Origin of the sequence: Pseudomonas putida (assembly GCA_041879295.1) — a bacterium.
GTDB lineage: Bacteria > Pseudomonadota > Gammaproteobacteria > Pseudomonadales > Pseudomonadaceae > Aquipseudomonas > Aquipseudomonas putida_Y.
Window position 1 is genome coordinate 5,624,797 of sequence record CP047152.1, and the last position, 114,259, is coordinate 5,739,055.

Here is a 114,259-nt window from a genome sequence, read left to right on the forward strand (position 1 = left end):
ACGGTCAGGACAATGGCGACCTCAGTCGGATCGGGTGAAGTTTTGAAACGTTCGGACTCCAGGCGTTTGAGCCAGAGGCAGAAGCCGTTTCGCTCCCAATAAAGGATTTTCACGCGATTGCGAGACTTGTTGAGGAAGACGAAAAGCACTGGGTCGAACACCGCCACTTTGATATCGAGTTCGACCAATGCGGCCAGGCCATCGATGGATTTTCGAAAGTCGACAGGCTTGGGGTAGAGGTACACTTTTTCGACTTTGGCGTCGGGTCGCATCATGGTCGGCGAGCTCCAGAAAGAAATCGGGAGCACAGCATCGAGGATCAGGTAAGCGCTTTGAATGTGGGGTTCATGGAGCGCTTACCAAGCTCCGGCGCAAGGCAATTTGCCCATAAAACTAAGCCATAGCTGGTACCTGCGCGAAACCTATTGGATCAATTTTTGCCGAAGCCCATGAAAACGCAGGGAAAACCCCTGCCCTGAAAAACCACGATGCACACTTGTTGCGCCTGCCGTGGCAGCACTGGCTATTCTTTGCCCAGCCGCAGGAAGCGGCATTACCAGCAACAACGGAGTGTTCATGTCCCTAGCCCTCGTCCACAGCCGCGCCCAGGTAGGCGTGCAGGCACCGGCGGTCAGCGTCGAAACCCACCTGACCAACGGCCTGCCTCATCTCACCCTGGTCGGCCTGCCGGAAACCACAGTCAAGGAAAGCAAGGACCGGGTGCGCAGCGCCATCGTCAACTCCGGGCTGAAGTACCCGCAGCGGCGCATTACCCAGAACCTCGCCCCCGCCGACCTGCCCAAGGATGGCGGCCGATATGACCTGGCCATTGCCCTGGGCATCCTTGCCGCCGACGGCCAGGTGCCGATTGCCACCCTGGCCGATATGGAATGCCTGGGCGAACTGGCGCTGTCGGGGAAATTGCGGCCGGTGCAGGGCGTGCTGCCTGCGGCACTGGCGGCACGCGAGGCAGGCCGGGCGCTGGTGGTACCACGGGAAAATGCCGAGGAAGCCAGCCTAGCCGGCGGGTTGGTGGTGTATGCGGTGGGCCACCTGCTGGAGTTGGTCGCCCACCTGAACGGCCAGGTGCCGCTGCCGCCCTACGCAGCCAACGGCCTGATCCTGCAGCAACGCCCCTACCCGGACCTGAGCGAAGTGCAGGGCCAACTGGCAGCCAAGCGTGCCTTGCTGCTGGCTGCGGCCGGGGCGCACAACCTGTTGTTCACCGGCCCCCCCGGCACCGGCAAGACCTTGCTCGCCAGCCGCCTGCCCGGGCTGCTTCCACCGCTGGACGAGCACGAAGCGCTGGAAGTGGCGGCAATCCAGTCGGTCAGCGGGAAAGCGCCGCTGAATAGCTGGCCACAGCGACCCTTTCGCCACCCCCATCACTCTGCGTCCGGCCCTGCGCTGGTTGGTGGCGGTAGCCGACCGCAACCAGGTGAAATCACGCTCGCCCATCACGGCGTGTTGTTTCTCGACGAACTTCCGGAGTTTGAGCGGCGCGTACTGGAAGTGCTTCGCGAGCCACTGGAGTCAGGTGAAATCGTGATTGCCCGTGCCCGCGACAAGGTGCGTTTCCCCGCGCGCTTCCAGTTGGTGGCGGCGATGAACCCCTGCCCTTGCGGCTACCTGGGCGACCCCACTGGCCGCTGCCGCTGCAGCACCGAGCAGATCGCGCGCTATCGCAACAAACTGTCCGGGCCACTGCTGGACCGCATCGACCTGCACCTGACCGTGGCTCGCGAAAGCACTACGTTGAACAACCAGCCTAGCGGTGAAACCAGTGCCGATGTCGCCGTCAGGGTGGCTGAAGCGCGGGAGCTGCAGCACAGCCGACAAGGGTGTGCAAATGCATTTCTAGACCTTGAAGGTTTAAGGCACCACTGTGGGTTGGTAGCAGCGGACCAAGTCTGGCTGGAAGGGGCCTGCGAGCGGCTGACCTTGTCGCTACGGGCGGCGCACCGGTTGTTGAAGGTGGCGCGGACGTTGGCGGACCTGGAGGGATGCGAGACGATTGGCCGGACGCACCTGGCCGAGGCCCTGCAGTACCGGCCAGGGAGCAGTTAGATTGCCGGGCTGCTTTGCAGTCCCGAAACCGGTCAGGTAACCCTGTTCCGCCAGATGCATCCGGCAACTGAGTAAACCCCAGGCCCTGTCAAGGCCAAGCCGCCATAAAGCGCCACCAGTAACCAGGCAAACTGGCCCTGCTCCAGTGTCCAGTCCGGGTGCACCACCACCAGCGCCACCAGCAACACCGCCAGCACGGGCAGGCAAGCCAGACGTGCAGCGATCCCCAGTAGCAGCAGCAGTGGGCAAACCACCTCGGCAAACACAGTCAAGGCCAAGGTCAGGGTCGCGCCCAGGCCGAAGGGGTCTTCGATGCGCTGCAATTCCTCGCTCCAGTCCAACAGCTTGGGCAGGCCGTGAATGAACAGCAACAGCAAGGCAGCCGTTACCCGCATGAACAGCAGGCCGATGGCGGTCAGGGTTGGGGGATGGGGGTCGAGAAAGGGTTTCAAGCGTGGCATGGCAAGGGGCTCGCTAATCGATCAACCTGCGGAGCATTGCGCATTTATCCAGAGATTGATTGCGCAGGTGTGCTGTGAGGGGTCTTAAAGCGTAAGGCCTCTTCGCGGGCTTAACCTCACTGACCGCCGGCCAAAGCCTCTTCAACCACCTTCAGCAGCACCTCTTCAGAAAACGGCTTGCCCAGGCAGGCCAGTGCCCCAAGGCCCATCGCTGCCCGTACCGAGCCATCGTCCCAATGTGCCGACATGCAGATCACCGGCAAGCGCCACCCCCGCTGTGCCAGCTCACGCTGTACCTCCAGCCCGCTCATCCCCGGCATCTTCAGGTCAAGCAACACACAGCCCGCCTCGCCCGCCAGTGGCGAGGCCAGGAAGGCGTCCGCGGCGGAAAACGACAAGGTCTCGAACCCCGCCGAGCGCAGCAGGTTGGCCAGGCTTTTGCGCACCGAGGCATCGTCGTCGACGATGCACACCACTCTGCTCATGCGCTGCCCAGGCTCTCAGACCGCGCGCCGAGAAGGTTGTGCATGGCCGCAAGCTCCAGCAACGAGCGGGACTGCATCTTGTTCATGATGTTCTTCTTGTGCACCTTGGTCGTCACCTCACTGGTGCCGATCTGCCTGGCAATCTGCTTGTGCGACAAGCCGCCTACCACCAGCGAGAAGACCTGGCGCTCACGCTGAGTCAGGCGCTGGTACTTTTCCTCGACCTGCCGCGCATGGAGCCACTTGCGGCCTTCGGCCACGGCACGGGCGCGCACTGTCTGCAACAAGGTCAGCAACTGGTCTTCATCGAACGGCTTGGTCAGGAACTCCACCGCTCCGGCGCGCATGGCCTGGACTGTCATCGGGATGGTGCCGAAGCCGGTCATGAACACGATCGGCCAGGGCAGCGCCAGCCGGCACAGCGCATCCTGTACCTCCAGGCCGCTTGTACCCGGCAAGTGCATGTCCAGCAGCAGGCAGGCACAGGGGGTTTCCAGGCGGGCCTCGAACAGAGCCTCGGCGCTGGCAAACAAGTGATGCGGGATGTCCTGCGAGCGCAACAGCCGGCCCAAAGCGGTGCGCACCGACGGGTCGTCATCCACGACCAGCACCGGCACGTTCACGCGCTCATCGAGCGGCTCGACAGCCTCGGCCATGGTGTGCAGCAACGACCCACCCAGTGCCTGACCCGGCACCTCGAGGCTGATCTGCGCGGCCAGACGGTAGCCCCGGCGCGGCACGGTCTGGATCAGGCCGCGGTCGCCAAAGGCCTTGCGCAGCAAGGACACCTGCACCTGCAAGTTATTGTCCTCAACCACCGTACCAGCCCACACCTGACTGAACAGCTCGTCCTTGCCGACCACGCGGCCCCTGGCCCTGATCAGCGTGGCCAGCACTTCGAAAGCACGCCCCCCCAACAGGATCGGCTTGCCGTCGACATAGACTTCGCGCCGCTCCAGCGACACCAGGGCATTGCCTATTCGGATCATGGCTTCCTCGCGCGGGCACGGGCGTTTTCGCTGCATGGGCAGCCTAAGCCAGCATACGCATTCAGACAATTATCCCGAGGGATAGGTTGGCCTGAGGACTATACAAAAGCCCGCCAACCCTCAGGGGACGATAACGGACAACAGCGTGCCCGTTCCTGCCAAGCAGGCTGTATCCCGCATTCATGCTGGGCCCGCTGCGTATACTCGCGCCTCAGGATGTCGCTAGCGGGGGTGCTTTATGCTCGATGAACGCCTTGCCCACAGGCCCATCGATTACGATCAGTCAATCGACGAAGGCTGGCTGAACCAGTGCGAGATCAGCGCGCTGGGCCAGGAAGGTGAACTCAGCTATTTCCGCCTGCGCGACCCAGCCACAAATCAGGCTTGGATTGCCGTGCGCGCCCCGCTCGAGGCCCCTACCGCCTGTCAGCGCCTGGAACGTGACTACCGCCTGCAACTGGACCCGCAATGGGCTGTGATCCCCTCTGCGTTCGTGCGCTCGGCTGAGGGCCCATTGCTGGTGTACCCGGCCGTGCGCTCAGTCGCCGACCTGATCGCGGAAGGCCCTGCGGCGCTGGAGCCGTTTCTCGACATCGCGGTGAACGCCTCCCTCGCGTTGGCGCAAGCGCACGAAGCCAATGTGCTGCACGGTACACTGCAGCCCGGGCATGTGTGCCTGGGCGCCCACCAGCGGGTGCGACTGGGCTTCTTTCGCGCCGACCCGGCAGAGCGGATCAGCGAACAGGGCACCCCGCTCGGCAATTGGGCCTACCTGGCACCGGAACAGGTTTGCCCGCACGGTAGCACCAGCGACCGACGCAGTGACATCTATGCCCTGGGCGCGATCCTCTACCAGTTATTGCTGGGCGAGCTGCCACTGGCCGGGCGTGACACCCAGCACTGGCGACAGCTGCATGCGGGTGTGAAGCCGCGTGCGGCCTGCGAAGTGGACAGCAACGTGCCGCCACCCCTCAGCCTCATCCTGGCAAAGGCCTTGGCCAAAGAGCCGGACGCCCGCTACCAGAGCGCGCGCGCCCTTGCAGTGGACTTGGCTCACTGCCAGCGGCAGTGGGCCGCCCACAAAATCCTGGCACCCTTCACGCCAGGTTGCGCCGACCCGGTAGCGCCTGGCCGCGCACGCCTGTACGGCCGCGGCGCCGAGCAAAAGGCCATTACCCTGCTGCTCAGGGCCTTGCATCGCCATAGCAAACCACAAGCCCTGGTCATCAACGGCGCTGCTGGCATGGGCAAGTCGAGCCTTGTCGAAGCAGCGCTCAAGGTCAACGCTGAAGGTTACTGGGCCGTCGGCAAGTGCAACAGCCAAGCCCAAGCTGTGCCCTACACGCCCTGGATCGAAGTACTCGGCGCCCTGACCACCCAGTTGCTGGCCAAGAACAGTCAGGACCTCGACACCCTGCGCCGCGAAATCCTGCGCCGCATCAAAGGTCATGGCCGCCTGCTCGGCAAGCTGGCCCCGGACCTGCAACTGATTCTCGGCCCACTGCCCCAATTACCCGCCAAGCCCACGCGCCTTGCGCTGCAGAAGGAACTGCACGCGATCATTGAATTCCTGCAGGTTTTCACCCGGCCTGGCCAACCGCTGGTGCTGTTCTTTGACGACCTGCAATGGGCCGACGACGCCACCCGACAACTGTTGGCCCAACTGCTGGCTGAAGCGCCGGCCAACCTGCTGCTGATTTTTACCCGGTGCAACGATACGCCCACCACCAGCGCACCGCTGGCCATACCTGCAACGGTGCGCAGCACCACGCTGAACCTGCGGCCGCTGGCCGTTGGAGCGGTGGCCGAGCTGATTGGCGAGCGCTACCACGTTGCCCCCGAGGAGGCATTTCAGCTAGCCGAACTGGTGCACGACAAAACGGCGGGCAACCCGTTTTTCATCAACCAGATCCTCAGGGCCATGGTCGAGGACCAGCTGTTCATCTTCGACACCCAGGCCATGCGCTGGTCGTGGTGCCTGCAGGCTGTGGCCCGGCACTGCTATTCCGACAATGTGGCCGACCTGATGGTCCACCGCCTGGGGCGCCTGCCAGCACCGCAACGCGACCTTGTGCGGGTCGTCAGCGCGGCGGGCAGCCACTGCGATGAGCGCCTGCTTCGCCAGCTGCTCGCCCAGCCGCCAGGCGAACCGTTGAAAACCTTGATTGGCGCCGGCTTCGTGCAACCGGGCCAGAACGGCTTGGGCTTTACTCATGACCGGGTGATGGAGGCCGCTTATGCACTAACGCCCGAGCACGAGCGCGCCTCGCTGCATGCACGCATCGCCCTGGCCATGCGCCAGGCTTGGCCAGACTACATGCAGGAGGGGCTGTTCGAGCTCGCCAGCCAGCTGCAACGTGCCGCCCCCTGCGGGTTTACAGCGGATGACTGCGAAGCGTTCCTGCAGCTTTTACGCGAGGCCGCATCACGCGCACGCGACGCCGGCGCCTTCGAGCAGGCCGCAGGCTACCTGCACACCGCCGAGCAGTTGCTGCACCACGGCGCCACGCTTGAAAGCCGCGTCACGCATGGCTTTGCCATCGCCTGCATGGCGACGGAGTGCGACATGCAACTGTCACGAACGATCGCGGCCGAGGCACGCCTCACTGAATGCAGACAGCGTGCCCGCTCGGCGTTGGAGCAGGCGCGAGCGTGCCGGCTGCAGGCACTGCTGTATACCTTGCGCGGTGACTATCAGGCAGCCATCGACAGCGCCCTGAGCGGCCTGGACTTACTGGGTATAAGCCCGGTGCGGGGCGTCGACTGGCAACAGGTCGAGGCCAGTCACGCCCATGTACAGGCGTTGGTCGAACAGAAAGGTCGGCATTGCCTGGAGTCGCTACCGCGCACCGAATCGGAGGAAGTGACGGTTGCCATCAGCCTGCTGGCCACCCTGTCATCATCGTTCTTCGTGAAGGATGACATCTGCTTCCTGCACCTGGCCAAGCTGATGGAAATGTCGCTGCTGCACGGCGTTGCCCCAGGTAGCACCTACGGCATGGCCTGGTACGGGGTGATGATTGCCGAACGTTTCGGCGCTTACCATGATGGCCATGCCTGTTGCCTGGCCGCGCTCAAGCTGATCGAGCGACACGGTTTCGAAGCTGATTTGACCAGTGCGCTGCTGGCCCTGGACCAGGTCAGCGCCTGGACCTCACCCATGGAATTCGCCCGACGTACCACGTTGGATGCCATCGACTCGGCGCGCCTGAGCGGCGACCTGGCGATGAGCTGCTACGCCTGCAACCATCTGGTATCAGATTCGCTGTTCATGGGCCGCTACCTGCCGGACGTGGTCGAGGAAGTGGCGCAAGGCCTGGCCACTGTGCGTCACCACGGCTACCGCGATGTCGAGCAGATCCTGCAGGCCCAGCAAGCGTTCGTCGCCAACCTGAGTGGCCTGCCCTGCCCGGCCCCGGCCGCCCCCTCCAGGTCGCCCACCACGCGGTTCTTCCAACACCTGTTCGCCGCCATGTGCGCCTTTTACATGGGCAATATCCCGAAGGCCATGCGCGACCTGGCATTGGCCGGTGACAACAGCTGGGCGGCACCGGCGCACATCAACCTGGCCGACTATCATCTGTTCCGCGGCCTGGCCTTGGGCAGCCCCGAAGCCCACGGCAGCCTTGCCGACAAGCTGCGCGAGCTACAGGCCCTGCGCGAGCGCTTCAGCCGCTGGGCCGGCTTCAACCCGGCCACCTTCCGCAGCAAGCAGTTGCTGATCGAAGGCGTCATCGCCAAGCTCGAAGGCGACGGCCTGGGCGCGATCCGCTGCTTCGACCAGGCGCAAATTGCCGCCACCGCTGCCGGTTTCATCCACGAGCAGGCACTGGCCCATGAACAGCTGGCCGAGGTGTGCATCCCCAACGGCCTGATCTCCGGCGCCAACCTGCACCTGCGCATCGCTCGCGACTGCTTCCATATCTGGGGCGCGACCGGCAAGGTGCACCAGCTTGAGACATTGCATCCGTTTCTACGCACCCAACCGATTCAGGAGACCTATCGCGCCACCCACCAGGCCAAGCTGGACCTCGAAGCCGGCATAGAAGCTGCGCGGGCACTGTCCGAGGAAGTGCTGCTCGAAGGCCTGATCGAAACCCTGATGGGCCATCTGACCCAGCACTCCGGTGCCGATCGCGGCGTGTTGCTGATTGTAAGCGGCGCCGAATTCCAGATGGCTGCCCTGGCCCACATCGACGACGCCGGGCTGCACGTGAGCATGGACAACTGCCAGAAGTTCATGACCCAGGCACCGCTGTCAGTCATCAACGCCACCATGCGCACCCGCAAACCGCTGGTGCTCAACGATGCCCTTGATGAGTGCCCTGAGGCCTTCCGCCAACAACTGCAGGCACGCAACGCCCGCTCGGTGCTGTGCCTGCCGCTGGTGATCCAGGGCGTGCTGATCGGCCTGGTGTACCTGGAAAACCGTCTTGTGCCGAACCTGTTCGGCAGTCAGCGCCTGGCCATGCTGGAGATCCTCGCCTCTCAGGCGGCGGTGTCGCTACAAACGGCCAAGTTCTACACGCGCCTGGCCGAGGAGAACCAGATCCGCGCACAGATGGAGGCTGAGTTGCGCCGCTCGCGTGCGGAACTGGCGCGCAGTGCGCACTTGCAGGCGATGAATGAGCTGTCAGCGTCCATCGCTCACGAGATCAGCCAACCGCTCCTGGGCATCGCCTCCAATGCCGCGGCCAGCCTGCGCTGGCTGAAACGCGCCAAACCCGACCTGGAAGAAGCGATTGCCGGCCTGGAAGATATCCGCAACGACAGCGAACGGGCCGGCAACATCGTGCGGGCGCTACGGTCCTTGGCCAAGCAGTCGCCGATGCAACTCAAGGCAGTGAAGCTGGACGAATTGATCCGCGAGGTGGTGCGCCTGACCTCGGCCGATGCCGCCAAGGGCAAGGTGAATGTGCAGACGCAGCTACAGGCCGGGGTCTGCGTGACAGCCGACCCGGTGCAGTTGCAGCAGCTGGTGTTCAACCTGATTACCAATGCTCTGGAAGCATTGGCTGGGTATCGCAGTGACGGGGTGCTGAAGATTGGATCGGCGGTGGTCAAGGATGGGGTGGAAATCTGCGTGGACGACAACGGACCGGGGATCGTAGCGGACGAGCGGGAGCGTGTATTCGATGCGTTTCATACCACCAAGACCGGTGGCATGGGGATGGGCTTGGCGATCTGCAGTTCGGTGGCTCAGGCCCACGGCGGGCAGTTGCAGGCGCTGGTGTCGCAGTTGGGTGGATGCCGGATTCGCTTCTTTCTGCCTGTGAGTCACTCATAACCTGTGCCGGCCTCTTCGCGGGTAAACCCGCTCCTACAGTCGGCGCAGCCATGGTAGGGGCGGGTTTACCCGCGAAGAGGCCGATACAGGTTTACATCATCGCGAGGCGAGCGCTGCGTAGCTGTTCATCAGGTTGCGGTAGTTGGGAATACGCTGCGACAGCAGGTTGCCCAGCCCTTCGATATCGTTGCGCCAGTCGCGGTGCAGTTCGCAGGCCACCGAGAACCAGTTCATCATCTGCGCACCCGCCTGGGTCATGCGCACCCAAGCCGCTTGCTGCACGGTTTCGTTGAAGGTACCCGAGGCATCGGTCACCACGAACACTTCAAAGCCTTCCGCCAGCGCCGACAGGGTCGGGAAAGCCACGCACACATCGGTCACCACACCAGCGATGATCAGTTGCTTGCGGCCCGTGGCCTTGATTGCCTTGACGAAATCTTCGTTGTCCCAGGCGTTGATCTGGCCCGGACGGGCAATGTACGGCGCATCTGGAAACATTTCTTTCAGCTCGGGCACCAACGGGCCATTCGGGCCTTGCTCGAAGCTGGTGGTGAGGATGGTCGGCAGGCCAAAGAACTTGGCCAGGTCGCCCAAAGCCAGCACGTTGTTCTTGAATTCGTTGGGCGAAAAATCCTGCACCAGCGAGATCAGGCCAGTCTGGTGGTCGACCAGCAGCACCACGGCGTCGTCTTTGTTCAGGCGCTTGTAATCGGGTTGGCTCATGGGGGTGACTCCTTGGGTTGGGATAACGGGCCGGCACTGTCCGCAGGGGTTATACCGGTGGATAGCTTCGGCTTAAGAAAGTACCTGCGCCTGCCGCCAGGCCTTGGGTGGCTGGCCGACCAGGCGGCTGAACGCGCGGGTGAAATGGGCCTGGTCACAAAAGCCGCATTCCAGGCTCACATGGGTGATAGGTGCCTCAGTGGCGAGCAAGCGCTTGGCCTTTTCCATGCGCGCCAGCAGGCGCCAGGCTTGCGGCGAAAGGCCGGTGTTGACTTTGAAAGCGCGGGAAAAATGGCTGCGGGTAAGGTTGCATACCGCGGCGATCTCAATGATCGACAACGGGCTGTGCAACATCAGCTCCTTGGCCCGGCGCAGCCGCGCGGGCGTGAGTGCGCCGGGGGTTTGCAGCGGCGCTTCGGGCGTCCCAGGGTACATGGCGACTCTCCTGTTCAATGCAGAAAGTCTCGCCCCCGGCACATGACGAAGTCCTGAGCCAAACCTGAATTATTGTTAATTGTGCGCTGCTGGCCCTGAGCGTTTTGCCGATACCTTAAGATGCGTTTCGTATTCAGCTTTTGGCCGCTACCAGCGGCCGGCATTCAAGGCGAAAGAGGTATGCAGGAAAAACCCGCCCACCGCACCGTGGCCATGGTGCTGTTCAACGATGTGCTACTGCTGGATGTCACCGGCCCCATGGATGCATTCGCCATCGCCAACCGATTCTTGCCAGCAGAACGGCAATATCGGCTGCTGACCTTGGCCGAGGGACAAGCGGTGGTACGCGGCTCATGCGGCCTTAAGGTAGTGGCAGACCGGCGCCTGGAAGACTTGCCGGAAGCCGTCGACCTGTTGCTGGTGCCCGGCGGCCCAGGAGCCTATGCCGTCGCATTGCCAGGGATCGAGCGCTGGCTACCCAAGGCCGTGCGCCAGGCCAAACGCTTCGGTGCCATCTGCACCGGAGTGTTCCTGCTGGGGCGGGCCGGGTTACTCAATGGCTATCGCTGCACCACCCACTGGAATTACGTGGAGCGCCTGGCACAAGCGTTTCCCGAGGCCAAGGTGGAGACCGAGCAGATTTATGTGATGGACCGCTGCCTGATCACCTCGGGCGGTATCACTGCAGGGATCGACCTGGCACTGGCGGTGGTTGCCGAGGACCATGGCAAGGCGCTGGCCCTGGAAGTGGCCAAGGTGCTGCTGGTTGCCCGTCATCGTCAGGGCGGGCAGACACCTTACGGGCCGTTGCTGGCTGCGGTACCACGCGACGACTCGCCGATTGCCCGGGTGCAGGCCTATATAGTCGACCACATCGAGCAGGCGTTCACCGTGCAGAAAATGGCCGAACTGGTGGCCATGAGCGGGCGTAACTTTGCCCGGACGTTTCTGCGGGAGGTGGGAATGACGCCGCTGCAGTACCTGCAGAATGCGCGCATCGACCGCGCGCGCAAGCTGCTCGAAGGCAGCGACCTGCCGTTAAAGGTTGTGGCGGCGCAGTGCGGGTTTGGCAGCGACCGGCATTTGCGCAAGGTGTTCTGTGAGCGGATAGGCATGACGCCGGCGCAGTATCGCACGCAGTTTGGTGGGGGTTGAGCGCGGGCCACTCACACAACTGACCACAGCCACCGTCTCTTTTTTCAGGACAATGTTTCTTCCCGACATCAGATTGTCTAATGCCACCCCAGCCTCCAGAATCGTCGGCCAACCTGTAATAACGCTGCCCCGGCAGCTCATGGAGTACGAGCCAATGCCACACGAAGGCAGCCTTCTGCAAACTGCGGTGATCTTCCTGCTTGCCGCCGTCCTCGCCGTCCCCCTGGCCAAGCGCTTGCAACTGGGTGCCATGCTCGGCTACCTGCTCGCCGGTGTGGTCATCGGCCCGCAAGCACTTGGCCTGGTCCACGACACAGAAAGGGTGGCGCACATTTCCGAACTGGGCGTGGTCTTGCTGCTGTTCATCATCGGCCTGGAGCTGTCGCCCAAACGCTTGTGGCTGATGCGCAAGTCGGTGTTTGGTGTCGGCACTGCCCAAGTGTTGCTGACCGGCGCGGTTATCGGCGCCATCGCCCTGTTCGGCTTCAGCCAGACGCTGCCCGCGGCCATCGTGCTCGGTCTGGGCCTGGCGCTTTCGTCCACCGCCCTTGGCCTGCAGAGCCTGGCCGAGAACAAACAACTCAATGCCCCGCACGGCCGTCTGGCGTTCGCCATCCTGTTGTTCCAGGACATCGCCGCGATCCCGCTGATCGCCTTGGTACCACTGCTGGCCGCCACTGGCCCGGACACCAGCAGTGGCGACAGCCTGGAGAATGGCCTGAAGGTATTCGCCAGCATCGCCGTGGTCATCATCGGCGGCCGCTACCTGTTGCGCCCGGTGTTCCGCACCGTGGCTCGCACCGGCCTGCCGGAAGTGTCCACTGCCACTGCCCTGCTGGTGGTGATCGGCACCGCCTGGCTGATGGAACAAGCCGGTATTTCCATGGCCCTGGGCGCCTTCCTCGCCGGCCTGCTGCTGGCAGACTCGGAATACCGCCACGAGCTGGAATCACAGATCGAACCCTTCAAGGGCCTGCTGCTGGGGCTGTTCTTCATCAGCGTCGGGATGGGTGCAAACCTGCACCTGCTGCTGGAGATGCCGCTGGTGGTGCTGGGCCTGACCCTGTTGCTGGTGGCCGTGAAGCTCGTGCTGCTGGTCGGCACCGGTCGCCTGGCCGGCGGCCTGAGCGGCGCCAGCGCGCTGCAACTGGGCATGGTGCTGGCCGCTGGCGGCGAGTTTGCCTTTGTGGTGTTCAAGCTGGGCAAGGACCAGGGCCTGTTCGATACCCAGACCTACGACCTGCTGCTGATGACCATTACCCTGTCGATGGCCATCACCCCACTGCTCATGATTGGCTGCGCCCGTGCCCTCAAACGCGCGCAGCCAGTGCGTGAAGTGCCCGACCATTACAAGGCCATCGACGCCGGCACGCCGCGGGTGGTAATCGCCGGCATGGGCCGCATGGGCCAGATCGTCGCGCGTATCCTGCGGGCACAGAAGATCCCGTTCGTTGCTCTGGAAACCTCGGTGGATGCCATCGAGATGACCCGTATGTTCGAACAGGTGCCGGTGTTCTACGGTAACCCGCTGCGCCCCGAAGTACTGCATGCGGCCAAGGTGGGTGAGGCGGAGTACTTCATCATCACCATCGATGACCCGGAGGCCGCCATTCGTAGCGCTGAACGGGTGAAACGCCTGTACCCGCACCTGAAAGTGCTGGCCCGCGCGCGTAACCGCCAGCACGTGCACAAACTGGCGGATGTGGGCGCCGAGCCGATTCGCGAGACATACCACTCCAGCCTGGAAATGGCCCGCCGGGCACTGGTGGGGTTGGGCCTGAGCGATGAACAGGCGGCGGACCGCATTGCACGGTTTACCCAGCATGACGAAGAGGTGCTGGAGGCCCAGGGGCAGGTACGTGATGACCGGGCCAAGGTGATGCAGACGGGCAAGGAGGCGCGGGTGGAGCTGGAACGGTTGTTTGAATCGGATGCGGGTTGAGGCCTTTTGGCGCATGCCTTGAGGGTTGTAGTGCCTGTGAGATCGAGCGCCGCCCGCGCGGCGCATCGCGAGCAAGCTCGCTCCTACATCTGTTTCGGGCCAGTATCGCCTGTGCCTGCGCGCGCGACCGCCCTGTTTGTCCCCCACGATATCGAGGTGAGCGCCAAGGGGACGTGCGCGTCTGCCCCAGGAATAATTGGCCCGAAACAAATGTAGGGGCGAGCATGCCTTGAGGGTTGTAGTGCCTGTGAGATCGAGGTGAGCGCCAAGGGGACGTGCGCGTCTGCCCCAGGAATAATTGGCCCGAAACAAATGTAGGGGCGAGCATGCCTTGAGGGTTGTAGTGCCTGTGAGATCGAGCGCCGCCCGCGCGGCGCATCGCGAGCAAGCTCGCTCCTACATCTGTTTCGGGCCAGTATCGCCTGTGCCTGCGCGCGCGACCGCCCTGTTTGTCCCCCACGATATCGAGGTGAGCGCCAAGGGGACGTGCGCGTCTGCCCCAGGAATAATTGGCCCGAAACAAATGTAGGAGCGAGCATGCCTTGAGGGTTGTAGTGCCTGTGAGATCGAGCGCCGCCCGCGCGGCGCATCGCGAGCAAGCTCGCTCCTACATCTGTTTCGGGCCAGTATCGCCTGTGCCTGCGCGCGCGACCGCCCTGTTTGTCCCCCACGATATCGAGGTGAGCGCCAAGGGGACGCGCGCGTCTGCCCCAGGAATAATTGGCCCGAAACAAATGTAGGAGCGAGCTTGCCTTGAGGGTTGTAGTGCCTGTGAGATCGAGCGCCGCCCGCGCGGCGCATCGCGAGCAAGCTCGCTCCTACATCTGTTTCGGGCCAGTATCGCCTGTGCCTGCGCGCGCGACCGCCCTGTTTGTCCCCCACGATATCGAGGTGAGCGCCAAGGGGACGCGCGCGTCTGCCCCAGGAATAATTGGCCCGAAACAAATGTAGGAGCGAGCTTGCTCGCGATGCGCCGCGCGGGCGGCGCTCGATCTCATGGGCGCCAAAAAACTATCGCCAGGCACCTGGAAGCCATCCTGCAATTTCCTGACGATCACCTCGCCGCCATGACGCGAACTCACAAAAACCATCACAAATCGCCTAATTATCAGCTGGGTCCTACTTCCCCGCGAACCATTTCCTACGTTCACGCCAATCCCAAGGAATTATCCTACACACCGTGTCGACGCCCGTCTGATTGTCCAGGGAAGGCCTGCTCTCTAGGCTAACCGGGTCGCTGTCGGTTCAGCGATCGGGTGTGGAAACCCGGATGTGATGAAGGGCTGCCGTTATGGCAGTTGTGCGCGTGAGGCCGTTTGGCCTACCGGCTTGCCTTCTCCCCGGTTTTCCACCCCGCGCACAACTGCCGCCTTCTGCGTGGAAACGGGTGGTTGCAGTTCAATCCTGGAGAAGGAATTGCCATGAAAAGAATCGTCCCCGATCCACCCCTCCCCAACACCACACAACGCTCTTTCAGCCGCTGCGATGCCGGCCATCTCCCATTGTTCACCGTAAACCCAGGCGTTTCCGCCCACGATGCCCTGGTGCATGTCGCCCAATACCTGCGCGGCGCCTACGACTGTGGCTACAAAGCCTTGGAACATCTGGATGACACAGGCAAGAGCCTGTTCTGGAGCAACCTGAACGCACTCGAAATGGCAGAAGGTTTGGTTGAGGCGTTGCTGGATGGGATTGAGTCACAGCCCATGAATTGAGTCGCCTGTACCGGCCCTTTCGCGGGCATGCCCGCTCCCACAGGTACTGCACTGGCGTTGAATCTTGCGCGATCCCTGTGGGAGCGGGCTTGCCCGCGAAAAGGCCGGTACAGCAAACAAAAAAGGCCGGCTCCCTATAGAGAGAGCCGGCCTTTGTGCGCGTTGCTGATGGTTGATTACTTACCCGCAGTCAGCGCGTTATAGCTGGTCATCAGGTTGCGATAATCCGGAATGTGGTTGGAGCATAGTGCAGCCAGCCCTTCGACATCGTTGCGCCAGTCGCGGTGCAGCTCGCAGGCCACGCCGAACCAGGTCATCAGTTGGGCACCCGCCTGGCTCATGCGGTCATGCGCGGCATCACGGGTCATTTCATTGAAGGTGCCGGAAGCATCGGTCACCACGAACACGTCAAAGTCTTCCTCCAAGGCCGACAGCGCCGGGAACGCCACGCAAACCTCGGTCACAACACCTGCAATGATCAGCTGCTTCTTGCCGGTCGCCTTCACCGCCTTGACGAAATCCTCGTTGTCCCAGGCGTTGATCTGGCCAGGGCGGGCAATGTACGGCGCATCCGGGAACAGGGCTTTCAGTTCCGGCACCAATGGGCCGTTGGGGCCTTGCTCGAAGCTGGTGGTGAGGATGGTCGGCAGGTTGAAGAACTTGGCCAGGTCAGCCAGCGCCAGCACGTTGTTCTTGAACTTGTCCGGCTCGATATCGCGCACCAGGGACAGCAGGCCAGCCTGGTGGTCGACCAGCAGTACGGCAGCGTCGTCTTTGTTCAGGCGGTTGTAGGTGAATTTGCTCATGGTCTGTGCTCCTAAGGGTTATGAATTTTTCAGCAATCCGGGGTGTTTCGCGTTGATGGGCACAGATTAAAATCATCACCTTTGCGGCGGTAGTTAGCAGAATCTGGCTTTAGCGTTCTGATTTAGGAACGATGGATTTGTAAGGGCTGTGCTGGCCTCGGGCCTGTGGTGTCCTGTAGGAGCGGCTTTAGCCGCGAAGAGGCCGGCAAAGGCAACCAAATACCCGGAGACCGATCATTGGAAGACCTCAACTCCCTCTACTACTTCACCCAGGTCGTCGAACATGGCGGCTTCGCCCCGGCCGGGCGGGCGCTGGACATGCCCAAGTCAAAGCTCAGCCGGCGAATCGCCGACCTTGAAGACCGTCTGGGCGTGCGGCTGCTGAACCGCACCAGCCGGCACTGCTCGCTGACCGAGATCGGCCAGGCCTACTACAACCGTTGCCTGGCCATGCGCGTGGAGGCCGAGGGCGCGGCGGAAATCATCGAGCGCAACCGCAGCGAACCGCGCGGCCTGGTGCGCATCAGCTGCCCGACCACCCTGCTCAACTCCTGGGTCGGGCCGATGCTGACCCGCTACATGCTCAAGTACCCGCAGGTGGAGCTGTTCATCGAAAGTACCAACCGCCGTGTCGACCTGCTGCATGAGGGCTTCGACATCGCCCTGCGGGTGCGCTTTCCGCCGCTGGAGAACACTGACATGGTGATGAAGGTGCTGAGTAACAGCACCCAGTGCCTGGTTGGCCAACCTCAATATCTGGCACAACTGCCCAACGGGTTTGACCCGCAGCTGCTGGGCACACTACCCAGCGTGCATTGGGGCAGTGCCCAACGCGAGTACCAGTGGGAACTGTTCCAGGGTGAGGACAACAGCCGCAGCATCGTCATCCCGCATACACCACGCATGGTGACTGACGACCTGTTTGCCCTGCGCCATTTCGTGGTGGCCGGAGTGGGGATCGCCCACTTGCCGCGGGTGGCGGTGCGTGAGGATCTGGCGGCGGGACGTCTGGTTGAGCTGATTCCGGACTGGCACCCGCGTTGCGGTATCGTGCATGCGATCTTCCCATCGCGACGTGGGTTGCTGCCTTCGGTGCGAGCGCTGATCGATCATCTGGCTGAGGAGTTCGCCATCAGCGACATGGCTTGAGTGCCTGACTGGCTGAGCCGGCCTCTTCGCGGGCATGCCCGCTCCCACAGGTATTGCACAAGGCTCGGGGCCGGTGGTGGCCCTGTAGGAGCGGCTTTAGCCGCGAAAGGGCCGGTACAGGCAATGCAAATCCCCACCCAGCACACCCTTACAAGACCTTGGGTCTACTCTTCTTCCACACTCCCGGATCATCCCCCGGAGCCCCTCATGATCCGCGCCACCCACGGACCAGGCCGCGCCCTGCTCGCCACCCTCGCCCTCTGGCCGGCGCTGAGCCACGCCGAAGCGCCCGGCTGGTCGCTGCTCAGCCGCAACTATTTCCTGCACAGTGACTTCCGCTCGCCCTCCGGCAGCGGCCAGAACTACCGCCAGGAATGGGCCCAAGGCTTCATCGGCGAGGTCCGTTCCGGCTTCACCGAGGGCACTGTCGGCGTCGGCATCGATGCCCATGGCTTTCTTGGTTTCAAGCTCGACGGCGGCCGCGGCCATAGCGGCACCGGCCTGCTGCCACGCGACAGCGATGGCCGCGCCGCGTCCGAGTACTCCAGCGCCGGTGCCGCGCTCAAACTGCACCTGGGCAACACCCGGCTGCGCTATGGCGAGATGATGGTGGAAACCCCGGTGTTCGACACCGGTGACAAACGCCTGCACCCGGAATACGCCACCGGCTGGCTGGTGGAAAACACCGACCTGCCCGACTGGCGCCTGCAGGCCGGGCGTTTCACTGCCTTCAACAACCAGGACAACAGTTCCACCCACGACGACTTCAGCGGCTACGGCGCCAGCACCCACAACCGGGCCATCAGCCTGGCCGGTGCCACCTTCGCACCCAACGGGCCGTTCGGCGCCGCACTGTATGCCGGGCAGCTGGAAAACACCTGGCGCCAGGCCTACCTCAACCTGAACCTGGCCGAGGGCAACTGGCGCCTGGACGGCAACCTGTACAAAACCCGCGACACCGGTAACGCCAGCGCAGGGGCGATCGACACCCTCGCCTACAGCCTGCTGGCCAGGTACAGCTTCGGCGCCCAGGCGCTGAGCCTGGCCTACCAGAAGGTCGAGGGCGACACCCCGTTCGACTTCGTCGGCGGCGACTCCATCTACCTGGCCAACGCGATCAAGTACGCCGACTTCAACGGCCCGGGCGAGCACTCGTGGCAACTGCGCTACGACCTGGACTTCGCCACCCTTGGCGTACCTGGCCTGAGCCTGATGGGCCGCTATGTCAGCGGCCGCGGCATCGACGGCAGCCATGCGCCTGCGGGCGGCGCCTATGTGAACCAGTACGGTGACGGCGGCAAGCACTGGGAGCGCGACATCGACCTGAAATACGTGGTGCAGTCGGGGGCTGCCAAGGACCTGAGCCTGTCGTTCTCCCACGTCAGCCACCGCGCCAACCAGGCCCAGGCGGGCGGTGATATCGACCGCATCTACCTGATTATCGAATACCCACTCAAAGGCAGCTTCTGACATGAGTACATCCCCTTCAGGTGCCTGGAGCCCGTTGCGTAACACCACCTTCCGCATGCTGTGGATCGCCACCATCGCCTCCAACATCGGCACCTGGATGCACGAGGTGGGCGCCGGCTGGCTGATGACCACGCTGTCGGCCAGCCCGCTGCACGTGGCGTTGATCCAGGTAGCCGGCTCGTTGCCGATGTTCTTCCTGGCCCTGCCGGCGGGCGCAGCGGCGGACATCGTCGACAAACGCCGCTACCTGTTGCTGGTGCAACTGTGGATGTCTTGTGTAGCGGTTGTGCTGGCGGCCCTGACGTTGCTCGGGATGATGAACGTCACCTTGCTGCTGGTACTGACCCTGGCACTGGGCATTGGTACAGCGCTGATGATGCCAGCGTGGAGCGCACTGACACCAGAACTGGTGGGCAAGGAGGACCTGGCCAACGCGGTGGCGCTTTCCAGTGTTGGCATCAACGTGTCACGGGCCATCGGCCCGGCACTGGCGGGGGTGGTGGTGAGCATGGTCGGCCCGTGGCTGACCTTCGCCCTGAATGCCATCTCGTTCGCGGGGGTGATCCTGGTGCTGTTCCTGTGGAAGCGCGAGGTGAAGGAACCACTGCTGCCGGCCGAACGCTTCGTTGGCGCCATGCGCACCGGGTTGCGCTTTGCCCGCAGCGCCAAGCCTTTGCAGGCCGTGATGCTACGCGCGTTGGCGTTCTTTTTCTGCGCCAGCGCCGGCACTTCGCTGCTGCCGCTGATCGTGCGTGGCGAGATGCGCGGCACTGCAGCGGACTTCGGCCTGCTGCTGGCGGCCATCGGTATTGGCGCAGTGGCGGGTGCCACCTTGCTGCCGCGCCTGCGTGAACGCATCAGCCGTGACCGCCTGGTGTTTCTGGCCAGCCTGCTGTATGCCCTGTTCCTGCTGGCCCTGGCGCTGGTGCGCAACTTCTATGTGCTGCTGCCAGCGATGCTGCTCAGCGGCGCGGCGTGGATCGCGGTGCTGTCCAACCTGCAGGTGGCTGCACAGACTTCGGTGCCCGCCTGGGTACGGGCGCGGGCTTTGTCGGTATACATTCTGATCTTCTTCGGCGCCATGGCCTGTGGCGGCCTGCTGTGGGGCACGCTGGCCAGCCATGCAACGATCACCTTCAGCCTGCTGCTGGCCGCAGGCGGCCTGGCGCTGGGTACCTTGCTGACCTGCAAGGTGGCGCTGCCGGAAACCGAGGCAGAAGAGCTGACGCCGTCGCTGCATTGGCCGGTGCCGGTATTGAGCGATGACATGGACAAGGAAGTCGGACCGGTGATGGTCACCGTCGAGTACCACATCGCCCCCACCAAGGCCGAGGCCTTCCAGCAGGCGGCGCGGGAGCTGGAAGCGATGCGCAAGCGCAATGGCGCATTGTCGTGGGGGTTGATGCGGGACAGTGCTGATCCGGCGTTGTGGCTGGAGTTCTTCTTCGAGGAATCGTGGCTGGAGCATCTGCGGCATCACCATCGGGTGACCCGTGGTGAGCTGAAGATCGAGGCGCGGGTCAGGATGCTGCAGACCGATGGGATTGAAGTGCGAATTCGGCATTTGTTGGCTGGCGGGGAGCATAAGGCTCACCATTGATGCTGGCCTTGGCGGCCCTTGAGGCACAAGAAAGGGGCCAGATATTGGCCCCGTTCTTCACATCAGCTCAGCTTAGAACGCGAAGCACGAACAGCCTAACGCTCCCCAGAAACCTTGGAAGTCATTTACCGGTACGCTCGAATGCCGCGCCTTTTCATGGCTGTGTGCATGCACACCGCAAGGCCCGCTGCACTGGTGCACAGCCGCTGCCAACGATGGCGTACCGACACGCCAGTGCCCAGGTACCTTGGTCACCGGCGACCACTCCGGCAGCACCGGCACCTGCGGCGGGCCTAGCTTGTCGAACTCGCCAGCACCATACACCACCTTGCCATCAACGATGGTCAGCACCGACTCGATGCCCTTGATCGCTTCTTCATCGACACTGAAGAAGTCCAGCGACAATGCTGCCAGGTCAGCCAGCTGGCCCACCTTGATCTGGCCTTTCTTGCCTTGCTCGCTGGAAAACCAGGCGCTGCCCTGGGTGAACAGTTGCAGCGCGGTGTCACGGCTCAAGCCTTCCGGGTACAGCTCCATGCCACCGACCGTCTTGCCGCTGACCAGCCAGTACAGTGAGGTCCATGGGTTGTAGCTAGACACCCGAGTGGCATCGGTACCCGCGCCCACCGGCACGCCCATTTCGAGCATGCGCTTGATCGGCGGGGTCTGCTCGGCGGCCTTGGCGCCGTAGCGGTCGACGAAGTATTCACCCTGGAAGGCCATGCGGTCCTGGATGGCAATACCACCGCCCAGCGCACGCACGCGCTCGATGTTCTGCGGGGTGATGGTTTCGGCGTGATCGAAGAACCACGGCAGGCCATTGAACGGGATGTCGCGGTTGACCTTCTCGAACACGTCGAGCATGCGCGTGATCGATTCGTTGTAGGTGGCGTGCAGGCGGAACGGCCAGCGCTGCTCGACCAGGTGGCGCACCACCGGCTCCAGCTCTTCTTCCATGGTCTGCGGCAGGTCCGGGCGCGGCTCGAGGAAGTCCTCGAAGTCGGCGGCGGAGAACACCAGCATCTCACCGGCGCCGTTGTGGCGCAGGAAGTCGGTGCCACTGTGCAGCTTGACGCTGGCCGTCCACTTCTTGAAGTCGTCCAGCTCTTCCTTGGGCTTCTGGGTGAACAGGTTGTAGGCGATGCGCACGGTCAGCTGGTTATTGTCGGCCAGTTCCTGGATAACCGAGTAGTCATCGGGGAAGTTCTGGTAGCCGCCACCGGCGTCGATGGCGCTGGTCAGGCCCAGGCGGTTGAGCTCACGCATGAACTGGCGAGTGGAGTTGACCTGATACTCCAGCGGCAGCTTAGGCCCCTTGGCCAGCGTGGCGTAGAGAATCATCGCGTTCGGGCGGGCGATCAGCATGCCGGTCGGGTTGCCGAACTTGTCGCGCTGGATCTCGCCACCCGGCGGGTTCGGCGTGTCCTTGGTGTATCCGACAGCCTTGAGCGCAGCGCGGTTGAGCAGCGCGCGGTCGTACAGGTGCAGCAGGAACACCGGAGTGTCAGGGGCGGCCTGGTTGATTTCCTCAAGGGTGGGCATGCGCTTTTCGGCGAACTGGAATTCATTCCAGCCACCGACCACGCGCACCCATTGCGGGGTAGGCGTGCGCGCCGCCTGGTCCTTGAGCATACGCAGGGCATCGGCCACCGACGGCACCCCTTCCCAGCGCAGCTCGAGGTTGTAGTTCAGACCGCCCCGGATCAGGTGCAGGTGCGAGTCATTGAGGCCGGGGATCACCGTGCGCTGCTTGAGGTCGATGATCTGCGAGGCGGCACCCTTGTGGGCCATGGCCTCGGCGTCGCTGCCCACGGCGATGAAGCGGCCGTCCTTGATGGCGACAGCAGTCGCGGTGGGCTTTTCGCGGTCAACGGTGTGCAGTTTGCCGTTGAACAGAATCAGGTCGGCGGTCATGGAACCTCCTTGCGTGGATGCGTGAGCGAAACCGGCTTGGCCGGTAAAAGGCAATGCGGACCAGAGCGCGCCGGCAGCACCGAGCACAGTGCTGGTGGCGAGGAACTGGCGACGGGTCTTGTCGTTGCGATCCTGGGACATAGGCTTCTCCGACTAGGGCCGGCAGGGGGACTGCAAAGCATGCCGGTTGATGCAAGGCCTGTGCTTGGATGGATGTGCGGTGGGTTGAAGAAGGTTAGTCCTGGTCAAGCCTTTTGCTGCCTGGGCCGGCCTCTTCGCGGGTAAACCCGCTCCTACAACGTCTGTAGGAGCGGGTTTACCCGCGAATGTTTCCCACAATTACCGCTGAAGGAACGCCAGCAAGTCCTCATTCAGCTGCTGCGCATGGGTCACTGCAAAACCGTGCGGCGCCCCGGCATACACCTTCAGCTCGGCGCCGCGAATCAGCTCCGCCGCCTGCTTGCCAGTGGTCTCGAACGGCACGATCTGGTCGTCATCGCCATGGATCACCAACGTCGGCACATCGACCTTGGCCATGTCGGGACGGAAATCGGTCTCCGAGAATGCCGTCACACAGTCCAGGGTGCCTTTGATTGACGCCATCAGCGCAATGTTCAGGGTCTGCGTCTGCACACCCTGGGACACCTGCTGCCCATGGTTCAGGCCGTAGAACGGCGTAGCGAAATCGGCGATGAACTGCGCGCGGTCGGCACGCAGGCCGGCCTGGATGCCCTCGAACACCGACAGGTCGACACCGTCAGGGTTGTCCTCACGCTTGCCGAACACTGGCGTCACCGCGCCCAGCAACACCAGCCCGGCCACCCGCTCGCTGCCGTGGCGGGCGATGTAGCGGCTGACATCACCGCCCCCCATCGAGAAGCCCACCAGGGTGACGTCGCGCAGGTCGAGGTGCTCGATCAGCTGGGCAATGTCATCGGCGAAGGTGTCGTAGTCGTAACCGTTCCACGGCTGGCTCGAGCGGCCGAAACCCCGGCGGTCGAAGGCGATGGCGCGGTAACCGCGGCTGGCCAGGAACTCCATCTGGGAATCCCACATGTCGGCGTCCAGCGGCCAGCCGTGGCTGAACAGCACAGGCTTGCCGCTGCCCCAGTCCTTGAAATAGATCGAAGTGCCATCGCGGGTAACGAACGTACTCATAACGGTATCTCCTTGAAAGTTTCCAGGTGAAGGCGTCGGCTCAGCCGCGCAGCCAGTTGGCGCAGCGGCGGGTTACCCAAGGCATGATGTAGAACACCACGGGCAGGATGACGAACAGGTTGACGATCAGGTTGCCGGTGATGACGCCGCCCAGCTGCGGGAAGCGTGCAAACAGCGGCGCCAGCAGTTGCGGGATGACCATGGTCATCGGGCAGATCACCAGGTAGGTCAGCAGTGCCTGTTTCCAGCGCGGCGGTTGCGCTGCGGGGGTGCCCGGCGAGCTATCAAGCACCTTGTGTTGCAGGCATACGGTCACCACTTCGCGGTTGTCATGGAGTGCGGTGTTCATCGGCGTTCCTTGGGATGAGCTTGCCCGCATTCACTGTGCAACGGCGAACGGGCGGAGGATTGGATGGGTGTGCTGCCCTGCGCGGGCACCGACTCACGGCGCCCGGGGCGGGTCGGCTTACTTGCCGGCGTTGAAAGCGTTGTAGCTGGTCATCAGGTTGCGGTAGTCCGGGATGTGGTTGGAGCACAGCGCGGCCAGGCCTTCGATGTCGTTGCGCCAGTCGCGGTGCAGCTCACAGGCCACGCCGAACCAAGTCATCAGCTGGGCACCCGCCTGGCTCATGCGGTCGTGGGCAGCGTCGCGGGTCATGGCGTTGAAAGTGCCGGAGGCATCAGTGACCACGAACACGTCGAACTCTTCTTCCAGGGCCGACAGGGCCGGGAAAGCTACACAGACCTCAGTCACCACACCGGCAATGATCAGCTGCTTCTTGCCAGTGGCTTTCACGGCCTTGACGAAGTCTTCGTTGTCCCAGGCGTTGATCTGGCCAGGGCGGGCAATGTACGGAGCGTCCGGGAACAGGGCTTTCAGCTCCGGTACCAGTGGGCCGTTGGGGCCTTGCTCGAAGCTGGTGGTAAGAATGGTCGGCAGGTTGAAGAACTTGGCCAGGTCGGCCAGGGCCAGCACGTTGTTCTTGAACGCATCCGGCTCGATGTCGCGCACCAGGGACAGCAGGCCAGCCTGGTGATCGACCAGCAGTACGGCGGCGTCGTCTTTGTTCAGGCGGTTGTATTTGAAGTGGGTCATGGGGGTAGCTCCTAAGGGTTTTGATGTTCAGTAAGTTGGTGTTTCGCGTTGATGGGAGAAGATTAAAACCATCACCTTTGGAGCGGTAGATAGCAGTTTTTGGCTTTAGCGTTCTGTTTTGGGAACGATAGATTGGCGTTGGTTTTGCTGGCCCCTTCGCGGGCTTGCCCGCGAAGGGGCCAGCACAGGCTTGCATTGCCTGCCCGGCAAACCTGCTCTATTACTACCCACAGCCCTCCCCTCACCCCCGAGACCACCATGCTGGCCTTCATCCAGTCGACCCCGTTGTTGCTCGGTTGCGCCCTGATCCTGCTCGACCTCGTGCTTTGGCAACTGATCCCTATTCAGCGTCATGCCTGGCGCATCAGCGCGCGCCTGGTGATCTTCCTGCTGTTCAGCGCGGTGCTGATGGCCGCCGGCATGAGCCCGCTGCAACCACCGCCGTGGCCCGACGATCTCTCGCGCAACCTGATGGCCACGGTATTGGCCATCGGCTGGTGGCTGTTCGGTGCGCGCACGGTGACCGTGGTGTTCGGCCTGTTGCTGGTGGCCCGTGGCAGCCATGGCGGGCGCTTGCTGCAGGATGTGCTGGGGGCGTTGATCTTCCTCGCCGCCGTGGTCGCGGCCGCAGGCTACGTGCTGCAACTGCCGGTGAAGGGCCTGCTGGCCACCTCCGGGGTAATGGCCATCGTCATCGGCCTGGCGCTGCAGAGCACACTGGCTGACGTCTTCAGCGGCATCGTGCTGAACACCACGCGGCCCTATCAGATTGGCGACTCAATCTCCATCGACGGCACCGAAGGCAAGGTCCTGGACATCGACTGGCGCGCCACGCGCCTGCTGACCGGTACCGGCAGCCTGGCGGTGATCCCCAACTCGGTGGCGGCCAAGGCGCGGCTGCTCAACCACAGTCGCCCGGCCGATGTGCACGGGGTATCGATCAGCGTGGTGGTCCCGGCCAAGGTACGGCCCAAGCGCGTGTTCGATGCGCTGGAAAAAGCCTTGCAGGGCGTCAGTGCCATCCTTGCGACCCCGAAGCCGAAGGTGACGGTAAAGGCCTCGACTCTGGAATCGGTGGAGTACGAGGCTAGCGGCTTCGTGGCCGATGCGGGCACCAAGGGCGATGCACGTAACCAGTTGTTCGACTTGGCACACCGGCATCTGGAGGCCAGCGGAGTGATGTGGAACGTCGACCTGGCGGTGCCGCCGCGCAGCCGCCAGCGCGAGGTGCTGGATGAGGTTCGAGTGTTCCGCTCGCTAAGTGATGAAGAGCGCGATGCGTTGAGCCAGCGCATGACTGCAGTCGAGTACCTGGCGGACCAGGTGATCCTGGGGGTGGGCGAGCATTCCGATCATCTGCTGGTGATTGCCAGCGGTGTGGTATCGGCCTCGGTGCGCGACGGAGACAAGCGGCTGGAGGCCGGGCGCATGGGGCCGGGAGAGGTGCTTGGGATCGAGGGGATCATCGACGACGAAGACTCGCTGGCCGAATTCCGCACGCTGACCAGTTGCGTGCTGTACCGGATCGACAAGGAACAGGTGAAGAGCTGTTTGCAGCAGCGTGGCGAAGTGCAGACGGCGTTGAGCAAGTTGCAGCGGTTCCGGCGGCAGAGCCGGGAGTCGTTGTTGCTGCAAAAGCCGGCCCTGATCAAGAAAGGTGGCTTCCTCAGCTGGCTGCACAAGTGAGACTGTGCTGGCCTCTTCGCGGGTAAACCCGCTCCTACAGGTTCACCACAGCCCTCTCAGGCGGTGAACAATTTGTAGGAGCGGGTTTACCCGCGAATAGGCCAGTACTTACAACACAACCCTCAGGCACTGCCCCGCGTGGTACAGCGAGAAGCCAGACTCGTAGAACGCCGTCCGCAGCGAAGGCGCGCTCACACCGCTCATCGGCGAGAACGGAATGGGCAGGCTGTCAGCCTCGCCCTTGAGCAGGAACTCGGCAAACGCCCGGCCAATCACGGTGCCGGTGGTATTACCGCGCCCGTTGTACCCGGTTACCGCCACCAGCCCCGGCGCCGGCTCGAACAGGCGCATCAGGTGGTCGGGGGTGAAGTCGATGCAGCCAGTCCAGTGCATTTCCCACTCGACTTTGCCCAGCTCGGGGTAATAGTGGCTCTGGATGCGGTCGGCCCAGCTGCGCACGAACCAGGCTGGCTTGTTGTCTACCCGGCCCAGGCTGCCGAGCAGCAGTCGGCCCTGATCGTCGCGGCGGATGCTGCTGAGCACGGTGCGGGTGTCCCACGAACCTTGGCCGTGTGGCAGCACCTTGTCGGCTGCAATACCCTGCAGCGGTTTGGAGGCTACCTGATAGTAGTAACCACGGAAGAACTGCTTCTGCAGGTTGCTCCAGTCGCCTTCGGTGTAGGCGCCGGTGGAAATGACCACCTTTTCGGCGCGCACAGCGCCACGCGCAGTCTTCACCTGCCAGCCATCCCCCTCACGCTCCAGGCCTTCGACCGAAGACTGCTGGAAAATCTTGCCGCCCAGGCGCGCCACGGCAGCCGCCAGGCCCTGGGTGTAGCCCATGGGGTTGATGGTGCCAGCACGGCGATCAAGCAGCGCAGCGGAAATCTTGTCGGTACCGCAGTATTCCTGGCACTGGGCGCCGGTCAGCAGCTCGACGTCGGCACCTCGGCGGCGCCATTGTTCGTGACGCGCTTCGAGGTCGGCGATGCCGGTGGCGTTGTGCGCCATGTGCAGCGTGCCTTTGTGCTGGGCCTGGCAATCGATGCCGAGGCGCTCGATCATGGCGAATACTTCAGCCGGGGCTTCGCCAAGCACCTTGTTCAGGCGGCTGCCCTGCTTATGGCCAAGGGTGGCCTCGACGTCGTCGGGGCGGATCCAGGTGCCGGCGTTGACCAGGCCGACGTTGCGCCCGGAGCCACCGTGGCCGATCTTCCAGGCCTCCAGCACGATCACCGACTTGCCCTGTTCGAGCAGGTGGATGGCCGCCGACAGGCCGGTAATACCGCCGCCGATCACGCAGACATCGGCCTTGTGCTCACCGGCCAGGGCCTGGGCGGCGACGGTCGGTTTGCTGACGTGTTCCCACAAGCATTGTTGACGCAGTTCGGACATGGCCGGCTCCAGCAATTTGTTCTTGTTGGGGCCGCAGGGCGGCCCATTCGCGGGTAAACCCGCTCCTACAAGGATCGGTGTCGCTTGGACGAACCCTGTAGGAGCGGGTCTACCCGCGAACCGGGGGCCAGGCCCCCGGTCATGCAGCTCAATACATCAGTCGAACACGATACCCTGCGCCAGCGGCAGCTCACGCGAGTAGTTCACGGTGTTGGTCTGGCGACGCATGTAGCCTTTCCAGGCATCCGAGCCCGACTCACGGCCACCGCCCGTTTCCTTCTCGCCACCAAATGCACCGCCGATCTCGGCGCCGCTGGTGCCGATGTTGACGTTGGCGATGCCGCAGTCGCTGCCCGAGGCGCTCTGGAAGCGCTCGGCTTCACGGATGTCGGTGGTGAAGATGCAGGACGACAGGCCTTGTGGCACTTCGTTGTTCAGGCGCAGCGCCTCTTCAAAGTCGTCATAGGCCAGCACGTACAGGATCGGAGCGAAGGTTTCGTGGCGCACCACGTCACTTTGCGCCGGCATTTCAGCAATGGCTGGCGAAACGTAGTAGGCGTTCGGGTACTGGTCGGCCAGCTGACGCTCGCCACCAAATACCTGGCCACCTTCGTCGCGGGCCTTGGCCAGTGCACCTTGCATGGCGTCGAACGACTGCTTGTCGATCAGCGGGCCTACCAGGTTGTCTTTACGTGGGTCGCCGATGCGCACTTTGCCGTAGGCGGCTTTGACGCGGGCAACCACTTCGTCCTTGATCGAACGGTGCACGATCAGGCGGCGCAGGGTGGTGCAACGCTGGCCGGCAGTGCCAACAGCCGAGAACAGGATGCCACGCACAGCCAGGTCCAGGTCGGCGCTCGGGGCCAGGATCATGGCGTTGTTGCCACCCAGTTCCAGGATGCTGCGGCCGAAGCGGGCAGCAACGCGTGGGCCGACTTCGCGACCCATGCGGGTGCTGCCGGTGGCGCTGACCAGCGGTACGCGCGGGTCATCAACCATGGCTTCGCCAGCTTCACGGCCGCCGATCACCAGTTGTGCCAAGCCAGCCGGGGCTTCGCCGAAGGCTTTCAGGGCTTTTTCGAACAGCGCCTGGCAGGCCAGGGCAGTCAGCGGAGTCTTCTCGGACGGTTTCCATACCACCGAGTTGCCGGCCACCAGGGCCAGGGCGGTGTTCCAGGCCCACACGGCAACCGGGAAGTTGAAGGCGCTGATCACACCGACCACGCCCAGCGGGTGCCAGGTTTCACGCATGTGGTGGCCCGGGCGCTCGGAAGCGATGGTCAGGCCGTACAGCTGGCGCGACAGGCCAACCGCGAAGTCACAGATGTCGATCATTTCCTGCACTTCGCCCAGGCCTTCCTGGGTAATCTTGCCGGCTTCGATCGAAACCAGCTCGCCGAGGTCGGCCTTGTGCTCACGCAGCACTTCGCCGAACAGGCGCACCAGTTCGCCACGGCGCGGAGCCGGCACACTGCGCCAGGCTTCGAAGGCGCTTTGGGCCTGATCGATACGGGCGATGGTCTCGGCCTTGCCGAGCAGTTTCACCGAGGCGATCTGGCTGCCGTCGATCGGCGTGTGAACAGGGTAGTCGCCCTGGGTGTAAGCCTCGGCGGCAACGCCAAGGCGCTCGAGCAATCCAGCAACCATTTGTGCATCTCCTACATCGGTGATGGGGTGGAAAAATGATGTGGATCAGTATTAATCCGATCACATAGGTACAACAAACGACCTTTATTCCGCATATCATTCCGTCAGGTAATGATTTGAGCCGCAGAGACCGCTATGTCAAAACGCCTGGTACCCTCCATGACCGCCCTGCAGTGCTTTGAAGCTGCAGCCCGCCATCTGAGTTTTACCCGTGCTGCCGAAGAACTGCACCTGACCCAGAGCGCGGTCAGCAAGCAGGTGGCACAGCTGGAGGACATGCTGCGCCACCACCTGTTCCTGCGCATCCGCCGGCGCTTGCAGCTGACGCCGGCCGGCAGCCTGTACCTGGCCGAGGTCAACAAGATCCTCACCCAGGTGGACATGTCCAGCCGCTACGTACTCACCTACGGCGAGCAGACCGAGATATTGAAGGTAGCCACTCAACCGAGTTTTGGCGTGCGCTGGTTGATCCCGCACCTGAAGGGTTTTGGCAAACGGCACAGCAATATCCACTTGGACATTCGCAACGAGATGGAGCCGTTCGCCCTGCTGCAAGGCTCGGCTGACGTGGTGTTCTTCTATGGCCAGGGCACCTGGCCGGGAGCCACGTGCGTGGAGTTGTTCCGTGAAGAGGTGGTGCCGGTGTGTGCGCCAGAGCTGCTGGCCGGACGCAGGCTGGCCGGTGCCGAGGAGCTGGCCGAACTGGTGCTGCTGCAAAGCACCTCGCGGCCGGAGGCCTGGCATGAGTGGTTCCTGGAGCAAGGCCTGCAAAGCGTCAGCGCCTACCACGGGCCGCGCTTCGATACGTTCTATATGGCGTTGAGCGCGGCGCAGGCCGGGTGCGGGGTGGCGCTGGTGCCGCGCTACCTGGCTGCGAAGGAGCTGGCCGACGGTAGCCTGGTGGTGCCGTGGAACCACGCGATGCGCAGTGCAGGGGCGCATTACCTGGCGTATGCCGAGCATGCGGCGGAAGTGCCCAAGGTGCGGGCGCTGGTGGAGTGGATCCACGAACAGCTACAGGCTTGAGGTCGATCAAAAAAGGAATGACACACTCACTTTTTTTCGCTTGTGAGCAAAGTGTATTCCCAGCTTTCATGTAAGCGTCCGAACCCAACCAGGAAGCTAGCGATGCCAGCCCACGATTTCGTCAGCCCAGACAGCATCCGCGCGCAGTTCTCTGCCGCCATGTCGCTCATGTACAAACAGGAAGTGCCGCTGTACGGCACGCTGCTGGAGCTGGTGAGCGAAATCAACCAGCAGGTAATGGCCCAGCAACCCGAAGTGGCCGAGGCCCTGCGCTGGACCGGCGAAATAGAGCGCCTGGACCAGGAACGCCACGGCGCCATCCGCGTCGGCACCGCCGAAGAACTGGCCACCATCGCCCGCCTGTTCGCGGTCATGGGCATGCAGCCGGTCGGCTACTATGACCTCAGCTCCGCTGGCGTACCGGTGCATTCCACCGCCTTCCGCGCGGTGCACGAGCAATCGCTGCATGTCAGCCCGTTCCGTGTGTTCACCTCGCTGCTGCGCCTGGAGCTGATCGACAACCCGCAGTTGCGCGAGCTGGCACAGGGCATCCTGGCCAAGCGCCAGATCTTCACCGCCCGCGCCCTCGAACTGATCGCCCAGTGTGAGCGCGAGGGTGGTCTTGACGCCGCGGATGCAGAGACGTTCGTGCAGGAGGCGCTGCACACCTTCCGCTGGCACCAGGATGCTACCGTCACGGCCGAGCAATACCAGCAGCTGCACGACCAACACCGCCTGATCGCCGATGTGGTGGCCTTCAAGGGCCCGCACATCAACCACCTGACCCCGCGCACCCTGGATATCGATGCAATCCAGCTCGGCATGCCGGCCAAGGGCATCCCGCCGAAGGCCGTGGTTGAAGGCCCGCCCACCCGCCGCCACCCGATCCTGCTGCGCCAGACCAGCTTCAAGGCCCTGCAGGAAACGGTCGCCTTCATCGACCAGCAAGGCAGCAAAGGCAGCCACACCGCACGCTTTGGCGAAATCGAGCAACGCGGCGCGGCGCTGACGCCGAAAGGTCGCCAGCTCTACGACAAGTTGCTCGACGCTACCCGCGCTGCGCTGGGTGGCGCTCCGGCCGAAGCCAATGCCGAGCGTTACATGGCGCTGCTGCAGGCAAACTTTGCCGAGTTCCCGGATGACCTGGCGCAGATGCGCGAACAAGGTCTTGCATATTTCCGCTACTTCGCCACTGAGAAAGGCTTGGCCGCACGCGACCAGAAAGGCCGCCCGACCACCCTGCAAGGGCTGATCGACGCGGGCCATGTGCATTTCGAGGCGCTGGTGTACGAGGACTTCCTGCCGGTGAGTGCGGCGGGGATCTTCCAGTCCAACCTGGGCGACGATGCGCAGGCCGAATACGGCAGCAACGCCAACCGCGAAGCGTTCGAAGCCGCGCTGGGGTTGCAGGTACAGGATGAGCTGGCGCTGTATGCGCAAAGCGAGCGCCGGTCGCTGGAGGCCTGTGCACAGACGTTGAACCTGGGCTCGATATAAAACTGTACCGGCCTCTTCGCGGGCAAGCCCGCTCCCACAGGTACCGTGTCGGGCCAAGGCATACGATAGACCTGTGGGAGCGGCCTCTTCGCGGGCTTGCCCGCTCCCCACAGGTACCGTGTCGGGCCAAGGCATACGATAGACCTGTGGGAGCGGCCTCTTCGCGGGCTTGCCCGCTCCCCACAGGTACCGTGTCAGGTCAAGACATACGATAGACCTGTGGGAGCGGGCGAGCCCGCGAAGAGGCCGGTGCAGATGATCAAAGACGCGGCAGGATTTCCACATCCGGCAAATCCATCGCCGCCACCTCGTCTTCCAGAAACGCACTCAATCGCCGCAAACGCTCGCCACCCGGGCGTGTACGCGGCCACACCAGGTAGTAATCCATGCCGCTGGGCACCGCTATCGGCCATGGCAGGCTCAAGCGTTTCTGCGCCACATCTTCGGCCACCATCAGCAAATCGCCCATGGATATTCCGTAGCCACGCGCCGCAGCAATCATGCCCAGCTCCAGGGTGTCGAACACCTGGCCACCCTTGAGCGACACCTTGTCGCCAAGCCCCATACGCTCCAGCCATTCCCGCCAGTCACGCTTGTCCAAGGTGGGGTGTAGCAGTTCGACAGAGGCCAGCCTACACACATCCCAGGGCTCCTCGTCGAGCAGGTCCGGCGCACCGACCGGGATCAGTAACTCAGGGAACAGCTTGCGTACCTCCCACTCCGCCGGGAACACCCCGTCACTGAGCAAAACCGCGCAATCGAACGGCTCCTGGTTGAAGTCCACATGGTCGACATCCATCCAGGCACTGGTCAGTTGCACCTCATTGCCCGGCTGCAGGTGGCGAAAGCGGCTAAGGCACGCCAGCAACCAGCGCATGGTCAAGGTCGAGGGGGCTTTCATACGCAGTATGTCGTCTTCACCACACAAGGTTTCGCAGGCCCGCTCAAACGCCGCAAAGCCCTCGCGCACGCCCGGCAGCAGTACCCGCCCCGCTTCGGTAAGTTGCAGGCTGCGGCCACTGCGCACGAACAGGCGGCAGGCAAAATGCTCTTCCAACGTACGGATATGCCGGCTGATGGCGCTTTGGGTGATAGAAAGCTCTTCGCCCGCACGGGTGAAGGAGCTTAGCCGCGCGGCAGCTTCGAATGCGCGCAGGGCATACAGCGGTGGTAGCTGGCGTGGCATGAGGCTCCTGCAATATGGGCGTGTGAAGCAAATCAGCGAGAAACCTATATACATGAGTTCAACTCATGCCAACTATCGTTTTTATCCTTTTGTGCAAAGTTGACCGAAGCCTCAGAATCGCCGTTCGTTGATCACCCAGAATGAAGGACTGCCCCATGCACGTCGCGCCCACCACAGAACTCAAGGCTTTGCTGCGCCTGGCCGGGCCGCTGATTGCCTCGCAGTTGGCGCACATGCTGATGGTGCTGACCGACACCCTGATGATGGCCCGCATCAGCCCTCAGGCTTTGGCGGGTGGTGGCTTGGGGGCAGCCAGCTATTCGTTCGTATCGATCTTCTGCCTGGGCGTGATCGCCGCAGTCGGCACCCTGGTAGCGATTCGCAAGGGCGCCAACGACATCGAAGGCGTTACGCGCCTGGCGCAGAACGGCCTGTGGCTGGCCTGGGGCCTGGCGTTGTTCGCCGCGCTGGTGCTGTGGAACCTTGAACCGGTGCTGCTGCTGTTCGGGCAAAAGCCCGAGAACGTGGCGTCGGCTGCGCAATTCCTTACCCTGCTGCCGCTGGCCCTGCCCGGCTATCTGACCTTCATGGCCTTGCGTGGCTTCACCAGCGCGCTGGGCCGCTCGACCCCGGTGATGGTCATCAGCCTGTTCGGCACGGTACTCAACTACCTGTTCAACGTGGCGCTGATCGAAGGCATGTTCGGCCTGCCCAAGCTTGGGCTGATGGGTATCGGACTGGTCACTGCGGTGGTGTCGATGGGCATGGCCATCGCGCTGGCGTTGTACATCCGCTGGCACCCGGCCTATGCCGCCTACCCGCTGCGCAAGGGCCTGTCACGCCCATCACTGGCGGCCCTGCGCGAACTGTGGCGGCTGGGCCTGCCGATTGGCGGTACCTACATGGTGGAAGTGGGCCTGTTCGCCTTTGCCGCGCTGTGCATGGGCGTACTGGGCAGCACCGAGCTGGCGGCGCACCAGATTGCCCTGCAGATCGTGTCCACGGCGTTCATGGTGCCGACCGGGTTGTCGTACGCAGTAACCATGCGCGTAGGCCTGTACTACGGCGCTGGCAACCTGCTGGCGGCACGCAGCGCCGGGCGGGTGGGCATCGGGTTCGGGGCAATGATCATGTTTGCCTTCGCCGCCCTGTTCCTGCTGCTGCCCGAAGCGCTGGTGGGGCTGTTTATCGACCGTAATGACCCGGCCTTTGCCGCGATCTTCCAGGTGGCCGTGCAGTTGTTGATGGTGGCGGCGTGGTTCGAACTGTTCGACGGCATGCAGACGATTGCCATGGGCTCGATCCGTGGGCTGAAAGATGCCAAGACCACCTTCCTGATCGGGCTGGTGTGCTATTGGCTGGTGGGGGCGCCTAGCGCCTGGTTGTTCACCTTTACCCTGGGCAGTGGTGCAGTAGGGATCTGGTGGGGGCTGGCGCTTGGGCTGGCGTGCGCGGCGGTGGCGCTGACCTTTGGCTTTGAATGGCGGATGAAGCGGTTGCTGGGGAAGGCGGGGGCTGCCGGAAAGGCGATGGCTTCGGCCTGACTTGCGGGCCTCTTCGCGGGTAAACCCGCTCCTACAGGATTGCGCAGGCTCAAAACTGCGCGGACCCTGTGGGAGCGGGCGTGCCCGCGAAAGGGCCCTAAAGGACAGCCTCCAACTGGCGGCCGGGCGCCTGCAGCAAATACGCCATCAATTCCTCTATCGGTAGCGGTTTGCTGACCAGGAAACCTTGCACCTGGTCGCAGCCAAACCCGCGCAACAACGCCAGCTGCTCTTCACTCTCCACCCCCTCGGCCACTACCTCAAGGCTGAGGTTGTGTGCCAGGTTGATCATGGCGTGCACCAGCTTGCGGTTCTCTTCACGCATTTCCATTTCCGCAACAAAGCTGCGGTCCACCTTGAGCAAGGCGATCGGCAAGCTGTTGAGGTGCACGAACGAAGAAAACCCGGTGCCGAAATCATCGAGCGAGAAGCGCACGCCCAGGCGACCCAGCGCGTCCATGGTCTGGCGCACCACCTCGTTGCGGCGCATCACCGCCGTCTCGGTCAGCTCGAACTCAAGCCAGCGGGCATCCACACCGTGCTCAAGGATCAGGCGACTCAAGGTGGCCAGTAGCTGGCTGTCCTGAAACTGACGGAAGCTCAGGTTGACCGCCATGTGCAGCGGTTCCAGACCGCGCTCGCACAGTGCCTGCATGTCACGCAGGGCACGGGAAATAACCCAGTAGCCCAAGGGCACGATCAGGCCGCTCTGCTCGGCCAGTGGCACGAACTCGCTGGGCGGCAGCAGCCCGCGCTCGGCATGGCGCCAGCGCACCAGCGCCTCCAGGCCAACAATGCGCCCGTCGGCCAGGTTAAGGCGGGGCTGATAGTGCAGCTCCAGCTCGTCGCGGCGCAGGGCGCGGCGCAATTCGCCTTCCAGGTCGGCAAGGCTGCGGGCGTTGCGGTTGATGCGTTCGTTGAACACATGGAAGGTGCAGCCCTGGCTGCTCTTGGCCTGACGCATGGCGATATGCGCGTGCCACATCAGCGGATCGGCGCCGCTCTGTGCGCGAGCATGGGCCAGGCCCAGGCTGCAGCCCAGCAACAGGCTTTCGCCGTCGATCCAGTAAGGTTCGGCCAAGGCCTCGACGATGCGTTCGGCCATCCATTCGGCGCGGTTGGCATCTCGGCGGGTATCGATCAGCAGGGCGAACTCGTCGCTGCCCAGGCGCGCCAACTGGTCGCCCGCTTCCAGCTGATGCTTCAGCCGTGCCACCACCTGCAGGATCAACCGGTCACCGCACTGGTGGCCGAGGGCGTCGTTGACGTGGCGGAAGTTGTCCAGGTCCAGGTGGCCAAGCGCAACACCACGGCCGTCGTTTTCGGCCAGGCGCGCATTGAGCAAAGCCTGGAAGCCCTGGCGGTTGGCGATGCCGGTCAGCGGGTCCTGCTCGGCCAGGCGCTGCAAGGTGGCGACCAGCACACCGCGCTCTCGCACATGGCGCAGTGAGCGGCGCAGGTTATCGGCGTTGAGCTGATCGCGTACCAGCCAGTCGCTGACAGCGCTGGGCGCCGCCTCAGGCTCGTGGTCAAGCAGCAGGATGGTCGGCAGCTCGCAACGCCCGGGGGCGGGCTGCAAGCCTGGCGTTGCCAGCACGACGGCCTGGCGATCATGACTGAACAGGCTGTCGACCGCCTCCCAGTTTGGCGCAGTCAGTAGCACGGCGCTGCCACCCAGTGCAGGCATGCAGGCGTGCAACAAGGCGGCCCATTCCGGCTCATCGGCCAACAGCAGCAAACGCAGAGGTTCGACAGGCGTGGACAAGCGGGCTCCTTAGGGCTTCACGGTGCAACGAGACTGGCGGGTATGCCACTGTATTCAATGAAAATGATTTTCAATTTTATACATGTTTTTCGGGTGTAGCATCCCGACGTATTTTGTCGTGCATCCTGCGCGAAACAGCACAAACCGGCAAATATGATTTTTTCAGCTACTAGCATTAGTGGCACTAATAGTGAGACGGACATAAAGTCTGACTCAGACGTCAGACGGTCGCGCCACAACGGCCCCATGCCTGTTAGAATGCGCGGCTATTTTCTGGCGACCCCCGGTTTCTAGCATGTCCCGACTCAATCCCCGGCAGCAGGAAGCCCGTGACTATGTCGGCGGCCCTCTTTTGGTGCTCGCCGGTGCAGGTTCGGGCAAGACCAGCGTGATCACGCGCAAGATTGCCCACCTCATCCAGAACTGCGGCATCCGCGCCCAGTACATCGTGGCGATGACCTTTACCAACAAGGCCGCGCGCGAGATGAAGGAGCGGGTTGCCACCTTGCTGCGCCCGGGGGAAGGCCGTGGCCTGACCGTGTGTACGTTCCACAACCTTGGCCTGAACATCATCCGCAAGGAACACGAGCGCCTGGGCTACAAGCCGGGTTTCTCGATCTTCGACGAGTCTGACATCAAAGCGCTGCTGTCGGACATCATGCAGAAGGAATACTCCGGCGACGACGGCATCGACGAGATCAAGAACATGATCGGTGCCTGGAAGAACGACCTTATCCTGCCACCAGAGGCCCTGGAAAAAGCGCGCAACCCACGCGAGCAGACCGCAGCCATCGTCTACACCCACTATCAGCGCACGCTCAAGGCGTTCAACGCGGTGGACTTCGACGACCTGATCCTGCTGCCGGTCAAACTGTTCCAGGAGCACCCCGAGGTGCTGGAGCGCTGGCAAAACCGTGTGCGCTACCTGCTGGTAGACGAATATCAGGACACCAACGCCAGCCAGTACCTGCTGGTGAAGATGCTGATCGGCATGCGCAACCAGTTCACCGTGGTAGGCGACGACGACCAGTCGATCTACGCCTGGCGTGGTGCACGCCCTGAGAACCTGATGCTGCTCAAGGAGGACTACCCCTCCCTGAAGATCGTCATGCTCGAGCAGAACTACCGCTCCACCAGCCGCATCCTGCGCTGTGCCAACGTGTTGATCGCCAACAACCCGCATGCGTTCGAGAAACAGCTGTGGAGCGAAATGGGCGTGGGCGACGAGATCCGCGTGATCCGCTGCAAGAACGAGGAAGCCGAGGCCGAACGCGTGGCCATGGAAATCCTCACCTTGCACCTGCGCACCAACCGCCCGTACAGCGACTTCGCCATCCTCTACCGCGGCAACTACCAGGCCAAGCTGATCGAACTGAAGCTGCAGCACCACCAGGTACCGTATCGTCTGTCGGGTGGTAACAGTTTCTTTGGCCGCCAGGAGGTCAAGGACCTGATGGCCTACCTGCGCCTGCTGGTGAACCCGGACGATGACAACGCCTACCTGCGTGTGATCAACGTACCGCGCCGGGAAATCGGCTCCACCACCCTGGAAAAGCTCGGTAATTACGCCACTGAGCGCGGTATATCGATGTACGCCGCCAGCGAGGAGCTGGGCCTGGGCGAGCATCTGGACGCCCGCTACACCGAGCGCTTGCAGCGCTTCAAGCATTGGCTGGATGGGGTACGCCACAAGGTCGCCCTGGAAGATCCTATTGCCGCGCTGCACGAGATGATCCGCGACATCGACTACGAGAACTGGATCCGCCAGCAGACCGCCAGCGACAAGGCCGCAGAGTTCCGCATCAGCAACGTGTGGTTCCTGGTGGAAGCACTGAAAAACACCCTCGAGAAGGACGAAGAGGGTGACATGACCATCGAAGACGCCATCGGCAAACTGGTGCTGCGCGACATGCTCGAGCGCCAGCAGGAAGAAGAAGAGAACGCCGAAGGTGTGCAGATGATGACCCTGCATGCCTCCAAGGGCCTGGAGTTCCCGTACGTGTTCATCATGGGCATGGAAGAGGAAATCCTCCCGCACCGCTCCAGCATCGAGGCCGACACCATCGAAGAGGAACGCCGCCTGGCCTACGTGGGCATCACCCGCGCGCGCCAGACCCTGGCCTTCACCTTCGCCGCCAAGCGCAAGCAGTACGGTGAAATCATCGACTGCACGCCCAGCCGGTTCCTCGACGAACTGCCTCCGGACGACCTGGCCTGGGAGGGCCTGGACGATGCGCCGGTCGAGGTGAAGGCCGCACGCGGCAACAACGCCTTGGCCGATATCCGGGCAATGCTCAAACGCTGATCAACCATTACTCTTTAACTTTGCCGCTGTTAGCGGCCACGGTGGTTTGTATGGCCGATTTGAGCTCACAAATCGGCCATACAGACCACTATCTACATCGAGGAAATCACAGTGGAAGCACTGCATCAGAAGATTCGCGAAGAAGGCATCGTGCTTTCCGATCAGGTTCTCAAAGTCGACGCGTTTCTCAACCACCAGATCGATCCGGCGCTGATGCAGCTGATCGGTGACGAGTTTGCCCGCCTGTTCGCCGATGCCGGCGTGACCAAGATCGTCACCATCGAAGCCTCGGGCATTGCCCCAGCGGTAATGACCGGTCTGAAACTGGGTGTGCCGGTCATCTTCGCTCGCAAGCACCAGTCGCTGACCCTGACCGAAAACCTGCTGACCGCCTCGGTGTATTCCTTCACCAAGCAGACCGAGAACACTGTGGCCATTTCGCCGCGTCACCTCAACAGCAGCGACCGCGTGCTGGTGATCGACGACTTCCTGGCCAACGGCAAGGCCTCGCAGGCGCTGATCTCGATCATCAAGCAGGCTGGCGCCACCGTGGCGGGCCTGGGCATTGTGATCGAGAAGTCGTTCCAGGGCGGCCGTGCCGAGCTGGACAGCCAGGGCTACCGCGTTGAATCGCTGGCCCGGGTGAAGTCGCTGGAAGGTGGTGTAGTCAGCTTCATCGAGTAAACGCGACACCTGCTTCGCGGGCACGCCCGCTCCCACAGGTGCAGCACAGGTCTCGAACGCTGTGCCGTACCTGTGGGAGCGGGCATGCCCGCGAATGGCCGCAACCCTTTTATCTGGTTGCCGCCAGCCCCGCCAACAACAAGCGCTGGTAAAGTTCTTCTTTAAGCCCCTGCGGCTGCCCCAACTGCATCCGCTCCAGGTGGCTTTCATACCCCTCCGGCCCCGGTGCATCCAACGCTGCCTTGCCCAGCTCCAGCACCTCGCTCAGCTTGAACTTGCTCTTCAACCAGTTCAGCGCCCGCAACAGATCCCGCTCCTCGGCCGTAAAGTCCGTGCCCATTGGATACTCCGGGAACAGCCGCGCATGCCGCGTCCGGATCGTTTCCAGCCGCTGCGGCGTATTGTCGGTGAAGCGAGCGTCCAGCTGAAAGCCCTTGGCCAGCTTGCCGGCCTCTTTTGCCTGCTCGATGAGCCCCTGCTGGAACCGCGAATCGCTCACTGCCAGCAACCGCGCAATCACCTCGCTGTCGGTCTGCCCACGCAAGTCAGCGATACCGTACTCGGTCACCACGATATCGCGCAGGTGCCGGGGGATGGTGCAGTGGCCATAGGTCCAGAACAGGTTTGAGGTCACCTCCCCGCCTGACTCGCGCCAGCTGCGCAAAAGCAGAATCGAACGTGCACCTTCCAGCGCATGGCCCTGGGCGACAAAGTTGTACTGCCCGCCCACGCCGCTGAGCACACGGCCGTCTTCAAGTTGATCAGCCACCCCGGCGCCGAGCAAGGTCATGGCAAACGCAGTGTTGATAAACCGCGCATCACGGCGTTGGCGGCGCTTGAGTTCCTCCTGCCCATATAGCTCGTTGATGAAGCTGATGCGGGTCATGGCAAAATGTGCGCGCTGCTCCAGCGGCATCTCGCGCAAGCGCTGATAGAACGCTTGCGGGCCGAGGAAAAAGCCGCCATGCAGTATTGCGCCCTGCTCGTCCGCCGGGCGTCGTAGCAACCCTGCTTCGGCCAGCACCAGCAGGCCATTGACGAACATCTCGCTGCAGCCGTACAGGCCTTGGGCAAACGTCCCTAGCCCCCCTTCGCGTTCGATCAGCGCATGCCAGGGGCCAACATCCAGCTCATCAAGCACGGCTCGGTAGCCTGCGTTGTCACCTTGGCGAGCCAGCAACGCGGCGGCAACTGCATCACCCATGGCCCCGATGCCGATCTGCAGGGTGCCGCCATCGCGCACCAACGTGCTGGCGTGCAAGCCAATGCAGTGGTCCTGGATGCCGACCGGCATGTTCGGCGTAGAGAACAGCCGTCGCTGCTCCGCTTCATCAATCAGCAGGTCGAATGCCTCCATGCTCAGTTCCGAATCGCCTGGCATATAGGGCAGTTCGGCATGCACCTGGCCCAGCATGAGGATGGTTTCGCCAGCCGCGCGCCGCTTGGCAATCATCGGCAGCAGGTCGAGGGTGATGTCTGGGTTGCAGGCCAGGCTCAGGTGCACGGGCTTTTCAGGGGTGGCGGCGACCAACTGGGCGATCAGGTTCAGGCCCTTGGCGTTGATATCGCGTGCGGCGTGGCTGTAGTTGCTGCTGACGTAGTCCTGCTGCGCCGATTCGCTGTGCAGCAGGCTACCGGGCTGCATGAAGAACTGTTCGACACGGATGTTGGGCGGCAGGCTGTCGTTGCGCAGGTCTGCGAGGTAGCTGAGCTCTTCGTAGTCCGCGAACACTCGCTCGACGAAGGGTTCGAGAAAGCGCCGCTGCAGGCCATCGCCCAGTGGCGGGCGGCCGAGGGAAAGTGCGGTATAGATGGTCAGGCGCCGTTCGGGCAGCTCGCGTACGCGGGCGTAAAGCGCGTTGACGAAGGCGTTGGGTTTCCCCAGACCCAAAGGCAGGCCCATATGGATATGGGTTGGCAGCCGGGACAAGACCTGCTCGACAGCCTGGTCGATGGAGCAGAGGTGCATCTGGGCCTCCTGAAACATCCACGGGTTCAGGGGTTGGACATAGGGCTGAAGTAATTGGTTGCCTGTACCGGCCCTTTCGCGGGCAAGCCCGCTCCCACAGGATTAACACAACCTTCAGGTCCTGCGGAGTACCTTTGGGAGCGGGCGTGCCCGCGAAGAGGCCGAGACAACAAAAAACAAAGCCCGCCATTAACGGCGGGCCTCATGCAATTCAGCTGTAAATCACAGCCCGGACATTTTCTTGATCGCCCCTTTCAGGTCTTCATCCGTACAGTCTGCACAGGTGCCCTTTGGCGGCATGGCGTTGATGCCGGTAATGGCCTTGGCCAGGATGCCATCCAGGCCGCCCTGGTGGTCGGCGCGTTCTTTCCACGCGGCGGTGTCACCAATTTTAGGCGCGCCGAGCAACCCGCTGCCATGGCAGGCATTGCAGTGCTTGGCGATGATTTCATCCGGCGTCTTGGCTCCCCCGCCACCCGCTGCAGCGGCCACTTCCATGCCTTTGCACTCTTGGCCCTGGACGCACACCTGGCCAACCGGTTCCAGGCGTTTGGCGATGTCGTCATTGGTCGCAGCGGTTGCGCTCATTGCCCAGAGGGCGAATACGGCTGCTGGTACGGCCAGCATCTTCTTGATTTGATTCACGCGAACACCCTCATGGTGGCTAATCACGCTCGCGGCCACGGATCGGCGAGCGTTGAAAAGTATAGCGGGAACCCAGAGGCCGTGAAACGACCCCACACAGGAAAGGGGTATTGCCGACTCAATGCACTGCGCTGGATCAAAAGTTTGAAGGCGTCGCCGCACTGATCAGCCGCGCCGGCTGGTCGAACGGGTTGCGAAAGCGGTGCGGGCGGGTGCTTTCGAAGTAGTAGCTGTCGCCCTCTTCGAGAACGAAAATCTCGTTGCCGACCACCAGTTCCAGGCGGCCTTCAAGCAGGATACCGGTCTCCTCGCCGTCGTGGGTAAGCATCTCGGCACCGGTGTCCGCGCCTGGCGGGTACACCTCGGTCAGAAAAGCGATTGCGCGGTTGGGGTGCGACTTACCAACCAGCTTCATGGTTACCGCTCCATCCGAGATATCGATCAGCTCGTGGGCCTTGTAGACGATCTGAGTGGGGCTTTCGGGCTCCAGCTCGACCGAAAAGAACTCGACCATGGACATGGGGATGCCGCTCAGCACTTTGCGCAGCGAGCTGATAGAGGGGCTTACGCTGTTCTTCTCGATCATCGAGATGGTGCTGTTGGTCACGCCAGCACGCTTGGCGAGTTCGCGCTGGGACAGGCCCTTGAGCTTGCGGATGGCTTGCAGTCGTTCGCCGACGTCCAAAGCTGGAGCCTCCTGGAACAGTGGGAAGGGGGTGGATGTGAACGATATCATGGCAATGCCGTTCAGTATTTACAACACACCGCCCCCAACCTGTCCGCTTCAGCGTGTCATTCGCCGATGTAGTCCCGTGGTACTCGCTTCAGGTTGCAGAAGATCTGGTACGGAATGGTGCCCGCATGCGCGGCCACCTCACTGGCCAGCACCTGCTTGCCCCATAGTTCTACCGGGCTGCCGACAGCGGCTTCCGGTACGTCGGTGAGGTCGATGCTGAGCATGTCCATCGACACCCGGCCGATCAGCTGGGTGCGATTGCCGGCCACCAGCACCGGAGTGCCGTTGGGCGCCTGGCGCGGGTAGCCATCGGCATAGCCCATGGCAACCACACCCACGCGGGTCGGCCGAGGGCTGACGAACTTGGCACCATAGCCCACCGGCTCGCCGGCAGGCAGCTCACGCACGCTGATCACCCGCGATTGCAGGGTCATCACCGGTTGCAGGCGTGCGGCCTCGGCCTGCGCCACTTCGAACGGCGTGGCGCCGTACAGCATCAGGCCTGGGCGCACCCAGTCGCTGGGCGCTTGCGGCCAGCCCAGCACGCCGGGCGAGTTACGCAGGCTGCATTCGGCGGCTAGGCCCTGTCGGGCAGCTTCGAACACGGCGATCTGCTGGGAGGTGGCGTCAGCGTCCAGTTCGTCGGCGCGAGCGAAGTGGCTCATCAACACGATGCGCGAAACCTTGCCACTGGCCAACAGTCGCTGGTAGGCGTCGTGGTAGTCCTTGGGGTGCAGGCCAACGCGGTGCATGCCACTGTCCAGCTTCAGCCAGACGGTGAGCGGCTTGTGCAGCGGGGTTTTCTCGATGGCTTCCAGCTGCCACAGCGAGTGCACCACGCACCACAGGTCGTGCTCGGCGATCAGCGCCAGTTCGCTGGCTTCGAAAAAACCTTCCAGCAGCAGCACCGGGGCTTTGATACCGGCAGCGCGCAGCTCCAGCGCCTCTTCGATGCAGGCCACGGCAAAGCCGTCGGCTTCGGCCTCCAGGGCCAGGGCGCAGCGCACGGCGCCGTGGCCATAGGCGTCGGCCTTGATCACGGCGAGGGCTTTGGCACCCGTCAGTTCACGGGCCAGACGGTAGTTGTGGCGCAGGGCCTGGAGGTCGATCAGGGCGCGGGCGGGACGCATGGCGGCTGCCTTATGGTGTTCGGGTTGAAATCGGTGGTGGATTCTTCGCGGGCTTGCCCGCTGCCACAAGTAGTGCACAGCGTTCAAAAGCTGTGGTGTTTCTGTGGGAGCGGGCAAGCCCGCGAATGGGCCGGCACAGGCTGTTACTGCTGGTGAGCCGGCGCGCTTTGCCCGTGCTTGGCCACTTCCCGGCTATTGCCATAACGGGAAATATCCAGGCCTTCGGCACTGATCTGCGGCTTCTTGCGCGCAATCAGGTCGGCCAGCAAGCGACCGGAACCGCACGCCATGGTCCAGCCCAAGGTACCGTGACCGGTGTTCAGGAACAGGTTGCGGAACGCCGTGGCACCCACGATCGGCGTACCGTCCGGGGTCGCCGGGCGCAAGCCGGTCCAGAAGCTGGCCTGGCTCAGGTCACCGCCGCGAGGATAAAGGTCGTTGACGATCATCTCCAGCGTTTCGCGCCGGCGCGGGTTCAGCGACAGGTCAAAACCGGCGATTTCAGCCATGCCCCCAACGCGGATGCGGTTGTCGAAACGGGTGATGGCAACCTTGTAGGTCTCGTCGAGAATGGTCGAAGTCGGGGCCATGTCGCTGTTGGTGATCGGCACGGTCAGCGAATAACCTTTCAGCGGGTACACCGGGGCCTTGATGCCCAGCGGCTTGAGCATCTGTGGCGAGTAGCTGCCCAGCGCCAGCACATAGCGGTCTGCCGTCTCCAGCTTGCCGTCGATCCATACGCCATTGATGCGGTCACCGGCGAAGTCCAGGCGCTGGATATCCTGGCCGAAGCGGAACTCCACGCCCAGCTTCAACGCCATGTCGGCGAGCTTGGTGGTGAACAGCTGACAGTCGCCAGTCTGGTCGTTCGGCAAACGCAGGGCGCCGGCCAGGATATCTTTCACGCCGGCCAGGGCGGGTTCGACGCGGGCAATGCCGTCGCGATCGAGCAGCTCGTAGGGCACACCGGACTGTTCGAGTACGGCAATATCCTTGGCCGCCGCATCGACCTGGGCCTGGGTGCGGAACAGCTGGGTGGTGCCCAGGCTGCGGTTTTCGTAGTTGATGCCGGTTTCGGCGCGCAGCTCGTCGAGGCAGTCACGGCTGTACTCGGACAGGCGCACCATACGCTCCTTGTTCACCGCGTAACGGCTGGCGGTGCAGTTGCGCAGCATCTGTGCCATCCACAGGTACTGATCGACGTCGCCCGTGAGCTTGATGGCCAAGGGGGCGTGACGCTCCAGCAGCCATTTGATGGCTTTGAGCGGTACACCTGGGGCAGCCCAGGGCGAGGCATAGCCGGGCGAGATCTGGCCGGCGTTGGCAAAGCTGGTTTCCATGGCCACCGCCGGCTGGCGGTCGACCACCGTGACTTCGAAACCTTGCCGGGCCAGGTAGTAGGCACTGGCGGTTCCGATTACACCGCTACCAAGTACCAGAACTCGCATCGTTTTATCCCTCACACGCGGCGCGCCGCACACTTTTATTGAAATGGCATGAATGAGCGCAGTATAGGAATTTGAGACCAGTGCAATTCACTATATAAAAGCCTATTATTGGCGAGAATTCTCGGCAAAAACGCCTTTCACGGAGGGGCATCCCCTATGAGAACCCAGCACCAGACCAAGCGTGAACTGGACAAGATCGACCGTAACATCCTGCGTATCCTGCAGAATGACGGGCGTATTTCCTTCACCGAACTGGGCGAGAAAGTTGGGCTGTCCACCACCCCTTGCACCGAGCGGGTTCGCCGCCTGGAGCGCGAGGGCATCATCATGGGCTACAACGCCCGCCTGAACCCGCAGCACCTCAAGGGCAGCCTGCTGGTGTTCGTGGAAATCAGCCTGGACTACAAGTCGGGCGACACCTTCGAGGAGTTCCGCCGCGCGGTCTTGAAGCTGCCCCACGTGCTGGAATGCCACCTGGTGTCGGGCGACTTCGACTACCTGGTAAAAGCGCGTATTTCGGAAATGGCTTCGTACCGCAAGCTGCTCGGGGACATCCTGCTGAAACTGCCGCACGTGCGCGAATCGAAGAGCTACATCGTGATGGAAGAGGTGAAGGAAAGCCTCTGCCTGCCGATCCCGGACTGAGGCTAGACCAGCACCTGGCGGGTGGTGGCAATGAATTGGTGGACCAACTGTTCAGCGGCAGGGTCGATCATCGGTTCAGGGCCACGACCACGCGGGCAGGCCATGCGCGGGGTGGTACCGAACAGCCGGCATATCATCGGCCGCTCTTCATACACCGTGCAGCCGTTGGGGCCCAAGTGCACGCAGTCCAGGCGCTCCAGAGCAGCGTCCTGCTCCGCCTGGGACTTGCGCGGCAGGCGGGCCATTTCCTCCGCCGAGGTGGTGACCGGGCCGCAGCAGTCATGGCAGCCGGGCTCGCACTCGAATGAAGGGATGAGTTCGCGCAGGAAGTGGATCTTGTGGCGGTTACAGGACATGACGGGATACAAGCTGACAAAAGTGATTGGATTATAGGCTTATTCGCGGCTCCACCCGCGAACGAGGATGCAGCCCTCGCTGGTTGCCCGGCCGCGATGGCAAAGCTTATCCTCGTCCCCCCTCCAATTTTCAGGGCCGCCCCGATGATCCACAGCGCGCAGCACGCCGCCTCCTATTACGCCGCCAGCAGCGCGCCACACCCTGACCACGCCTTCCTGCAAGGCGAACACAACGCCGACGTGTGCATCATCGGCGGCGGTTACTCGGGCCTGAACACCGCCATCGAGCTGGCCGAGCGTGGTTTCTCGGTCATCCTGCTGGAAGCGCGCAAACTTGGCTGGGGCGCCAGTGGGCGCAATGGCGGGCAACTGATCCGTGGGGTCGGCCACGGCCTGGAGCAGTTTCTCCCGGTCATCGGCGAGGAAGGCGTGCGCACCCTGAAGCTGATGGGCCTGGAGGCCGTACAGATCGTGCGCGAGCGGGTGGAAAAGCATGCCATCGCCTGCGACCTGGCCTGGGGCTACTGCGACCTGGCCAACAAACCCGCCGAGCTGCTGGGCTTTGCCGAAGACGCAGAGGAACTGCGCAGCCTGGGCTATGCGCATGAGCTGCGGCTGGTCGGCAAGGACGATATCCACAGCGTGGTCGGCGCCGATTGCTATGTGGGCGGGCTGATCGACATGGGCTCTGGGCACTTGCACCCGCTCAACCTGGCGCTGGGTGAAGCGGCCGTGGCCAGCCGTCTGGGCGTGAAGCTGTTCGAGCAGTCCGAGGTTACCCGCATAGACTATGGCCCTGAAGTGCAGGTACATACCGCACAAGGCCGAGTACGCGCCAAGACCCTGGTACTGTGCTGCAACGCCTACCACAACGACCTCAACCGCGAACTGGGCGGCAAGGTGCTGCCGGCCGGTAGCTACATCATTGCCACCGAGCCGCTGGGCGAAGAACGCGCACGCGCATTGCTGCCGCAGAACATGGCGGTGTGTGACCAGCGCGTGGCGCTGGACTACTACCGCCTGTCCGCCGATCATCGCCTGCTGTTTGGCGGTGCCTGCCACTATTCAGGCCGCGACCCGAAGGACATCGCCGCCTACATGCAGCCGAAGATGCTCAAGGTGTTCCCGCAGCTTGCCGACGTGCGCATCGACTACCAGTGGGGCGGCATGATCGGCATTGGTGCCAACCGCCTGCCACAGGTTGGCCGCCTGGCCAGCCAGCCGAACGTGTATTACGCCCAGGCCTACTCTGGCCATGGGCTCAACGCCACCCACCTGGCCGCGCGCCTGCTGGGTGAAGCCATCAGTGGCCAGGAAAGCGGGCGCTTCGACCTTTTCAACAAGGTGCCTCACATCACCTTCCCTGGCGGCAAGCACCTGCGCTCGCCACTGCTGGCATTGGGGATGCTGTGGCATCGTCTGAAAGAGCTGGCCTGAAAGTCCCCATCCTTGTGGCAGCAACTGTCTTGCTTAAAATCTAAAAGCTGACTAGCCCCCTGAGGGAGCGGGCGTGCCCGCGAACACGGGCGAAGCCCGTGCCATCCTCCGCGACGCCTGCTTCGCGGGCATGCCCGCTCCCACAGGGTCGGTGCAAGTTTCAAGTCTGGGGCACAACAGGCCCTCCAGCGACCACCCTGTCAGTCCTTCCAGAAGGCTTTCCGCCCTTCGATCCGGGCCTGCTCCGAGCTCAGCCCGACATCGCGCAGCTCGTCATCGGTCAGCTGCAGCAACGCCCTGCGGGTATGCCAGCGATGCAGCATCAGCCCCCAACGCCCCAAACCCTCCGGCGCGTTGAACACCTTGGCCTGCTGCCCGGCTTCCAGCTCCTTGGCCAACAGTTGCAAGCGCACATCGCTCATGCCACCCATCACCGCATCCTCCCGTTCAGTTGTTACCGTGGAGAAAGCATGCGCGTCGGCACCGTCAGCAATACAGATCCAATACAGCCTTATTATTCCCATACAGAATTGGCCGACGGCCGACTGAATGCTGTATTTTCGGGCCAACTGTACCGGTCGCTATGCCAATGCAGCGCAGGAGTATGCCGTGACCCTCTACCTGAATCTCGCCGAAATACTCGGCGCCCGCATCGAGCAGGGCCTCTATCGCCCCGGCCAGCGCCTGCCGTCTGTGCGCGCACTGAGTGAGGAACACGGGGTCAGCCTGAGCACCGTGCAGCAGGCCTATCGCATGCTCGAAGACAGCGGCATGGTCTCGCCACGGCCCAAGTCCGGCTACTTTGTCAGCGACCACCGTCACCTGCCGGCCCTGCCTGCGGTCAGCCGCCCGGCCCAGCGCCCGGTGGACATCTCGCAGTGGGAACAGGTACTGGAACTGGTGCGCAGCACGCCGCGCCAGGATGTGGTGCAACTCGGCCGCGGCATGCCCGACATCGACAGCCCTACCCTGAAGCCGCTGCTGCGCAGCCTCGCCCAGTTGAGCCGGCGCCAGGACATGCCTGGCCTGTACTACGACAACATCCACGGCCACCTGGCCCTGCGCGAACAGGTGGCCCGGCTGATGCTCGACTCCGGCTGCCGACTGGGGCCGGCCGACCTGGTGATCACAACCGGCTGCCATGAGGCGCTGTCTTGCAGCATCCGCGCGGTCTGCGAGCCAGGCGACATCGTCGCGGTCGACTCGCCCAGCTTCCACGGCGCCATGCAAACCCTCAAGGGCTTGGGCATGAAAGCGCTGGAAATCCCCACCGACCCGGTCACCGGCATCAGCCTGGAAGCGCTTGAGCTGGCCCTGGAGCAGTGGCCGATCAAACTCATCCAGATCACCCCAAGCTGCAACAACCCGCTGGGCTACATCATGCCCGAGGCACGCAAGAAGGCCCTGCTGAGCCTGGCCCAACGCTATGACGTGGCGATACTGGAAGATGATGTGTACGGCGACCTGGCGTATACCTACCCACGCCCACGCACCCTCAAATCGTTCGACGACGATGGCCGCGTGCTGCTCTGTAGTTCGTTCTCCAAAACCCTCGCACCCGGCCTGCGGATCGGCTGGGTGGCGCCCGGGCGCTATCTGGAACGAGTACTGCACATGAAGTACATCAGCACCGGGAGTACGGCCAGCCAGCCTCAGCTGGCCATCGCTGACTTCATCGCCGGAGGGTACTACCAGCCCCATGTGCGGCGCATGCGCAGCCAGTACCAGCGTGGCCGCGACCTGATGAGCGACTGGGTGACCCGCTATTTCCCGGCGGGCACCCGGGTCAGCCGGCCCCAGGGGGGCTTCATGCTGTGGGTGGAGCTACCCGAACATCTCGATACGCTTAGGCTGAACCGCGCTTTACTGGAACAGGGCGTGCAGGTTGCCGTGGGCAGCATCTTTTCGGCCTCGGGCAAGTTCCGCCACTGCCTGCGCATGAACTTCGCCGCCAGGCCAACGCCGCAAATCGAAGCCTCCGTACGCAAGGTAGGTGAAGCCGCCCTTCGTCTACTGGATGAAGAAAGCGCCGACGCGTAACTTTGCGCCGCCCGTCACGGTCAAACCCCTAAAGCCCTTGCTGCACAGGACGGTCCTACCCTTGAGACTCCAGCGAGCCTTGCCTCTGCTGCTGGTGCTGTTGCTCGGCCTTGCCGGCTGCACAAGCATCAGTGCGCCCCGCGAAACCAGTCAGGCGCTGCCTGCCAACGACTCGGCCTTTGGCCGCTCGGTATTGCGCCAGGCCGCGCCCTATGGCGGCCGCTCGGGCTTCCGCCTGCTGCCCAACAGCAACGAGGCATTTCGCGCCCGCGCCGAACTGATCCGCAACGCTCAGGCGAGTATCGACCTGCAGTACTACATCGTCCACGATGGCCTCAGCACCCGCGCCCTAGTGCATGAGTTGCTGCGCGCTGCCGACCGTGGCGTGCGCGTGCGCATTCTGCTCGACGACACCACCAGCGACGGCCTGGACACCATCATGGGCACCCTCGATGCCCACCCGAACATCCAGATCCGCGTGTTCAACCCGCTGCATCTGGGGCGCAGTACCGGCGTTACGCGCGCCCTGGGCCGGCTGTTCAACTTGTCGCGCCAGCACCGGCGCATGCACAACAAGCTGTTCCTGGTGGACAACAGCATGGCCATCGTCGGCGGGCGCAACCTTGGCGACGAGTATTTCGATGCCGAGCCCAACCTCAACTTCACCGACATCGACCTGCTGGGCGTGGGCCCGGTGGCCGAGCAGCTGGGGCACAGCTTCGACCAGTACTGGAACAGTGCCCTCAGCCGGCCGATCACCGACTTCCTCTGGCAGGCCCCGGATGCCAACGACCTGCGTGCCAGCCGCCATCGCCTGGAAGTGTCGTTGGCCGAAGCCAGAACCCAGCGCAAGGCCCTGTACGACCGCTTGATGGCCTACCAGTCGCAGCCGCGCCTGGCCGTGTGGCGCAACGAGCTGATCTGGGCTCACGCCCAGGCGCTATGGGATGCACCCAGCAAGGTGCTGGCCGAAGACGAACCGGACCCGCAATTACTGCTGAGCCAGCAACTGGCACCGGACCTGGCTAACGTGCACCATGAGTTGGTCCTGGCATCGGCCTACTTTGTGCCGCGCGAACCGGGGCTGCTGTACCTGACCGGCCGCGCCGACGCTGGCGTTTCGGTGAAGCTGCTGACCAACTCGCTGGAAGCCACCGACGTGCCGGCGGTGCATGGCGGCTATGCACCCTATCGTCGTGCCTTGCTTGAGCACGGGGTGCAACTTTACGAGCTTCGCCGCCAGCCAGGCGACCCCAGCGCAGGGCGATTGAGTTTCCGTGGCAGCTCGGATTCGAGCCTGCACACCAAAGCGATCGTGCTCGATCGGCGCAAGACCTTCATCGGCTCATTCAACTTCGACCCGCGCTCAGTGTTGTGGAACACCGAGGTTGGGGTACTGGTCGACAGCCCGGAGCTGGCCGAGTACACCCGCGAGCTGGCCCAGCAGGGTATGGCGCCCGCGCTGAGCTATCAGGTGAAACTGATAGGTAACAAACTGGTGTGGGCGACCGAGGACAATGGCCAACGGCACATACTGACGTCTGAGCCGGGTGGGATCTGGCGGCGGCTCAATGCCTGGATCAGCAAGGCGGTTGGCTTGGAGAAGATGCTGTAGCTGAGATTGCCGAGGGGCCTTGCAGCCCCAAAAACCATCAGGCAGAAACCGGCTCAAAGGCTCCGCGCCGTCGGGTCAATACCACCAACCCCGCAGCCCCGGCCGCCATCAGGAACAGCAACGCATGCCCGCTGATCCACTGGCTCCCCGCACCCGCCAACAACGGCCCGAGCAAACAGCCAATACCCCACAGCTGCGCTACGTGGGCATTGGCCCGCACCAGCTCATCATCGCGGTAGCGCTCACCGATCAGCACCAGCGACAAGGTAAACAAGCCACCGGCACTGGCGCCGAACAACACCCACAGTGGCCAGATAACCAGTGTGTGCAACAGCAGCGGGATCGCCAGGCTGGACACCAGCAGCGTCACCGCACAGCCAGTGAACAGGGTGCGTCGCGACATATGGTCGGCCAGCGCGCCGATGGGCAACTGCAGCACCGCATCACCCACCACCACGGTACTTACCATGAACAAGGCGATTTCGGTGGTGAAGCCCTGCTGCAGGCAATACACCGGCAGCAAAGTGAGGATCATCGCCTCGAACGAGGCGAACAGGGCAATGGCCCAGGCAATTACCGGCAAGCGTCGGCAGAAGCCGAACAGGTCGCCAAAGGTGACACTGCATGCCTCTGTGCTCGGTGCTCCACCACGCCCTAGCAGAACCAGCGGCGCGGCCAGCAGCAGGCCGGTCGCTGCCCAGAAGCCGAAGTCGTCATCAGAGCCGAGGAAGCCCAGCACCAACGGCCCGGCCAGTTGGCTCAGGGCGTAGCTGCTGCCATACAGCGCCACCAACCGGCCACGCCACTGTTCGACCACCAGTTGGTTGATCCAGCTTTCGCCGAGGATGAACACCACGGTCAGGGACATGCCGATCATCAGCCGCAGCAGCAGCCACAACGGGTAACTCGGCAGCAGCGCGAGCAGGCCAATCGACAGTGCCCCACCCCACAGGCACAGGCGCATCGCCGAAGGCACGCCAACCCAGCCTGCCAGGCGGCTGGCCAGGCTGGCCCCTGCCAGCACACCCAACGCCGGCATTGCCGCCATCACGCCGATGGCGAAGCTACCGTAGCCCCAGGCCTCCAGGCGCAGGGACACCAGCGGCATGCTCACGCCGAGCGCCAGCCCGACACTGAGCACCGATGCCAGTACGGCGAAGTAGGTACCCCAACGCATTGCAGCCTCCCAGCCAATGTTTCTAGAGGCCCATTCGCGGGCAAGCCCGCTCCCGCAACGGTCGCGAAGACCTGCCGGAGCGGGCTTGCCCGCGAAAAGGACCTACTGGATTACAGCTTGATCCAGGTCGCCTTCAGCTCAGTGTATTTCTCCAGCGCGTGCAGCGACTTGTCACGGCCGTTACCCGACTGTTTGAAGCCACCGAACGGCGCGGTCATGTCGCCACCATCGTACTGGTTGACCCAGACGCTGCCAGCACGCACGGCACGGGCGGTCTTGTGGGCTTTGGAAATATCCGAAGTCCAGATACCCGCCGCCAGGCCATACGGCGTGTCGTTGGCAATGGCCACGGCCTCTTCGGCGGTGTCGAAGGCAATCACCGACAGCACCGGGCCGAAGATTTCTTCCTGAGCAATGCGCATGGCGTTGGTCACGCCGTCGAAGATGGTCGGCTCAACGTAGGTGCCGCCGGTCTCTTCCAGGGTGCGCTTGCCGCCGGCCAGCAGCTTGGCACCATCCTTGTGGCCAGCCTCGATGTAAGACAGCACGGTGTTCATCTGCTGAGTATCGACCAGAGCACCGACAGTGGTCTGTGGATCCAGCGGGTTGCCTGGTTTCCAGCCTTTCAGGGCCTCTACCACCATCGGCAGGAACTTGTCCTTGATCGAACGCTCGACCAGCAGGCGGGAGCCTGCGGTGCACACTTCGCCCTGGTTGAAGGCGATGGCGCTGGCAGCAGCCTCGGCGGCAGCCTGCAGGTCCGGGGCGTCGGCAAAGACGATGTTCGGGCTCTTGCCGCCGGCTTCCAGCCAGATGCGCTTCATGTTCGACTCGCCCGCATAAACCATCAGCTGCTTGGCGATCTTGGTCGAACCGGTGAACACCAGGGTATCGACGTCCATGTGCAGGGCCAGCGCCTTGCCCACGGTGTGGCCGTAGCCTGGCAGCACGTTCAGCACGCCAGCCGGGATGCCAGCTTCGATCGCCAGCTGGGCGATGCGGATGGCGGTCAGCGGCGATTTTTCGGACGGCTTGAGCACGACCGAGTTACCGGTGGCCAGCGCCGGGCCGAGCTTCCAGCAGGCCATCAGCAGCGGGAAGTTCCACGGTACGATGGCACCGACCACGCCCACTGCTTCGCGGGTAACCAGGCCAAGCTGGTCGTGCGGGGTCGGGGCGACTTCGTCGTAGACCTTGTCGATGGCTTCGGCTGTCCAGTGGATGGCATTGGCCGCCCCCGGGATATCGATACTGGAGGAGTCACCGATCGGCTTGCCCATATCCAGCGTTTCCAGCAGTGCCAGCTCTTCGACGTTCTTGCGCAGCAGGTCGGCAAAGCGGATCAGCTTGGCCTTGCGCTTGGCGGGGGCCAGCTGCGACCACACGCCGGAGTTGAAGGTGGCACGGGCATTTTCCACAGCGCGGTTGGCATCGGCCAGGTCGCAGCTGGCAACCTTGGCCAGGAAGCGTCCGTCGACCGGGCTCAGGCACTCGAAGGTTTCACCGGATGCGGCATCGGTGTATTCGCCGTTGATGAAGGCACGGCCTTCGATCTTCAGTTGCTGGGCACGTTGTTCCCAGTCCGCACGGGTCAGGGTGGTCATACGAAACTCCTCCTCTTGTTTAGGTGCAACGCCGCACTGAGGACTCACAGGCGTTGTCAGAATTCTGGCCGTGCGCCGAGCGCACACTGGCAAGCGATACCCTAAACCAGCCGATGTAAACTATCAATATATTTGACACGGGAGGCTCAAAAGCCTACTGATGTTCATTTTATTAAACAACAACAGGAGCCGAACCATGAGTATTGACAGCATCATCGACTTCGCGCAGGTCATCACCGAAGCCGAACGCTACCGCCCGGCTGCAGAGAAAATTCTCAAGGGGGAGCCGGACCAGGCGGTCTACAACCATTATTCCAGCCCGTGCGGGCAGTTTGCCGCCGGCGTATGGGAAGGTGAGGTGGGCCAATGGGTGGTGAATTACACCGAGCACGAATACTGCGAGATCATCCATGGAGTTTCGGTGCTGCGCGACCAGGACGGCGGGTCGAAAACCTTGCGTGCCGGCGATCGGTTTGTCATCCCCGCCGGCTTCAAAGGCACCTGGGAAGTGCTGGAGCCGTGCCGCAAGATCTATGTGATGTTCGAGCAGAAGTAACCGCAGAAGTATCTATGTAGCGCAGGCAGTCTGCAGGCATGCGTGAGGATGGCCCTGCCCATGTCGGGCCATCCAACTTCATCAGGAAGAACACCATGACCAACGAAGAAGTGCTGCGAACCCTTGCCCACCTGGTCGGCACCCCTTACGCGCCAGCGCTCAAAGACACCATCCGCACCCTCACCGGCCGCCCCCGGGTAGTTGGCCCCAACGAGATGTCCACCCGCGAGTACGACGTCGAGCGCATCCAGATCAGGGCCGGCGCCGACCTACTGATCCAGGGTTTCGACTTCAACTGACCCCGCAGCAGACATAAAAAAACCCGCCTCCTTTCGGATGCGGGTTTTTTTCAGGTCGCCGATCAATTACTTGATCTTGGCTTCCTTGTACACCACGTGCTTGCGAACAACCGGATCATATTTCTTGATCTCGATTTTGTCCGGGGTGGTGCGCTTGTTCTTGTCGGTGGTGTAGAAGTGGCCGGTACCGGCACTCGAAACCAGACGGATCAATTCACGCATGATGCTCTCCCTTAAACCTTGGCGCCAGCTTTACGGATGTCAACCAGAACGGCGTCGATGCCGCGCTTGTCGATGATACGCATGCCTTTGGCGGAAACGCGCAGACGCACGAAACGCTTCTCGGATTCAACCCAGAAACGGTGGTGCTGCAGGTTCGGCAGGAAACGACGACGGGTTTTGTTGTTTGCGTGGGAAATGTTGTTCCCGGTTACTGGACCCTTACCAGTAACTTGACAGACTCTCGACATGACTCAGCCCTCTAAAACCACATGCCCAACCCGGCATGGGTTGGCCGCTTAATCTCTCAGTCTTTGGCGCCTGGGCGCCGTGATTCTGGAGGTCTTATCGACCGGATCCGCTTATGCGACAGGCCGAGCCCCTAGAAAAGAGCGCTGCTTTATACCAGAAAGACTTGGCTGCAACAACAGTAGATGCACATTGCCGCACTCCAGAACGCGCCGGGCCAGCATAGCGGCAGGCCCCGCCAGTCGTCGACCGCTCGTCGCAAGATTTGCAAAAAAGGGTGTGGTCATTTGCCGGCGGGCGCACTAGGGTAGGCTTTTTCCAGACTGCACTGGCAGATGGGCCACTGACAGCCAAGGAGCCACCATGCGTGCCGCCGCACTTTCCTTATTGTTCACCTCCCTGTTCGCCGCCGGCGTTGCCCAGGCCGCTCCGCTGAGCGTTTGCAGCGAGGCCAGCCCCGAAGGCTTCGACGTGGTGCAGTACAATTCGCTCACCACCACCAACGCCACCGCCGACGTGCTGATGAACCGCCTGGTGGAGTTCGACGCGGCGCAAGGCAAGGTGGTGCCCAGCCTGGCGACCAGCTGGACGGTGTCGGACGACGGCCTGGTGTATGACTTCACCCTGCGCGATGACGTGAAGTTTCACAGCACCGCCTATTTCAAGCCAAGCCGCAAGCTGAATGCCGACGATGTGCTGTTCAGCTTCCAGCGCATGCTCTACCCGGCCCATGCCTGGCACAAGACTGCGCCAGGCGGCTACCCGCACGCCCAGTCACTGCAGCTGGGCAGCCTGATCAAGGCGATCGATGCACCGGCGCCGAACACCGTGCGCTTCACCCTCAGCCACCCGGACGCCACCTTCCTGGCCACCCTGAGCATGGGCTTCGCCTCGATCTACTCCGCCGAATACGCCGACAAACTGCTGAAAGCCGGCACGCCGGAGAAGCTGAACAGCCAACCGATCGGTACCGGGCCGTTCGTGTTCCAGCGTTTCCAGAAAGACGCCGTGGTGCGCTACCGCGCCAACCCGGACTACTTCGCCGGCAAGCCGGCGGTCGACCCGCTGATCTTCGCCATCACCACCGATGCCAACGTTCGCCTGCAGAAGCTCAAGCGTGGCGAATGCCAGGTTGCCTTGTCGCCCAAGCCGCTGGACATTGCCGAAGCGGGCAAGGACGGCAATCTCAAGGTGGCCACTACACCGGCATTCATGACTGCCTTCGTCGCCATCAACAGCCAGCACCCACCCCTGAACAAGCCGGAAGTGCGCCAGGCCATCAACCTGGCCTTCGACAAGCAGGCCTACCTCAAGGCCGTGTTCGAAGACTCTGCAGTGGCGGCCAACGGCCCCTACCCGCCCAACACCTGGAGCTACGCCAAGGACCTGCCCGGCTACCCGCTGGACCTGAAGAAAGCCAAAGCCCTGCTGGCCAAGGCCGGCCTGGCAGAAGGCTTCAGCACCACCATCTGGACTCGCCCATCGGGCAGCCTGCTCAACCCCAACCCCAGCCTTGGCGCGCAGATGCTGCAAGCCGACCTGGCGAAGATTGGTATCAAGGCTGAAATCCGCGTGATCGAATGGGGCGAGCTTATCCGCCGCGCCAAGGCCGGCGAGCATGACTTGCTGTTCATGGGCTGGGCAGGTGACAACGGCGATCCGGACAACTTCCTCAGCCCGCAGTTTTCCTGTGCGGCGGTCGAGTCAGGGACCAACTTCGCACGCTTCTGCGACAGCCGCCTCGACCAGCTGATCAGCGCCGGGCGCACCACCAACGACCAGAGCGTGCGCAGCCGGCTGTACCAGCAGGCGCAGACACTGATCCAGCAGCAGGCGCTGTGGGTGCCACTGGCGCACCCGACGGCGGCGACCTTGCTGCGCCAAGGCGTCGAGGGGTACCAGGTGAGCCCGTTCGGGCGGCTGGATTTCAGCAAGGTGACAGTGAGCAAGTAAGTTCTGGGGTGCCCGCCTTGAGGTTTGTGGCGCCTGGGAGATCGAGCGCCGCCCGCGCGGCGCATCGCGAGCGAAGCTCGCTCCTACATCTGTTTCGGGCCAGTAACGCCTGCGCCAGCGTGCGCGACCGCCTTGTTTGTCCGGCACGATATCGAGGTGGACACCAAGGCGCCGCGCGCCTCTCTACCAGGAATAACTGGCCCGAAACAGATGTAGGAGCGAGCTTCGCTCGCGATGCGCCGCGCGGGCGGCGCTCGATCTCCCAGGCACCACAAACCTCAAGACAGGCGCCTGCTACCCCTGACCCCATTGACCTACCTACGCCACAATCCACCCATGCTCGACCATCGACAACGGCTCCCCATCACCAATGATGATGTGATCCAGCACCCGCACATCGATCAACGCCAGCCCCCGCTTCAACGACAGGGTCAAATGCACATCGTCCTGACTCGGTTCACTGATCCCTGAAGGGTGGTTGTGGCACAGGATCAATGCCGCAGCGTTGTGCACCAACGCCCGCCGCACCACCTCTCTCGGATAGACACTCGCCCGATCTATCGTGCCCCTGAACAGGATCTCAAATGCCAGTGGCCGGTGCTTGGTATCGAGAAACAGACACCCGAACACCTCGCTGGCCTCATGCCTGAGCATGGCTTTCAAGTAGCGTCGCACCGCTGCCGGGCTGTCCATGGCAGACTCCCGCTCAATCGACGTTGCAAGGTGCCTGCGGCCAATCTCAAGCAGTGCCTGCAGTTGGCTGTACCTCACCGGGCCCAACCCAAGCTCGCCGACGAAGGCCTCGCGGTCGGCCTCCAGCAACCGGCGCAAGCTTCCGAACTTCACCAACAAGCCTCGCGAAAGCTCCACGACATTACGCCCACGTACGCCTGAGCCGAGAAAAACGGCCAGCAGCTCCGCATCTGTCAGGCTCCCTGCCCCACGCTGCAACAACTTCTCCCTCGGCCGTTCTTCCGCCGGCCACTCCCTGATATTCATCCCGCCCCTCTGCCTTTGCTGCGGCCCTTTTCGGCCGTGTGTTAATCTATTTCGCCTCGTACATGCGACGTTCCGCCGCAGGCATTTCAAACGTCGTCGCCCGCTCTCACTGGAAAAAGGCAAGCCTATGCAGCGGCTGTATCGCAAGCGCATCGTTCTCGGCGTGGGTGGCGGCATTGCCGCCTACAAAAGCGCCGAGCTGATTCGCCGTCTCCTGGAGCACGGCGCGCAGGTGCGCGTCGTCATGACCCGCGGTGGTGCCGAATTCATCACCCCGCTGACCCTGCAGGCGCTGTCGGGCCACCCGGTTCACATGGACCTGCTCGACCCGGCCGCCGAAGCAGCCATGGGCCATATCGAACTGGCCAAGTGGGCGGACCTGGTGCTGATCGCGCCAGCCACCGCCGACCTCATGGCACGCATGGCCCAGGGCATGGCAGACGACCTGCTGACCACGCTGGTGCTGGCCACTGACGCCACCGTCGCGGTGGCACCGGCGATGAACCAGGCCATGTGGCGTGACCCGGCCACCCAGGCCAACCTCGAGCTGCTTAAAAGCCGTGGCATTCAGGTGTTCGGCCCGGCATCCGGCAGCCAGGCCTGTGGCGACGTCGGCCTGGGGCGCATGCTCGAAGCCACCGACCTGGCCTGGTGCGCAGCGGAAAGCTTCAAGCGCCAGGCACTGACCGGCAAGCACGTGCTGATCACCGCCGGGCCGACCCAGGAAAACATCGACCCGGTGCGCTACATCACCAATCATAGCTCCGGCAAGATGGGCTTCGCCCTGGCCGAAGCGGCCGCCGAAGCAGGGGCTCGGGTGACCCTCGTCACGGGTCCGGTGCACTTGCCAACCCCTGACCGGGTCAGCCGCATCGACGTCGTCAGCGCGCGGGACATGCTCGCGGCCTGTGAAGCGGCCATGCCGTGCGACCTGTTCATTGCCTCGGCAGCGGTTGCGGACTACCGCCCCGAAGTGGTTGCCACACAAAAACTGAAGAAAGATCCTACGACCGGCGACGGCATGCTGCTGCAGATGGTGCGCAATCCCGATATCCTTGCCACCATTGCTGGCCGCGCCGACCGCCCATTCAGCGTCGGCTTTGCCGCCGAAACCGAGCACCTGCTCGATTACGCCACGCGCAAGCTCAAGGACAAGAACCTCGACCTGATCGTCGCCAATGATGTGGCCAACCCCAGCATCGGCTTCAACAGCGAAGAAAACGCCTTGACCGTGATCGACCGCCAGCAGCACCAGACTCTCTTCGCGCAGACCAGCAAGGGCAAGATCGCCCGGCAACTGGTCGCCTTCATCGCCGAACGGCTCAACCAGGTTCAATAAGTTACATGCACGCTCTTCAAGCCAAGATCCTCGACCCACGCCTGGGCAGCGAATTCCCGCTACCCGCGTACGCCACCCCCGGCTCCGCCGGCCTCGACCTGCGCGCCCTGCTCAAGGAAGACACCATCCTCGAACCGGGCCAGACCATCCTGATTCCTACCGGCCTGTCGATCTACATCGGCGACCCGGGCCTGGCGGCAGTCATCCTGCCGCGCTCAGGCCTGGGCCATAAGCACGGCATCGTGCTGGGCAACCTGGTCGGCCTGATCGATTCGGACTACCAGGGCGAGCTGATGGTGTCGTGCTGGAACCGCGGCAACACGCCGTTCACCATCGCGGTTGGCGAGCGCATCGCCCAGCTGGTGCTGGTACCGGTGGTACAGGCTCACTTCGACATCGTCGAAGCGTTCGACGAAAGCCAGCGTGGCGCTGGCGGCTTCGGTCACTCCGGCAGCCACTGAGCCGGCAAATGACCGTTCGGGCCAAGGATGGCGAACTCTCTGGCGAAACCACCGTCCAAGCGTTCAGTTTGCGCCTGCCCAGAAAGCCTTTGACTAATGGAGTTTCCAGAGATGAACGACATGGCCCACCTGGTCCCCGCCGCATTGCCCGACAGCATTTTCCGCGCTTATGACATACGCGGCGTGGTCGGCAAGACCCTTCACGCCGAAACCGCCTACTGGATCGGCCGCGCCATCGGCGCGCAAAGCCTGGCCCAGGGCGAACCGCAGGTTTCGGTAGGGCGCGATGGCCGCCTGTCAGGCCCGATGCTGGTGGAACAGCTGATCAAAGGCCTGGTCGATGCGGGCTGCCATGTCAGCGACGTCGGCCTGGTGCCCACCCCGGCGCTGTACTACGCCGCCAACGTGCTGGCCGGCAAGTCTGGTGTGATGCTGACCGGCAGCCATAACCCGTCGGACTACAACGGCTTCAAGATCGTCATCGCCGGTGACACCCTGGCCAACGAACAGATCCAGGCCCTGCTGACCCGCCTGAAAACCAACGACCTGACGCTGGCCCAGGGCCGCGTGGAAAAGGTCGAGATCCTCGACCGCTACTTCCAGCAGATCGTCGGCGACGTGAAGCTGGCGAAAAAGCTCAAGGTGGTGGTGGACTGCGGCAACGGCGCCGCCGGTGTGATTGCACCGCAATTGATCGAAGCCCTGGGCTGCGAGGTGATCCCGCTGTTCTGCGAGGTCGACGGCAACTTCCCCAACCACCACCCGGACCCGGGCAAGCCAGAGAACCTCGAAGACCTGATCGCCAAGGTCAAGAAAACCGGTGCCGATATCGGCCTGGCCTTCGACGGTGACGGCGACCGCGTCGGCGTGGTAACCAACACCGGCAGCATCGTCTACCCCGACCGCCTGCTGATGCTGTTTGCCCAGGATGTGCTGTCGCGCAACCCGGGCGCCGAGATCATCTTCGACGTCAAATGCACCCGCCGTCTGACTCCGCTGATCGAACAGCACGGTGGCCGCGCCTTGATGTGGAAAACCGGCCATTCGCTGATCAAGAAAAAGATGAAGCAGACCGGTTCGCTTCTGGCAGGCGAGATGAGCGGTCACATCTTCATCAAGGAACGCTGGTACGGTTTTGACGACGGCATCTACAGCGCAGCGCGCCTGCTGGAGATCCTCAGCAAGACCGAGCAGAGCGCCGAAAACCTGTTTGCCGCCTTCCCGAACGATATTTCCACGCCGGAAATCAATATTGATGTGACCGACGAGGGTAAATTCAGCATCATTGATGCACTGCAACGCGATGCCGACTGGGGCGAAGCCAACCTGACCACCATCGACGGTGTGCGGGTCGACTACGCCCACGGCTGGGGCCTGGTTCGTGCATCCAACACCACGCCGGTGCTGGTGCTGCGTTTCGAGGCCGACAGCGACGCCGAGTTACAACGTATCAAGGATGTTTTCCGCACCCAGTTGCTGCGGGTAGAGCCTGAGCTGCAACTGCCGTTCTGACCGACTATCTGTTCCTTACAGGAGCCCTGCATGACCCTCGATCGCGATGCCGCTTCCCATGTAGCCGAGGTTTTGTCCGAAGCACTGCCTTACATTCGCCGCTTTGTCGGCAAGACCCTGGTGATCAAGTACGGCGGCAACGCGATGGAGAGCGAGGAGCTCAAGACGGGCTTCGCCCGTGACATCGTGCTGATGAAGGCTGTGGGCATCAACCCGGTGGTGGTCCACGGCGGTGGCCCGCAGATCGGTGACCTGCTCAAGCGCCTGTCGATCGAAAGCCACTTCATCGACGGCATGCGCGTCACCGATTCGGCGACAATGGACGTTGTCGAGATGGTGCTGGGCGGCCAGGTCAACAAAGACATCGTCAACCTGATCAACCGCCACGGCGGCAGCGCCATCGGCCTGACCGGCAAGGACGCGGAGCTGATTCGCGCCCGCAAGCTGACTGTCAGCCGCCAGACGCCCGAGATGACCACTCCGGAAATTATCGACATCGGCCACGTGGGCGAAGTGGTGAGCGTGAACACCGACCTGCTGAACATGCTGGTGAAGGGCGATTTCATTCCAGTGATCGCGCCGATCGGCGTGGGCGCCAATGGTGAGTCGTACAACATCAACGCCGACCTGGTGGCAGGCAAGGTGGCCGAGGCGTTGAAAGCCGAGAAGCTGATGCTGCTGACCAACATCGCCGGCCTGATGGACAAGCAGGGCCAGGTGCTGACTGGCCTGACCACCGAGCAGGTCAACGAACTGATCGCTGACGGCACCATCTATGGCGGCATGCTGCCGAAGATCAAGTGCGCGCTGGATGCGGTGCAGGGCGGCGTGAACAGCTCGCACATCATCGATGGCCGCGTGCCGAATGCGGTGCTGCTGGAGATTTTCACCGACAGCGGCGTGGGCACCCTGATTACCAACCGCAAGCCACGCTGAGTGATTGGCTAGCCTGCACCGGCCTCTTCGCGGGTAAACCCGCTCCCACAGGGGATAGCACCGCCTTTGAGGGCTGTGGAGATCCGGTGGGAGCGGGTTCACCCGCGAAAGGGCCGGAACAGGTGACACAAAAAAGGCGACCTTCATGTGAAGGTCGCCTTTTTCATTTCCAGGCCAGGATCAAATCCCGTACTGCGCCCGATAGGCCTCTACAGCCGGCAGATGCTGTTTCAGCTCTGGGTCATCAGCCAGGAACTCCAGCACCTGGGTCAGCGAAACGATGCTGACCACCGGGATACCGAAGTCGCGTTCCACTTCCTGGATCGCCGACAGTTCGCCATTGCCACGCTCTTCACGGTTCAGCGCGATCAGTACACCGGCGGCCTTGGCCTGCTGGGCGTTAATGATCTGCATGACCTCGCGAATGGCGGTACCGGCAGTAATCACGTCGTCGATGATCAGCACGTCACCGGCCAGCGGCGCGCCGACCAGGCTGCCACCTTCGCCATGGTCCTTGGCTTCCTTGCGGTTGAAGCACCATGGCACGTCGAGCTGATGCTGATCGGCAAGGGCTACGGCGGTAGTCGCCGCCAAAGGGATACCCTTGTAGGCCGGGCCGAACAGCACATCGAACGGGATCTTGCTGTCGACGATGGCGGCGGCGTAGCAACGCCCCAGCTCAGCCAGTGCGGAGCCGGTGTTGAACAAGCCGGCATTGAAGAAATACGGGCTGGTACGCCCCGATTTCAGGGTGAATTCACCGAAACGCAGTACCCCGCGATCGATGGCAAAACGGATAAAGTCGCGCTGATACGGCTGCATGAATAGTCCCGGACACCACGGATTTAGCTAAATGGGTTGAGCTCGGGTATCATACACGCACGAGATTTATGGGGCCATTTATGCGGATCATCAGTGTGAACGTAAATGGCATTCAGGCTGCGGCCGAGCGTGGTTTGCTCAGCTGGCTGCAAGCCCAGAATGCCGACGTCATCTGCCTTCAGGATACCCGCGCCTCGGCCTTTGAACTCGACGACCCAGCTTTCCAGCTCGATGGCTATTTCCTTTATGCCTGCGACGCGGAGGTGCCTGCCCAAGGTGGTGTGGCCCTTTACTCGCGCATGCAGCCCAAGGCAGTCATCACCGGCCTGGGCTTCGAGACAGCCGACCGCTACGGGCGTTACCTGCAAGCAGATTTCGACAAAGTCAGTATTGCCAGCCTGCTGCTGCCTTCGGGCATGAACGGCGACGAAGACTTGAACCAGAAGTTCAAGTTGATGGACGACTTCGCCAAGTACCTGGACAAGCAGCGTCGCAAGCGTCGCGAATACATCTATTGCGGCTCGTTCTACGTGGCGCAGCAGAAGCTCGACATCAAGAACTGGCGTGACAGCCAGCAGTCGCCGGGCTTCCTGGCGCCAGAACGCGCCTGGATGGATGCAATCACTGGCGAGATGGGGTATGTCGATGCCTTGCGCGAAGTCAGCCGTGAAGGTGACCAGTACAGCTGGTGGCCGGACAACGAGCAGGCCGAGATGCTCAACCTGGGGTATCGGTTCGACTACCAGATCCTCACTCCAGGCCTGCGCCGCTTCGTGCGCAACGCCCGCCTGCCGCGTCAGCCACGCTTCTCCCAGCATGCGCCGCTGATCGTCGACTATGACTGGACGCTGACCATCTAAAAGACCATTGGGGCTGCATTGCGGCCCCAATGGTTATTTGATCGGCCGCCAGATCATCGGGTAGCGATAAGGCTTGCCCTCATTCGCCCGCACCGCCGCGATGATGATCAGGATCATCACGGCCACTGCGAGCATGGCAAACAGCACCAGCCCGATGACCACGAACATCAGCAGGAAGCAGATGAGCCCTGCAATGGTCACGCTGATCTGAAAGTTCAGCGCCTCTTTGCCCTGGGCGTCGATAAAAGGGTCTTGCTCGCGCTTGAGGTGCCATAGCACCAGCGGGCCCAGCAGGTGGCCAAGCGGCACTACCAGGCCCAGAAGCGCGGAGAGGTGGCAGAGCATCGCCCATTGCCGCACTTCGGCATTGGGCGGGGGGACCGACAGGTTCGAATCGCTCATGCCCCGCACCTCCTGGGCTGGCTTCAGTCAGCCAGTGCCGCCTGCTGCAGCTCGAAGATCTCGTCCATGCCCTTCTGCGCCAGAGCGAGCATGGCGTTGAAATCTTCCGGCTGGAACGGTGCGCCTTCGGCAGTACCCTGCACTTCGATGAAGCCACCGGCGCTGGTCATGACCACATTCAGGTCGGTTTCGGCTGCGGAGTCTTCCAGGTAGTCGAGGTCCAGCACCGCTTCGCCCTGGTACATGCCGACAGATACGGCTGCGATCATGTGCTTGAGCGGGTTGCCGCCCTTGAGGCCGCCGCGCTTCTTGATCACTGCCAAAGCGTCGCACAAGGCGACCATGGCGCCGGTAATGGACGCGGTGCGGGTACCGCCATCGGCCTGGATCACGTCGCAATCGACGTAAAGGGTGATATCACCGAGCTTGCTCATGTCCAGCGCGGCGCGCAGCGAACGGCCGATCAGGCGCTGGATTTCCAGGGTGCGGCCACCCTGCTTGCCACGGCTGGCTTCACGCTGGTTACGTTCGCCGGTTGAGCGCGGCAGCATGCCGTACTCGGCGGTCAGCCAGCCTTGGCCCTGGCCTTTGAGGAAGCGCGGTACACCGTTTTCAACGCTGACCGTGCAGATGACTTTGGTGTCACCGAACTCGACCAGTACCGACCCTTCGGCGTGCTTGGTGTAGTTGCGGGTGATGCGGATCGAGCGGAGCTGATCGGCAACGCGACCACTTGGACGTTTCATCTGGGATACCTGTACTGGGACTTTGAATCTGCCGAGCATTATAGAGCCCGTAGCCCAGGGAAGACATGCCTATTGTCGCGCCCGGCACAGCCCGTCGCCTTTTCCTACCCCAGTAGCCACCCGTCGGTAACATAGGTGGATTGGGCGCCACGGCGACACTGCGCTACAATCCTGCGCCTTGCAGCCGAGAGGCTCCCACCGTTCATTCATCTACGCGAGGTACTCCCCATGGTGCACAGCATGACCGCTTTTGCTCGTGTCGAGCGCGCCGGCAGCCAAGGCACCCTGGTATGGGAGCTGCGCTCGGTCAACCACCGTTACCTGGAGCCGCACCTGCGCCTGCCCGAGGCCCTGCGCGACCTCGAAGGCGGCGTACGTGAAGGCCTGCGCCAGGGCCTGTCACGCGGCAAGGTGGAATGCACCTTGCGCCTCAACGAAGACAGCAACGGCAAACCGCTGAAGGTGGACCATGAGCGCGCCGCGCAACTGGTTGCCGCCGCCGAGGAAGTGGCCGGCCTGATCAAGCAGCCGGCCCCCTTGAACCCGCTTGAAGTGCTGTCATGGCCAGGCGTACTGGTGGCCGACACCAGCGACCCACAGGCACTGAATGCCGAAGCCATGGCGCTGTTCGACGAAGCCCTGGCCGAACTCAAGGCCGGGCGCCAGCGCGAAGGCCTGGAACTGGCCCGGCTGATCAACGAACGCCTGGACAACATGGCCAGCGAAGTCTCTACCCTGCGCGCCCTGGTGCCGCAGATGCTGGCAGCGCAGCGGCAGAAGATTCTCGACCGCTTCGGCGACATGCAAGCCGAGCTCGACCCGCAGCGCCTGGAGCAGGAGATGGTCCTGCTGGCCCAGAAAAGCGACGTGGCAGAGGAGCTCGACCGCCTCAGCACCCACGTCACCGAAGTACGCCGGGTGCTCAAGGGTGGCGGTGCCGCTGGCCGGCGCCTGGACTTCCTGATGCAGGAACTCAACCGCGAGGCCAACACTCTCGGCTCCAAGGCCTTCGACCCACGCAGCACGCAAGCGGCGGTCAACCTGAAGGTATTGATCGAACAGATGCGTGAACAAGTACAGAACATCGAGTAAGGCCACCCCGACCATGAACCACAGCAGCGGCACCCTCTACATCGTTTCGGCCCCTTCGGGCGCCGGCAAGACCAGCCTGGTCACCGCCCTGACCAAGGACGACCAGCAGATCCGCGTCTCGGTCTCGCACACTACCCGCGCCATGCGCCCGGGCGAGCAGCACGGGGTGAACTATCACTTCGTCGTCCACGAGGAATTCAAGGCGCTGATCGCGCAAGGTGACTTTCTGGAGCATGCCGAAGTGTTCGGCAACTTCTACGGTACTTCGCGCAGCGCGTTGCAGCAGACCCTGGACCAGGGCTACGACCTGATCCTGGAAATCGACTGGCAAGGTGCCCAGCAAGTGCGCAGGCTGATGCCGCAGGCGCTGTCGGTGTTCATCCTGCCTCCAAGCCAGGAGGCGCTTCGCCAGCGCCTGGACGGACGCGGGCAGGACAGCGAAGAGATCATCGCCGGGCGCATGAAGGAAGCGGTCAGCGAGATGGTGCACTACGACGAGTATGACTACGTGATCATCAATGATGATTTCGACGCGGCGCTGGCAGACTTGAAAGCGGTGTTCCGCTCGAATCGGCTGCTGTTGAAGAAGCAGCAGCAGCGTCATGCGGCGCTGCTGAAGCAAATGATCGGCTAAAGATCGATGGGGGCTGCATTGCAGCCCTTCGCGGGCACGCCCGCTCCCACGGGTTAATCACTGACTTGAGGCTTGTGCCGTACCTGTGGGAGCGCGCATGCCCGCGAAGGGCCGCAAAGCGGCCCCAATGATTTATTCCTGCAGAGGCAAGGTAGCCTGCTGCCGCAGGGTAGCCCCGAGGAAGTACGCCGGCGCACGCATGCGCGACAGGATCATCAGCCCGACACCAAGCACCGAGATGATCGCGGCAATCACGAACACCAGCCCCACCCCACCCACATGCGAGCCGCTGCCGAAGTCCGGCGAGGCGCTGTCGATGGCGGTACGCACGAAGATCACCGACAAGATCACCCCGCCCACCAGCGGGCACAGGCCGCGCATGATGAAGTGGCGCAGGCTGTCGAACAGGCTGTCGCGGAAATACCAGACGCAGGCAAACGCGGTCAGCGAATAATAGAAGCAGATCATCATGCCCAGCGCAGTGATGGTGTCTGCCAGTACGTTCTCGCTCAGCGTACGCATGGTCACGTAGAACAGGCCTGCGGCCACGCCAGCACAGATGGTGGCATAGCGTGGCGTTTGCGAGCGTGGACATACGCTGGCGAACTTCTGCGGTACCGCACCGTAATAACCCATGGCCAACAGGGTGCGCGCCGGCGCCACGAAGGTGGACTGCAGCGACGCCGCCGTACTGGCCAGCACGGCGATGGACATCAGAATCGCCAGCGGCCCCATGACCGGGCCGGCCAGGTGGGCAAAAACGTTCTCCTGGATGCGCGGGTTGTTCAGGCCAAGACCCGTCTCGCTGATACCGGCGAACTGCAGGGTCGCGATGGCGGTGAACAGGTACAGGCCGAGAATCAACATCACGGTCCAGGTAGCGGCCTTGCCCGGCACCTCTTCGCTGCCCACCGATTCTTCACTGACGGTCAGGCAAGTGTCCCAGCCCCAGAAGATGAAGATCGACAATGACAGGCCAGCGGCAAAGGCCGAAAACGACTCGACACCGAAGGGGTTGAACCAGGCGAAATCGAACGCCAGCGGTGGCGGCGCGGTGGTGCCGCCGAACGCGGCGAAAGCAAAGCCGACCAACACCAGCAACTGCAGGGCCACCAAGCCGTACTGCACAGTCATTGTAGTGGCGATACCCCGACAGCAGATCCACACTGCCAAGCCAATGAACACGCAACAGGTAATGATGTTGATCAACAGGTTGTCGGCCAACGCCGCCAGTTCGTGCTTGCCGGTGATCTGCCCAAGGAACAGGTAGAAGAAGTCCACCGCCACCCCTGCCAGGTTCGACAGCACGATCGTGGTGGCAACCACCAGTCCCCAGCCGCCGATCCAGCCGATCATGGGGCCGAATGCACGCGCCGACCAGGTAAACGAAGTACCGCTGTCAGGCTCCGCCGAGTTCAGCTCGCGATAGCCCAGCGCCACCAGCAGCATCGGCAGGAAGCCCACGATGAACACGGCAGGCAGGTGGGCACCCACCTCTCGCACGGTAGGGCCAAGGGCGCCGGTCAGGGTATAGACCGGGGCGATGGTGGAAATGCCCAGCACCACGCTGGCCAGCAGGCCCAAGCGGCCCTTGGCCAGGCCTTTGCTGCGCTGAGTGCTGCCCGCGTCGGCCGCCACATCGGGTGGGCGACCGGCTTCTGTGTAATTGCTCATGAGTATTTGCCGTAGATTTTGGAATTGTTTTCACAAGCCTTGAGTACAAGGCTCGCTTTCACTCATTGAAAGCTTGCTATCGGGGACGAGTCATCCGAGACCTTCGGCTGACGTCAGAATCATTCCTGCCGTGAGCCCTCCCGTACTGCGTAGGCAATGCAGGCCTCGCGAAACGCCTGAAACAGACGCAGCGAGACCGGGTTTTCGTTGAAGCGCCATTCCGGGTGCCACTGCACGCCGAGCACAAAGCCCGGCGCCGCCGGCATGGACACCGCCTCGATCAGGCCATCCGGGGCCCGCGCCTCAACGCGCAGGCCAGGGGCCAGACGGTCGATGCCCTGACTGTGCAGCGAATTGACCTCGAACTGCGCCGCCAGGCCCAGGCGCTCGAACAACCCGCCAGGCTCGATACTGACCGAGTGACGAGGGCTGTATTGCACCGCCAGGGGGGCGTCCTCAGGTTCGCGGTGGTCAAGGTAGCCAGGCAGTTCCTGCACACGCTGGTGCAGGCTGCCGCCAAGAGCTACGTTCAGTTCCTGGTAGCCACGGCAGATGCAGAATACGGGCACACCGGCGGCAATGGCTGCCTGCAACAGCGGCAGGGTCAGGCGATCACGCGCCAGATCATGCCGGGTACCCGCCACACTGGGGGCGCCATTGTAATGATGCGGCTCGATATTTGAAGGCGAGCCGGTAAAAACAATGCCATGCAGGCGAGCCAACAGCGCTTGGGTGTCGCTGCCGCCATCACGGGCCGGCAAGATCAGCGGCAAGCCGGCAAAGCCGGCCGCCTCGACATATTTGTCGCCGACCGTGTGCGATGAGTTCTTCCCTACCTGCTGGCGGCAGGCGCTGACACCGATCAAGGGGACCGCATTTGCGCTCATGGGCTTACACCGTGTGCAGGTACCAGTTGTACTCGAGGTCGGAAATCGACACTTCGAACTCGGCCAGTTCGCTTTCCTTGCAGGCCACGAAGATATCGATGTAGTCCGGGCTGATGTATTGGTTGAGGACTTCGCTGTCATCCAGCGCGCGAAGGGCATCGCGCAGGTTGTTCGGCAGGCTTTGCTCCAGCTGTTCGTAGGAGTTGCCTTCGATCGGCGCCTCAGGCTCGACCTTGTTGGTCAGGCCGTGGTGAACCCCGGCAAGAATCGCTGCGAGCATCAGGTACGGGTTGGCATCGGCGCCTGCTACACGGTGTTCAAGGCGCACATTGTCGCTGCTGTCGGTGGGCACGCGTACGGCCACGGTGCGGTTGTCCAGGCCCCAGCTCGGCGCATTGGGCACGTAGAACTGCGCGCCGAAGCGGCGATAGGAGTTGATGTTGGGGCAAAGGAAGGCCATCGACGCCGGCATGGTTTCCAGCACGCCACCGATGGCGTGGCGCAGCGTATCGCTTTGCAGAGGATCGTCACTGGCGAAGATGTTCTTGCCGGTTTTCTTGTCCAGCAATGAAATGTGCACATGCAGGCCGTTGCCTGCCTGGCCCGGGTAGGGCTTGGCCATGAAGGTGGTGTCCATTTCATGGTCGTAGGCGATGTTCTTGATCAGGCGCTTGAGCAGGATCGCATAGTCGCAGGCCTTCAGCGGATCAGCCACGTGGTGCAAGTTGACCTCGAACTGCGCCGGTGCGCTTTCCTTGACGATGGCGTCGGCGGGCAGGCCCTGTTCCTTGGCCGCTTCGAGCATGTCCTGCAAGCAGTCGGCGTACTCGTCGAGGTCGTCGATCAGGTACACCTGGGTTGAATGCGGGCGCTTGCCGGAGATCGGCGAGCGCGGCGGCTGCGGGCGGCCGTTGAGGTTGTCCTGGTCGATCAGGTAGAACTCCAGTTCGAACGCGGCGCAAATATCCAGGCCCAGGTCGTCGAACTTGCTCACCACCTGGCGCAACACTTCACGCGGGTCGGCGAAGAACGGCTGGCCATCCAGTTCGTGCATGGTCATCAGCAGCTGGGCGGTGGGGCGCTTCTGCCACGGCTCGTCCGACAAGGTGCCGGGGATCGGGAAACAGATACGGTCGGCGTCGCCGATGTCCAGGCCAAGGCCGGTGCTTTCGACAGTGGAACCGTTGATATCAAGGGCGAACAGCGATGCGGGCAGGTTGATGCCCTTCTCGTACACCTTGTGCAGGCTGGCCCGCTCGATGCGCTTGCCACGTACCACGCCATTCATGTCGGAGATCAGCAGGTCTACGTACTGCGTGTCCGGATGGGCCTGGAGGAAGTCATTCATCTCGCTGGAAGAACTGGCGCACGGGGTTACCGACGTCATGGTGTACATCCTTTGATGTGCTGCGGCGATGTGGGGATACGGCTGGCGCCTCACGGGCGACGATGGTTGCAGCTGTTGTTGTTTTCACTTTCCCATCGTGGGGACTGGTTACCCGACCGGGCGCATTGATTCCGGGGGGCCGTTTCACTATAAAATGGCCCAGACGCAACAGACATTGGCAATTTGGCAAGCAGAGCGTGCATCAATGCAATATCAGATTACCCACGCCGACCTCTCTCTGGTCCTGGCACTGGAACGTGGCCGCTCGCTGGCCAAAGCCGCCGAACTGCTCAAAGTCGACGTTTCGACCGTGTTCCGCTCGATCCGCCGATTGGAGTCGGCGCTGGGCACCGCCTTGTTCGTCAAGAGCCGAAAGGGCTATCTGCCGACTGACACCGCCCAGGCCTTGGCCGAACAGGCCGAACGTGCCGAGCAGGCGCTCGAAGCGGCGCGCATTGCCATGACCAGTGGCGAGCAAGTGGTCAGCGGCACGGTGCGCCTGACCTGCACCGAGGCGGTGATGCACAGCCTGTTGCTGCCGGCGCTGGCCGAGTTCATGCCCAACTACCCGGCCTTGTCGCTGGAGATGGGCACCTCCAACACCTTCGCCAACCTTAGCCGGCGCGACGCCGATATTGCCCTGCGCCTGACCAACACGCCACCGGAGCACCTGGTGGGCCGCAACCTGGGCTCCACCTCCTATGTAGTCTGCGGCCACCCACAGTGGCGCGAGCGCCTGAGCGAGTCGCCTGCCAGCGTGCCGTGGATCGCACCTGACGACTCGATGCAGGACCACCCTACGGTGGTCTGGCGCAACCAACAATACCCGGGCCTGAGCCCGCGCTACCAGTGCAGCAGCATGTCGACCATCGCCCAACTGGTCACGGCCGGCCTGGGCGTGGCAGCTCTGCCGGATTACATGGTGCATGCGCTGCCCGGGGTGGATGCACTGAGCGGCCCCCTGGCCGGCTGCGACACCCAGTTGTGGCTGCTGACCCGGCCGGATTGCCGGGCGTTGCGCTCGGTGCAGACCCTGTTCGAAGAGCTGACCCCGCGGTTGCGTGACGCGATGCTCTGAGGTTATCGTCAAGCTCATGCACTGAGGGTGTCTGTTCCGGCTCTTTCGCGGGTAAACCCGCCGCTACAAGCTACGCGGTCCCTGTAGGAGCGGGTTCACCCGCGAAGAAGGCATCGCAGGGTTTGCAGGTACCGCCCGGCAAAACAGCGCTTCCCTATTGGCTGGTGAATTTTTATACTATCGAGTCCGCCTGCCCACTAATGGGCTGCACGCCCACCGCAATTGCTACTGAGGAAGACCATGGCCCGCGTAACTGTTGAAGACTGCCTGGAACACGTGGATAACCGCTTTGAGCTGGTCATGCTCTCGACCAAGCGCGCTCGCCAGCTGGCGACCGGCGGCAAAGAGCCACGCGTTGCGTGGGAAAACGACAAGCCAACCGTTGTTGCCCTGCGTGAAATTGCTGAAGGCATCGTCACCAACGAGTTCATCGCTGCTGAAGAGATCGTCACCGAGGATCCGGTGTTCGCCGCGTTCGAGGACGAGAACAACGAGGCTGTCTGATTGATGCCAGGTCGACGTCGTACGGCGCAAGGCCCTCTTCCTCGGCAGGAGGTGAACCCATGCCGGGTATAGAAGCCTTGGCCGAACGGCTTTCGACCTATCTTGGCCCCGAACAGGTCAACCTGGTCCGGCGTGCCTATTTCTACGCCGAACAGGCCCACGATGGGCAACGCCGCCGCAGCGGCGAGCCCTACGTGACCCACCCGCTGGCCGTGGCCAGCATCCTCGCCGACATGCACATGGACCATCAGAGCCTGATGGCGGCCATGCTGCACGATGTGATCGAAGACACCGGCATCGCCAAGGAAGCCCTCAGCCAGCAGTTTGGCGAGACCGTGGCCGAACTGGTCGATGGGGTCAGCAAGCTGACCCAGATGAACTTCGAGACCAAGGCCGAGGCGCAGGCGGAAAACTTCCAGAAGATGGCCATGGCCATGGCCCGCGACATTCGCGTGATCCTGGTCAAGCTGGCCGACCGTCTGCACAACATGCGCACCCTGGAAGTGCTGTCTGGCGAAAAACGCCGTCGCATCGCCAAGGAAACCCTCGAGATCTACGCCCCCATCGCCAACCGCCTGGGGATGCACAATGTGCGCGTGGAGTTCGAAGACCTTGGCTTCAAGGCCATGCACCCGATGCGCTCGTCGCTGATTCACCGTGCAGTGAAGAGCGCACGCGGCAATCGCAAAGAAATCGTCGCCAAGATCGAACACTCGCTGGCCAACTGCCTGGCCGCCGACGGCATCGAGGGCGAGGTCAGCGGTCGGCAGAAACACCTCTATGGCATCTACAAGAAGATGCGCGGCAAGCGCCGTGCCTTCAACGAGATCATGGACGTGTATGCCTTCCGCATCATCGTCGACAAGGTGGACACCTGCTACCGCGTGCTCGGCGCCGTGCACAACCTCTACAAGCCGCTGCCCGGGCGCTTCAAGGATTACATCGCGATCCCCAAGGCCAACGGCTACCAGTCGCTGCACACTACCCTGTTCGGCATGCACGGCGTGCCCATCGAAATCCAGATCCGCACCCGCGAAATGGAAGAGATGGCCAACAACGGTATTGCCGCCCACTGGCTGTACAAGTCCAACGACGACGAGCAGCCCAAGGGCAGCCACGCGCGTGCCCGCCAGTGGGTCAAGGGTATCCTCGAACTGCAGCAACGTGCCGGCAACTCCCTGGAGTTCATCGAGAGCGTGAAGATCGACCTGTTCCCGGACGAGGTCTACGTGTTCACGCCCAAAGGCCGGATCATGGAGTTGCCAAAAGGCTCCACGGCCGTCGATTTCGCCTACGCGGTGCACACCGACGTTGGCAACAGTTGCATCGCGTGCCGCATCAACCGCCGCCTGGCGCCGCTGTCCGAACCGCTACAAAGCGGCTCGACCGTGGAAATCGTCAGCGCCCCGGGCGCTCGGCCAAACCCGGCCTGGCTCAACTTTGTGGTCTCCGGCAAGGCACGCACGAATATCCGCCACGCGCTCAAGCAACAGCGCCGCTCGGAGTCCATCAGCCTGGGCGAGCGCCTGCTGAACAAGGTACTCACCGGCTTCGACAGCAGCCTGGAGAAAATCCCCCAGGAACGCATCCAGTCCATTCTCGCCGAGTACCGCCTGGAGCTGATAGAAGACCTGCTCGAAGACATCGGCCTGGGCAACCGCATGGCCTACGTGGTCGCGCGCCGCCTGCTGTCGGCCGAAGGCGAACAGCTGCCGGCGCCAGAAGGCCCGCTGGCGATCCGCGGTACCGAAGGCCTGGTGCTGAGTTACGCCAAGTGCTGCACGCCGATCCCGGGTGACCCGATTGTCGGCCACCTGTCGGCCGGCAAGGGCATGGTCGTGCACCTGGAGAACTGCCGCAACATCAGTGAAATCCGCCACAACCCCGAAAAGTGTGTGCAGCTCTCCTGGGCCAAGGACATCACTGGCGAGTTCAATGTCGAACTGCGTGTCGAACTGGAACACCAGCGCGGGCTGATCGCCCTGCTGGCCAGCAGCGTCAACGCCGCCGACGGCAACATCGAAAAGATCAGCATGGACGAACGCGACGGCCGTATCAGCGTGGTCCAACTGGTGGTCAGCGTGCACGACCGCGTGCACCTGGCGCGTGTGATCAAGAAGCTGCGTACCCTGACCGGTGTGGTCCGCATCACCCGCATGCGTACGTAGTCCGCCAACCGCAAGGAGTCATCATGAGCAAAACCGTCATCAACAGCGACAAGGCCCCTGCCGCCATCGGCACCTACTCGCAGGCGATCAAGGCCGGCAACACCGTGTACATGTCGGGCCAGATCCCTCTGGACCCGAAGACCATGGAACTGGTCGAAGGCTTCGAGGCCCAGACCGTGCAGGTGTTCGAGAACCTCAAGGCCGTGGCTGAAGCCGCTGGCGGTTCGTTCAAGGACATCGTGAAACTGAACATCTTCCTCACCGACCTGAGCCACTTCGCCAAGGTCAACGAGGTGATGGGCCGCTACTTCGAACAGCCCTACCCAGCCCGCGCCGCCATCGGCGTTGCCGCGCTGCCAAAAGGCTCTCAGGTCGAAATGGACGCCATCCTGGTCATCGAATGATGCCCTGGTGACGGGCCCCTGCCCGTCACCCTTCTTACTCCGCAAGGTTACCCCGTCATGCGTCAAGCACTGCCCTTCGCGCTGGCAGCCCTGCTACTGGGCGGCTGCACCAGCCACAAACCCGAAGACTTCAACGGCATCTGGATCAACCAGGAAGCCATCACTGCGGCGGTCAAAGCCGGCAGCCTGCGCCAGGCCCTGAATGAGCATGGCCCAGTGTTCGAGTGGAAGCTCGATGTGGCCAATCAGCAAGCCAGCTATAGCAATGGTTTCGAGGCCGCTGACGGCCAGCTGAGCGCCAATGACAAGCAATGGCAGGCCCGTTTCCATGGCGGCCAGACCGAGCAGCTTTCGCTCGATGGCGACGAGCTGCTGGCCGTCGACCAAAGTGGCGCCAAGCAAACCTTCGTGCGCGCCAAGGTGCCGGCGACAGCCAATGCACCACTGGGCAGCAGCTTCGAGAAGGCGCTGTACCAGGCCTACCTGGGTGGTAACTGGAAGATCGTCGAAGGCCAGGGCAAAGGTGCCAGCGTGCGCTTCAGCGACACCGGCAACGTCACCGGCCTACCCGGGCCGGACCGCTTCGCCCTGTGCCTGGCGGGTGATTGTGCGACCATGGGTGGCAGCAATGACAGCCTGTGGCTGGAGCGCAACCAGCGCGGTGCACCGTTCATCATCAAGCGCGATGGCGACAAGCTGGAGATTTTCCAGGCAGTGAACCGTGCGCAGCCGGATGAAATGCCGGAACTGGCACCGGGCAAGCGTCAGTGGGCGCTGGAGCGCAGCTGAGATGATGCGCGGTCCCTGTAGGAGCGGGTTTACCCGCGAAGAAGACACCGCGGTGGATGGCACGGGCTTCGCCCGTGTTCGCGGGCAAGCCCGCTCCCACAGGGTCGCGCCAGCTTTTAGAAATTGAGCAAGACAGTTACTCCCACAAGGGAACGCGCCACCTGCCAGCTAGGCTTTTCCTGCCAGAATCGCGGCGTAGCCTTCCCTGTAGCTCGGATATACAGGCGCCCAGCCCAGCGCCCGCGCCCGGGCATTGCTACAGCGCTTGCTGCCAGTACGCCGCACCCGCTGCTCATCGGACCATTCGGTAACCCCCATATACGCCCGTAGCCAGGCCACCACATCGGCCAGCGGCGCGGGGTCGTCATCAACGCCAATGTAGCAGTCGTCCAGCACCTTGCCATCAGCATCGGCCTGCAGCAGAAACGCCAGCAGGCTGGCGGCATCTTCGGCATGAATGCGGTTGCCATACAGCGGCGGCTCCTCGGCTACGCGGTAACCCTGACGCACCTGGCTCAGCAACCATTCGCGCCCTGGGCCATAGATACCGGTCAGGCGGACCACGCTCGCCGGGATGCCGCTGGCCAGTGCCAACCGCTCAGCCTCCAGCATCACTCGCCCGGAATAGCCCTCAGGCTCGGTGGCAGCGCCCTCCTCTACCCACTCGCCATCCTTCTGCGCATACACGCTGCTGCTGGAGACGAACAACAGGCGACGCGGGCGCTGACCACGCTCGGCCAACCAGGCCAATACATGGCGCAAGCCATCAACATAGGCTGCTTGGTAACCCGCCTCATCGTGCTGGCTGGCCGCCACGCAGTACACCAGGTAATCCAGCGCGCCCTGTGGCCAGGCCAGCGGCATCGACGGTTCGGCCAAGTCTGCGGCAACCGGCTGAACCCCAGCGGGCAGCTGATCGACAGAACGGCGCAGGCCGCTCACCTTCCACCCTTTAGCCAACATCTGCCTGGCCAGACGCCCACCCACATCACCACAACCCACCACCATCACGGAAAGGTCTGACATCTCTAAACTCCCCTAGACCAATTGATCAGCCTGGCCACGCTACACGATGGGCGGCTAGACCATAGGCGAAAAAAGCTACAATATTACTTTTGTTAACAAGAATTACTTGCAATAATGGCCGCCAAATTGTTCTCGGCCTGCATCGAGGCCTTGGAGAACGCTCACTTTTTTCTTCATCAGGTCCGGCCAGCATGACACGTACTCAACCTTCCGCTTCGCCAACCCCGTCGCGCGCCTGGCGCGCCATCGCCGCGCTGACACTCAGCCTGGTGCTGGCCCCGGTGGCCATGGCCGATGAGCCAACCACCAACGCCGCCACGCCTGCTGCTGCAACTGCCCCGGCCACACCCGCTGCTGCCCCGGTCGATGCGCCTGCGCCTGGTGCCACTGCCACCACCCCGGCAGATACACCGGCCGCAGCAGACCCGAGCGTTCAAGCCCTGGTCGAAGACACCTCGCTGGGCATGGCCCATGACCTGTCCCCATGGGGCATGTACAAGAACGCCGACATCGTGGTGAAGATCGTCATGATCGGCCTGGCCATCGCCTCCATCATCACCTGGACCATCTGGATTACCAAAGGCTTCGAGCTGATGGGCGCCAAGCGCCGCCTGCGTGGTGAAATCGCCCAGCTGAAGAAGTCCACCACCCTGAAAGAAGCCAGCGAAGTCTCCAACAAGGAAGGCACCCTGGCCCATACCCTGGTCCACGATGCCCTCGAAGAGATGCGCCTTTCGGCTAACGCTCGCGAAAAAGAAGGCATCAAGGAGCGCGTCAGCTTCCGTCTGGAGCGCCTGGTACATGCCAGCGGCCGCACCATGAGCAGCGGCACCGGCGTCCTCGCAACCATCGGTTCCACCGCGCCGTTCGTCGGCCTGTTCGGTACCGTATGGGGCATCATGAACAGCTTCATCGGCATCGCCAAGACCCAGACCACCAACCTGGCCGTCGTTGCCCCAGGTATCGCCGAAGCGCTGCTGGCCACTGCTCTGGGCCTGGTCGCGGCAATCCCGGCCGTGGTCATCTACAACGTCTTCGCCCGCTCCATTGCCGGTTACAAGGCGCAGGTGTCCGATGCCTCCGCCCAGGTACTGCTGTTGGTCAGCCGTGATCTGGACCACCAGGGCAGCGAGCGCGCCGCCCCGCACATGGTGAAAGTGGGGTAAGCCATGGGCCTGCATCTCAACGAAGGTGGCGACGACCTCGCCGAAAACCACGAAATCAACGTTACGCCGTTCATCGACGTGATGCTGGTGCTGCTGATCATCTTCATGGTCGCCGCTCCCTTGGCCACGGTCGACATCAAAGTCGACCTGCCGGCCTCAACCGCCAAACCGGCACCAAGGCCAGAGAAACCGGTGTTCGTCAGCGTCAAGGCCGACCAGAAGCTGTATGTCGGAGACGACCAGGTGGCTGCACCCGACCAGCTTGGCCCGATGCTCGACGCCAAGACCAAGGGTGACAAGGAAACCACCATCTTCTTCCAGGCTGACAAAGGCGTGGATTACGGCGACCTGATGGAAGTGATGAACAACATGCGCGCGGCCGGCTACCTGAAAGTCGGTCTTGTAGGTCTCGAGACGGCAGCCAAGAAATGATGAAAACGCGCTCTAACATGGCGCGCTACGGTGGCAGCCTGGCGATCGTGCTGGGCGTGCACGTGGTCGCCGTGCTGCTGACGCTCAACTGGTCGGTGCCCCAGGCCATCGAGCTGCCCCCGGCAGCGATGATGGTCGAACTGGCACCGTTGCCGGAGCCTGCGCCACCACCACCCCCAAAGGCAGCTCCGCAGCCACCGGCCCCAGTCGAGGAACCACCGTTGCCGAAGCTGGCAGAAGCGCCCAAGCCCAAGATCGCCATCCCCAAGCCGCCCAAGCCGAAGGCCAAGCCCCAGCCGCCCAAGCCCGAGAAAAAGCCTGAGCCGCCGAAGGAAGCGCCACCCACCGAGCAAACGGTGGACGCACCGCCCAGCAACACGCCACCGCAGAAGTCCGCGGCACCGGCTCCGAGCATTGCGTCCAACAGCAAAGCACTGCCAACCTGGCAGAGCGACCTGCTGCGCCACCTGGCCAAGTACAAGCGCTACCCGGAAGACGCGCGCCGTCGCGGCCTGCAAGGCATGAACCGCCTGCGCTTCGTGGTCGACGCCGAAGGCAAGGTCGTGTCGTACTCCATGGCCGGTGGTTCAGGCAGTGCCTCACTCGATCGGGCGACCCTGGAAATGATCCGTCGGGCCGGCAAGGTACCCAAGCCGCCACCCGAGTTGCTGAACAATGGCACGATTGAAGTCGTGGCACCGTTCGTCTACTCACTGGACCGCCGCTGAGACTTTTGCTTCTGTCACAATTCGGCAAGTCTGATAACGTGCGTCTATCGATTGCAGCCGCTATGCTGGGCCCGCAACTTCATGGACGCACGTTATGACCCTCACCGAATTACGCTACATCGTCACACTCGCCCAGGAACAGCACTTCGGCCATGCCGCCGAGCGCTGTCACGTGAGCCAACCAACCCTGTCGGTCGGTGTGAAGAAGCTCGAGGACGAGCTTGGCGTTCTGATCTTCGAGCGCAGCAAAAGCGCAGTACGTCTGACCCCGGTCGGCGAAAGCATCGTCGCCCAAGCGCAGAAGGTACTGGAGCAGGCCCAAGGCATTCGTGAACTGGCCCAGGCCGGCAAGAATCAGCTGACCGCCCCGCTCAAGGTCGGCGCCATCTACACCGTCGGCCCCTATCTGTTCCCGCACCTGATCCCGCAGCTGCACCGCGTGGCGCCGCAAATGCCGCTGTACATCGAAGAAAATTTCACCCACGTACTGCGCGAAAAGCTGCGCAACGGCGAACTGGACGCGGTGATCATCGCCCTGCCGTTCAACGAAGCCGACGTGCTGACGCTACCGCTCTACGACGAACCGTTCTGCGCCCTGATGCCTGCCGACCACCCATGGACGGCGAAGAAGACCATCGACACTGCCATGCTCAACGACAAGAGCCTGTTGCTGCTCGGTGAGGGCCACTGCTTCCGCGACCAGGTACTGGAAGCCTGCCCTACCCTGAACAAGGGGGGTGAAGGCTCAAGGCACACCACGGTCGAGTCCAGCTCGCTGGAAACCATCCGTCACATGGTGGCTTCGGGCCTTGGCGTATCGATCCTGCCGCTGTCGGCCGTGCACAGCCATCACTACGCCCCCGGCGTCATCGAAGTGCGCCCGCTGACGGCACCGGCACCATTCCGCACGGTAGCCATCGCCTGGCGCGCCAGTTTCCCGCGGCCAAAGGCCATCGAGATCCTCGCCGATTCGATCCGCCTGTGCTCGGTCGCCAAAAACCCTGCGGAACAACCGGCCTGAGTCATGAGTGAGCTGTCGAAGGTCCCGGTCACAGTACTGAAAGGTGTGGGCGAGGCAATGGCGGAGAAACTCGCCAAGGTCGGCCTGGAAAACCTGCAGGACGTGTTGTTCCACCTGCCCCTGCGCTACCAGGACCGCACGCGCGTGGTGCCAATCGGCCAGCTGCGTCCGGGCCAGGATGCGGTTATCGAGGGTGTGGTCAGTGGTACCGATGTGACCATGGGTAAGCGCCGCAGCCTGGTGGTGCGCCTGGGCGACGGCAGCGGTGTACTGACATTGCGCTTCTACCACTTCAGCAACGCGCAGAAGGAGGGCCTGAAGCGGGGCACCCACCTGCGCTGCTATGGGGAAGCCCGCCCCGGCGCTTCCGGCCTGGAAATCTACCACCCGGAGTACCGCGCGCTGAACGGCAGCGCGCCGCCGCCACCGGTGGAACAGACACTGACGCCGATCTATCCGTCCACCGAAGGTCTTACCCAGCAACGCCTGCGCCTGTTGTGCCAGCAGAGCCTTGCCCTGCTTGGCCCGCGCAGCCTGCCCGACTGGCTGCCTGACGAACTTGCCCGGGACTACCAGCTGGCACCCTTGGACGAAGCCATACGCTACCTGCACAACCCGCCGGCCGACGCCGACCTCGACGAGCTCGCCGAAGGCCAGCACTGGGCCCAGCACCGCCTGGCCTTCGAAGAGTTGCTGACCCACCAGCTGTCGCAGCAACGCCTGCGCGAAAGCCTGCGCAGCCTGCGTGCGCCGGTACTGCCCAAGGCCACGCACCTTCAGGCGCAGTACCTGGCCAACCTTGGTTTCCAGCCGACCGGCGCGCAGCAGCGGGTAGCCAACGAAATTGCCTACGACCTTAGCCAGCACGAACCGATGATGCGCCTGGTGCAGGGCGACGTGGGTGCCGGCAAGACCGTGGTCGCTGCACTGGCCGCGTTGCAGGCGCTGGAGGCTGGCTATCAGGTGGCATTGATGGCACCCACCGAGATCCTCGCCGAGCAGCACTACATTACCTTCAGGCGCTGGCTGGAACCGCTGGGCATCGAAGTCGCCTGGCTAGCCGGCAAACTCAAGGGCAAGGCCCGGGCCGCTTCCCTGGAGCAGATCGCCAACGGTGCACCCATGGTGGTCGGCACCCACGCGCTGTTCCAGGAGGAAGTGAGGTTCAAGCACCTGGCCCTTGCGATCATCGACGAACAGCACCGGTTTGGCGTGCAGCAACGCCTGGCCCTGCGCAAGAAGGGCGTGGCCGGCGAGTTGTGCCCGCACCAGCTGATCATGACCGCCACGCCTATTCCGCGCACCCTGGCCATGAGCGCCTACGCCGACCTGGACACTTCGGTGCTCGACGAATTGCCGCCAGGGCGCACGCCGGTGAACACCGTGCTGGTGGCCGACAGCCGCCGCTTCGAAGTGGTCGAGCGGGTACGCGCCGCCTGCGCCGAGGGGCGCCAGGCCTACTGGGTATGCACGCTGATCGAAGAGTCCGAAGAACTCACCTGCCAGGCCGCCGAAAGCACTTACGAGGAGCTTGGCAGCGCGCTTGGCGAGCTGAGGGTAGGGTTGATCCACGGGCGCATGAAGCCGGCGGAAAAAGCCGAGATCATGGCCGAGTTCAAGGCTGGCAACCTGCAGCTTCTGGTCGCCACCACGGTCATCGAGGTGGGCGTGGACGTGCCCAACGCCAGCCTGATGATCATCGAGAACCCCGAGCGCCTGGGCCTTGCGCAGCTGCACCAGCTACGTGGCCGGGTTGGTCGGGGCAGCGCCGTGAGCCATTGCGTGCTGCTGTACCACCCGCCGCTGTCGCAGGTTGGCCGCGAGCGCTTGGGGATCATGCGCGAAACCAACGACGGCTTCATCATTGCCGAAAAAGACCTTGAACTGCGTGGCCCGGGCGAGATGCTCGGCACCCGCCAGACCGGTCTGCTGCAGTTCAAGGTCGCCGACCTGATGCGCGACGCGGACCTGCTGCCGGCCGTGCGCGATGCGGCTCAGGCCCTGGTATCACGCTGGCCGGAACACGTCAGCCCGCTGCTGGACCGCTGGCTGCGCCATGGCCAACAATATGGCCAAGTGTGACGCCAGTCCCAGAATGGATCCAGATTTGCTCGCAGGCTGGTTATACTTCGCGTTTAAAAGAATCAGTGGATACGGACCATGACTGAAGTTGCCCTGGACACCGCAACCCCACACGCCCCCTCCGTCATCAGGCTGCTGCTCGACAAACTTGGCGTGCCCTACCGCCAGGTGGTCGAACACCCGCACCTGCCTGCGGCTTCGCGGGTGCAGGCTGTCCTTCTCGACGACGAGGTCGGCGCCCTCATGGTGCTGTTCCCGCAGAGCCACCTGCTGGACCTCAACCGCCTGGCCGAGCTGACCGGGCGCAAGCTGACCGCCGTGTCGGTACCGCGACTGAAGCAGATGCTCGACAAGCACCACCTCAAGGCGCTGCCGGGCATCCCGGCGCTGACCAGTTCGCCATGTCAGTACGAAAAGGCCCTGCTCGACGCCGAAACTGTCTTTATCCAGTCCGGCGAAGCCGGCCTGTTGCTGGAAATCGAACGCGCGCACTTCAAGCGCATGCTGGCCAAGGCCAGCGCCAGCAGCTTCGGCCAGCAAGTCGAAGCGATCAGCCCCAACCTCGACCGCCCCGATGACGACACCCGAGAAATCACCAATGCCGTCCAGGCCTTCACCGCCCGACGCATTCAGAAGCGCCTGGAAGAAACCATCGAAATTCCGCCGCTCGCCGACACCGCGCAGAAGATCATCAAGCTGCGGGTAGATCCCAACGCCAGCATCGACGATATCACCGGCGTGGTCGAAACCGACCCGGCGCTGGCGGCACAGGTGGTGAGCTGGGCCGCATCGCCCTACTATGGTTCGCCGGGCAAGATTCGCTCGGTGGAAGACGCCATCGTGCGTGTGCTGGGTTTCGACCTGGTGATCAACCTGGCCCTGGGCCTGGCGCTGGGCAAGACCTTGAGCCTGCCAAAAGACCACCCACAGCAGGCCACGCCCTACTGGCAACAGTCGATCTACACCGCCGCGATCATCGAAGGCCTGACCCGCGCCATGCCTCGCGCAGAACGCCCCGAGGCCGGGCTGACCTACCTGGCCGGGCTACTGCACAACTTCGGCTATCTGCTGCTGGCGCATGTGTTCCCACCGCACTTCTCGCTGATTTGCCGCCACCTTGAGGTCAACCCGCATCTGAACCACACCTACGTGGAACAACACCTGCTGGGCATCAGCCGCGAACAGATCGGTACCTGGCTGATGAAGCTGTGGGACATGCCGGAAGAGCTGTCGACTGCCTTGCGCTTTCAGCACGACCCGGCCTACGAAGGCGAATATTTCGCATTCCCCAACCTGGTGTGCCTGGCCACCCGTCTGCTGCGCTCGCGAGGCATAGGCTCAGGGCCGCAGGAAGAGATTCCTGACGAGCTGCTGGAACGCCTGAGCATTACCCGGGACAAGGCTGAGGATGTGGTGAACAAGGTGCTCGAAGCCGAGAACCTGTTGCGTGAGCTGGCTTCGCAGTTCCACGCACCGCATTAAGCATTAACGCATACCCTGTGGGAGCAACTGTCTTGCTCAACTTCTAAAAGCTGGCGCAATCCCTGTGGGAGCGGGCTTGCCCGCGAACACCGGCGAAGCCGGTGCCATGCACCGCGTCGCTTGTTTCGCGGGCACGCCCGCTCCCACAGCATCCCCGTCGGGTTTCAACCTTTCTTCTTCGGTTTCAGGTATTTCATCAACCCCTGAAACCACATCACCAACGCCGGGTTGCCCTTGATCTGGATGTGCTTGTCCTGAATCCCTTGCATGAAGGCCAGCTGCTTGTTACCCGCCTGCATGGTGGCGAAGCCGTAGGCAGCGTCCTTGAAGGCAATGGCGAACGCCGGCTGGGGGTGCGCGCCGCCCTTGCTGCTGATGCGCTCGTTCTCGACGATGAAGTGCCGGGCGACCTTGCCGTCCAGGGTTTGCATCTGGAATACCAGGTTCTTGCCTTTGAGCTGCTGCTGGAAAGCGGGGTTATTACGGCTGGCCCTGGCCATCAACAGCCCCATGGCCCAGAGAAGAAAGCGGAACTTCATCAACGCGCCTCGAACGAAAAGTGACTAAGGCGCGCAGTCTATCCTTTTCCAGAACTATTTATGCAAGTTAGAAGCATCTTGCCTGCAGAAAGCACAACGGGCGCCCCGGGGCGCCCGCTTGGCTGAAACTGGGTTGCCAAGGAGCGATTACTTGCCCTTCTTGGCAGGTTTGGCTTCGTTAACTTCATCGCGCAGGTTCTTGCCTGGCTTGAAGGCCACGGTGTTGCTGGCTTTGATCTTGACCGGCTCCCCAGTCTGCGGGTTCTTGCCGGTACGCGCACCGCGATGACGTTTTTCGAAGGTGCCGAAACCGACCAGGGTCACGGTGTCCTTGTCCAGGGCACCGGTGATGCTGTCGAGAATCGCGTTCAAAACCTGATTGGCCTTTTCCTTGGTCAGGTCAGCCTTGTCGGCGATGACGGCGGCGAGTTCTGGTTTGCGCATAGTGAAGCCTCTTTGACGGAATTCTTGTTGTTATGCCGTGCTGCCTCTGGGAGCAGCGCTCAAGGCACCGCAGGCTCTAATCTGCGGCAGACGGGAGTGAGAATGGCACGAGCTCAGGGGCCGCGCCAGTATCTGGGCGGCCATTGTGCAGGCAACAACAGGATAAATCCGACAGAACGCGCGCTATTTACGCCATAACCGCTGGCAACTGACGATTCAGCGCCAGCTTCTCCATCACCGCCGCTCCGGTGAGGGCGTAGCCCAGCAGCTTGCCGTCGGCATCTAGGCAGAGCACCTTGAGGTCACTGCCCTGCCCCTCTACCTGCCAGATGCCTTCGCAGCCCTGTGGCGCCGGCGAGACAACCAGCGGACAGGCCGGGGTTTTCACGGTGATCGGCATCGGCCCGTAGGAAACGGCCGTCGGCTTGCCCGCCAGGGTTTGCGCCAGCGCCCGGGCACAGCTCATCAGCGGCATCACATACAGCAGGTTGATGCCATCGACTTCGGCACAGTCGCCAAGGGCGAAGATGTTGGCGTGTGAGGTACGTAGCTCGCGGTCTACGCTTACGCCACGATTGGTCTGCAGGCCGGCCGCGGCAGCCAGGTCGGTACGTGGGCGAAGGCCGATGGCCGAAACCACCAAGTCGCAGACGATCACGCGGCCATCCGACAGGTGTGCCTCCAGGCCTTGGGTCACCTGCTGCAGGCGGGTCAGCACCGGCCCCAAGTGGAAGCGCACACCCAGGCTCTCCAGCCCACCCTGCACTGCCGCCGCAGCGGCCGGGTGCAGCAGGGTCGGCATGACCTGTTCGCACGGAGCCACAACGTCGACCTCGAAGCCGCCCAGGCTCATGTCGTTTGCAAATTCGCAGCCGATCAGACCGGCACCGAGGATCAGCACACGCTGCTTGCCAGCGGCGGCCGCACGGAAGCGCGCGTAGTCTTCCAGGTCGTTGATCGGGAACACCAGATGGCCGCCATCACCCTCGATCGGCACCTGCACGGTCTGCGCCCCCCAGGCCAGCACCAGGTCGCGGTACTCCACGGCCTCTTCGCCGATCCACAGCCGCTTGTGCCCCGGGTCGATGCCGCTGATGCGGGTATGGGTGCGGATCTCGGCATTAAGTTGCTCGGCCATAGCGCCCGGCTCAGCCATGCACAGGCCGTCGGCGTCCTTCTGCTTGGCAAAGCCCATGGAAAGCATCGGCTTGGAGTAGGAACGACCATCGTCGGCGGTGATCAGCAACAGCGGCGTCTGCGCATCGAGCTTGCGAAATTCACGGGCCAGGTTGTAGCCCGCAAGGCCGGTACCGATGATTACCACAGGGGACGTCATGTCGTGCTTTCCTCGATTAACCGATGGAGATCATTTCAAAGTCGCTTTTGCCGACGCCACAGTCGGGGCACAGCCAGTCTTCAGGCACATCCTCCCAACGGGTGCCGGGGGCGATGCCGTCGTCGGGCCAGCCCTCGGCTTCGTCGTAGATCAGGCCACAGACAATACATTGCCACTTTTTCATCAGGTCTATTTCCTCGGTTCAGGCTGGGGCTTGTGCTGCTGATGGCCACTTCGCGGGCAAGCCCGCTGCTGCAGCGACCGCGAAGGGCCTGGCGGTCTTGCCCGCGAACGGGGCCAGCACGCAATGCGTGGGGGCTTTGTAGCGGCCCTGCCGGCAGTATGCAAGCAGTTGGGGCAATCATGCTAAGCTCGCCGCCTCTCTGGCAGTAACAAAGCATACCGACGTGTCGTACGAATCCCCGCAAGCAGCCGCTGTCGCGTGGCTGCCGTATTCACAACTGGCGACCGACATCGACCAGCCCACCCTAGACTGGCTGTTCGACGAGGGCTCGCTGACCCGCCGCCTGACCCGTCTGTCCATTGATCACTTTTCCGTCACCCCGCTGTTCGAGGGCTGGCAGCCGCTGCGCGATGACGAATGCCAAGCGCTGGGCATCGCTGCCGGTTCCGAAGGCTGGGTGCGCGAAGTGTACCTGCGCGGCCATGGCCAACCTTGGGTATTCGCCCGCAGCGTGGCCAGCCGCAGCGCCCTGGAACGTGGTGGTCTGGACCTGGAAAGCTTGGGCAGCCGCTCGCTGGGCGAGTTGCTGTTCTGCGACCAGGCGTTCATCCGTCATCCACTTGAAGTGTGCAGTTACCCACAGGCCTGGCTGCCGTCCGAAGCAGCACATGCGGCGCTTTGGGGCCGCCGCTCGCGCTTCGAGCGCAACGGCCTGGACCTACTGGTGGCAGAAGTGTTCCTGCCGGCATTGTGGCAAGCGGCCAAGGAGGAAAACCGCTGATGTACCTGCAACTGCTCAAGTCGCTCAACCGCCTGCACCCACGGGCCTGGGACTTCGTCCAGCTCAGCCGCATGGACCGACCGATAGGCATCTACCTGCTGTTGTGGCCGACCCTGTCGGCAGTGTGGATTGCCGGCAACGGGTCACCAACCCTGGCCAATGTGCTCATTTTCGGCCTTGGTGTGGTGCTGATGCGCGCGGCCGGCTGCTGCATCAACGACTTTGCCGACCGCAAGGTTGACGGCCATGTCAAGCGGACCGCCGACCGCCCCCTGGCCAGTGGCCGGGTGCGGCTACGCGAGGCGCTGACACTGTTCGCGATTCTGGTCGGGGTGAGTTTCCTGCTGGTGCTGTGCACCAACAGCCGCACCGTCTGGCTGTCGTTCGGGGCGGTGGCCTTGGCGTTCTGCTACCCGTTCATGAAGCGCTACACCTACTACCCGCAGGTGGTGCTGGGGGCGGCGTATTCGTGGGGCATTCCCATGGCTTTCACAGCCGCTGGCGGTGAATTGCCGGCCGGCGCCTGGCTGCTGTATATCGCCAACCTGCTGTGGACGGTGGGTTATGACACCTATTACGCCATGGTCGACCGCGATGACGACCTGAAAATTGGCGTGAAATCGACCGCGATCCTGTTCGGCGACGCCGATCGCAGCATCATCCTGACCCTGCAGCTGCTATCGCTGGGCTGCCTGTTGCTGGCCGGTAGCCGCTTCGACCTGGGTGGCTGGTTCCACCTTGGGTTGCTGGGTGCGGCGGCGTGCTTTGCCTGGGAATACTGGTCAACGCGCAAGCTGGACCGGGAATCGTGCTTCAAGGCATTTCTGCACAACCACTGGGCTGGGTTGCTGGTGTTTATCGGGGTAGTGCTGGATTACGCGCTGCGCTGAGTAGTTTGGGGCTGCAGTGCAGCCCCGGCTAGCTCAAGGCTTGGCAACGTGCCAGACGTCTTTCATGCCGTCACCGGTCATGTCACCGGCCTTCTTGTCCTTGATGAAGGTATACAGTGGCTTGCCGTCGTAAGCCCACTGCATCGAACCGTCGTCACGCGTTACATGGGTCCATTTATCCTTAGGTGCTTCGTCTTCTTTCTTGACCATCAAAGGTGGCCAGTTCTTGGCGCACTCGCCATTGCACATCGACTTGCCGCCCGCATCCTTGTCAAAGGTGTACAGGGTCATGCCGGCATGATCGACCCACATGCCGTCCTTCTCCATGGCATGGTGGGCCAACGCCACCCCCGGGAGCGCCAGCGCAGTGAAAAGGGCCATCCAGCTCAGCGTATGTCGTGTCATTGGATTCACCATTGTTTCGGGGGGAAATGAGTTCGAGTTGCCATTAAAGCGGCCCTCTGTAGCCTAGTTCAGTCACGGAATGTCGCCAGAACGGCCAACACCCTGTCACACAGCTGCAATAATTCCGTTATCTAATGCGGGCCAAGACACCGAATCCAGGAGAGGTTTTGAGCATGGTAGGCAGGAACATTCTGATCGTCGACGACGAAGCGCCCATTCGCGAGATGATCGCCGTTGCCCTGGAAATGGCCGGCTATGACTGCCTGGAAGCGGAAAACTCGCAACAGGCCCATGCGATCATCGTCGACCGCAAACCGGACCTGATCCTGCTCGACTGGATGCTGCCGGGCACCTCCGGCATCGAGCTGGCCCGCCGCCTGAAGCGCGACGAGTTGACCGGTGATATCCCGATCATCATGCTCACCGCCAAGGGTGAAGAGGACAACAAGATCCAGGGCCTGGAAGTGGGCGCCGACGACTACATCACCAAACCGTTCTCGCCGCGTGAACTGGTCGCGCGACTGAAAGCCGTGCTGCGCCGCACTGGCCCGAGCGACAGCGAAGCGCCGATCGAGGTCGGTGGCCTGCTGCTCGATCCGATCAGCCACCGCGTGACCATCGACGGCAAGCCGGCCGAGATGGGCCCTACCGAATACCGCCTGCTGCAGTTTTTCATGACCCACCAGGAACGCGCCTATACCCGAGGCCAACTGCTGGACCAGGTGTGGGGCGGCAACGTCTATGTCGAGGAACGTACCGTCGACGTGCACATCCGTCGCTTGCGCAAGGCACTGGGTGAAGCTTACGAGAATCTGGTACAAACCGTCCGGGGCACTGGCTACCGCTTCTCGACCAAGAGCTGATCGAGTTCCCGAGCGCCAAGCTGCACGTCGTTGTACAAGGACCGTCAATTGAACCAGAACTGGCACGCAACCCTGATTCGCCATCTGCTGTTGCTGATTACCGTCTGCCTGATCGGCGGGCTGGTAAGCGGCTACTACGGCTGGAGCCTGGCCATTGGCCTGGCGCTCTATCTGGGCTGGACCCTCAAGCAACTGCTGCGCTTGCACGACTGGCTGCGCAATCACCAACCCGACGAAGCACCGCCCGATGGCTACGGCCTGTGGGGCGAGGTATTCGATAGCATCTACCACCTGCAACGCCGCGACCAGCGCGTGCGGGGCCGCCTGCAGGCAGTGATCGACCGGGTGCAGGAGTCCACCGCCGCGCTGCGTGACGCGGTAATCATGCTCGACAGCGACGGCAACCTGGAATGGTGGAACCGCGCCGCCGAAACCCTGCTGGGCTTCAAGACACCACAGGACGGTGGCCAGCAGGTGACCAATCTGGTGCGCCACCCGCTCTTCAAAGAGTACTTCGAGGCGGAAAACTACCTCGAACCGCTGGAAATCCCTTCGCCGATCAATGACCGCATGCGCGTGCAGTTGCACATCACCCGCTACGGCAACAATGAACACCTGATGCTGGTGCGCGATGTCACCCGCATCCACCAGCTGGAACAGATGCGCAAGGACTTCGTCGCCAACGTGTCCCACGAGCTGCGCACACCACTGACGGTAATCACCGGCTACCTGGAAACCCTGCTGGACAACGTCGAAGACGTGAACCCGCGGTGGAGCCGCGCCCTGCAGCAGATGAGCCAGCAAGGCTCGCGCATGCAAACCCTGCTCAACGATTTGTTGCTACTGGCCAAACTGGAAGCCACCGATTACCCATCGGACAACCAGCCGGTGGCAGTCGATGCCCTGCTCGCCGCCATCAAGAACGACGCCCAGGCCCTGTCCGGGCCGCGCAACCAGCACATCAGCCTGGAAGCTGCGCCCGGCGTCAAGCTGAAGGGCAGCGAGTCGGAATTGCGCAGTGCCTTTTCCAATCTGGTGTTCAATGCAGTCAAGTACACCCAGGACGAAGGCAACATCCGCATCCGCTGGTGGGTCGATGCCCAGGGCGCTCATCTGTCGGTGCAGGACTCGGGGGTGGGCATCGATGCCAAGCACTTGCCACGCCTGACCGAGCGTTTCTACCGGGTAGACTCCAGCCGTGCATCGAATACCGGCGGGACCGGGTTGGGGCTCGCAATCGTCAAGCATGTGCTGATGCGCCACCGCGGCAAGCTGGAAATCAGCAGTGTACCGGGGCATGGCAGCACCTTTACCTGTCACTTTGCGCCAGCACAATTGGCCAACGAAAAGGCTTGAGATTGGCGCTGATGCGCAGCCCTTCGCGGGCCCGCCCGCTCCCGCAGGGACCGCAATAAATCCGCTGCCCTTTGCTTTTGCGGCCCCAGCCGCTACATTGGATTCCCCGTGCCAGCAAAAGCTGGCACTTTTTTTCTCTCTATCTCAAAGACGGACCCCGTAAAAACTCCATCATGGACCCTTCCTCTGGTATCAGCCTCACCTCGTTATTCGCCGATTTCGGCATGATCATCTTTGCCTTCCTGCTGGTGCTGCTCAACGGCTTCTTCGTTGCTGCGGAGTTCGCCATGGTCAAGCTGCGCGCCACACGCGTGGAGGCCATCGCCGAAAAGCACGGCTGGCGCGGCAACATCCTGCGCAAGGTTCACAACCAGCTCGACGCCTACCTGTCAGCCTGCCAGTTGGGTATCACCCTTGCCTCGCTGGGCCTGGGCTGGGTGGGTGAGCCCGCCTTCGCCCACCTGCTGGAGCCATTGCTGGCCTATTTCGGCGTGGACAGCGCCGAGCTGGTCAAGGGGATCTCGTTCTTCGTCGCCTTCTTCGTCATCTCGTACCTGCACATCGTGGTCGGCGAGCTGGCACCCAAGTCCTGGGCCATCCGCAAGCCAGAGCTGCTGTCGCTGTGGACTGCGGTACCGCTCTACCTGTTCTACTGGGCAATGTACCCGGCCATCTACCTGCTCAATGCCAGTGCCAACACCATTCTGCGCATTGCCGGCCAGGGCGAGCCTGGCCCGCACCACGAACACCACTACAGCCGCGAAGAGCTCAAGCTGATCCTGCACTCCAGCCGCGGTCAGGACCCAAGCGACCAAGGCATGCGCGTGCTGGCCTCGGCCGTGGAAATGGGCGAGCTGGAAGTGGTCGACTGGGCCAACTCGCGTGAGGACATGATCAGCATCGACGCCCATGCGCCTCTGAAGCAGATCCTGGCTCTGGTGCGCCGCCACAAGTTCAGCCGCTACCCGGTATACGACGCCGAGCGCGAAGAATTCACCGGCCTGCTGCACATCAAGGACCTGCTGCTGGAGCTGGCTGAGCTGGAGCACTTGCCAGAGACCATCGACCTGGAGGACCTTGCCCGGCCACTCGAACGCGTGTCGCGGCACATGCCCTTGGCCCAGTTGCTGGAGCAGTTCCGTAAGGGCGGGGCGCACTTCGTACTGGTAGAAGAGGCCGATGGCAAGGTGATCGGCTACCTGACCATGGAAGACGTGCTGGAAGTGCTGGTGGGCGACATCCAGGACGAGCACCGCAAGACCGAGCGAGGCATTCTCGCCTACCAGCCGGGCAAGCTGCTGGTGCGCGGGGACACCCCGCTGTTCAAGGTCGAGCGCCTGCTGGGTATCGACCTTGACCACATCGAGGCGGAAACTCTGGCCGGGCTGATCTACGAGACGCTCAAGCGCGTCCCTGAAGAAGAGGAAGTGCTGGAGGTCGAAGGGCTGCGCATCATCATCAAGAAGATGAAAGGGCCCAAGATCGTACTGGCCAAGGTGCTGAAGCTGGATTGATGGTCCAATCGGTCAGGGGTTGCCGGCAGTGAAATCCGGCATCCCGCTGATCGGCCTGGCGAAGCGGTAAGGTATCGATTCCAGCGCCAACCCCACATTGCGCTGCACCACAAAATGCAGGTGCGGCCCAGTGCTGTTGCCGGTATTGCCCGACTTGGCCAGCATCTGGCCCTGCCGTACCCTTTGCCCCTCCGCCACCACCACCGAACCGCGCATCAGGTGAAGGTATACGCCCATGGTGCCATCCGGGTGCAAAATCCTGACAAAGTTGCCCGAGGGGTTTGGGCCGCGCCCGCTCTGGCTGTTCTCCGTCTTCACCACCACCCCTTCCCGCGCGGCGATGATGGTGGTGCCTTCGGGCATGGCGACATCCATGGCGTAGCGCCCTTTGGGTCCAAAATGACTGACGCGGCCATTGGGGCCCTGAGTGACGCGGAACGGCCCGCCAATCCACGGGAACGCATAGCGGAAGCCCTGGGGCCGCTTACCCGGGTCACCCATGGCCTGCAGCAGGGTCGAACGGTAGTTCAGCAGCAGCCCGGGCCGCCCCCTGAGCACACTGAGCATCTGCGTGCTGCGCGGCGGCAGCAGCCGACGCACAATACGCGGGGCATCGCCGCCTTGTGCGTTGACCAGGTTGTCCAGCCGCAACTCTACCTCTACCGGCACGTGCAGCTCGTTACGTGCGGAAAAGCTCACACCACCGTCGAAGGTTTTCGCATTCAGCCGCACTTGGCCTTCGAGCGTTTCGACCATGGGCTCGCGCAGCACCAAGGGCTTGGCGCCGGGGCCAGGCCGGTCAGAATAGGAGATGACACCGGAATCGTCGGTGATCTTGTAGAGCGTCACGCCCTGGCTCGACGCTGAGGCCATGAGTAATGCACAGAACAGCAGCAGGCGGGCGGGCATGATAGTGGCTTTTTGACAGTTATGATCTGTCGAAGCCTAGCAGCGGGTTTTACGGTCTGTATTGCAGTTGGTCGGATGGGGCGAGGCAGGCTTTTGGCAGGAGCAGCCTTGTGCTGCGCCTGCCAAAAGCATGGCGCGGGGCCGGGTCAGGCACCAGGGGTGAAGTGCTTCTGCGCAGTGCCGCGGGCGATCAACCGAGAAAGGTAGTCGAGCTTCTGGGCATCCTGGTCGACAAACTTGAACGTCAACTGTAACCAGTCACTGTCAGGTTTTGGCTCCAACGCCGCGACAGCATGCAGGTAGCCGTTCAGGCGAGCGACTTCGGCACTTTCGCCCTGCTCCAAGTCCAGCACCGCACCTTCCAGCACCTGTGGCAGCGCTTCGCTGCGGCGTACCACCAGCAGTGCCTCTTTCAGGCTCAACGCCTTGATCACGCATGGCTGCGTGCCGCTGGCCAGGCGCAACTGGCCCTGGCCACGGCCGCTTGGCGCGGGGGCAGCCGGTGCGGGAGCCGCGACCAAAGGCTTGGCCGACGCTGGCGCTGGCGCCGCAACCTTGACCGCTTCCGGCTTACCCGCAGTCAACGCGTTCAACGAATCGTTGGCAAACGCCGAGTTGGCTCGCGCCGGGCCGATGGCCATCAGGCTGTCGAGCTTGCCGATCTTGGTCAGGGCTTTCTTAACCTTGGTCAGCAGTTGCTCGTTGGTGAACGGCTTGCCTACAAAATCGGAAACGCCCGCCTGGATCGCCTGAATGACGTTTTCCTTGTCGCCACGGCTGGTCACCATGATGAACTGCAGGTTCTTCAGTGCAGGCTGCTGACGGCACCAGGTCAGCAGTTCCAAGCCAGACATTTCCGGCATCTCCCAGTCGCACAGGACCAGGTCGAACGCTTCCTTACCGAGCATGACCATGGCCTTGCGACCGTTGACCGCGTCTTCGATGGCCATACCCGGGAAGGCATTGCGCAGACACTTGCGGACCAGATCACGGATAAACGGGGCGTCATCCACGACCAGCACATTCACTTTACTCATCGATACTCCTTATGAATCCCGTCTAGCCTACTGCCAATGATGGCCACTTGCTACAACCTGGTCACGCCGGGACTTCTTCACATCGTTCGCGGGTGCCTGCCGGCTCTCGACCGCAAACGAAAACGCCCGGCCAAGGCCGGGCGTCGATGCTCGGGAGCAACCTTACTTATCGTCAGATTCGCCCGGAACATTAGCCTTTTCACCGTTGGCGACTGCAGTGCCCTGCACCTCTGCCGTCATGCGCTTGAGCCCCATGTGGCGCACATCGGTGCCGCGCACCAGGTAGATCACCAGTTCGGAGATGTTGCGCGCATGGTCGCCAATACGCTCCAGCGAGCGCAGCACCCAGATCACGCTCAGCACCCGCGAGATAGAGCGCGGGTCTTCCATCATGTAGGTCACCAGCTCACGCAGCGCGGTCTTGTACTCGCGGTCGATGGTCTTGTCGTACTGGGCCACCGACAGCGCCAGGTCGGCGTCGAAGCGGGCAAAGGCGTCCAGCGCATCACGGACCATGTTGCGCACCTGGTCGCCAATGTGGCGCACCTCGACATAACCTCGCGGCGACTCGCCTTCTTCGCACAGCTGGATGGCGCGGCGGGCGATCTTGGTCGACTCGTCACCGATGCGTTCCAGGTCGATCACCGACTTGGAAATGCTGATGATCAGGCGCAGGTCGGAGGCCGCCGGCTGTCGGCGAGCGAGGATGCGCAAGCACTCCTCGTCGATGTTGCGCTCCATCTGGTTGATCTGCTCATCGACCTCGCGCACCTGCTGGGCCAGACCTGAGTCGGCTTCGATCAGCGCGGTAACCGCGTCGTTGACCTGCTTTTCCACCAGCCCGCCCATGGCCAGCAGGTGGCTACGCACCTCTTCGAGCTCGGCGTTGAACTGCTGGGAAATGTGATGGGTAAGGCTATCTTTGTTGATCATCTTTTTGTCCTTTGGTAGCGCGGCCCTGTAGGAGCGGGTTCACTCGCGAACACCGGCAACGCCGGTGCCAGACACCGAGGTGCCTGTTTCGCGAGCGGCGCTTAGCCGTAGCGACCGGTGATGTAGTCTTCGGTCTGCTTCTTCGCCGGGTTGGTGAACAGGGTATCGGTATCCCCGAATTCGACCAGCTTGCCCATGTACATGAACGCGGTGTAGTCCGAAACACGCGCCGCCTGCTGCATGTTGTGGGTCACGATGACGATGGTGTACTTGGATTTCAATTCGTAGATCAGTTCTTCGACCTTCAAGGTCGAGATCGGGTCCAGCGCCGAGCACGGTTCGTCAAGCAGCAGCACCTCTGGTTCCACGGCAATGGTGCGGGCGATGACAAGGCGCTGCTGCTGGCCACCGGACAGGCCCAGCGCCGACTCGTGCAGGCGGTCCTTGACTTCGTCCCACAAGGCCGCGCCCTTCAATGCCCACTCGACTGCTTCATCAAGCACGCGCTTCTTGTTGATGCCCTGGATGCGCAGGCCGTAGACCACGTTCTCGTAGATGGTCTTGGGGAACGGGTTCGGCTTCTGGAACACCATGCCCACGCGCCGGCGCAGTTCGGCAACGTCTTCGCCCTTGCGGTAGATGTTGTTGCCATACAGGTTGATGGCACCTTCCACACGGCAACCGTCAACCAGGTCGTTCATCCGGTTGAAGGTACGCAGCAGGGTCGACTTGCCGCAGCCGGACGGGCCGATGAAGGCGGTCACACGCTGCTTTGGGATGTTCATCTGTACGTCGAACAGCGCTTGCTTGTCGCCATAGAACAGGCTCAGGCCCGGCACTTCGATGGCCACGGTTTCTTCAGCCAGGCGCAGGCTCTGCTTGTTGCGGCCCAAGGCAGACATGTCGATGCCATGGGTGTGGGAATCTTGCTGCATGGTCAACTCCATACGCTATCAAGTCGTTTCAAAGGGCCGCCCGGCTTACGGGCGGCGCGCTTGCAATCAGGGTCAGCTGTCCAGCGCCTTGTACTTCTCGCGCAGGTGGTTGCGGATCCACACGGCAGAGAGGTTGAGAGTCGCGATCACCAGCACCAGCAGCAACGCAGTGGCATATACCAGCGGCCGCGCGGCTTCGACGTTCGGGCTCTGGAAGCCGACGTCATAGATGTGGAAGCCCAGGTGCATGATCTTCTGGTCCAGGTGCAGGTACGGGTAGTTACCATCCACGGGCAGCGACGGCGCCAGCTTTACCACACCCACCAGCATCAGCGGCGCCACTTCGCCGGCGGCACGGGCCACGGCGAGGATCATGCCGGTCATCATGGCCGGGCTGGCCATGGGCAGGACGATTTTCCACAGGGTCTCGGCCTTGGTTGCGCCCAGCGCCAGCGAGCCTTCACGCACGGTGCGCGGGATACGCGCCAGGCCTTCTTCGGTGGCCACGATAACCACCGGCACCGCCAGCAATGCCAGGGTCAGCGATGCCCACAGCAGGCCCGGAGTACCCAGCGTCGGCGCCGGCAGGGCTTCCGGGAAAAACAGGCGGTCGATCGAGCCACCCAGTACGTAGACAAAGAAACCCAGACCGAACACACCGTAGACGATCGCAGGAACACCGGCCAGGTTGTTCACCGCAATGCGGATAAGCCGGGTGACCGGGCCCTGCCTGGCGTACTCACGCAGGTACACAGCAGCCAGCACGCCGAACGGGGTGACGATCACGGCCATGATCAGGGTCATCATCACGGTACCGAATATGGCCGGGAAGATACCGCCTTCAGTGTTGGCTTCACGCGGGTCTTCGCTGAGGAACTCCCACACTTTGGTGAAGTAGCTACCCAGCTTGGTGAAGCCCGACATCGCGTTCGGCCGGATGGCATGCACCACTTTGCTCAGGTTGATCTCCACTTCTCGGCCGTTGGCATCGCGGGCCACCAGGCTGTCACGGGCAAAGGCCTGGTGCAGGCCGGTCAGGCGGTCTTCAATGGCCTTGTAGCGGCTATTCAGTTCGGCACGGTCGGCGTCCATATCGGCCTGTGCAGCGGCGTCCAGCTTGCCGTCCAGCTCCAGCTTGCGCGCCTGCAAGCGCAGGCGCTCGAGGCCATGGTTGATGGCACCGATGTCCTTCTTCTCGAGGCTTTGCAGCTCGTTGTTGAGTTGGTTGGCGCGCTTGAGACGGGCCTGCAGTTCGTTCCAGGCGGCAGGCCCCTCGGCGACTACGCGGCCTTCTTCCTTGACGCTGACCAGGTAGCCGTAAAAATTGCCCCACTCGCGGCGCTCCAGGGCCATCAGATCGGCCGGGTGCTGTTCATCGACCAGCCAGTCGCCGACCACCCAGGTGAAGTCGCTACCATTGAGGTCGCGGTTACCCACCTTGATAAGCTCCCGGGTCATGAACTCCGGGCCTTGGTCAGGCACCGGCAGGCCAGCCCCCTTCAGACGAGCCCGGGGTACTTCCTCCTTCTGCACCACTTCGCCAATGACGACGTGATCGGCCTGGCCCGGCACCTTGTAGGTGGCCTGGACAAGATCGGCCGGCCAGAAGTGGCCCAGGCCGCGCACGGCGATCACCGCCAGCAGGCCGACGGTCATGATCACGGCCATGGCCACCGCGCCGCCGCTCATCCAGACGCCTGGGGCGCCGCTCTTGAACCAGCCTTTGAGGGAATCCTTTTTCACGGATCGCTACCTTTCTATCAAAGCGACGAGTATTTCTTGCGCAGACGCTGGCGAATCAGCTCGGCCAAGGTGTTCATGACGAAGGTGAACATCAGCAGCACCAAAGCAGCGAGGAACAGCACGCGATAGTGGCTGCCACCGACTTCCGACTCCGGCATTTCCACGGCCACGTTGGCGGCCAGGGTGCGCATGCCCTCGAACAGGTTCATCTCCATCACCGGTGTGTTGCCGGTGGCCATCAGCACGATCATGGTCTCGCCGACTGCACGGCCCAAGCCGATCATCAGCGCTGAGAAGATGCCCGGGCTGGCGGTGAGGATCACCACACGGGTCAGGGTCTGCCAAGGCGTCGCGCCCAAGGCCAGCGAGCCCAGGGTCAGACTGCGCGGCACACTGAACACGGCGTCTTCAGCAATCGAGTAGATGTTCGGAATGACCGCGAAGCCCATGGCAATACCGACCACCAGGGCGTTGCGCTGGTCATAGGTGATACCTAAGTCGTTGGTGATCCACAGGCGCATGTCACCGCCGAAGAACCAGCTTTCCAGGTGCGGGCTCATGGTCAGGGCGAACCAGCCGGTAAACAGGATGACCGGAATCAGGATCGCCGCTTCCCAACCATCCGGCACGCGCAGGCGGATCGACTCCGGCAGCCGGCTCCAGACAAAGCCGGCCAGCAGGATACCGATCGGCATCAGCAGGAACAGGCTGAACACACCGGGCAAGTGGCCTTCCAGGTACGGGGCCAAAAACAGGCCGGCGAAGAAGCCAAGGATCACCGTCGGCATCGCTTCCATCAGCTCGATCACCGGCTTGACCTTGCGGCGCATGCGCGGGGCCATGAAGTAGGCGGTATAGATGGCTGCAGCAATGGCCAGCGGGGCGGCCAGGATCATGGCGTAGAACGCGGCCTTCAAGGTACCGAAGGTCAGCGGCGACAGGCTCAGTTTGGGCTCGAAGTCAGTGTTCGAAGCGGTCGATTGCCAGACGTATTTCGGCTCGTCATAGTTCTCGTACCACACCTTGCCCCACAGCGCGCTGAACGAAACCTCCGGGTGCGGGTTGCGCAGGCTCAACGGCAACAACTTGCCGCCTTCTTCGATAATGATTCGGTTGGCGCGTGGCGACAGGGCCAGGGTGCCAGGGCCTTCGGCAGCCTGCTCAACCAGCAGGGTTCGGTGTGCAGTGCTGTGGAACACGCCCAGTTTGCCTTCGGCGTCCAAGGCGATGAAGCCTTTGCGGCGCTCTTCGGCGTCGATCTGCACGATCGGTGCCTTGCCCATCTGGAAGGTACGGATCTGCTTGAAGCGCGATTCTCCATCCGGGTCACGGGCCATGAACCATTGGGCCAGCCCGCCCTTGGAGTCACCGATGATCAGCGAAATGCCACCAACCAGCTGGGCGGTGGCGGTAATTTCGGTGTCGGCGCTTTCAGACAGCTTATAACGGCCATTGAGGCTCTTGTCGCGCAGGCTGAACACATCGGCCGTGGCGCGACCGTTGATCACGTACAGCCAGTGCTGGCGTGGGTCGATGAAGATATTCTTCACCGTTTCGGTCATTTGCGGCAGTTCGATGCGGTTCTGCTCGGTGGTGACCTCTTCGGTCATCATGTTTTCCGTGCGGGTCAGCTCGACCACCTGCAGCTGAGCACCGGTAGAGCCGGCCAGCAGCAGAGTGTCACCATTGACGTTGACGCTGACGTGGTCCAGCGCACGCCCCTGCTCGTCGAGCACGAACGATTGCTCGCCGTACGGATAGTCGATGCCAGGGGTGATGGTTTTCTTGTTGTCCGGGTAGGTGATCTTGTAGGTGTGGTGGAACACCAGGGCCTGACCATTGGACAAGCCCAGAACCACCAGCGCGCTGCCCGGCTGGTCAGTACTGATGGAAGTAACCTGGGTGTCCGCCGGCACTGCCAGATCGACACGCTTGAGTTCGTTACCGGTCTTGGTATCGAAGAACAATGCCTGGCCCTTGTCCGAAACACGCATCCCCACCTGATTCTGCTCTTCAAGCGCGATCATCAGTGGCTTACCGGCATCCTGCTGCAGCCATGTCGGCTCCAGGGCTTTCTTGCTGGTCAGCTCGGCACCCTGGAACAGTGGCAACACCACATAGGCCAGGTAGAAGAAGATCAACGTGATTGCCGCCAATACGGCAAGCCCGCCTACCAGTACATACCAGCGGGTCAGGCGGTCCTTGAGCGCGCGCATGCGACGCTTGCGTTGCAACTCGGGCGTATTGAAATCAATGCGCACGGGCTGGGAGTTTTGGGTCATGTTGGAATTGGCCAGATCATTCATGCGCACACCCTAGCGGTCCCGTGTGACAAAAACATTACAAAGTGGTGACGCGCGAAAGCCCGCCGCACAGGGAACCTGGCTTCGGACTGGAAATTCGTGGAAGAGGCCGGGCTGTGGCACCGGCCTCTTCTTAATTACTTACTTCTTTGCAACGTTACCGGCGTGCGACAGGCCCAGGTCAGCCAGGGTCTTGTCGACGACTTTGGCTGGCAGCGGGATGTAACCATCCTTCACCACCACCTGCTGGCCCGCTTGCGACAGCACCAGCTTGACGAACTCGGCTTCCAGCGGGGCCAGAGGCTTGTTCGGCGCCTTGTTGACATAAACGTAAAGGAAGCGCGACAGCGGGTAGGTGCCGTTCAGGGCGTTGGCTTCATTGTCTTCAATAAATTCACCGCCGTCTTTCTTGGCCAGGGCTACGGTCCTGACGCTGGCGGTCTTGTAACCGATGCCCGAGTAGCCGATGCCGTTCAGCGAGGAGCTGATCGACTGAACGACCGAAGCCGAGCCAGGCTGTTCGTTGACGTTAGGCTTGAAGTCGCCTTTGCACAGCGCTTCTTCCTTGAAGTAGCCGTAGGTGCCCGATACCGAGTTGCGGCCGAACAACTGAATTGGCTTGTTGGCCAGGTCGCCGGTCACACCGACGTCGCCCCAGGTCTTGATCTCGGCCTTGCCACCGCACAGGCGAGTGGAGGAGAAGATGGCGTCAACCTGAGCCATGGTCAGGCCCTTGATTGGGTTGTCCTTGTGCACGAACACGGCCAGGGCGTCGACGGCGACCGGGATGGCGGTCGGCTTGTAGCCGTACTTCTGCTCGAAGGCTTGCAGCTCGACATCCTTCATCTTGCGGCTCATCGGGCCGAGGTTGGCGGTGCCTTCGGTCAGCGCGGGTGGCGCGGTAGAGGAGCCGGCAGCCTGGATCTGGATGTTTACGTTCGGATATTCCTTCTTGTAGGCCTCGGCCCACAGAGTCATGAGGTTCGCGAGGGTGTCGGAACCGACGCTGGAGAGGTTGCCCGAAACACCGGTGGTCTTGGTGTAGGTCGGGATCGCAGGATCGACAGCGGCTACCGCGTTGGCGGTTGCAACGCCAGCGGCGGCAAAGGTAAGGGCCGCCATCAAACGCTTCAGTTTCATGCCTTGCTCCTAGCAGGAATATTGGGGTGTTGGATGGAACGGGCCCAAGTATCGGCAGGCCGCATGAATACGATATGACTTCATTGTGACAATTGGATGAAAGGCCATCACTGAAAACAGGCCCGGCCTCTTCGCGGCTAAAGCCCCCCCACAGGTTCGGTGTCGGCCTTTAGGCCTGTGCAACCCCCTGTAGGATCGGCTTTAGCCGCGAAGAGGCCAGTAGCCGTAGCGCAGATCAGCGCTTGTTGGCGAGCAGGTACAGGCCCACGGCCAGACCGACGGCGCAAAGGCCTGCCACGTAGTAGGCAGGCGCCATCGGGCTCACCTTCAGCAATGCGGTCACCACCATCGGCGTCAGCCCGCCAAAGATGGCGTAGGCCACGTTGTACGAGAACGACAACCCGCTGAAACGCACCACCGCCGGGAACGCCTTGACCATGACATAAGGCACTGCGCCAATCACGCCCACGCACAGGCCGGTGACGGCATACAGTGGGAACAGCAAATCGGGGCGGGTCGGCAGGCTGTGGTAGAAGGTCCAGGAGCTGGCCAGCAGCAGCAGGCTGCCGATCACGAACACGCGGCCCGCACCAAAGCGGTCAGCCAGGCTGCCGGCACCAATACAGCCGAAGCTGAGCAACACGATGGCCAGGCTGTTGGCCTTGAGCGAGTCGGTCGGGCTGATGTGGTAGAAGCTCTGCAGCAGCGCCGGGGTCATCAGGATGACCACCACGATGCCGGCTGAAAGCATCCAGGTCAGCAACATCGACAGGATGATCGGGCCACGGTGGTCGCGCAGCACAGCGCGCAGCGGCAGCTCCTCGGCCAGTGCCTTGCGTTGCTGCATTTCGGCGAACACCGGGGTTTCGTGCAGCCAACGGCGCAGGTACACCGAGAACAGGCCGAACACACCGCCAAGCAGGAACGGAATACGCCAGGCGTAGTCAGCCACTTCTTCCGCGCTGTACACGCTGTTGATCAGGGTCGCTACCAGCGAGCCCAGCAGGATGCCGGCAGTCAGGCCAGCGGTCAGGGTGCCGCAGGCATAGCCGGTGTTGCGAGCCGGCACGTGCTCGGAGACGAACACCCATGCACCCGGTACTTCACCGCCGATTGCCGCGCCCTGGATGACGCGCATCAACAACAGCAGGATCGGTGCCCACATGCCGATCTGCGCATACGTCGGCAGCAACCCCATGATCAGGGTCGGCAGGGCCATCATGAATATGCTCAAGGTGAACATCTTCTTGCGACCAAGCAAGTCACCGAAATGGGCCATGATGATGCCGCCCAGCGGCCGCGCCAGGTAACCGGCGGCGAAGATGCCGAACGTTTGCATCAGCCGCAGCCACTCGGGCATGTCGGCCGGGAAGAACAACTTGCCCACCACCGTGGCGAAGAACACGAAAATGATGAAATCGTAGAACTCCAGCGCACCGCCCAAGGCGGACAGTGAGAGGGTCTTGTAGTCGCTGCGGGTCAGCGGCCGCGAGGGCTGCTCGATACTGCTGGGCACGGAGGTCATCGCTCGTTGTTCTCTTTGTAGGGCATGCAGGCCGCTCGGCGCGCGGCTTCTGGATTGGAGACAGGCGAAGATAGCAAATTGCCGAGCTACGCCGAAAGCGATACAAAATCCACGTAGATATTCATGAATGCGCGGTCGTCGCTGGCCGTTATGCCCTATATACTGGCAGATCGTAGGATTAGGTTGCTCCTAACGTGGGATGTTGTGCGAAAACGCCGGTCACTATTGTCAGGCGGTTTCGCAGAGTTTCCCTACGGCCGCCCAGTGAAACGAAATCGGCGTAGTATGTTTCAAGCTGAATCGTTTACCCGGCCTTTGCGCCACACCAACGAAAAGCGTCACGGGTCAGAGGCCCCATCGCATGATTGAGCTCGAACAAGAAGATCCAATCCCGCAAGGCGACCTGGCCTTGCAAATCACCGCATTGCCGCGAGAAACCAACGGGTTTGGCGATATTTTTGGCGGTTGGCTGGTTGCCCAAATGGACCTGGCAGGCACGGCCATGGCCAGCCGTGTCGCCGGCGGCCGCGTAGCCACCGTAGCCATCGACCGCATGGCCTTCCTGGTACCCGTCGCGGTAGGCGCACAGCTGTCTTTCTATACCCAGACCCTGGAAATCGGCCGCAGCTCGATCCAGATGATGGTCGAAGTGTGGAGCGACGACCCGCTGTCCAGCGAATGGCGCAAGGTCACCGAAGCGGTATTCGTCTTCGTCGCCATCGACGGCAGTGGCCGTACCCGCTCCGTGCCTCGTCGCTGAGCCTCGCTGGCGGTAAACTCATTGCATGTGCCCGGGTCCAAGGCCCACTGGCAATCAATGGGACGAACGCAATGGCTACCTTTCAGGTCGTAACCGAGCAACATGGCGAACTCAACTGTTGGCGTATCAGCAGTGACCGCGCCGAACTCCTGATCGCCCAGCAGGGCGCACAGGTCCTCAGCTACCAGCAGGTAGGCGAACCGCCGCTGCTGTGGCTGAGCGACCAGGCCATCTTCCGCCAGGGCAAGTCGGTACGCGCCGGGGTACCAGTGTGCTGGCCATGGTTTGGCAACCTGCAGCGCAACCCTCAGGCCGTCCAGGCCATGTACCAGGGAACACCGGCGCCTGCCCACGGGCTTGCGCGCACGCGTGACTGGCAATTGCTGGGTATTGAGGAAGTGGGCGAAACCCTGCGGATCGAGTTCGAACTGCCTGAAGCGCAGGGCGACCTGCCGGGTTGGCCTCATGATGTCGAGCTGAAACTGGTGGTGGAGATGGGCACAGAGCTAAAACTGAGCCTGACCAGCCGCAACATGGGCAATACCCCCGTGACCATCAGTCAGGCCCTGCATAGCTACTTCGCGGTCAGCGATGTGCGCCAGGCGCGGGTCGAGGGTGTCGACGGGCTGGGTTATATCGAGACCCTGGCGGGCTGGGAACAGCGCCAGCAGCTGGGGGCACTGACGTTTGCCGGGGAGACGGACCGGATCTACCTGAACACCCCGCAGACCCTCAGCATCGTCGACACGCATTGGAGTCGGCGGATTACCTTGACCAGCAGCGGCTCGCGCTCAGCGGTGATCTGGAACCCGTGGACCGAGCGGGCCAAGGAGCTGGCGGACATGGCTGACGATGGATGGCAGCGGATGTTGTGCATCGAGACAGCCAATGTGTGGGATGACCTGGTGGAGTTGAAGCCTGGGGCGAGTCATTCGCTGAGCGTCCAGATCGGTTGTGAAAATATCTGAGCCCAGCACTTTTGTTGCCGGCCTCTTCGCGGGCTTGCCCGCTCCCACAGGTAACCCACAATTTTCGAGGCTTGTGGAGAACCTGTGGGAGCGGGCAAGCCCGCGAAGAGGCCGGGCCAATTATCAAAGGTCTGCGTCTTCTACCACCCTCACCTTCCCCGCATCCAGCGCATAGGCCGCGTCGGCCAGGTCATTGCTGACCTTTTCCACCTTCAGCTTGCCGCTGACCCACAGCGGGGTGTAGATGTCATCGATCTTCAGGCCTTTCGGGTAGCGCACCAGTACCAACTGGTTGGGCGGCGGTGGCGGCACATGGATGCACGCACCCGGGTACGGCACCAGGAAGAACAACGTGCTGTTGCCCTTGGCGTCACTCTCCAGCGGCACAGGGTAGCCACCTAGGCGGATGTCCTTGCCATTCATGGCCGCAACGGTCTTGGTCGAATACATCACCGCAGGCAGGCCCTTGCTCTGCTTGAGGCCACCCTTGGCGGTAAAAGTGCCCATGGCTTCCGGTGAGTTGTGGTCGATTTCAGGCATTTGTTCCAGCGCCTTCTGGTCCGACCTGGGCATCAGCTCCAGCCAGTCGGTTTCGGGCAGTTCGGCATGGGCCAGCGTACTGGCCAACAGCAAGGGGACAAGGAAAAAGGCACGCATGAAAATGCTCGGCAACTCGAATGAATTGCCGAGCATTCTAACCAGTAATCAGCGTTTCTTGATGAATCCGTAGATCACCAGCAGGACCACGGCACCGACCAGCGCACCAAAGAAGCCCGCCGCCTGCCCAGCCTGGTATATACCCAGCGCCTGGCCGCCATAGGTAGCCAACAAGGAGCCGGCAATACCCAGCAGGATGGTCATGATCCAGCCCATGCTGTCATCGCCCGGCTTGATGAAGCGGGCCAGCAGGCCGACGATGAGGCCGATGAAGATGGTTCCAATGATACCCATGGCAATCCCTCTGCAGTGAAGTTGGAACAAGCCAAAGCCTAGACGGGCTTCGGCTTGCTGCCATATTCAGAGGGCGTGCCGCTTGCAGAAGTTCGATTCGATGCCCGATCAGTTGCTGATCAGCGCCTCTACTTCGGCAATCTTGCGCTCGAGGGTGGCCATGTCAGCGCAGCGCAGGGTGGCGTGTCCAACTTTGCGGCCAACCTTGAAGGCTTTGCCGTAGTGGTGCAGGTGGCAGTCCCCGATGGCGAGAACCTTGTCCACGGCCGGCACTTCACCGATGAAGTTGAGCATCGCGCTCTCGCCCACCTTGGCGGTCGAGCCCAGTGGCAGGCCGGCAACGGCACGCAGATGGTTCTCGAACTGGCTGCACTCGGCACCTTCGATGGTCCAGTGCCCGGAGTTGTGCACACGCGGGGCTATTTCGTTGGCCTTCAAGCCACCATCTACTTCGAAGAACTCGAAGGCCATCACGCCAACGTAATCCAGCTTCTGCAACACGCGGCCGACGTAATCTTCGGCCAGCGCCTGCAGCGGGTGTGCCTGACTGGCCACCGACAGGCGCAGGATGCCGCTCTCGTGGGTGTTGTGCACCAGCGGGTAGAAGCGGGTTTCGCCATCGCGGCCACGCACGGCCACCAGTGATACTTCGCCAGTGAACGGCACGAAGCCTTCCAGCAGGCATGGCACGCTGCCCAGCTCGGCGAAGGTACCCACCACGTCTTCTGGCGTGCGCAGCACCTTCTGGCCCTTGCCGTCGTAACCCAGGGTGCGGGTTTTCAGTACGGCCGGCAGGCCGATGCTGGCCACTGCGGCGTCCAGATCTGCCTGCGAGAGGATGTCGGCGAAGGCCGGAGTGGGGATGCCCAGGTCGCGGAACATGCTCTTTTCGAACAGGCGGTCACGGGCGATGCGCAGCGATTCGGCGCTGGGGTACACCGGCACGAACTGCGAAAGGAAGGCGACGGTCTCGGCCGGGACGCTTTCGAACTCGAAGGTGACCAGGTCGACTTCGTCGGCCAGCTGACGCAGGTGGTCCTGGTCGCCGTAGTCGGCACGCAGGTGCTCGCCCAGGGGCGCAGCGCAGGCGTCCGGTGCCGGGTCGAGGAAGGCGAAGTTCATGCCCAGCGGGGTACCCGCCAAGGCCAGCATGCGGCCCAGCTGGCCGCCACCGATTACACCGATCTTCATGGGTTGAGCCTCAAGCCTGGCGCGGGTCTGGGTTGTCCAGCACGGTGTCGGTCTGTTCCGTGCGGAACTGCTTCAACGCCGCGTGGTACTGCGGGTACTTGGCGCCCAGAATGCTGGCCGACAACAGGGCAGCGTTGACTGCACCGGCACGGCCGATGGCCAGGGTGGCAACCGGCACACCGGCAGGCATCTGCACGATCGACAGCAGCGAATCGACGCCCGACAGCATCGACGACTGAACCGGCACGCCCAGCACCGGCAGGTGGGTCTTGGCGGCGCACATGCCTGGCAGGTGGGCTGCGCCACCGGCACCGGCGATGATCACCTCGATGCCACGGCCCTCAGCCTCCTCGGCATACTGGAACAGCAGATCCGGGGTGCGGTGGGCGGAAACCACCTTCACTTCGTAGGGAATGCCGAGTTTTTCCAGCATATCGGCGGTGTGGCTAAGGGTGGACCAATCGGACTTGGAGCCCATGATCACGCCAACCAGTGCACTCATCGTCGAGCCTCTCCTGCAAGCGCCTTCTGGCGCGCTAAAAGCAACAAGCCACGCAGGTGGGCCGGCGTGGCTTGTCATACGGATTCTGAATCGACCAGTCGGCCGAAGGCGCGGGATTGTAACGTATTTAAAGGCTGGCCGCCCACCCCTACAAGCACATGCCGGATCAAAGGGCAAGCTGTCTCGTGGGACAACTTTTTCCTGCTGCCTCGGGGTCGACGAGTGCTGCACGCTCGCAGCCCTTCCTCGAGCACTTTGGTACGTCTACATGAAAACTCCATGCTTCTTCGCACTTTCGTTTGGTCTGGCACTCAGCGTGCAATTGCCTAGTGCTTCGGCAGCCCAAGCGCTCACCGTCACCGTCTATGTGCACGACGACCTGGCCGATATGCACGACGGGCAATTGAACGAAGACTTCTTCCAGCATTGGCTGAACGAAATGCGCAGTTTCAGCCAACATCCCGTCGAAGTGATATTTCAACGCAATATAAAACACATAACCGATATTGCTTATGCAGGAATGCCGTCCGAAAAGCTCCTGGATGCTTTCAGCCGGCAGGTGTATGCACAAAAGCGACACCGACTCTACTCCCTCATGGATAAACATCTCCTGCTCACCCGCAACAGCTACGATCACAGCGGCCTGAACTACAACGCCGGCTTGGCCTATTTAAAGCAGAAAACAGCCATTGCCTCTGTGGCCGCATACGGTGCTGCAGCTCATGAAATTGGCCATCTTCTAGGCGCCACCCATGAAGACGCCGAACTGAAGTTCAATGGTTGGGTGTGTGAAACGTACACGCACCCCCGTGTACCGGCACGGTCCAACTGCTACCGCTACAGCGACAGGAATCGTGCAAATATCACTGATTACCTGAAGGAGAATTCAAAGTGACGCTTCACCTTGTGCTGCAGACGACTCCAGCTTGCGCCATAGCAAGCGGACGTTAGCCTTACGCACCAGCGCGCAGCGGTACAGGCGGATTTCCAGCGGCACATGCCATTGGCTACCGCCGCAGATCGCCAGCTCACCGCGTTCGAGCTCGCCACGCATGGACAGGCGCGGCACCCAGGCGATGCCCATCCCTTCCAGGGCCATGCTCTTGAGGCTGTCGGCCATGGCGGTTTCATAGACGGTGGTATACCGCAGGTTGCGCTGGCGCAGCAGTAAGTTGACCGAGCGGCCAAGGAATGCGCCGGCGGTATAGGCCAACAATGGCACGCTGCCCTCGCCTTCCAGGTCGAACAACGGCTTGCCATCGGCACCCACGGCGCACACCGGCAGCATTTCAGTGTTGCCCATGTGCAGCGATGGGAAGATCTCGGCATCCATCTGCAAGGCCGCGTCCGGGTCGTAGAACGCCAGCATCAGGTCGCAGCCGCCTTCGCGCAGTGCATGTACGGCATCTCCGACGTTGGTCGCAACCAGGCGGGTGGCGATGTTCAAACCGTCGTTGCGCAACTGGGCCACCCAACGGGGGAAGAAGCCCGACGCCAAGGAGTGCGCCGCAGCGACTTGCACCACTTCGCCCTGCCCGCCTTCAAGATGATGCAAATGACGGAGAATTTCGCTCAACTGGTCGACAACGGTACGCGCTGTGACGAGAAATAGCTGCCCGGCCTCGGTCAGCTCGATGGGTGTGCGAGAGCGGTTAACCAGTTGCAGGCCCAACGCCGCCTCAAGGCTGCGAATGCGCCGGCTGAAGGCCGGTTGGGTAACGAAACGCCGCTCTGCCGCCTGGGAAAAACTGCGGGTAGCGGCCAGAGCGCTGAAGTCTTCCAGCCATTTGCTTTCAAGGTTCACAAAGCACATCTCCCGGCGTGCACCAAAATGGAACACGCTCGAATATCAATTGGCGTCACATGAAACACTATGCCGTTTGTGCATAGGTTAGCGTGCAATAGCATTGGCCGCAAAAACACCTTCAGGCCTAGGATTGGCGCCATTCCGGCAGGTGCCGGGTCAAAATCGAGATGATATACATCATGTCCTCTGCTGCATCGTTCCGCGTCGAAAAAGACTTGTTGGGTACCCTTGAAGTTCCTGCAGATGCCTACTACGGCATCCAGACCCTGCGCGCTGCCAACAACTTCCACCTCTCCGGTGTTCCGCTGTCGCACTACCCGAAGCTGGTCGTGGCCCTGGCCATGGTCAAGCAGGCCGCTGCCGACGCCAACCGTGAGCTGGGTCACCTGAGCGATGCCAAGCACGCTGCCATTTCTGCAGCCTGCGCCCGCCTGATAAAAGGCGATTACCACGACCAGTTCGTAGTTGACATGATCCAAGGCGGCGCTGGTACTTCTACCAACATGAACGCCAACGAAGTCATTGCCAACGTTGCGCTGGAGGCCATGGGCCACCAGAAGGGTGAGTACCAGTACCTGCACCCGAACAACGACGTGAACATGGCGCAGTCGACCAACGACGCCTACCCGACCGCAATCCGCCTGGGCCTGTTGCTGGGTCACGACGCGCTGCTGGCCAGCCTTGATAGCCTGATCCAGGCCTTTGCTGCCAAGGGTAAAGAATTCGACCACGTACTGAAGATGGGCCGTACCCAGCTGCAGGACGCCGTACCAATGACCCTGGGCCAGGAATTCCGCGCCTTCGCCACCACCATGAACGAAGACCTGCAGCGCCTGCGCTCGCTGGCTCCGGAACTGCTGACCGAAATCAACCTGGGTGGTACCGCCATCGGTACTGGCATCAACGCCGACCCTGGCTACCAGGCCTTGGCCGTACAGCGCCTGGCTACCATCAGCGGCCATCCGCTGGTACCGGCTGCCGACCTGATCGAAGCCACCTCCGACATGGGCGCTTTCGTGCTGTTCTCCGGCATGCTCAAGCGCACAGCGGTCAAGCTGTCGAAGATCTGCAACGACCTGCGCCTGCTGTCCAGCGGCCCGCGTACCGGCATCAACGAGATCAACCTGCCGGCGCGTCAGCCAGGCAGCTCGATCATGCCAGGCAAGGTCAACCCGGTTATTCCAGAGGCTGTAAACCAGGTGGCCTTCGCCATCATGGGCAACGACCTGGCCCTGACCGTCGCCGCCGAAGGTGGCCAACTGCAGCTGAACGTGATGGAGCCGCTGATCGCCTACAAGATCTTCGACTCGATCCGCCTGCTGCAACGCGCCATGGACATGCTGCGCGAGCACTGCATCGTCGGCATCACCGCCAACGAACAGCGCTGCCGCGAACTGGTCGAGCACTCGATCGGCCTGGTTACCGCACTGAACCCGTACATCGGCTACGAAAACGCCACCCGTATCGCCCGCGTTGCCCTGGAAAGTGGCCGCGGCGTACTGGAACTGGTGCGCGAAGAGAAGCTGCTGGACGACGCGATGCTCGACGACATCCTGCGTCCGGAAAACATGATCGCTCCACGTCTGGTTCCGCTGAAGGCGTAATCAGGCCGCTGTAAACAGTCTCACCAGGTCGAGGGACTAGACACCTCTCAACCTTTCCAAGGCCCGAGCGCTTGCTTCGGGCCTTTTTTTTGCCTGAAGGTTTTGGGGGCCGCTTTTGCGGGCCTTCGCGACACCAGACCGCGCCTGCAGAGTATGTGGTTTACCTGCAGCCCCGGATATCGGCACACAACTTGCTCCATAATGCGTCCCAGCCCCACGGGATTACCCAGCATGCTGCACAGCCACCTGACCACCCTCAACGCAGTTTCGCTGATTCTCAACGTCTTCCAGGCAGACGGTTGCGAGGCTTCAGCGCTGCTGGCCGGCAGCGGCATTGGCCCGGCAGACCTGGGGCATGCCGATGCGCGCATCACCACACAGCAGGAGTTGCAGGTTTGCGCCAATGCGGTGGCCCGACGCGAGGACATTGGCCTGGAGCTGGGCCAGCGCATGCATGTGTCGTGCTACGGCATGCTCGGTTACGCGCTGCTCTCCAGTGCCACTTTGGGTGACGCCTTACGCCTGGCGCTGCAATATCCGGCACTGCTGGGAACAGTCTTCAAGCTGCGCTTGCTCGACGACGGCCAACGTGTCTGGTTCAGCGCCAGCGATTACCAGGACAGCCCGGCGCTGAGCGCTTTCAACGCCGAGTTCTGCCTGGTGTCGCTGAAAGTCATCTGCGACGACCTGCTTGGCCGTCCGTTGCCGCTGCTTGGCGCACGCTTTGAACACCCTCGCCCTGGTTACCACGCGCTCTATGCCGGAGCGTTTCCATGCCCGATCGGTTTCGCCGCCGAGGACAATGCCTTTGCCTTCGAACGGCGATGGCTGGATATGCCGCTGCCGCTGGCCGACCCGATTACTCACAAAGCCATGAGCGAGCGCTGCCGGCGCCTGAACCTTGAATTCACCGGTCGCCAGGCATGGCTGGGACGGATTCGCCAGCTGCTGGCGCAGCAACTGGACGCAGCCCCTGGGCTGGAAGGGCTTGCGCGGCAGATGAACTGCTCGTCGCGCACCCTGCGTCGGCATTTGCAGGCGCTGGGCTGCAGTTATCAACAACTGCTGGACGAACTGAGGTTCGAGCGGGCCAAGCAGTTGCTGGCCGATGAACAGATGCCGATCTACCGGATTGCGGAGACTTTGGGGTTCAGTGAGACGGCCAGTTTTCGGCATGCCTTCCAGCGCTGGAGTGGCGTGGCGCCCAGCCATTTTCGTGGTTGACCTGTTCTGGCCTCTTCGCGGGTAAACCCGCGCCTACAGGGGCGTCACAACCCCTGACGCCTTGGTGGCCATTGTAGGAGCGGGTTCACCCGCGAAAGGGCCGGACCTGCCGGCCAATGCCCAAAGGCCGTTCACCGTTGCCGCCGCTGCCTTACCCGCGACGGGGCTGGGATAGGTCACCGCCCATCTGGCCATAGACCTTGGCCACATCGATCCCCTTTTGGCCGTTTGCGTCGTTCTCCCCTGCTGATCAGCCCGTAACAATGGACCCACGCCAGTCCCCACCGGAGAACAACAATGCTGACGATCTATTCCGATGACCACCGCCTGCACCACGGCCGCTGCGAGCTGATCGATGGCAAGCTGATGCCCTGTTTCGAAATGCCTTCGCGCGCCGACCATGTGCTCGACCAGGTGAAAAAACGCGACCTCGGCGATATCCAGGGCCCCACCGATTTCGGCCGTGCGCCGTTGCTGCGCATCCACAGCGCCGACTACCTGAATTTCTTCGAAGGCGCCTGGGCCCGCTGGGCTGCACTGGGCCACGAGGGTGACCTGCTGCCCTTCACCTGGCCGGCCCGCACACTGCGCCAGGTCAAACCGACCGGCCTGCATGGCGAACTGGGTTACTACAGCTTCGATGCCGGCGCCCCCATCACCGCGGGTACCTGGCAGGCGGCCTATAGTGCTGCGCAAGTTGCCCTGACCGCACAGGCAGCGATTGAGCAAGGCGCCCATGCGGCGTTCGCCCTGTGCCGTCCGCCAGGACACCACGCTGCCGGTGAAGTGATGGGCGGCTACTGCTACCTGAATAACGCCGCCATCGCCGCCCAGGCCTTCCTCGACCAAGGCCGAAGCAAGGTCGCCATCCTTGACGTCGACTACCACCACGGCAACGGCACCCAAGACATCTTCTACAGCCGCGACGACGTGTTCTTCGCTTCGATCCACGGCGACCCGCAGGACGAATTCCCGTTCTTCCTAGGCTATGCCGATGAAACCGGCGAAGGCGCAGGCGAGGGCTACAACATCAACTACCCCTTGCCGGCCGGTAGCGACTGGGCCGCCTGGAGCGCAGCCCTGGAAGATGCCTGCAAGCGCATCGCCAGCTATGACGCCGACGTGCTGGTCATCTCCCTGGGTGTGGACACCTTCAAGGACGACCCCATCTCGCAATTCAAGCTGGACAGCCCGGACTATCTGGAAATGGGCAAGCGCATCGGCCAACTCGGCAAGCCGACCCTGTTCGTGATGGAAGGCGGCTACGCTGTGGAAGAAATCGGCATCAACGCGGTCAATGTGCTGGAAGGCTTCCAGCGCGCCCAGCCAGGAGCCCGATAATGGTCCGACTCAAACGTCTGCTCGCCCCGCTCATCGCTGCCACCCTGTCCACGGGCGCCCTGCATGCGCAAGCCGAGCAGCGTACCCTGCGTGTATACAACTGGTTCGATTACATCACCCCGCAGACCTTGACTGCGTTCCAGAAGGACAGTGGCGTCAAGCTGGTGTACGACATCTTCGACACCAACGAGGCGCTGGAGGCCAAGCTGCTAACCGGTAACTCCGGTTATGACGTGGTAGTGCCGTCCAACGTGTTCCTCGCCAAACAGATCGAAGCCGGGGTGTTCCAACCGCTGGATCGCAGCAAGCTGCCGAATTGGAAACACCTGGACCCGGCGCTGATGAAGCTGATCGAAGCCAATGACCCGGGCAACAAGTTTGCCGTGCCGTATATGTACGGCACCGTGCTGATCGGCTTCAACCCGGCCAAGGTCAAGGCTGCACTCGGCGACAACGCGCCGGTGGACAGCTGGGACCTGATTTTCAAGGAAGAGAACATCGCCAAGCTCAAGCAGTGCGGCGTGGCCCTGCTCGACTCGCCGTCGGAGATTCTACCGGTGGCCCTGCAGTACCTGGGCTTGCCGCCGAACAGCGACAAACCGGCCGACTACAAGAAGGCCGAGGCGCTGATGCTGAAGATTCGTCCGCATATCACGTACTTCCACTCCTCGAAGTACATGGCAGATATCGCCAATGGCGACATCTGCGTGGCGGTGGGCTACAGCGGCAGCTTCTCGCAGGCTGCCAACCGCGCCCGCGAGGCGAACAACGGCGTGGTGGTGGACATGCGCCTGCCCAAGGAAGGCGCGCCAATCTGGTTCGACATGCTGGCGATTCCAAAGGGCGCAGCCAACCCGGAGGATGCGCATACCTTCATCAACTACCTGCTGCGGCCAGAGGTCATTGCGCCGATCAGCGACTTCGTCGGGTATCCGAACCCGAACAAGGATGCGACCGACAAGGTGAATCCGACGATTCGCAACAACCCCAACCTGTATCCGACAGCAGAGGCGATGGCCAAGCTGTATACCCTCAAGCCTTTGACACGAAATGCCGAACGGGCCAGGACCCGCGCCTGGACGCGGATAAAGTCCGGTACCTGATATTGAACCGGGGGCTGCTTTGCAGCCCCCTTCATTTTCTCCAGACTTTGCGTAGTTTCATCAAGGCCTCGGCTA

At 62.6% G+C, this 114,259-nt stretch carries 104 protein-coding genes (2 of these 104 running past the window's edge); 51 read left to right on the plus strand and 53 right to left on the minus strand.

All coding sequences use genetic code 11. The features are described 5' to 3' along the window. A protein-coding gene (tnpB, locus tag GST84_25595; GenBank protein ID XGB15840.1) for an IS66 family insertion sequence element accessory protein TnpB crosses the window boundary here: on the minus strand, positions 1-272 show its 5' portion. 85 nt of this gene lie to the left of the window's left edge; the window shows 272 of its 357 coding nt (coding positions 1-272); the start codon lies at positions 270-272; its stop codon lies off the left edge, out of view. A 304-nt stretch (positions 273-576) separates the two neighbouring features. On the opposite strand from tnpB, the gene GST84_25600 reads away from it, so the two are divergent. Beyond that, positions 577-2,067, plus strand: coding sequence for a YifB family Mg chelatase-like AAA ATPase (locus GST84_25600; GenBank protein ID XGB15543.1), 1,491 nt, complete (start codon positions 577-579; stop codon positions 2,065-2,067). A gap of 32 nt (positions 2,068-2,099) precedes the next feature. On the opposite strand, the gene GST84_25605 is transcribed toward GST84_25600, so the two are convergent. The 3 genes from GST84_25605 to GST84_25615 all read right to left on the minus strand — a co-directional run bounded on the left by GST84_25605 (position 2,100) and on the right by GST84_25615 (position 4,002). Then, positions 2,100-2,528 (minus strand): DoxX family membrane protein, encoded by a 429-nt coding sequence (locus GST84_25605; GenBank protein XGB15544.1) that lies wholly within the window; start codon positions 2,526-2,528, stop codon positions 2,100-2,102. Positions 2,529-2,644: 116 nt separating this feature from the next. After that, the gene (locus tag GST84_25610) at positions 2,645-3,001 is read right to left on the minus strand and encodes a response regulator (GenBank protein XGB15841.1); all 357 of its coding nucleotides are present in this window, start codon (positions 2,999-3,001) and stop codon (positions 2,645-2,647) included. Positions 3,002-3,009: 8 nt separating this feature from the next. Beyond that, a complete protein-coding gene (locus tag GST84_25615; GenBank protein ID XGB15545.1) occupies positions 3,010-4,002 on the minus strand; it encodes a response regulator in 993 nt (330 codons plus the stop codon). Between the two features lie 238 nt (positions 4,003-4,240). Here GST84_25615 and GST84_25620 point away from each other — a divergent pair, with 238 nt between their 5' ends. Continuing rightward, a complete protein-coding gene (locus tag GST84_25620) occupies positions 4,241-9,289 on the plus strand; it encodes an AAA family ATPase (protein XGB15546.1) in 5,049 nt (1,682 codons plus the stop codon). A gap of 96 nt (positions 9,290-9,385) precedes the next feature. Here GST84_25620 and GST84_25625 read toward each other — a convergent pair whose 3' ends face one another. Continuing rightward, a complete protein-coding gene (locus GST84_25625) occupies positions 9,386-10,012 on the minus strand; it encodes an isochorismatase family protein (protein ID XGB15547.1) in 627 nt (208 codons plus the stop codon). Positions 10,013-10,084: 72 nt separating this feature from the next. Next, positions 10,085-10,447: a helix-turn-helix domain-containing protein gene (locus GST84_25630; protein XGB15548.1), complete on the minus strand. Its 363-nt coding sequence runs from the start codon at positions 10,445-10,447 to the stop codon at positions 10,085-10,087. Positions 10,448-10,627: 180 nt separating this feature from the next. Here GST84_25630 and GST84_25635 point away from each other — a divergent pair, with 180 nt between their 5' ends. The 3 genes from GST84_25635 to GST84_25645 all read left to right on the plus strand — a co-directional run bounded on the left by GST84_25635 (position 10,628) and on the right by GST84_25645 (position 15,259). Next, entirely contained in the window at positions 10,628-11,602 is a 975-nt protein-coding gene (locus GST84_25635) for a helix-turn-helix domain-containing protein (protein XGB15549.1), read from the plus strand. A gap of 154 nt (positions 11,603-11,756) precedes the next feature. Beyond that, positions 11,757-13,544 (plus strand): glutathione-regulated potassium-efflux system protein KefB, encoded by a 1,788-nt coding sequence (locus GST84_25640; GenBank protein ID XGB15550.1) that lies wholly within the window; start codon positions 11,757-11,759, stop codon positions 13,542-13,544. 1,421 nt (positions 13,545-14,965) lie between these two features. Continuing rightward, positions 14,966-15,259: a hypothetical protein gene (locus GST84_25645; GenBank protein XGB15551.1), complete on the plus strand. Its 294-nt coding sequence runs from the start codon at positions 14,966-14,968 to the stop codon at positions 15,257-15,259. 176 nt (positions 15,260-15,435) lie between these two features. On the opposite strand, the gene GST84_25650 is transcribed toward GST84_25645, so the two are convergent. Beyond that, positions 15,436-16,065, minus strand: coding sequence for an isochorismatase family protein (locus GST84_25650; GenBank protein ID XGB15552.1), 630 nt, complete (start codon positions 16,063-16,065; stop codon positions 15,436-15,438). Between the two features lie 237 nt (positions 16,066-16,302). Between GST84_25650 and GST84_25655 the strand changes: the two genes are divergently transcribed. The 3 genes from GST84_25655 (at position 16,303) to GST84_25665 (ending at position 20,284) form a co-directional block, all read left to right on the plus strand. Beyond that, positions 16,303-17,214: a LysR family transcriptional regulator gene (locus GST84_25655; GenBank protein XGB15553.1), complete on the plus strand. Its 912-nt coding sequence runs from the start codon at positions 16,303-16,305 to the stop codon at positions 17,212-17,214. Positions 17,215-17,421: 207 nt separating this feature from the next. Further along, positions 17,422-18,684, plus strand: coding sequence for an outer membrane porin, OprD family (locus GST84_25660; protein ID XGB15554.1), 1,263 nt, complete (start codon positions 17,422-17,424; stop codon positions 18,682-18,684). Position 18,685: 1 nt separating this feature from the next. Beyond that, positions 18,686-20,284, plus strand: coding sequence for an MFS transporter (locus tag GST84_25665; protein XGB15555.1), 1,599 nt, complete (start codon positions 18,686-18,688; stop codon positions 20,282-20,284). A 72-nt stretch (positions 20,285-20,356) separates the two neighbouring features. Here GST84_25665 and GST84_25670 read toward each other — a convergent pair whose 3' ends face one another. From GST84_25670 to GST84_25685, 4 genes are all read right to left on the minus strand, one after another. Further along, entirely contained in the window at positions 20,357-22,339 is a 1,983-nt protein-coding gene (locus tag GST84_25670) for an amidohydrolase family protein (protein ID XGB15556.1), read from the minus strand. A gap of 198 nt (positions 22,340-22,537) precedes the next feature. Continuing rightward, complete coding sequence (locus tag GST84_25675) at positions 22,538-23,356, minus strand: alpha/beta fold hydrolase (GenBank protein ID XGB15557.1); 819 nt, start codon at positions 23,354-23,356, stop codon at positions 22,538-22,540. A 40-nt stretch (positions 23,357-23,396) separates the two neighbouring features. Then, positions 23,397-23,705 carry a hypothetical protein gene (locus GST84_25680; GenBank protein XGB15558.1) on the minus strand — a complete coding sequence of 103 codons (309 nt, stop codon included), beginning with the start codon at positions 23,703-23,705 and terminating at the stop codon, positions 23,397-23,399. A 117-nt stretch (positions 23,706-23,822) separates the two neighbouring features. After that, positions 23,823-24,452, minus strand: a complete 630-nt coding sequence (locus GST84_25685; GenBank protein XGB15559.1) for an isochorismatase family protein — start codon at positions 24,450-24,452, stop codon at positions 23,823-23,825. A 258-nt stretch (positions 24,453-24,710) separates the two neighbouring features. Here GST84_25685 and GST84_25690 point away from each other — a divergent pair, with 258 nt between their 5' ends. Next, positions 24,711-26,138 carry a mechanosensitive ion channel gene (locus GST84_25690; GenBank protein ID XGB15560.1) on the plus strand — a complete coding sequence of 476 codons (1,428 nt, stop codon included), beginning with the start codon at positions 24,711-24,713 and terminating at the stop codon, positions 26,136-26,138. 108 nt (positions 26,139-26,246) lie between these two features. On the opposite strand, the gene GST84_25695 is transcribed toward GST84_25690, so the two are convergent. Next, complete coding sequence (locus tag GST84_25695; GenBank protein XGB15561.1) at positions 26,247-27,533, minus strand: FAD-dependent oxidoreductase; 1,287 nt, start codon at positions 27,531-27,533, stop codon at positions 26,247-26,249. Positions 27,534-27,689: 156 nt separating this feature from the next. Next, a complete protein-coding gene (locus tag GST84_25700) occupies positions 27,690-29,180 on the minus strand; it encodes an aldehyde dehydrogenase family protein (GenBank protein XGB15562.1) in 1,491 nt (496 codons plus the stop codon). Between the two features lie 135 nt (positions 29,181-29,315). Between GST84_25700 and gcvA the strand changes: the two genes are divergently transcribed. After that, positions 29,316-30,206, plus strand: coding sequence for a transcriptional regulator GcvA (gene gcvA, locus GST84_25705; protein ID XGB15563.1), 891 nt, complete (start codon positions 29,316-29,318; stop codon positions 30,204-30,206). Between the two features lie 102 nt (positions 30,207-30,308). Further along, on the plus strand, positions 30,309-31,703 hold the full coding sequence (locus GST84_25710) for a DUF1338 family protein (protein ID XGB15564.1): 1,395 nt from the start codon (positions 30,309-30,311) through the stop codon (positions 31,701-31,703). Between the two features lie 259 nt (positions 31,704-31,962). On the opposite strand, the gene GST84_25715 is transcribed toward GST84_25710, so the two are convergent. Then, positions 31,963-32,889, minus strand: a complete 927-nt coding sequence (locus GST84_25715; GenBank protein XGB15565.1) for a LysR family transcriptional regulator — start codon at positions 32,887-32,889, stop codon at positions 31,963-31,965. 155 nt (positions 32,890-33,044) lie between these two features. On the opposite strand from GST84_25715, the gene GST84_25720 reads away from it, so the two are divergent. Continuing rightward, positions 33,045-34,433, plus strand: a complete 1,389-nt coding sequence (locus tag GST84_25720; protein ID XGB15566.1) for a NorM family multidrug efflux MATE transporter — start codon at positions 33,045-33,047, stop codon at positions 34,431-34,433. A gap of 97 nt (positions 34,434-34,530) precedes the next feature. Here GST84_25720 and GST84_25725 read toward each other — a convergent pair whose 3' ends face one another. Further along, positions 34,531-36,198 (minus strand): EAL domain-containing protein, encoded by a 1,668-nt coding sequence (locus tag GST84_25725; GenBank protein ID XGB15567.1) that lies wholly within the window; start codon positions 36,196-36,198, stop codon positions 34,531-34,533. Between the two features lie 295 nt (positions 36,199-36,493). On the opposite strand from GST84_25725, the gene rep reads away from it, so the two are divergent. Together rep and GST84_25735 are read left to right on the plus strand one after the other, a co-directional pair. Beyond that, entirely contained in the window at positions 36,494-38,503 is a 2,010-nt protein-coding gene (rep, locus tag GST84_25730; GenBank protein XGB15568.1) for a DNA helicase Rep, read from the plus strand. Between the two features lie 111 nt (positions 38,504-38,614). Then, positions 38,615-39,187 carry a xanthine phosphoribosyltransferase gene (locus GST84_25735; GenBank protein XGB15569.1) on the plus strand — a complete coding sequence of 191 codons (573 nt, stop codon included), beginning with the start codon at positions 38,615-38,617 and terminating at the stop codon, positions 39,185-39,187. 109 nt (positions 39,188-39,296) lie between these two features. Here GST84_25735 and GST84_25740 read toward each other — a convergent pair whose 3' ends face one another. The 5 genes from GST84_25740 to GST84_25760 form a co-directional block, all read right to left on the minus strand. Then, complete coding sequence (locus GST84_25740; GenBank protein ID XGB15570.1) at positions 39,297-41,156, minus strand: acetyl-CoA hydrolase; 1,860 nt, start codon at positions 41,154-41,156, stop codon at positions 39,297-39,299. A gap of 222 nt (positions 41,157-41,378) precedes the next feature. Next, positions 41,379-41,783 carry a cytochrome c5 family protein gene (locus GST84_25745; protein XGB15842.1) on the minus strand — a complete coding sequence of 135 codons (405 nt, stop codon included), beginning with the start codon at positions 41,781-41,783 and terminating at the stop codon, positions 41,379-41,381. 154 nt (positions 41,784-41,937) lie between these two features. Further along, a complete protein-coding gene (locus GST84_25750) occupies positions 41,938-42,486 on the minus strand; it encodes a cupin domain-containing protein (GenBank protein ID XGB15843.1) in 549 nt (182 codons plus the stop codon). Between the two features lie 107 nt (positions 42,487-42,593). After that, the gene (gene alr / locus GST84_25755) at positions 42,594-43,667 is read right to left on the minus strand and encodes an alanine racemase (GenBank protein ID XGB15571.1); all 1,074 of its coding nucleotides are present in this window, start codon (positions 43,665-43,667) and stop codon (positions 42,594-42,596) included. A 143-nt stretch (positions 43,668-43,810) separates the two neighbouring features. Beyond that, positions 43,811-45,115, minus strand: coding sequence for an FAD-dependent oxidoreductase (locus GST84_25760; protein ID XGB15572.1), 1,305 nt, complete (start codon positions 45,113-45,115; stop codon positions 43,811-43,813). Between the two features lie 156 nt (positions 45,116-45,271). On the opposite strand from GST84_25760, the gene GST84_25765 reads away from it, so the two are divergent. Further along, positions 45,272-45,760: an AsnC family transcriptional regulator gene (locus GST84_25765; GenBank protein XGB15573.1), complete on the plus strand. Its 489-nt coding sequence runs from the start codon at positions 45,272-45,274 to the stop codon at positions 45,758-45,760. Positions 45,761-45,762: 2 nt separating this feature from the next. Here the strand turns inward: GST84_25765 and GST84_25770 are convergent, their stop codons facing one another. After that, on the minus strand, positions 45,763-46,116 hold the full coding sequence (locus GST84_25770) for a YkgJ family cysteine cluster protein (GenBank protein XGB15574.1): 354 nt from the start codon (positions 46,114-46,116) through the stop codon (positions 45,763-45,765). Between the two features lie 144 nt (positions 46,117-46,260). On the opposite strand from GST84_25770, the gene GST84_25775 reads away from it, so the two are divergent. Beyond that, positions 46,261-47,553 (plus strand): FAD-dependent oxidoreductase, encoded by a 1,293-nt coding sequence (locus tag GST84_25775; protein ID XGB15575.1) that lies wholly within the window; start codon positions 46,261-46,263, stop codon positions 47,551-47,553. 200 nt (positions 47,554-47,753) lie between these two features. Here the strand turns inward: GST84_25775 and GST84_25780 are convergent, their stop codons facing one another. Beyond that, the gene (locus GST84_25780) at positions 47,754-47,984 is read right to left on the minus strand and encodes a DUF1127 domain-containing protein (GenBank protein XGB15576.1); all 231 of its coding nucleotides are present in this window, start codon (positions 47,982-47,984) and stop codon (positions 47,754-47,756) included. 118 nt (positions 47,985-48,102) lie between these two features. Here GST84_25780 and GST84_25785 point away from each other — a divergent pair, with 118 nt between their 5' ends. Further along, entirely contained in the window at positions 48,103-49,593 is a 1,491-nt protein-coding gene (locus GST84_25785) for an aminotransferase class I/II-fold pyridoxal phosphate-dependent enzyme (protein XGB15577.1), read from the plus strand. 61 nt (positions 49,594-49,654) lie between these two features. After that, complete coding sequence (locus GST84_25790; protein XGB15578.1) at positions 49,655-51,208, plus strand: phospholipase D family protein; 1,554 nt, start codon at positions 49,655-49,657, stop codon at positions 51,206-51,208. 37 nt (positions 51,209-51,245) lie between these two features. Here GST84_25790 and GST84_25795 read toward each other — a convergent pair whose 3' ends face one another. Next, positions 51,246-52,385, minus strand: coding sequence for an MFS transporter (locus tag GST84_25795; protein ID XGB15579.1), 1,140 nt, complete (start codon positions 52,383-52,385; stop codon positions 51,246-51,248). A 110-nt stretch (positions 52,386-52,495) separates the two neighbouring features. Further along, positions 52,496-53,989 (minus strand): aldehyde dehydrogenase family protein, encoded by a 1,494-nt coding sequence (locus tag GST84_25800; GenBank protein XGB15580.1) that lies wholly within the window; start codon positions 53,987-53,989, stop codon positions 52,496-52,498. 196 nt (positions 53,990-54,185) lie between these two features. Between GST84_25800 and GST84_25805 the strand changes: the two genes are divergently transcribed. Together GST84_25805 and GST84_25810 are read left to right on the plus strand one after the other, a co-directional pair. Continuing rightward, a complete protein-coding gene (locus GST84_25805) occupies positions 54,186-54,545 on the plus strand; it encodes a DUF861 domain-containing protein (GenBank protein ID XGB15581.1) in 360 nt (119 codons plus the stop codon). A gap of 95 nt (positions 54,546-54,640) precedes the next feature. Beyond that, complete coding sequence (locus tag GST84_25810) at positions 54,641-54,844, plus strand: hypothetical protein (protein ID XGB15582.1); 204 nt, start codon at positions 54,641-54,643, stop codon at positions 54,842-54,844. A 66-nt stretch (positions 54,845-54,910) separates the two neighbouring features. On the opposite strand, the gene rpmG is transcribed toward GST84_25810, so the two are convergent. Further along, positions 54,911-55,066 carry a 50S ribosomal protein L33 gene (gene rpmG, locus GST84_25815; GenBank protein XGB15583.1) on the minus strand — a complete coding sequence of 52 codons (156 nt, stop codon included), beginning with the start codon at positions 55,064-55,066 and terminating at the stop codon, positions 54,911-54,913. Positions 55,067-55,077: 11 nt separating this feature from the next. After that, positions 55,078-55,314 carry a 50S ribosomal protein L28 gene (gene rpmB, locus GST84_25820; protein ID XGB15584.1) on the minus strand — a complete coding sequence of 79 codons (237 nt, stop codon included), beginning with the start codon at positions 55,312-55,314 and terminating at the stop codon, positions 55,078-55,080. 361 nt (positions 55,315-55,675) lie between these two features. Here rpmB and GST84_25825 point away from each other — a divergent pair, with 361 nt between their 5' ends. Then, complete coding sequence (locus GST84_25825) at positions 55,676-57,265, plus strand: ABC transporter substrate-binding protein (GenBank protein ID XGB15585.1); 1,590 nt, start codon at positions 55,676-55,678, stop codon at positions 57,263-57,265. A 318-nt stretch (positions 57,266-57,583) separates the two neighbouring features. On the opposite strand, the gene radC is transcribed toward GST84_25825, so the two are convergent. Next, positions 57,584-58,264, minus strand: a complete 681-nt coding sequence (radC, locus tag GST84_25830; protein XGB15586.1) for a DNA repair protein RadC — start codon at positions 58,262-58,264, stop codon at positions 57,584-57,586. Between the two features lie 127 nt (positions 58,265-58,391). Here radC and coaBC point away from each other — a divergent pair, with 127 nt between their 5' ends. The 4 genes from coaBC to argB all read left to right on the plus strand — a co-directional run bounded on the left by coaBC (position 58,392) and on the right by argB (position 62,512). After that, positions 58,392-59,603 (plus strand): bifunctional phosphopantothenoylcysteine decarboxylase/phosphopantothenate--cysteine ligase CoaBC, encoded by a 1,212-nt coding sequence (coaBC, locus tag GST84_25835; GenBank protein ID XGB15587.1) that lies wholly within the window; start codon positions 58,392-58,394, stop codon positions 59,601-59,603. A gap of 5 nt (positions 59,604-59,608) precedes the next feature. Then, the gene (locus GST84_25840) at positions 59,609-60,064 is read left to right on the plus strand and encodes a dUTP diphosphatase (GenBank protein ID XGB15588.1); all 456 of its coding nucleotides are present in this window, start codon (positions 59,609-59,611) and stop codon (positions 60,062-60,064) included. Between the two features lie 111 nt (positions 60,065-60,175). Continuing rightward, on the plus strand, positions 60,176-61,576 hold the full coding sequence (locus GST84_25845; protein XGB15589.1) for a phosphomannomutase/phosphoglucomutase: 1,401 nt from the start codon (positions 60,176-60,178) through the stop codon (positions 61,574-61,576). A 30-nt stretch (positions 61,577-61,606) separates the two neighbouring features. Continuing rightward, positions 61,607-62,512, plus strand: coding sequence for an acetylglutamate kinase (gene argB / locus GST84_25850; GenBank protein ID XGB15590.1), 906 nt, complete (start codon positions 61,607-61,609; stop codon positions 62,510-62,512). Between the two features lie 180 nt (positions 62,513-62,692). On the opposite strand, the gene pyrE is transcribed toward argB, so the two are convergent. Then, positions 62,693-63,334 carry an orotate phosphoribosyltransferase gene (gene pyrE / locus GST84_25855; GenBank protein ID XGB15591.1) on the minus strand — a complete coding sequence of 214 codons (642 nt, stop codon included), beginning with the start codon at positions 63,332-63,334 and terminating at the stop codon, positions 62,693-62,695. Positions 63,335-63,414: 80 nt separating this feature from the next. Here pyrE and GST84_25860 point away from each other — a divergent pair, with 80 nt between their 5' ends. Beyond that, positions 63,415-64,194, plus strand: a complete 780-nt coding sequence (locus tag GST84_25860; GenBank protein XGB15592.1) for an exodeoxyribonuclease III — start codon at positions 63,415-63,417, stop codon at positions 64,192-64,194. A gap of 33 nt (positions 64,195-64,227) precedes the next feature. Here the strand turns inward: GST84_25860 and GST84_25865 are convergent, their stop codons facing one another. Then, the gene (locus tag GST84_25865; protein XGB15593.1) at positions 64,228-64,596 is read right to left on the minus strand and encodes a DUF4870 domain-containing protein; all 369 of its coding nucleotides are present in this window, start codon (positions 64,594-64,596) and stop codon (positions 64,228-64,230) included. A gap of 23 nt (positions 64,597-64,619) precedes the next feature. Further along, positions 64,620-65,342 carry a ribonuclease PH gene (locus GST84_25870; GenBank protein XGB15594.1) on the minus strand — a complete coding sequence of 241 codons (723 nt, stop codon included), beginning with the start codon at positions 65,340-65,342 and terminating at the stop codon, positions 64,620-64,622. Between the two features lie 228 nt (positions 65,343-65,570). Between GST84_25870 and GST84_25875 the strand changes: the two genes are divergently transcribed. After that, positions 65,571-66,434, plus strand: a complete 864-nt coding sequence (locus GST84_25875) for a YicC family protein (GenBank protein ID XGB15595.1) — start codon at positions 65,571-65,573, stop codon at positions 66,432-66,434. Positions 66,435-66,447: 13 nt separating this feature from the next. Further along, the gene (locus GST84_25880) at positions 66,448-67,068 is read left to right on the plus strand and encodes a guanylate kinase (GenBank protein XGB15596.1); all 621 of its coding nucleotides are present in this window, start codon (positions 66,448-66,450) and stop codon (positions 67,066-67,068) included. Positions 67,069-67,200: 132 nt separating this feature from the next. Here the strand turns inward: GST84_25880 and GST84_25885 are convergent, their stop codons facing one another. The 3 genes from GST84_25885 to GST84_25895 form a co-directional block, all read right to left on the minus strand. After that, positions 67,201-68,742, minus strand: coding sequence for an amino acid permease (locus GST84_25885; protein ID XGB15597.1), 1,542 nt, complete (start codon positions 68,740-68,742; stop codon positions 67,201-67,203). A 119-nt stretch (positions 68,743-68,861) separates the two neighbouring features. Continuing rightward, positions 68,862-69,629, minus strand: a complete 768-nt coding sequence (locus GST84_25890; GenBank protein XGB15598.1) for a gamma-glutamyl-gamma-aminobutyrate hydrolase family protein — start codon at positions 69,627-69,629, stop codon at positions 68,862-68,864. A 4-nt stretch (positions 69,630-69,633) separates the two neighbouring features. Then, a complete protein-coding gene (locus GST84_25895) occupies positions 69,634-71,016 on the minus strand; it encodes a glutamine synthetase (protein XGB15599.1) in 1,383 nt (460 codons plus the stop codon). Between the two features lie 205 nt (positions 71,017-71,221). On the opposite strand from GST84_25895, the gene GST84_25900 reads away from it, so the two are divergent. From GST84_25900 to GST84_25920, 5 genes are all read left to right on the plus strand, one after another. Continuing rightward, the gene (locus GST84_25900) at positions 71,222-72,094 is read left to right on the plus strand and encodes a LysR family transcriptional regulator (protein XGB15600.1); all 873 of its coding nucleotides are present in this window, start codon (positions 71,222-71,224) and stop codon (positions 72,092-72,094) included. A 240-nt stretch (positions 72,095-72,334) separates the two neighbouring features. Continuing rightward, a complete protein-coding gene (gene rpoZ / locus GST84_25905) occupies positions 72,335-72,598 on the plus strand; it encodes a DNA-directed RNA polymerase subunit omega (protein XGB15601.1) in 264 nt (87 codons plus the stop codon). Between the two features lie 59 nt (positions 72,599-72,657). Beyond that, positions 72,658-74,766 carry a bifunctional GTP diphosphokinase/guanosine-3',5'-bis pyrophosphate 3'-pyrophosphohydrolase gene (gene spoT, locus GST84_25910; GenBank protein XGB15602.1) on the plus strand — a complete coding sequence of 703 codons (2,109 nt, stop codon included), beginning with the start codon at positions 72,658-72,660 and terminating at the stop codon, positions 74,764-74,766. 23 nt (positions 74,767-74,789) lie between these two features. After that, a complete protein-coding gene (locus GST84_25915) occupies positions 74,790-75,170 on the plus strand; it encodes a RidA family protein (protein XGB15603.1) in 381 nt (126 codons plus the stop codon). A gap of 57 nt (positions 75,171-75,227) precedes the next feature. Beyond that, positions 75,228-75,959, plus strand: a complete 732-nt coding sequence (locus GST84_25920; protein XGB15604.1) for a hypothetical protein — start codon at positions 75,228-75,230, stop codon at positions 75,957-75,959. A 168-nt stretch (positions 75,960-76,127) separates the two neighbouring features. Here GST84_25920 and GST84_25925 read toward each other — a convergent pair whose 3' ends face one another. After that, a complete protein-coding gene (locus GST84_25925) occupies positions 76,128-76,985 on the minus strand; it encodes an NAD-dependent epimerase/dehydratase family protein (protein ID XGB15605.1) in 858 nt (285 codons plus the stop codon). A 191-nt stretch (positions 76,986-77,176) separates the two neighbouring features. Here GST84_25925 and exbB point away from each other — a divergent pair, with 191 nt between their 5' ends. The 6 genes from exbB (at position 77,177) to GST84_25955 (ending at position 83,896) form a co-directional block, all read left to right on the plus strand. After that, positions 77,177-78,151 carry a tonB-system energizer ExbB gene (gene exbB / locus GST84_25930; protein ID XGB15606.1) on the plus strand — a complete coding sequence of 325 codons (975 nt, stop codon included), beginning with the start codon at positions 77,177-77,179 and terminating at the stop codon, positions 78,149-78,151. 3 nt (positions 78,152-78,154) lie between these two features. Beyond that, on the plus strand, positions 78,155-78,583 hold the full coding sequence (exbD, locus tag GST84_25935; GenBank protein XGB15607.1) for a TonB system transport protein ExbD: 429 nt from the start codon (positions 78,155-78,157) through the stop codon (positions 78,581-78,583). Next, on the plus strand, positions 78,580-79,311 hold the full coding sequence (locus GST84_25940) for a TonB family protein (protein XGB15608.1): 732 nt from the start codon (positions 78,580-78,582) through the stop codon (positions 79,309-79,311). The genes exbD and GST84_25940 overlap by 4 nt, the downstream gene beginning before the upstream one ends. A 94-nt stretch (positions 79,312-79,405) precedes the next feature. Next, positions 79,406-80,332, plus strand: a complete 927-nt coding sequence (locus GST84_25945; GenBank protein XGB15609.1) for a LysR family transcriptional regulator — start codon at positions 79,406-79,408, stop codon at positions 80,330-80,332. 3 nt (positions 80,333-80,335) lie between these two features. Further along, entirely contained in the window at positions 80,336-82,414 is a 2,079-nt protein-coding gene (gene recG / locus GST84_25950) for an ATP-dependent DNA helicase RecG (GenBank protein ID XGB15610.1), read from the plus strand. A gap of 78 nt (positions 82,415-82,492) precedes the next feature. After that, entirely contained in the window at positions 82,493-83,896 is a 1,404-nt protein-coding gene (locus tag GST84_25955; GenBank protein ID XGB15611.1) for an HDOD domain-containing protein, read from the plus strand. Positions 83,897-84,060: 164 nt separating this feature from the next. Here GST84_25955 and GST84_25960 read toward each other — a convergent pair whose 3' ends face one another. The 4 genes from GST84_25960 to GST84_25975 form a co-directional block, all read right to left on the minus strand. Next, positions 84,061-84,435 (minus strand): helicase, encoded by a 375-nt coding sequence (locus GST84_25960; GenBank protein XGB15612.1) that lies wholly within the window; start codon positions 84,433-84,435, stop codon positions 84,061-84,063. Positions 84,436-84,582: 147 nt separating this feature from the next. After that, positions 84,583-84,879, minus strand: coding sequence for an integration host factor (locus GST84_25965; GenBank protein XGB15613.1), 297 nt, complete (start codon positions 84,877-84,879; stop codon positions 84,583-84,585). Between the two features lie 187 nt (positions 84,880-85,066). After that, the gene (locus GST84_25970) at positions 85,067-86,215 is read right to left on the minus strand and encodes an FAD-dependent oxidoreductase (GenBank protein XGB15614.1); all 1,149 of its coding nucleotides are present in this window, start codon (positions 86,213-86,215) and stop codon (positions 85,067-85,069) included. Positions 86,216-86,231: 16 nt separating this feature from the next. After that, positions 86,232-86,399, minus strand: coding sequence for a rubredoxin (locus GST84_25975; GenBank protein XGB15615.1), 168 nt, complete (start codon positions 86,397-86,399; stop codon positions 86,232-86,234). A gap of 223 nt (positions 86,400-86,622) precedes the next feature. On the opposite strand from GST84_25975, the gene GST84_25980 reads away from it, so the two are divergent. Further along, a complete protein-coding gene (locus tag GST84_25980; protein XGB15616.1) occupies positions 86,623-87,180 on the plus strand; it encodes a chorismate lyase in 558 nt (185 codons plus the stop codon). Continuing rightward, positions 87,180-88,070 carry a 4-hydroxybenzoate octaprenyltransferase gene (locus GST84_25985; protein XGB15617.1) on the plus strand — a complete coding sequence of 297 codons (891 nt, stop codon included), beginning with the start codon at positions 87,180-87,182 and terminating at the stop codon, positions 88,068-88,070. The genes GST84_25980 and GST84_25985 overlap by 1 nt, the downstream gene beginning before the upstream one ends. A 33-nt stretch (positions 88,071-88,103) precedes the next feature. Here the strand turns inward: GST84_25985 and GST84_25990 are convergent, their stop codons facing one another. Continuing rightward, on the minus strand, positions 88,104-88,475 hold the full coding sequence (locus GST84_25990) for a hypothetical protein (protein XGB15618.1): 372 nt from the start codon (positions 88,473-88,475) through the stop codon (positions 88,104-88,106). A 173-nt stretch (positions 88,476-88,648) separates the two neighbouring features. Here GST84_25990 and phoB point away from each other — a divergent pair, with 173 nt between their 5' ends. From phoB to GST84_26005, 3 genes are all read left to right on the plus strand, one after another. Beyond that, entirely contained in the window at positions 88,649-89,338 is a 690-nt protein-coding gene (phoB, locus tag GST84_25995; GenBank protein ID XGB15619.1) for a phosphate regulon transcriptional regulatory protein PhoB, read from the plus strand. 48 nt (positions 89,339-89,386) lie between these two features. After that, complete coding sequence (phoR, locus tag GST84_26000; protein XGB15620.1) at positions 89,387-90,694, plus strand: phosphate regulon sensor histidine kinase PhoR; 1,308 nt, start codon at positions 89,387-89,389, stop codon at positions 90,692-90,694. A gap of 173 nt (positions 90,695-90,867) precedes the next feature. Continuing rightward, entirely contained in the window at positions 90,868-92,208 is a 1,341-nt protein-coding gene (locus tag GST84_26005; GenBank protein XGB15621.1) for a DUF21 domain-containing protein, read from the plus strand. A gap of 12 nt (positions 92,209-92,220) precedes the next feature. Here the strand turns inward: GST84_26005 and GST84_26010 are convergent, their stop codons facing one another. The 8 genes from GST84_26010 to GST84_26045 form a co-directional block, all read right to left on the minus strand. Continuing rightward, the gene (locus GST84_26010) at positions 92,221-93,117 is read right to left on the minus strand and encodes a peptidoglycan DD-metalloendopeptidase family protein (protein ID XGB15622.1); all 897 of its coding nucleotides are present in this window, start codon (positions 93,115-93,117) and stop codon (positions 92,221-92,223) included. A gap of 146 nt (positions 93,118-93,263) precedes the next feature. After that, positions 93,264-94,154: a response regulator gene (locus tag GST84_26015; GenBank protein ID XGB15623.1), complete on the minus strand. Its 891-nt coding sequence runs from the start codon at positions 94,152-94,154 to the stop codon at positions 93,264-93,266. Positions 94,155-94,316: 162 nt separating this feature from the next. Continuing rightward, positions 94,317-95,087: a phosphate signaling complex protein PhoU gene (gene phoU / locus GST84_26020; protein XGB15624.1), complete on the minus strand. Its 771-nt coding sequence runs from the start codon at positions 95,085-95,087 to the stop codon at positions 94,317-94,319. Between the two features lie 101 nt (positions 95,088-95,188). Next, positions 95,189-96,022, minus strand: coding sequence for a phosphate ABC transporter ATP-binding protein (locus GST84_26025; protein ID XGB15625.1), 834 nt, complete (start codon positions 96,020-96,022; stop codon positions 95,189-95,191). A 72-nt stretch (positions 96,023-96,094) separates the two neighbouring features. Next, complete coding sequence (gene pstA / locus GST84_26030; protein ID XGB15626.1) at positions 96,095-97,765, minus strand: phosphate ABC transporter permease PstA; 1,671 nt, start codon at positions 97,763-97,765, stop codon at positions 96,095-96,097. Positions 97,766-97,782: 17 nt separating this feature from the next. Beyond that, a complete protein-coding gene (locus tag GST84_26035) occupies positions 97,783-100,071 on the minus strand; it encodes an ABC transporter permease subunit (GenBank protein ID XGB15627.1) in 2,289 nt (762 codons plus the stop codon). Between the two features lie 138 nt (positions 100,072-100,209). Further along, on the minus strand, positions 100,210-101,208 hold the full coding sequence (gene pstS / locus GST84_26040; protein XGB15628.1) for a phosphate ABC transporter substrate-binding protein PstS family protein: 999 nt from the start codon (positions 101,206-101,208) through the stop codon (positions 100,210-100,212). Positions 101,209-101,443: 235 nt separating this feature from the next. Continuing rightward, positions 101,444-102,733, minus strand: coding sequence for an MFS transporter (locus tag GST84_26045; protein ID XGB15629.1), 1,290 nt, complete (start codon positions 102,731-102,733; stop codon positions 101,444-101,446). Positions 102,734-103,094: 361 nt separating this feature from the next. On the opposite strand from GST84_26045, the gene GST84_26050 reads away from it, so the two are divergent. Together GST84_26050 and GST84_26055 are read left to right on the plus strand one after the other, a co-directional pair. Beyond that, positions 103,095-103,493 carry an acyl-CoA thioesterase gene (locus GST84_26050; GenBank protein ID XGB15630.1) on the plus strand — a complete coding sequence of 133 codons (399 nt, stop codon included), beginning with the start codon at positions 103,095-103,097 and terminating at the stop codon, positions 103,491-103,493. 71 nt (positions 103,494-103,564) lie between these two features. Next, positions 103,565-104,461, plus strand: coding sequence for a D-hexose-6-phosphate mutarotase (locus GST84_26055; protein XGB15631.1), 897 nt, complete (start codon positions 103,565-103,567; stop codon positions 104,459-104,461). Positions 104,462-104,584: 123 nt separating this feature from the next. Here the strand turns inward: GST84_26055 and GST84_26060 are convergent, their stop codons facing one another. From GST84_26060 to purE, 4 genes are all read right to left on the minus strand, one after another. Then, the gene (locus GST84_26060; GenBank protein XGB15844.1) at positions 104,585-105,133 is read right to left on the minus strand and encodes a DUF3299 domain-containing protein; all 549 of its coding nucleotides are present in this window, start codon (positions 105,131-105,133) and stop codon (positions 104,585-104,587) included. 33 nt (positions 105,134-105,166) lie between these two features. Then, complete coding sequence (locus tag GST84_26065; protein XGB15632.1) at positions 105,167-105,412, minus strand: GlsB/YeaQ/YmgE family stress response membrane protein; 246 nt, start codon at positions 105,410-105,412, stop codon at positions 105,167-105,169. A gap of 108 nt (positions 105,413-105,520) precedes the next feature. Continuing rightward, the gene (locus tag GST84_26070; GenBank protein ID XGB15633.1) at positions 105,521-106,603 is read right to left on the minus strand and encodes a 5-(carboxyamino)imidazole ribonucleotide synthase; all 1,083 of its coding nucleotides are present in this window, start codon (positions 106,601-106,603) and stop codon (positions 105,521-105,523) included. A 10-nt stretch (positions 106,604-106,613) separates the two neighbouring features. Then, on the minus strand, positions 106,614-107,105 hold the full coding sequence (gene purE / locus GST84_26075; protein ID XGB15634.1) for a 5-(carboxyamino)imidazole ribonucleotide mutase: 492 nt from the start codon (positions 107,103-107,105) through the stop codon (positions 106,614-106,616). Between the two features lie 268 nt (positions 107,106-107,373). Between purE and GST84_26080 the strand changes: the two genes are divergently transcribed. After that, the gene (locus tag GST84_26080) at positions 107,374-108,000 is read left to right on the plus strand and encodes a hypothetical protein (GenBank protein XGB15635.1); all 627 of its coding nucleotides are present in this window, start codon (positions 107,374-107,376) and stop codon (positions 107,998-108,000) included. Here GST84_26080 and GST84_26085 read toward each other — a convergent pair. Further along, positions 107,992-108,918, minus strand: a complete 927-nt coding sequence (locus GST84_26085; GenBank protein XGB15845.1) for a LysR family transcriptional regulator — start codon at positions 108,916-108,918, stop codon at positions 107,992-107,994. The genes GST84_26080 and GST84_26085 overlap by 9 nt on opposite strands. Before the next feature lie 173 nt (positions 108,919-109,091). Between GST84_26085 and aspA the strand changes: the two genes are divergently transcribed. From aspA to GST84_26105, 4 genes are all read left to right on the plus strand, one after another. Continuing rightward, positions 109,092-110,516, plus strand: a complete 1,425-nt coding sequence (gene aspA / locus GST84_26090) for an aspartate ammonia-lyase (GenBank protein XGB15636.1) — start codon at positions 109,092-109,094, stop codon at positions 110,514-110,516. Between the two features lie 231 nt (positions 110,517-110,747). Then, on the plus strand, positions 110,748-111,740 hold the full coding sequence (locus tag GST84_26095; GenBank protein XGB15637.1) for a helix-turn-helix domain-containing protein: 993 nt from the start codon (positions 110,748-110,750) through the stop codon (positions 111,738-111,740). Between the two features lie 297 nt (positions 111,741-112,037). Further along, positions 112,038-113,081 carry a histone deacetylase family protein gene (locus GST84_26100; protein ID XGB15638.1) on the plus strand — a complete coding sequence of 348 codons (1,044 nt, stop codon included), beginning with the start codon at positions 112,038-112,040 and terminating at the stop codon, positions 113,079-113,081. Then, positions 113,081-114,184 carry an extracellular solute-binding protein gene (locus GST84_26105; protein ID XGB15639.1) on the plus strand — a complete coding sequence of 368 codons (1,104 nt, stop codon included), beginning with the start codon at positions 113,081-113,083 and terminating at the stop codon, positions 114,182-114,184. Before GST84_26100 ends, GST84_26105 begins: the two co-directional genes overlap by 1 nt. A gap of 31 nt (positions 114,185-114,215) precedes the next feature. Here GST84_26105 and GST84_26110 read toward each other — a convergent pair whose 3' ends face one another. Beyond that, on the minus strand, positions 114,216-114,259 hold the 3' portion of the coding sequence (locus GST84_26110) for an aminotransferase class I/II-fold pyridoxal phosphate-dependent enzyme (GenBank protein XGB15640.1). Its footprint extends 1,486 nt past the window's final position; the window shows 44 of its 1,530 coding nt (coding positions 1,487-1,530); its start codon lies beyond the right edge, outside the window — the gene reads right to left on this strand; the stop codon is at positions 114,216-114,218.

Excerpts from the sequence above, each read along its gene's own strand:
- GST84_25900 (XGB15600.1), top strand. The coding sequence starts at position 71,222 with ATGCAATATCAGATTACCCACGCCGACCTCTCTCTGGTCCTGGCACTG.
- GST84_25765 (XGB15573.1), top strand. The coding sequence starts at position 45,272 with ATGAGAACCCAGCACCAGACCAAGCGTGAACTGGACAAGATCGACCGT.
- GST84_25670 (XGB15556.1), bottom strand. The coding sequence starts at position 22,339 with ATGTCCCAGGATCGCAACGACAAGACCCGTCGCCAGTTCCTCGCCACC.
- GST84_25685 (XGB15559.1), bottom strand. The coding sequence starts at position 24,452 with ATGACCCACTTCAAATACAACCGCCTGAACAAAGACGACGCCGCCGTA.
- GST84_25925 (XGB15605.1), bottom strand. The coding sequence starts at position 76,985 with ATGTCAGACCTTTCCGTGATGGTGGTGGGTTGTGGTGATGTGGGTGGG.
- GST84_25775 (XGB15575.1), top strand. The coding sequence starts at position 46,261 with ATGATCCACAGCGCGCAGCACGCCGCCTCCTATTACGCCGCCAGCAGC.
- GST84_25660 (XGB15554.1), top strand. The coding sequence starts at position 17,422 with ATGATCCGCGCCACCCACGGACCAGGCCGCGCCCTGCTCGCCACCCTC.
- GST84_25990 (XGB15618.1), bottom strand. The coding sequence starts at position 88,475 with ATGACACGACATACGCTGAGCTGGATGGCCCTTTTCACTGCGCTGGCG.
- GST84_25975 (XGB15615.1), bottom strand. The coding sequence starts at position 86,399 with ATGAAAAAGTGGCAATGTATTGTCTGTGGCCTGATCTACGACGAAGCC.
- GST84_25650 (XGB15552.1), bottom strand. The coding sequence starts at position 16,065 with ATGAGCAAATTCACCTACAACCGCCTGAACAAAGACGACGCTGCCGTA.
- GST84_25665 (XGB15555.1), top strand. The coding sequence starts at position 18,686 with ATGAGTACATCCCCTTCAGGTGCCTGGAGCCCGTTGCGTAACACCACC.
- GST84_25940 (XGB15608.1), top strand. The coding sequence starts at position 78,580 with ATGATGAAAACGCGCTCTAACATGGCGCGCTACGGTGGCAGCCTGGCG.
- gcvA (XGB15563.1), top strand. The coding sequence starts at position 29,316 with ATGTCAAAACGCCTGGTACCCTCCATGACCGCCCTGCAGTGCTTTGAA.
- argB (XGB15590.1), top strand. The coding sequence starts at position 61,607 with ATGACCCTCGATCGCGATGCCGCTTCCCATGTAGCCGAGGTTTTGTCC.
- GST84_25825 (XGB15585.1), top strand. The coding sequence starts at position 55,676 with ATGCGTGCCGCCGCACTTTCCTTATTGTTCACCTCCCTGTTCGCCGCC.
- GST84_25965 (XGB15613.1), bottom strand. The coding sequence starts at position 84,879 with ATGCGCAAACCAGAACTCGCCGCCGTCATCGCCGACAAGGCTGACCTG.
- GST84_25740 (XGB15570.1), bottom strand. The coding sequence starts at position 41,156 with ATGCACCTCTGCTCCATCGACCAGGCTGTCGAGCAGGTCTTGTCCCGG.
- phoB (XGB15619.1), top strand. The coding sequence starts at position 88,649 with ATGGTAGGCAGGAACATTCTGATCGTCGACGACGAAGCGCCCATTCGC.
- GST84_25945 (XGB15609.1), top strand. The coding sequence starts at position 79,406 with ATGACCCTCACCGAATTACGCTACATCGTCACACTCGCCCAGGAACAG.
- rpoZ (XGB15601.1), top strand. The coding sequence starts at position 72,335 with ATGGCCCGCGTAACTGTTGAAGACTGCCTGGAACACGTGGATAACCGC.
- GST84_26100 (XGB15638.1), top strand. The coding sequence starts at position 112,038 with ATGCTGACGATCTATTCCGATGACCACCGCCTGCACCACGGCCGCTGC.
- recG (XGB15610.1), top strand. The coding sequence starts at position 80,336 with ATGAGTGAGCTGTCGAAGGTCCCGGTCACAGTACTGAAAGGTGTGGGC.
- GST84_25690 (XGB15560.1), top strand. The coding sequence starts at position 24,711 with ATGCTGGCCTTCATCCAGTCGACCCCGTTGTTGCTCGGTTGCGCCCTG.
- GST84_25720 (XGB15566.1), top strand. The coding sequence starts at position 33,045 with ATGCACGTCGCGCCCACCACAGAACTCAAGGCTTTGCTGCGCCTGGCC.
- GST84_26045 (XGB15629.1), bottom strand. The coding sequence starts at position 102,733 with ATGACCTCCGTGCCCAGCAGTATCGAGCAGCCCTCGCGGCCGCTGACC.
- spoT (XGB15602.1), top strand. The coding sequence starts at position 72,658 with ATGCCGGGTATAGAAGCCTTGGCCGAACGGCTTTCGACCTATCTTGGC.
- GST84_26055 (XGB15631.1), top strand. The coding sequence starts at position 103,565 with ATGGCTACCTTTCAGGTCGTAACCGAGCAACATGGCGAACTCAACTGT.
- GST84_25715 (XGB15565.1), bottom strand. The coding sequence starts at position 32,889 with ATGCCACGCCAGCTACCACCGCTGTATGCCCTGCGCGCATTCGAAGCT.
- exbB (XGB15606.1), top strand. The coding sequence starts at position 77,177 with ATGACACGTACTCAACCTTCCGCTTCGCCAACCCCGTCGCGCGCCTGG.
- GST84_25785 (XGB15577.1), top strand. The coding sequence starts at position 48,103 with ATGCTGTATTTTCGGGCCAACTGTACCGGTCGCTATGCCAATGCAGCG.
- GST84_25805 (XGB15581.1), top strand. The coding sequence starts at position 54,186 with ATGAGTATTGACAGCATCATCGACTTCGCGCAGGTCATCACCGAAGCC.
- GST84_26015 (XGB15623.1), bottom strand. The coding sequence starts at position 94,154 with ATGAGTAAAGTGAATGTGCTGGTCGTGGATGACGCCCCGTTTATCCGT.
- GST84_25955 (XGB15611.1), top strand. The coding sequence starts at position 82,493 with ATGACTGAAGTTGCCCTGGACACCGCAACCCCACACGCCCCCTCCGTC.
- pstS (XGB15628.1), bottom strand. The coding sequence starts at position 101,208 with ATGAAACTGAAGCGTTTGATGGCGGCCCTTACCTTTGCCGCCGCTGGC.
- GST84_25770 (XGB15574.1), bottom strand. The coding sequence starts at position 46,116 with ATGTCCTGTAACCGCCACAAGATCCACTTCCTGCGCGAACTCATCCCT.
- GST84_25870 (XGB15594.1), bottom strand. The coding sequence starts at position 65,342 with ATGAAACGTCCAAGTGGTCGCGTTGCCGATCAGCTCCGCTCGATCCGC.
- rep (XGB15568.1), top strand. The coding sequence starts at position 36,494 with ATGTCCCGACTCAATCCCCGGCAGCAGGAAGCCCGTGACTATGTCGGC.
- GST84_25885 (XGB15597.1), bottom strand. The coding sequence starts at position 68,742 with ATGAGCAATTACACAGAAGCCGGTCGCCCACCCGATGTGGCGGCCGAC.
- GST84_25960 (XGB15612.1), bottom strand. The coding sequence starts at position 84,435 with ATGAAGTTCCGCTTTCTTCTCTGGGCCATGGGGCTGTTGATGGCCAGG.
- GST84_25600 (XGB15543.1), top strand. The coding sequence starts at position 577 with ATGTCCCTAGCCCTCGTCCACAGCCGCGCCCAGGTAGGCGTGCAGGCA.
- rpmB (XGB15584.1), bottom strand. The coding sequence starts at position 55,314 with ATGTCGAGAGTCTGTCAAGTTACTGGTAAGGGTCCAGTAACCGGGAAC.
- GST84_26005 (XGB15621.1), top strand. The coding sequence starts at position 90,868 with ATGGACCCTTCCTCTGGTATCAGCCTCACCTCGTTATTCGCCGATTTC.
- GST84_25970 (XGB15614.1), bottom strand. The coding sequence starts at position 86,215 with ATGACGTCCCCTGTGGTAATCATCGGTACCGGCCTTGCGGGCTACAAC.
- GST84_25635 (XGB15549.1), top strand. The coding sequence starts at position 10,628 with ATGCAGGAAAAACCCGCCCACCGCACCGTGGCCATGGTGCTGTTCAAC.
- exbD (XGB15607.1), top strand. The coding sequence starts at position 78,155 with ATGGGCCTGCATCTCAACGAAGGTGGCGACGACCTCGCCGAAAACCAC.
- GST84_25760 (XGB15572.1), bottom strand. The coding sequence starts at position 45,115 with ATGCGAGTTCTGGTACTTGGTAGCGGTGTAATCGGAACCGCCAGTGCC.
- purE (XGB15634.1), bottom strand. The coding sequence starts at position 107,105 with ATGAGTGCACTGGTTGGCGTGATCATGGGCTCCAAGTCCGATTGGTCC.
- GST84_26095 (XGB15637.1), top strand. The coding sequence starts at position 110,748 with ATGCTGCACAGCCACCTGACCACCCTCAACGCAGTTTCGCTGATTCTC.
- GST84_25780 (XGB15576.1), bottom strand. The coding sequence starts at position 47,984 with ATGGGTGGCATGAGCGATGTGCGCTTGCAACTGTTGGCCAAGGAGCTG.
- radC (XGB15586.1), bottom strand. The coding sequence starts at position 58,264 with ATGAATATCAGGGAGTGGCCGGCGGAAGAACGGCCGAGGGAGAAGTTG.
- GST84_25700 (XGB15562.1), bottom strand. The coding sequence starts at position 29,180 with ATGGTTGCTGGATTGCTCGAGCGCCTTGGCGTTGCCGCCGAGGCTTAC.
- GST84_25745 (XGB15842.1), bottom strand. The coding sequence starts at position 41,783 with ATGCTGGCCGTACCAGCAGCCGTATTCGCCCTCTGGGCAATGAGCGCA.
- GST84_26070 (XGB15633.1), bottom strand. The coding sequence starts at position 106,603 with ATGAAGATCGGTGTAATCGGTGGCGGCCAGCTGGGCCGCATGCTGGCC.
- GST84_26010 (XGB15622.1), bottom strand. The coding sequence starts at position 93,117 with ATGCCCGCCCGCCTGCTGCTGTTCTGTGCATTACTCATGGCCTCAGCG.
- GST84_25625 (XGB15547.1), bottom strand. The coding sequence starts at position 10,012 with ATGAGCCAACCCGATTACAAGCGCCTGAACAAAGACGACGCCGTGGTG.
- GST84_25845 (XGB15589.1), top strand. The coding sequence starts at position 60,176 with ATGAACGACATGGCCCACCTGGTCCCCGCCGCATTGCCCGACAGCATT.
- coaBC (XGB15587.1), top strand. The coding sequence starts at position 58,392 with ATGCAGCGGCTGTATCGCAAGCGCATCGTTCTCGGCGTGGGTGGCGGC.
- aspA (XGB15636.1), top strand. The coding sequence starts at position 109,092 with ATGTCCTCTGCTGCATCGTTCCGCGTCGAAAAAGACTTGTTGGGTACC.
- GST84_25605 (XGB15544.1), bottom strand. The coding sequence starts at position 2,528 with ATGCCACGCTTGAAACCCTTTCTCGACCCCCATCCCCCAACCCTGACC.
- GST84_25620 (XGB15546.1), top strand. The coding sequence starts at position 4,241 with ATGCTCGATGAACGCCTTGCCCACAGGCCCATCGATTACGATCAGTCA.
- GST84_25695 (XGB15561.1), bottom strand. The coding sequence starts at position 27,533 with ATGTCCGAACTGCGTCAACAATGCTTGTGGGAACACGTCAGCAAACCG.
- GST84_25920 (XGB15604.1), top strand. The coding sequence starts at position 75,228 with ATGCGTCAAGCACTGCCCTTCGCGCTGGCAGCCCTGCTACTGGGCGGC.
- GST84_25810 (XGB15582.1), top strand. The coding sequence starts at position 54,641 with ATGACCAACGAAGAAGTGCTGCGAACCCTTGCCCACCTGGTCGGCACC.
- GST84_25890 (XGB15598.1), bottom strand. The coding sequence starts at position 69,629 with ATGAGCGCAAATGCGGTCCCCTTGATCGGTGTCAGCGCCTGCCGCCAG.
- GST84_25840 (XGB15588.1), top strand. The coding sequence starts at position 59,609 with ATGCACGCTCTTCAAGCCAAGATCCTCGACCCACGCCTGGGCAGCGAA.
- GST84_25630 (XGB15548.1), bottom strand. The coding sequence starts at position 10,447 with ATGTACCCTGGGACGCCCGAAGCGCCGCTGCAAACCCCCGGCGCACTC.
- alr (XGB15571.1), bottom strand. The coding sequence starts at position 43,667 with ATGCGTCCCGCCCGCGCCCTGATCGACCTCCAGGCCCTGCGCCACAAC.
- GST84_25675 (XGB15557.1), bottom strand. The coding sequence starts at position 23,356 with ATGAGTACGTTCGTTACCCGCGATGGCACTTCGATCTATTTCAAGGAC.
- GST84_25615 (XGB15545.1), bottom strand. The coding sequence starts at position 4,002 with ATGATCCGAATAGGCAATGCCCTGGTGTCGCTGGAGCGGCGCGAAGTC.
- GST84_25880 (XGB15596.1), top strand. The coding sequence starts at position 66,448 with ATGAACCACAGCAGCGGCACCCTCTACATCGTTTCGGCCCCTTCGGGC.
- GST84_25915 (XGB15603.1), top strand. The coding sequence starts at position 74,790 with ATGAGCAAAACCGTCATCAACAGCGACAAGGCCCCTGCCGCCATCGGC.
- GST84_25645 (XGB15551.1), top strand. The coding sequence starts at position 14,966 with ATGAAAAGAATCGTCCCCGATCCACCCCTCCCCAACACCACACAACGC.
- GST84_26065 (XGB15632.1), bottom strand. The coding sequence starts at position 105,412 with ATGGGTATCATTGGAACCATCTTCATCGGCCTCATCGTCGGCCTGCTG.
- pyrE (XGB15591.1), bottom strand. The coding sequence starts at position 63,334 with ATGCAGCCGTATCAGCGCGACTTTATCCGTTTTGCCATCGATCGCGGG.
- GST84_25795 (XGB15579.1), bottom strand. The coding sequence starts at position 52,385 with ATGCGTTGGGGTACCTACTTCGCCGTACTGGCATCGGTGCTCAGTGTC.
- GST84_25640 (XGB15550.1), top strand. The coding sequence starts at position 11,757 with ATGCCACACGAAGGCAGCCTTCTGCAAACTGCGGTGATCTTCCTGCTT.
- GST84_26105 (XGB15639.1), top strand. The coding sequence starts at position 113,081 with ATGGTCCGACTCAAACGTCTGCTCGCCCCGCTCATCGCTGCCACCCTG.
- GST84_26050 (XGB15630.1), top strand. The coding sequence starts at position 103,095 with ATGATTGAGCTCGAACAAGAAGATCCAATCCCGCAAGGCGACCTGGCC.
- GST84_25860 (XGB15592.1), top strand. The coding sequence starts at position 63,415 with ATGCGGATCATCAGTGTGAACGTAAATGGCATTCAGGCTGCGGCCGAG.
- GST84_25865 (XGB15593.1), bottom strand. The coding sequence starts at position 64,596 with ATGAGCGATTCGAACCTGTCGGTCCCCCCGCCCAATGCCGAAGTGCGG.
- GST84_26085 (XGB15845.1), bottom strand. The coding sequence starts at position 108,918 with ATGTGCTTTGTGAACCTTGAAAGCAAATGGCTGGAAGACTTCAGCGCT.
- GST84_25875 (XGB15595.1), top strand. The coding sequence starts at position 65,571 with ATGGTGCACAGCATGACCGCTTTTGCTCGTGTCGAGCGCGCCGGCAGC.
- GST84_25985 (XGB15617.1), top strand. The coding sequence starts at position 87,180 with ATGTACCTGCAACTGCTCAAGTCGCTCAACCGCCTGCACCCACGGGCC.
- GST84_25895 (XGB15599.1), bottom strand. The coding sequence starts at position 71,016 with ATGACGTCGGTAACCCCGTGCGCCAGTTCTTCCAGCGAGATGAATGAC.
- rpmG (XGB15583.1), bottom strand. The coding sequence starts at position 55,066 with ATGCGTGAATTGATCCGTCTGGTTTCGAGTGCCGGTACCGGCCACTTC.
- phoU (XGB15624.1), bottom strand. The coding sequence starts at position 95,087 with ATGATCAACAAAGATAGCCTTACCCATCACATTTCCCAGCAGTTCAAC.
- GST84_26080 (XGB15635.1), top strand. The coding sequence starts at position 107,374 with ATGAAAACTCCATGCTTCTTCGCACTTTCGTTTGGTCTGGCACTCAGC.
- GST84_25710 (XGB15564.1), top strand. The coding sequence starts at position 30,309 with ATGCCAGCCCACGATTTCGTCAGCCCAGACAGCATCCGCGCGCAGTTC.
- GST84_26025 (XGB15625.1), bottom strand. The coding sequence starts at position 96,022 with ATGCAGCAAGATTCCCACACCCATGGCATCGACATGTCTGCCTTGGGC.
- GST84_26035 (XGB15627.1), bottom strand. The coding sequence starts at position 100,071 with ATGAATGATCTGGCCAATTCCAACATGACCCAAAACTCCCAGCCCGTG.
- GST84_25800 (XGB15580.1), bottom strand. The coding sequence starts at position 53,989 with ATGACCACCCTGACCCGTGCGGACTGGGAACAACGTGCCCAGCAACTG.
- GST84_25680 (XGB15558.1), bottom strand. The coding sequence starts at position 23,705 with ATGAACACCGCACTCCATGACAACCGCGAAGTGGTGACCGTATGCCTG.